Origin of the sequence: Agrobacterium sp. (assembly GCF_032092815.1) — a bacterium.
GTDB lineage: Bacteria > Pseudomonadota > Alphaproteobacteria > Rhizobiales > Rhizobiaceae > Agrobacterium.
Window position 1 is genome coordinate 64,695 of the sequence record NZ_DAMDBP010000001.1, and the last position, 96,909, is coordinate 161,603.

At 55.4% G+C, this 96,909-nt stretch carries 88 protein-coding genes and 2 pseudogenes; 25 read left to right on the forward strand and 65 right to left on the reverse strand.

Annotated elements, in window-relative coordinates:
* From RT613_RS00275 to RT613_RS00285, 3 genes and pseudogenes are all read right to left on the reverse strand, one after another.
* Nucleotides 1–2,239, reverse strand: a pseudogene (locus RT613_RS00275) (FAD-dependent oxidoreductase); the annotation flags it as partial.
* Nucleotides 2,236–2,556 (reverse strand): sarcosine oxidase subunit delta, encoded by a 321-nt coding sequence (locus RT613_RS00280; protein ID WP_313612042.1) that lies wholly within the window; start codon nucleotides 2,554–2,556, stop codon nucleotides 2,236–2,238. The gene RT613_RS00280 and the pseudogene RT613_RS00275, both read right to left, overlap by 4 nt.
* A 17-nt stretch (nucleotides 2,557–2,573) precedes the next feature.
* Nucleotides 2,574–3,827: a sarcosine oxidase subunit beta family protein gene (locus RT613_RS00285; RefSeq protein ID WP_313612043.1), complete on the reverse strand. Its 1,254-nt coding sequence runs from the start codon at nucleotides 3,825–3,827 to the stop codon at nucleotides 2,574–2,576.
* Nucleotides 3,828–4,174: 347 nt separating this feature from the next.
* Between RT613_RS00285 and rpsU the strand changes: the two genes are divergently transcribed.
* Nucleotides 4,175–4,402, forward strand: a complete 228-nt coding sequence (gene rpsU / locus RT613_RS00290) for a 30S ribosomal protein S21 (protein ID WP_313612045.1) — start codon at nucleotides 4,175–4,177, stop codon at nucleotides 4,400–4,402.
* A 133-nt stretch (nucleotides 4,403–4,535) separates the two neighbouring features.
* Nucleotides 4,536–5,414 (forward strand): tetratricopeptide repeat protein, encoded by an 879-nt coding sequence (locus RT613_RS00295; RefSeq protein ID WP_313612247.1) that lies wholly within the window; start codon nucleotides 4,536–4,538, stop codon nucleotides 5,412–5,414.
* A gap of 153 nt (nucleotides 5,415–5,567) precedes the next feature.
* Here the strand turns inward: RT613_RS00295 and RT613_RS00300 are convergent, their stop codons facing one another.
* From RT613_RS00300 to RT613_RS00315, 4 genes are all read right to left on the reverse strand, one after another.
* The gene (locus RT613_RS00300) at nucleotides 5,568–6,968 is read right to left on the reverse strand and encodes an NAD(P)(+) transhydrogenase (Re/Si-specific) subunit beta (protein ID WP_313612046.1); all 1,401 of its coding nucleotides are present in this window, start codon (nucleotides 6,966–6,968) and stop codon (nucleotides 5,568–5,570) included.
* Between the two features lie 11 nt (nucleotides 6,969–6,979).
* Nucleotides 6,980–7,399 carry a proton-translocating transhydrogenase family protein gene (locus RT613_RS00305; RefSeq protein ID WP_313612047.1) on the reverse strand — a complete coding sequence of 140 codons (420 nt, stop codon included), beginning with the start codon at nucleotides 7,397–7,399 and terminating at the stop codon, nucleotides 6,980–6,982.
* Nucleotides 7,399–8,550: a Re/Si-specific NAD(P)(+) transhydrogenase subunit alpha gene (locus RT613_RS00310; RefSeq protein ID WP_313612049.1), complete on the reverse strand. Its 1,152-nt coding sequence runs from the start codon at nucleotides 8,548–8,550 to the stop codon at nucleotides 7,399–7,401. The genes RT613_RS00305 and RT613_RS00310 overlap by 1 nt, the downstream gene beginning before the upstream one ends.
* 140 nt (nucleotides 8,551–8,690) lie before the next feature.
* Complete coding sequence (locus RT613_RS00315) at nucleotides 8,691–8,915, reverse strand: aa3-type cytochrome c oxidase subunit IV (RefSeq protein WP_313612051.1); 225 nt, start codon at nucleotides 8,913–8,915, stop codon at nucleotides 8,691–8,693.
* 429 nt (nucleotides 8,916–9,344) lie between these two features.
* On the opposite strand from RT613_RS00315, the gene RT613_RS00320 reads away from it, so the two are divergent.
* Both RT613_RS00320 and RT613_RS00325 read left to right on the forward strand, forming a co-directional pair.
* The gene (locus tag RT613_RS00320; protein ID WP_409558729.1) at nucleotides 9,345–10,034 is read left to right on the forward strand and encodes a TRAP transporter small permease subunit; all 690 of its coding nucleotides are present in this window, start codon (nucleotides 9,345–9,347) and stop codon (nucleotides 10,032–10,034) included.
* Nucleotide 10,035: 1 nt separating this feature from the next.
* Nucleotides 10,036–11,907 carry a TRAP transporter large permease subunit gene (locus RT613_RS00325; RefSeq protein WP_313612053.1) on the forward strand — a complete coding sequence of 624 codons (1,872 nt, stop codon included), beginning with the start codon at nucleotides 10,036–10,038 and terminating at the stop codon, nucleotides 11,905–11,907.
* Between the two features lie 67 nt (nucleotides 11,908–11,974).
* Here the strand turns inward: RT613_RS00325 and RT613_RS00330 are convergent, their stop codons facing one another.
* Nucleotides 11,975–13,078 (reverse strand): TRAP transporter substrate-binding protein, encoded by a 1,104-nt coding sequence (locus RT613_RS00330; RefSeq protein WP_313612054.1) that lies wholly within the window; start codon nucleotides 13,076–13,078, stop codon nucleotides 11,975–11,977.
* Between the two features lie 278 nt (nucleotides 13,079–13,356).
* On the opposite strand from RT613_RS00330, the gene RT613_RS00335 reads away from it, so the two are divergent.
* A complete protein-coding gene (locus tag RT613_RS00335) occupies nucleotides 13,357–14,112 on the forward strand; it encodes a gamma-glutamyl-gamma-aminobutyrate hydrolase family protein (protein WP_313612056.1) in 756 nt (251 codons plus the stop codon).
* 70 nt (nucleotides 14,113–14,182) lie between these two features.
* Here RT613_RS00335 and RT613_RS00340 read toward each other — a convergent pair whose 3' ends face one another.
* The 3 genes from RT613_RS00340 to RT613_RS00350 all read right to left on the reverse strand — a co-directional run bounded on the left by RT613_RS00340 (nucleotide 14,183) and on the right by RT613_RS00350 (nucleotide 17,083).
* Nucleotides 14,183–15,145, reverse strand: a complete 963-nt coding sequence (locus tag RT613_RS00340; RefSeq protein WP_313612057.1) for a 2-hydroxyacid dehydrogenase — start codon at nucleotides 15,143–15,145, stop codon at nucleotides 14,183–14,185.
* A gap of 276 nt (nucleotides 15,146–15,421) precedes the next feature.
* Nucleotides 15,422–16,444, reverse strand: coding sequence for a LacI family DNA-binding transcriptional regulator (locus RT613_RS00345; protein WP_313612059.1), 1,023 nt, complete (start codon nucleotides 16,442–16,444; stop codon nucleotides 15,422–15,424).
* A 144-nt stretch (nucleotides 16,445–16,588) separates the two neighbouring features.
* The gene (locus tag RT613_RS00350; RefSeq protein ID WP_313612061.1) at nucleotides 16,589–17,083 is read right to left on the reverse strand and encodes a MarR family transcriptional regulator; all 495 of its coding nucleotides are present in this window, start codon (nucleotides 17,081–17,083) and stop codon (nucleotides 16,589–16,591) included.
* 81 nt (nucleotides 17,084–17,164) lie between these two features.
* On the opposite strand from RT613_RS00350, the gene RT613_RS00355 reads away from it, so the two are divergent.
* From RT613_RS00355 to RT613_RS00365, 3 genes are all read left to right on the forward strand, one after another.
* Nucleotides 17,165–17,959, forward strand: coding sequence for a creatininase family protein (locus tag RT613_RS00355; RefSeq protein ID WP_313612063.1), 795 nt, complete (start codon nucleotides 17,165–17,167; stop codon nucleotides 17,957–17,959).
* A gap of 109 nt (nucleotides 17,960–18,068) precedes the next feature.
* Nucleotides 18,069–19,190: a GTP-binding protein gene (locus RT613_RS00360; RefSeq protein ID WP_313612065.1), complete on the forward strand. Its 1,122-nt coding sequence runs from the start codon at nucleotides 18,069–18,071 to the stop codon at nucleotides 19,188–19,190.
* Between the two features lie 156 nt (nucleotides 19,191–19,346).
* A complete protein-coding gene (locus tag RT613_RS00365) occupies nucleotides 19,347–20,339 on the forward strand; it encodes a WD40 repeat domain-containing protein (RefSeq protein WP_313612067.1) in 993 nt (330 codons plus the stop codon).
* Between the two features lie 251 nt (nucleotides 20,340–20,590).
* On the opposite strand, the gene RT613_RS00370 is transcribed toward RT613_RS00365, so the two are convergent.
* Complete coding sequence (locus RT613_RS00370) at nucleotides 20,591–20,878, reverse strand: hypothetical protein (protein ID WP_313612069.1); 288 nt, start codon at nucleotides 20,876–20,878, stop codon at nucleotides 20,591–20,593.
* 272 nt (nucleotides 20,879–21,150) lie between these two features.
* Here RT613_RS00370 and RT613_RS00375 point away from each other — a divergent pair, with 272 nt between their 5' ends.
* Complete coding sequence (locus RT613_RS00375) at nucleotides 21,151–22,317, forward strand: hypothetical protein (RefSeq protein WP_313612071.1); 1,167 nt, start codon at nucleotides 21,151–21,153, stop codon at nucleotides 22,315–22,317.
* A 62-nt stretch (nucleotides 22,318–22,379) separates the two neighbouring features.
* Here the strand turns inward: RT613_RS00375 and RT613_RS00380 are convergent, their stop codons facing one another.
* The 5 genes from RT613_RS00380 to odc2 all read right to left on the reverse strand — a co-directional run bounded on the left by RT613_RS00380 (nucleotide 22,380) and on the right by odc2 (nucleotide 26,912).
* Nucleotides 22,380–23,027 (reverse strand): porin family protein, encoded by a 648-nt coding sequence (locus RT613_RS00380; protein WP_313612072.1) that lies wholly within the window; start codon nucleotides 23,025–23,027, stop codon nucleotides 22,380–22,382.
* A 332-nt stretch (nucleotides 23,028–23,359) separates the two neighbouring features.
* Nucleotides 23,360–23,824 (reverse strand): glyoxalase superfamily protein, encoded by a 465-nt coding sequence (locus RT613_RS00385; RefSeq protein WP_313612074.1) that lies wholly within the window; start codon nucleotides 23,822–23,824, stop codon nucleotides 23,360–23,362.
* 201 nt (nucleotides 23,825–24,025) lie between these two features.
* A complete protein-coding gene (locus RT613_RS00390; RefSeq protein WP_313612076.1) occupies nucleotides 24,026–24,712 on the reverse strand; it encodes an OmpW family protein in 687 nt (228 codons plus the stop codon).
* Between the two features lie 303 nt (nucleotides 24,713–25,015).
* The gene (locus RT613_RS00395; RefSeq protein WP_313612078.1) at nucleotides 25,016–25,585 is read right to left on the reverse strand and encodes an N-acetyltransferase; all 570 of its coding nucleotides are present in this window, start codon (nucleotides 25,583–25,585) and stop codon (nucleotides 25,016–25,018) included.
* 193 nt (nucleotides 25,586–25,778) lie between these two features.
* Nucleotides 25,779–26,912, reverse strand: coding sequence for an ornithine/lysine decarboxylase (gene odc2, locus RT613_RS00400; RefSeq protein ID WP_313612080.1), 1,134 nt, complete (start codon nucleotides 26,910–26,912; stop codon nucleotides 25,779–25,781).
* 448 nt (nucleotides 26,913–27,360) lie between these two features.
* Between odc2 and RT613_RS00405 the strand changes: the two genes are divergently transcribed.
* From RT613_RS00405 to RT613_RS00415, 3 genes are all read left to right on the forward strand, one after another.
* Nucleotides 27,361–28,254, forward strand: a complete 894-nt coding sequence (locus RT613_RS00405) for a LysR family transcriptional regulator (protein ID WP_313612082.1) — start codon at nucleotides 27,361–27,363, stop codon at nucleotides 28,252–28,254.
* Nucleotides 28,255–28,370: 116 nt separating this feature from the next.
* Nucleotides 28,371–29,015, forward strand: a complete 645-nt coding sequence (locus RT613_RS00410; RefSeq protein WP_313612084.1) for a DUF1007 family protein — start codon at nucleotides 28,371–28,373, stop codon at nucleotides 29,013–29,015.
* Complete coding sequence (locus tag RT613_RS00415) at nucleotides 29,012–30,064, forward strand: nickel/cobalt transporter (protein ID WP_313612086.1); 1,053 nt, start codon at nucleotides 29,012–29,014, stop codon at nucleotides 30,062–30,064. The genes RT613_RS00410 and RT613_RS00415 overlap by 4 nt, the downstream gene beginning before the upstream one ends.
* A gap of 12 nt (nucleotides 30,065–30,076) precedes the next feature.
* Here the strand turns inward: RT613_RS00415 and RT613_RS00420 are convergent, their stop codons facing one another.
* The 4 genes from RT613_RS00420 to RT613_RS00435 form a co-directional block, all read right to left on the reverse strand.
* Nucleotides 30,077–30,301: a hypothetical protein gene (locus RT613_RS00420; protein ID WP_313612087.1), complete on the reverse strand. Its 225-nt coding sequence runs from the start codon at nucleotides 30,299–30,301 to the stop codon at nucleotides 30,077–30,079.
* Nucleotides 30,298–30,981 carry a GNAT family protein gene (locus RT613_RS00425; protein ID WP_313612088.1) on the reverse strand — a complete coding sequence of 228 codons (684 nt, stop codon included), beginning with the start codon at nucleotides 30,979–30,981 and terminating at the stop codon, nucleotides 30,298–30,300. Before RT613_RS00425 ends, RT613_RS00420 begins: the two co-directional genes overlap by 4 nt.
* 142 nt (nucleotides 30,982–31,123) lie before the next feature.
* Nucleotides 31,124–31,825 carry a tellurite resistance TerB family protein gene (locus RT613_RS00430; RefSeq protein ID WP_313612089.1) on the reverse strand — a complete coding sequence of 234 codons (702 nt, stop codon included), beginning with the start codon at nucleotides 31,823–31,825 and terminating at the stop codon, nucleotides 31,124–31,126.
* A gap of 126 nt (nucleotides 31,826–31,951) precedes the next feature.
* Nucleotides 31,952–32,590, reverse strand: coding sequence for a 2-dehydro-3-deoxy-phosphogluconate aldolase (locus RT613_RS00435; protein WP_313612091.1), 639 nt, complete (start codon nucleotides 32,588–32,590; stop codon nucleotides 31,952–31,954).
* Nucleotides 32,591–32,745: 155 nt separating this feature from the next.
* Between RT613_RS00435 and RT613_RS00440 the strand changes: the two genes are divergently transcribed.
* The 3 genes from RT613_RS00440 (at nucleotide 32,746) to RT613_RS00450 (ending at nucleotide 35,181) form a co-directional block, all read left to right on the forward strand.
* Entirely contained in the window at nucleotides 32,746–33,234 is a 489-nt protein-coding gene (locus tag RT613_RS00440; protein WP_313612092.1) for a CYTH domain-containing protein, read from the forward strand.
* A complete protein-coding gene (locus RT613_RS00445) occupies nucleotides 33,218–34,129 on the forward strand; it encodes a CHAD domain-containing protein (RefSeq protein ID WP_313612093.1) in 912 nt (303 codons plus the stop codon). The genes RT613_RS00440 and RT613_RS00445 overlap by 17 nt, the downstream gene beginning before the upstream one ends.
* A 107-nt stretch (nucleotides 34,130–34,236) precedes the next feature.
* Nucleotides 34,237–35,181 carry a rhodanese-related sulfurtransferase gene (locus tag RT613_RS00450; RefSeq protein WP_313612095.1) on the forward strand — a complete coding sequence of 315 codons (945 nt, stop codon included), beginning with the start codon at nucleotides 34,237–34,239 and terminating at the stop codon, nucleotides 35,179–35,181.
* Between the two features lie 110 nt (nucleotides 35,182–35,291).
* Here RT613_RS00450 and RT613_RS00455 read toward each other — a convergent pair whose 3' ends face one another.
* From RT613_RS00455 to RT613_RS00505, 11 genes are all read right to left on the reverse strand, one after another.
* The gene (locus RT613_RS00455) at nucleotides 35,292–37,502 is read right to left on the reverse strand and encodes a bifunctional diguanylate cyclase/phosphodiesterase (protein WP_313612097.1); all 2,211 of its coding nucleotides are present in this window, start codon (nucleotides 37,500–37,502) and stop codon (nucleotides 35,292–35,294) included.
* A 193-nt stretch (nucleotides 37,503–37,695) separates the two neighbouring features.
* Complete coding sequence (locus RT613_RS00460) at nucleotides 37,696–38,475, reverse strand: MetQ/NlpA family ABC transporter substrate-binding protein (RefSeq protein WP_313612099.1); 780 nt, start codon at nucleotides 38,473–38,475, stop codon at nucleotides 37,696–37,698.
* A gap of 34 nt (nucleotides 38,476–38,509) precedes the next feature.
* Nucleotides 38,510–39,178, reverse strand: a complete 669-nt coding sequence (locus RT613_RS00465) for a methionine ABC transporter permease (RefSeq protein WP_313612101.1) — start codon at nucleotides 39,176–39,178, stop codon at nucleotides 38,510–38,512.
* Nucleotides 39,168–40,268 (reverse strand): methionine ABC transporter ATP-binding protein, encoded by a 1,101-nt coding sequence (locus tag RT613_RS00470; RefSeq protein WP_409558730.1) that lies wholly within the window; start codon nucleotides 40,266–40,268, stop codon nucleotides 39,168–39,170. Before RT613_RS00470 ends, RT613_RS00465 begins: the two co-directional genes overlap by 11 nt.
* 343 nt (nucleotides 40,269–40,611) lie before the next feature.
* Nucleotides 40,612–41,244 carry an NAD(P)H-dependent oxidoreductase gene (locus tag RT613_RS00475; protein WP_313612103.1) on the reverse strand — a complete coding sequence of 211 codons (633 nt, stop codon included), beginning with the start codon at nucleotides 41,242–41,244 and terminating at the stop codon, nucleotides 40,612–40,614.
* Between the two features lie 125 nt (nucleotides 41,245–41,369).
* Nucleotides 41,370–42,749 (reverse strand): GH1 family beta-glucosidase, encoded by a 1,380-nt coding sequence (locus RT613_RS00480; protein ID WP_313612105.1) that lies wholly within the window; start codon nucleotides 42,747–42,749, stop codon nucleotides 41,370–41,372.
* Nucleotides 42,750–42,986: 237 nt separating this feature from the next.
* The gene (gene xylA, locus RT613_RS00485) at nucleotides 42,987–44,297 is read right to left on the reverse strand and encodes a xylose isomerase (protein WP_313612106.1); all 1,311 of its coding nucleotides are present in this window, start codon (nucleotides 44,295–44,297) and stop codon (nucleotides 42,987–42,989) included.
* A 69-nt stretch (nucleotides 44,298–44,366) separates the two neighbouring features.
* The gene (gene xylB, locus RT613_RS00490; protein ID WP_313612107.1) at nucleotides 44,367–45,818 is read right to left on the reverse strand and encodes a xylulokinase; all 1,452 of its coding nucleotides are present in this window, start codon (nucleotides 45,816–45,818) and stop codon (nucleotides 44,367–44,369) included.
* Nucleotides 45,819–45,857: 39 nt separating this feature from the next.
* The gene (locus tag RT613_RS00495; RefSeq protein ID WP_313612109.1) at nucleotides 45,858–46,886 is read right to left on the reverse strand and encodes a LacI family DNA-binding transcriptional regulator; all 1,029 of its coding nucleotides are present in this window, start codon (nucleotides 46,884–46,886) and stop codon (nucleotides 45,858–45,860) included.
* 141 nt (nucleotides 46,887–47,027) lie between these two features.
* A complete protein-coding gene (locus tag RT613_RS00500) occupies nucleotides 47,028–48,611 on the reverse strand; it encodes a DHA2 family efflux MFS transporter permease subunit (RefSeq protein ID WP_313612110.1) in 1,584 nt (527 codons plus the stop codon).
* An 18-nt stretch (nucleotides 48,612–48,629) separates the two neighbouring features.
* Nucleotides 48,630–49,811 carry an HlyD family secretion protein gene (locus tag RT613_RS00505; protein ID WP_313612112.1) on the reverse strand — a complete coding sequence of 394 codons (1,182 nt, stop codon included), beginning with the start codon at nucleotides 49,809–49,811 and terminating at the stop codon, nucleotides 48,630–48,632.
* Between the two features lie 164 nt (nucleotides 49,812–49,975).
* On the opposite strand from RT613_RS00505, the gene RT613_RS00510 reads away from it, so the two are divergent.
* The 5 genes from RT613_RS00510 to lysS all read left to right on the forward strand — a co-directional run bounded on the left by RT613_RS00510 (nucleotide 49,976) and on the right by lysS (nucleotide 56,808).
* Nucleotides 49,976–50,629 carry a TetR/AcrR family transcriptional regulator gene (locus tag RT613_RS00510; RefSeq protein ID WP_313612253.1) on the forward strand — a complete coding sequence of 218 codons (654 nt, stop codon included), beginning with the start codon at nucleotides 49,976–49,978 and terminating at the stop codon, nucleotides 50,627–50,629.
* Nucleotides 50,630–50,796: 167 nt separating this feature from the next.
* Nucleotides 50,797–51,549: a TerC family protein gene (locus RT613_RS00515; RefSeq protein ID WP_313612113.1), complete on the forward strand. Its 753-nt coding sequence runs from the start codon at nucleotides 50,797–50,799 to the stop codon at nucleotides 51,547–51,549.
* Between the two features lie 146 nt (nucleotides 51,550–51,695).
* On the forward strand, nucleotides 51,696–53,468 hold the full coding sequence (locus RT613_RS00520; protein WP_313612115.1) for an SLC13 family permease: 1,773 nt from the start codon (nucleotides 51,696–51,698) through the stop codon (nucleotides 53,466–53,468).
* A gap of 178 nt (nucleotides 53,469–53,646) precedes the next feature.
* The gene (gltX, locus tag RT613_RS00525; protein ID WP_313612116.1) at nucleotides 53,647–55,104 is read left to right on the forward strand and encodes a glutamate--tRNA ligase; all 1,458 of its coding nucleotides are present in this window, start codon (nucleotides 53,647–53,649) and stop codon (nucleotides 55,102–55,104) included.
* A 207-nt stretch (nucleotides 55,105–55,311) separates the two neighbouring features.
* A complete protein-coding gene (lysS, locus tag RT613_RS00530) occupies nucleotides 55,312–56,808 on the forward strand; it encodes a lysine--tRNA ligase (protein WP_313612119.1) in 1,497 nt (498 codons plus the stop codon).
* Between the two features lie 120 nt (nucleotides 56,809–56,928).
* On the opposite strand, the gene RT613_RS00535 is transcribed toward lysS, so the two are convergent.
* Nucleotides 56,929–57,813: a hypothetical protein gene (locus tag RT613_RS00535; RefSeq protein ID WP_313612254.1), complete on the reverse strand. Its 885-nt coding sequence runs from the start codon at nucleotides 57,811–57,813 to the stop codon at nucleotides 56,929–56,931.
* Between the two features lie 357 nt (nucleotides 57,814–58,170).
* A complete protein-coding gene (locus tag RT613_RS00540) occupies nucleotides 58,171–58,902 on the reverse strand; it encodes an SDR family oxidoreductase (RefSeq protein ID WP_313612121.1) in 732 nt (243 codons plus the stop codon).
* 179 nt (nucleotides 58,903–59,081) lie between these two features.
* On the opposite strand from RT613_RS00540, the gene RT613_RS00545 reads away from it, so the two are divergent.
* Nucleotides 59,082–59,861 (forward strand): IclR family transcriptional regulator, encoded by a 780-nt coding sequence (locus RT613_RS00545; protein WP_313612122.1) that lies wholly within the window; start codon nucleotides 59,082–59,084, stop codon nucleotides 59,859–59,861.
* A 118-nt stretch (nucleotides 59,862–59,979) separates the two neighbouring features.
* On the opposite strand, the gene tal is transcribed toward RT613_RS00545, so the two are convergent.
* Nucleotides 59,980–60,936, reverse strand: coding sequence for a transaldolase (gene tal, locus RT613_RS00550; protein WP_313612124.1), 957 nt, complete (start codon nucleotides 60,934–60,936; stop codon nucleotides 59,980–59,982).
* 208 nt (nucleotides 60,937–61,144) lie between these two features.
* On the opposite strand from tal, the gene RT613_RS00555 reads away from it, so the two are divergent.
* A complete protein-coding gene (locus RT613_RS00555; RefSeq protein WP_313612125.1) occupies nucleotides 61,145–62,137 on the forward strand; it encodes a sugar-binding transcriptional regulator in 993 nt (330 codons plus the stop codon).
* 4 nt (nucleotides 62,138–62,141) lie between these two features.
* Here the strand turns inward: RT613_RS00555 and RT613_RS00560 are convergent, their stop codons facing one another.
* On the reverse strand, nucleotides 62,142–63,014 hold the full coding sequence (locus RT613_RS00560) for a bifunctional helix-turn-helix domain-containing protein/methylated-DNA--[protein]-cysteine S-methyltransferase (protein WP_313612127.1): 873 nt from the start codon (nucleotides 63,012–63,014) through the stop codon (nucleotides 62,142–62,144).
* Nucleotides 63,015–63,092: 78 nt separating this feature from the next.
* On the reverse strand, nucleotides 63,093–63,590 hold the full coding sequence (locus RT613_RS00565) for a DUF2244 domain-containing protein (RefSeq protein ID WP_313612128.1): 498 nt from the start codon (nucleotides 63,588–63,590) through the stop codon (nucleotides 63,093–63,095).
* A 184-nt stretch (nucleotides 63,591–63,774) separates the two neighbouring features.
* Here RT613_RS00565 and nth point away from each other — a divergent pair, with 184 nt between their 5' ends.
* Entirely contained in the window at nucleotides 63,775–64,545 is a 771-nt protein-coding gene (gene nth, locus RT613_RS00570; protein ID WP_313612255.1) for an endonuclease III, read from the forward strand.
* On the opposite strand, the gene RT613_RS00575 is transcribed toward nth, so the two are convergent.
* Nucleotides 64,519–65,247, reverse strand: a complete 729-nt coding sequence (locus tag RT613_RS00575) for a sulfate transporter family protein (protein WP_313612130.1) — start codon at nucleotides 65,245–65,247, stop codon at nucleotides 64,519–64,521. The two genes, nth and RT613_RS00575, sit on opposite strands and share 27 nt — an antisense overlap.
* A gap of 228 nt (nucleotides 65,248–65,475) precedes the next feature.
* On the opposite strand from RT613_RS00575, the gene RT613_RS00580 reads away from it, so the two are divergent.
* Nucleotides 65,476–66,312 carry a MurR/RpiR family transcriptional regulator gene (locus RT613_RS00580; RefSeq protein ID WP_313612131.1) on the forward strand — a complete coding sequence of 279 codons (837 nt, stop codon included), beginning with the start codon at nucleotides 65,476–65,478 and terminating at the stop codon, nucleotides 66,310–66,312.
* On the opposite strand, the gene RT613_RS00585 is transcribed toward RT613_RS00580, so the two are convergent.
* The 19 genes from RT613_RS00585 to RT613_RS00675 all read right to left on the reverse strand — a co-directional run bounded on the left by RT613_RS00585 (nucleotide 66,309) and on the right by RT613_RS00675 (nucleotide 87,558).
* Nucleotides 66,309–67,880 carry an FGGY-family carbohydrate kinase gene (locus RT613_RS00585; protein WP_313612133.1) on the reverse strand — a complete coding sequence of 524 codons (1,572 nt, stop codon included), beginning with the start codon at nucleotides 67,878–67,880 and terminating at the stop codon, nucleotides 66,309–66,311. The two genes, RT613_RS00580 and RT613_RS00585, sit on opposite strands and share 4 nt — an antisense overlap.
* A gap of 54 nt (nucleotides 67,881–67,934) precedes the next feature.
* Nucleotides 67,935–68,648 (reverse strand): HAD family hydrolase, encoded by a 714-nt coding sequence (locus tag RT613_RS00590; RefSeq protein ID WP_313612134.1) that lies wholly within the window; start codon nucleotides 68,646–68,648, stop codon nucleotides 67,935–67,937.
* 15 nt (nucleotides 68,649–68,663) lie between these two features.
* Nucleotides 68,664–70,145, reverse strand: a complete 1,482-nt coding sequence (locus RT613_RS00595; RefSeq protein WP_313612135.1) for a mannitol dehydrogenase family protein — start codon at nucleotides 70,143–70,145, stop codon at nucleotides 68,664–68,666.
* A 65-nt stretch (nucleotides 70,146–70,210) separates the two neighbouring features.
* Nucleotides 70,211–71,212, reverse strand: a complete 1,002-nt coding sequence (locus RT613_RS00600; RefSeq protein WP_313612136.1) for an ABC transporter ATP-binding protein — start codon at nucleotides 71,210–71,212, stop codon at nucleotides 70,211–70,213.
* Between the two features lie 11 nt (nucleotides 71,213–71,223).
* Nucleotides 71,224–72,048 (reverse strand): carbohydrate ABC transporter permease, encoded by an 825-nt coding sequence (locus RT613_RS00605; protein WP_313612137.1) that lies wholly within the window; start codon nucleotides 72,046–72,048, stop codon nucleotides 71,224–71,226.
* An 11-nt stretch (nucleotides 72,049–72,059) separates the two neighbouring features.
* On the reverse strand, nucleotides 72,060–72,932 hold the full coding sequence (locus RT613_RS00610; protein ID WP_313612138.1) for a sugar ABC transporter permease: 873 nt from the start codon (nucleotides 72,930–72,932) through the stop codon (nucleotides 72,060–72,062).
* A gap of 164 nt (nucleotides 72,933–73,096) precedes the next feature.
* Nucleotides 73,097–74,410 carry a sugar ABC transporter substrate-binding protein gene (locus RT613_RS00615; protein WP_313612140.1) on the reverse strand — a complete coding sequence of 438 codons (1,314 nt, stop codon included), beginning with the start codon at nucleotides 74,408–74,410 and terminating at the stop codon, nucleotides 73,097–73,099.
* Between the two features lie 140 nt (nucleotides 74,411–74,550).
* Nucleotides 74,551–75,504: a sugar-binding transcriptional regulator gene (locus tag RT613_RS00620; RefSeq protein WP_313612141.1), complete on the reverse strand. Its 954-nt coding sequence runs from the start codon at nucleotides 75,502–75,504 to the stop codon at nucleotides 74,551–74,553.
* A 235-nt stretch (nucleotides 75,505–75,739) separates the two neighbouring features.
* Entirely contained in the window at nucleotides 75,740–76,558 is an 819-nt protein-coding gene (locus tag RT613_RS00625; RefSeq protein ID WP_313612142.1) for an ABC transporter permease, read from the reverse strand.
* Nucleotides 76,555–77,505, reverse strand: coding sequence for an ABC transporter permease (locus RT613_RS00630; RefSeq protein ID WP_313612144.1), 951 nt, complete (start codon nucleotides 77,503–77,505; stop codon nucleotides 76,555–76,557). The genes RT613_RS00625 and RT613_RS00630 overlap by 4 nt, the downstream gene beginning before the upstream one ends.
* Before the next feature lie 58 nt (nucleotides 77,506–77,563).
* Nucleotides 77,564–79,099, reverse strand: coding sequence for an ABC transporter substrate-binding protein (locus RT613_RS00635; protein WP_313612146.1), 1,536 nt, complete (start codon nucleotides 79,097–79,099; stop codon nucleotides 77,564–77,566).
* A 124-nt stretch (nucleotides 79,100–79,223) separates the two neighbouring features.
* Nucleotides 79,224–80,126, reverse strand: coding sequence for a LysR family transcriptional regulator (locus tag RT613_RS00640; protein ID WP_313612148.1), 903 nt, complete (start codon nucleotides 80,124–80,126; stop codon nucleotides 79,224–79,226).
* A 219-nt stretch (nucleotides 80,127–80,345) separates the two neighbouring features.
* Nucleotides 80,346–81,095 (reverse strand): ABC transporter ATP-binding protein, encoded by a 750-nt coding sequence (locus RT613_RS00645; RefSeq protein ID WP_313612149.1) that lies wholly within the window; start codon nucleotides 81,093–81,095, stop codon nucleotides 80,346–80,348.
* The gene (locus tag RT613_RS00650) at nucleotides 81,092–81,925 is read right to left on the reverse strand and encodes an ABC transporter ATP-binding protein (protein WP_313612151.1); all 834 of its coding nucleotides are present in this window, start codon (nucleotides 81,923–81,925) and stop codon (nucleotides 81,092–81,094) included. The genes RT613_RS00645 and RT613_RS00650 overlap by 4 nt, the downstream gene beginning before the upstream one ends.
* A complete protein-coding gene (locus tag RT613_RS00655; protein WP_313612152.1) occupies nucleotides 81,922–82,854 on the reverse strand; it encodes an ABC transporter permease in 933 nt (310 codons plus the stop codon). Before RT613_RS00655 ends, RT613_RS00650 begins: the two co-directional genes overlap by 4 nt.
* Nucleotides 82,851–83,918, reverse strand: a complete 1,068-nt coding sequence (locus RT613_RS00660; RefSeq protein WP_313612153.1) for an ABC transporter permease — start codon at nucleotides 83,916–83,918, stop codon at nucleotides 82,851–82,853. Before RT613_RS00660 ends, RT613_RS00655 begins: the two co-directional genes overlap by 4 nt.
* Before the next feature lie 19 nt (nucleotides 83,919–83,937).
* Nucleotides 83,938–85,578: an ABC transporter substrate-binding protein gene (locus RT613_RS00665; RefSeq protein WP_313612154.1), complete on the reverse strand. Its 1,641-nt coding sequence runs from the start codon at nucleotides 85,576–85,578 to the stop codon at nucleotides 83,938–83,940.
* Nucleotides 85,579–85,610: 32 nt separating this feature from the next.
* Nucleotides 85,611–86,672: a dipeptidase gene (locus RT613_RS00670; protein ID WP_313612155.1), complete on the reverse strand. Its 1,062-nt coding sequence runs from the start codon at nucleotides 86,670–86,672 to the stop codon at nucleotides 85,611–85,613.
* 211 nt (nucleotides 86,673–86,883) lie between these two features.
* Nucleotides 86,884–87,558 (reverse strand): phosphoribosyltransferase, encoded by a 675-nt coding sequence (locus tag RT613_RS00675; RefSeq protein ID WP_313612156.1) that lies wholly within the window; start codon nucleotides 87,556–87,558, stop codon nucleotides 86,884–86,886.
* 241 nt (nucleotides 87,559–87,799) lie between these two features.
* On the opposite strand from RT613_RS00675, the gene RT613_RS00680 reads away from it, so the two are divergent.
* On the forward strand, nucleotides 87,800–88,972 hold the full coding sequence (locus RT613_RS00680) for a M20 aminoacylase family protein (RefSeq protein ID WP_313612157.1): 1,173 nt from the start codon (nucleotides 87,800–87,802) through the stop codon (nucleotides 88,970–88,972).
* Between the two features lie 62 nt (nucleotides 88,973–89,034).
* Here RT613_RS00680 and RT613_RS00685 read toward each other — a convergent pair whose 3' ends face one another.
* From RT613_RS00685 to RT613_RS00720, 8 genes and pseudogenes are all read right to left on the reverse strand, one after another.
* The gene (locus RT613_RS00685) at nucleotides 89,035–90,825 is read right to left on the reverse strand and encodes an adenine deaminase (protein WP_313612256.1); all 1,791 of its coding nucleotides are present in this window, start codon (nucleotides 90,823–90,825) and stop codon (nucleotides 89,035–89,037) included.
* Nucleotides 90,825–91,754, reverse strand: a complete 930-nt coding sequence (locus RT613_RS00690) for a nucleoside hydrolase (RefSeq protein WP_313612159.1) — start codon at nucleotides 91,752–91,754, stop codon at nucleotides 90,825–90,827. The genes RT613_RS00685 and RT613_RS00690 overlap by 1 nt, the downstream gene beginning before the upstream one ends.
* Before the next feature lies 1 nt (nucleotide 91,755).
* Entirely contained in the window at nucleotides 91,756–92,778 is a 1,023-nt protein-coding gene (locus tag RT613_RS00695; protein WP_313612160.1) for an ABC transporter ATP-binding protein, read from the reverse strand.
* Nucleotides 92,771–93,550 (reverse strand): ABC transporter permease, encoded by a 780-nt coding sequence (locus RT613_RS00700; RefSeq protein WP_313612162.1) that lies wholly within the window; start codon nucleotides 93,548–93,550, stop codon nucleotides 92,771–92,773. Before RT613_RS00700 ends, RT613_RS00695 begins: the two co-directional genes overlap by 8 nt.
* Nucleotides 93,547–94,374 carry an ABC transporter permease gene (locus RT613_RS00705; RefSeq protein ID WP_313612163.1) on the reverse strand — a complete coding sequence of 276 codons (828 nt, stop codon included), beginning with the start codon at nucleotides 94,372–94,374 and terminating at the stop codon, nucleotides 93,547–93,549. Before RT613_RS00705 ends, RT613_RS00700 begins: the two co-directional genes overlap by 4 nt.
* A gap of 119 nt (nucleotides 94,375–94,493) precedes the next feature.
* The gene (locus RT613_RS00710; RefSeq protein ID WP_313612164.1) at nucleotides 94,494–95,516 is read right to left on the reverse strand and encodes an ABC transporter substrate-binding protein; all 1,023 of its coding nucleotides are present in this window, start codon (nucleotides 95,514–95,516) and stop codon (nucleotides 94,494–94,496) included.
* Complete coding sequence (locus tag RT613_RS00715; protein WP_313612165.1) at nucleotides 95,513–96,580, reverse strand: LacI family DNA-binding transcriptional regulator; 1,068 nt, start codon at nucleotides 96,578–96,580, stop codon at nucleotides 95,513–95,515. Before RT613_RS00715 ends, RT613_RS00710 begins: the two co-directional genes overlap by 4 nt.
* A 119-nt stretch (nucleotides 96,581–96,699) precedes the next feature.
* Nucleotides 96,700–96,909: pseudogene (locus tag RT613_RS00720) on the reverse strand (hypothetical protein); the annotation flags it as partial.

A 96,909-nucleotide genomic window follows, 5' to 3' on the forward strand; every position in this document is an offset into this window, starting at 1 on the left:
GGAATTCGGTCTGCAGGTAATCTTCCATGTGGTGCAACACGCGTGGTGCCCCACCTGTTGTCGTCGTCACGTGGAAACGGTCTTCGGCAATACGCCCGACAACACCATCATCATACACGAAGCCGTCTTCGCGGGTCATGATGCCGTAACGGCATTTGCCCGGCTTGAGCGTATCCCAGGCATTGGTGTACATCAGGTTGAGGAACTTGGCCGCATCCGGACCAACCACCTCGATCTTGCCTAGTGTCGATGCATCAAACACGCCAACCGTATCCCGTGTCGTCTTGCATTCACGGTTTACCGCCTCATGCATGTTTTCCCCGGCGCGCGGGAAAAACCAGGCACGTTTCCAGTTACCAACATCCTCAAACACCGCACCGGCGGCCTCTTCCAGCGCATGCATCGGCGTCTTGCGCGTCGGATCGAACAGATGGCCACGTGAGTGATTGACCAGTGTCCCGAAGGTCACCGGCGTATAAGGCGCACGGAAGGTGGTCAGGCCCACTTTCGGCAGCTCGCGACCCAGCGCTTCCGCAGCAATGGCGAGACCATGCATGTTGGAAAGTTTGCCCTGATCCGACGCCATGCCATTGGTGGTAAAGCGTTTGATATGCTCGATCGAATGCATGCCTTCACGCACCGCAAGGCGAATATCCTTGGCGCAGACATCATGCTGAAAATCGATAAAGGCTTTGACGCCGCTATCTTCTCCAGCACCCTCGGCAGCACCGATCATACCGCCGGTCCAGTCCCGCGAATTGCTGCCGGTGAAATAGACATCCGCCTCTTCGGTGGCGCCCGCCGCTTTGGCAGCATTTTCACCGGCTGTTAGCGCCTCGGCAATCAGTGCCGCCAGATCATCCGTGCCGTTGCAGGCACCGACGGAAACGCAATCCTGCACATGAATGTCAGGCAGGAAGCGATCATTCTCCGCATCGAAGCGTAGCTTGCCCCGTGACTGCGAGAACAGATGCACCGAAGGCGTCCAGCCCGCCGAAACCAGCAGAGCATCAATAGAAATCTTGCGCTTGGAGGCTCCGCCATTACGGCCAACCGTCATGGAAGACACGCGCAGACGGCCGGATGTGTTGAACACGCTGTGGCCGGTCAAAACGGTAATACCAAGCGAACGGGCCTCTGCCAGCAGCGCTTCGGCCGGATTGTCACGGCAGTCAACGATGGCAGCAACCTCAACGCCTGCTTTTTTGAGATCAAAGGCCGTTTCATAGGCGGAATCATGGGCGGTGTAGACGCCGACCTTGTGACCGACCGCCACGCCATAGTGGTTGAGATAGGTGCGTCCGGCGGATGCCAGCATGATGCCGGGACGGTCATTATTGGCAAACACCATGTGACGTTCGATGGAGCCGGTTGCAAGCACCACCTGCTTGGCACGCACCTGCCACAGACGTTCACGCGGCTGCGCCTTTTCCGGCAACACCAGATGATCGCTGAGACGTTCTGCAAGGCCAAGGAAATTGTGGTTGTAATAACCGAACACCGTGGTGCGCGGCAAAAACCGCACATTGGGCATGGCCTTCAGCTTGGCAATTGTTGCCTGCGCCCAGTCATATCCTTCCATGCCATCGATAATCGCACCCTTGTCGAAATGCAGGGCGCCACCAGCCTCAGGTTGTTCATCGGCCAGAATGACGCTTGCACCAGTACGGGCAGCGGCAAATGCAGCAGCCAGACCTGCGGCACCACCACCGGCCACCAGCACATCACAATGCGCATAACGGGTGGCGTAATGGTCGGAATCGGCCTCATCAGGCACCACGCCAAGTCCTGCAGCACGGCGGATGACCGGCTCATAAATCTTGTGCCAGAAGCTCTTCGGCCACATGAAGGTCTTGTAGTAAAAACCGGCCGCAAAAAACGGCGAAAACAGATCGTTGATTGCCCCAACATCGAAGGACAACGACGGGAAACGGTTTTGCGACTGGATGATGGCCCCGTCGAACACTTCCTGGACGGTGGCGCGCACATTGGGCTGGCGACGGCCGGCGTCACGCGACACGTCGATCAGTGCATTCGGTTCTTCCGGACCAGCCGAAAGAAACCCGCGCGGGCGGTGATATTTGAAGGAGCGGCCAATCAGGTGAACCCCGTTGGCCAGCAGGGCGGCCGCGACCGTGTCGCCCTCAAGCGCCGTATAGATTTTTCCATCAAAGGTAAAACGGGCGGTACGGGCAGGCGTCAGGCGCCCGACCCCGGCAATACGATAGGCGCCGCTCATTTCGACGCTCCTTTATCACTGGCAGTTTCAAGGATGACATCGGCATCAGGTTTCGGCTCCCCCGCCTTGTAGGTGAGATAAATCCGATCACTCACGGTGTGACGGGCAGCATTGAAAAACCGTCCGCAGCCATGAATGTGCCGCCAACGCTCAAAAATGAGCCCCTTGGTATTGTCACGCATGAAAAAGAATTCCGAAAAGGCTTCGTCAGAAATATCGGCAATGTTTTCAGGGCGCGCAATATGCGCCTCCCCCGCCCAGCGAAACTCCAGTTCGGAACGATCATCTTCGCAATAAGGGCAACGAATAAGCAGCATGGTGTAATCCTCAAGCCTTAATGCGCAACAGCCGCAGCAGCGGCTTCATCGATGAGACGGCCGGAACGGAAACGGTCCAGCGTCAGTCCGGCGGCAAGCTGATGCGGCTCACCCCGTGCAATCAGATGCGCAAACAGATGGGCTGAACCTGGTGTGGCCTTGAAACCACCCGTTCCCCAGCCGCAATTGACGAAGAGGTTTGGCACCGGCGTCACACTCTGGATCGCAGAACGATCCGGCGTGTTGTCGGTAATGCCGCCCCACTGGCGCATCATCTTGACGCGACGCAGGACCGGGAAAAGCTCGCAAATCGCATCCAGCGTATGGGTGATGATCTGCAGGCCACCCGTCTGGGAATAGGAGGTGTACTGGTCCGTTCCTGCGCCAATCACCAGCTCGCCCTTGTCAGATTGGGAGATATAGGCATGCACCGTGTTCGACATGATCACGCAAGGAATGATCGGTTTGAGCGGCTCCGACACCAGTGCCTGCAATGGCTGGCTTTCCAGCGGCACACGCACATCAGCCATAGACATCACGACGGAAGAGTGGCCAGCCGCCGAAACACCGATCTTTTTGGCGCCGATGAAACCGCGATTGGTTTCTACACCCGTGACGGCACCATCAGGACCACGGCGGATGGCAGTGACTTCACAATTCTGGATGATGTGCACACCACGGTCGGAGGCTGCACGGGCATAGCCCCAGTTCACCGCATCATGGCGGGCCGTACCGCCACGGCGCTGCAAGGCGGCACCATTGATGGCATAACGGGCTGTGCCAGATATATCGAGCGGTGGGCAGTAGGCCTTGGCCTGTTCCGGCGTCAGCCACTCATTGTCGATGCCATACAGGCGGTTGGCATTGATATGGCGTTTGAATGACTGCATGTCGTGAATATTGTGCGACAACATCATAACTCCGCGCGGCGAATACATGACGTTGTAATTCAGCTCCTGGCTCAAGCCTTCCCATAATTTGAGGGAATGCTCGAAAATATCCATGCTCTCTTCATAGAGATAGTTGGAACGGATGATGGTGGTGTTGCGGCCGCTATTGCCGCCGCCCAGCCAGCCCTTTTCCAGAACGGCCACATTGGTAATACCGTGTTCCTTGGCCAGATAATATGCCGCTCCAAGGCCGTGCCCACCGCCACCGATGATGATGACATCGTATTCACTGCGAGGTTCAGGCGAAACCCACTGGGCATCCCATCCCTTGTGACCGCGCAGTGCCTCGCGGGCAACGGCAAAAACCGAATATTTCCGCATCTAACTTCAGACTCCTTTGGAAGGACAGGTAGAGTATCTCGGCATGACCACACCAACATACACATGGCAAATCGTGACATGTCGTATCGTCCATTTTGCGACGCATGACACACGATGTTTTGACATGACGCAACATATTCCTTGACCCAGACTGCGGCGATGATTTGCTCGCACCCTGTATATCAGGGTTTTTTGATATATCGGCCTGACTGACGGCTGGACTTTCCGCACATGATCTGGTAAGGAGCTCACCAATCGCGTGGCCCTCTGGCCAGACGAGCGATATTTTGTTTGCCTGAGGATGTACGCATCATCGGCCCCAAATCAAACAAAGGAACGTGATCCACTTGCAAGTACTTGTACGCGAAAATAACGTTGATCAGGCGCTCCGCGTCCTGAAGAAAAAACTGCAGCGCGAAGGCGTCTTCCGTGAAATGAAGATGCGCGACCATTTCGAGAAGCCCTCCGAGAAGCGCGTCCGCGAAAAGGCCGAAGCTGTTCGTCGTGTTCGCAAGCTGGCGCGCAAGCGTGCACAGCGCGAAGGCTTGGTTGCTGGCGCTCGTGCGGCTCGCTAAGCAGTCGTTTTTTCGACGTTTTTGAATGCTTGTTGGGCGGGGGCGAATTTTCGTCGCCGCTTTTTCAGTTTACGGCCTCAAGCATGGATTGAGCGCCAGGCCTTAAGGGAAAAGACACCAGATGATCGCCGACATGAATTGTGCAGCCGCTCGTTCCAACTCCCTGCGGCGGGACGTCGTTGATAAGCACAAGACTTCGGCACTTCTTCCGCTGATGGCCTGCCTGCTTGTTGCTGGCCTGTCCGGTTGCGCTACCACCACCCAGCCATCGGATGCCATCCGCCTCGATCGCGCCCAGGGCTCCAGCGAAAACATCGCGTCCCTGTCGTCGGTGATCAGCGCCAACCCGCAGGATCCGGAAGGCTACAACGTACGTGGCTCCGCTTACGGCCGCGCCGGTGATTTCCGCCGCGCCCTTGCCGATTTCGACAAGGCCATCCAGCTGAACCCGCGCTTCTATCAGGCCTATGCCAACCGTGCGCTGGTTCACCGCAACATGGGTCAGCAGGCGCAGGCTCTTGCTGATTACAACGCCGCACTGCAGATCAATGCATCCTATGACGTGGCCTATATTGGCAGAGGCAACCTCTATCGTCAGACAGGCCGTACCAACGAGGCCTTCAACGATTTCAGCCGTGCCATCCAGCTTGAAACCACCGATGGCCGTGCATGGCACAATCGTGGCCTGATCTATCAGCTGCGTAACCAGCATGCGCAGGCGATCGAAGACTTCTCCAAAGCCATCTCGCTATCGCCAAGCTCGCCTGAGCCATACAACGGCCGCGGCATTTCCTATATCGCGCTCAACGATGATGAAAACGCATTTGCCGATTTCAACACCGCCATTGCGCTGGACGGCAAGATCGCTGAATCCTGGGCGAACCAGGCGTTGGTCTATGAACGTCGCAACGAGACGGCAAAGGCCGCGAAATCCTATTCGCATGCCGCACGTCTCGACCCAAAGTACAAGCCAGCACTTGATGGTGTGGCCCGTACACGCGGCGGCGCATAAGGCTAACTGCCACTCGTAATTATGAGCGAAAGCCGGAAGGGAAACCTTCCGGCTTTTTGCATGTCAAGCCGCCCTGTCCTTTGCCCGACACAGCAAAAACAAAGGGCGCATGCATTGCTGCACGCGCCCTTCAAATCACTCTAAAGCTGATGATTAGTGGTTCATCGCCTTGACGATTTCTTCCGTCACCTTCTTGGCATCGCCAAGCAGCATCATCGTGCCATCCTTGTAGAACAGCGTATTGTCGATGCCAGCATAACCGGAACCAAGCGAACGCTTGACGAACAGGCAGGTCTTGGCCTTGTCGACGTCGAGGATCGGCATACCATAGATCGGCGATGTCTTGTCGTCACGTGCGGCAGGATTGGTCACATCATTCGCGCCGATCACATAGGCCACATCAGCCTGTGCAAATTCGGAGTTGATGTCTTCCAGCTCGAACACTTCATCATAAGGCACGTTGGCTTCCGCCAGCAGCACGTTCATGTGGCCAGGCATACGACCGGCAACCGGGTGGATCGCGTATTTTACTTCCACACCGTTCTTCTTCAGCGTGTCAGCCATTTCACGCAGCGCATGCTGAGCCTGAGCAACCGCCATGCCGTAACCTGGCACGATGATAACCTTGGAAGCATTTGCCATCAGGTAAGCCGCATCATCGGCAGAGCCCTGCTTCACCGTGCGCTGAACGCCGTCATCGGCAGCGGCAGACGCAGCCTCGCCACCAAAGCCACCCAGAATGACCGAGATGAACGAGCGGTTCATGCCCTTGCACATGATGTAGGACAGGATCGCACCGGACGAACCGACAAGCGCACCGGTGATGATCAGCGCCAGATTGCCAAGTGTGAAACCGATACCAGCCGCAGCCCAACCGGAGTAGGAGTTCAGCATCGATACGACAACCGGCATATCAGCACCACCGATCGGGATGATCAGCAGAACACCGAAGACCAGCGACAGCGCAACGATCAGCCAGAATACGAAATGGCTTTCGGTCGCAACCAGAACGCCAATCAGCACGACAATCGCCGCAAAGATCGATGCGTTGATGACATGACGCATCGGCAGCATGATCGGCTTGCCGGACATGCGACCGTCGAGCTTCAAAAACGCAATGATCGAACCGGTAAAGGTGATCGCACCGATAGCCACACCAAGCGACATTTCAATCAGCGCCTGTGCATGGATTGAACCAAGCTCGCCAATGCCGAACGACGACGGTGTGTAGATGGCAGCAGCAGCCACCAGCACGGCAGCCAGACCAACCAGCGAGTGGAAACCCGCAACGAGCTGCGGCATTGAAGTCATCGGGATTGTGCGGGCAATGTAAGCACCGACACCACCACCAATGGCAATGCCGCGTACGATCAGCACCAGACCGCCGAAGGACGGCGTTGCCAGAAGCAGCGTCGTACCAATGGCAATGCCCATACCGACCATGCCGTACAGGTTACCCTTGCGGCTGGTGGCTGGATGCGAAAGGCCACGCAGCGCCATGATGAACAGCACGCCGGAGACGAGATAAAGGAAGGCAGCAAAATTCTCGGACATTCAGGCGGCCCTCACTTATCTTTTTTCTTGTACATGGCAAGCATGCGGCTGGTGACGAGGAAGCCACCAAAGATGTTTACCGAAACCAGGACCAGCGCCACAAAACCGAAACCAGTGGCAAGACCGGACATGGAAATGCCAACAGCGAGCAAGGCACCCACCACGATCACCGAGGAAATCGCGTTGGTAACAGCCATCAGCGGCGTGTGCAGTGCAGGCGTTACGGACCAGACCACGTAATAACCAACGAAGATCGACAGCACGAAAATGGCCAGACGAAACACGAAAGGATCGATCGCGCCACCGGAAACGCCATGGGCCGCAGCACCAACGGCATCAACAACCTCAGGCGTCTGCGCCGCAGCAGCTTTAACCGCCTCGACAGCCTGATCAAGCCCGTCCAGAGCCTTGTTCAAAACTTCATTCGCCATCATGCGGCTCCTTCATTCTTGACGCCACCGAAATTCGGGTGAACGACAGCGCCGCCATGCGTCAGCATGGTCGCCTTGACCAGTTCATCTTCCGTATTCAGGGCAAGTTGCTTGGTTTCCTTGGAGATCATCGTCTCAAGGAAAGTCAGCAGGTTCTTTGCGTAAAGCAGTGACGCCGAAGCAGCCACACGGCCCGGCACGTTGCTGTAACCGATGACTTTGACGCCCTCGACATAAGCAACCTTACCGGCCTCAACTCCTTCGACATTGCCGCCGCGCTCGACGGCAAGGTCAACCGCAATCGAACCGGAACGCATCGACGCCAGCATGGCGCGCGATACGAGCTTCGGTGCCGGGCGACCGGGAATAAGTGCAGTGGTGATAACGATATCCTGCTTTGCAATATGCTCAGCCACCAGAGCCGCCTGCTTGGCCTGATACTCGTCCGACATCTGCTTGGCGTAACCGCCAGCGGTTTCCGCCGCCTTGAATTCGTCGTCCTCGACAGCAATGAACTTGGCACCAAGCGAGGCAACTTGCTCCTTGGCAGCTGGGCGAACGTCGGTTGCCGATACGACAGCACCCAGACGGCGCGCCGTTGCAATGGCCTGCAGACCGGCAACACCGGCACCCATCACAAAAACCTTGGCCGCTGGCACGGTACCGGCAGCGGTCATCATCATCGGCATGGCGCGATCATATTCGGCAGCCGCATCGATAACCGCCTGGTAACCAGCAAGGTTGGCCTGCGACGACAGAACGTCCATCGACTGCGCGCGGGTAATACGCGGCATCAGTTCCATGGCAAATGTCGTGGCACCGGCTTTGGCAAGTGCTGCGAGTGCTTCTTCGTTGCCGTAGGGGTCCATGATGGCAATGACGATGGCGCCCTGCTTGATGGACTTGATTTCCTTGTCCACCGGGCGGCGAACCTTCAAAATGACGTCTGCGGTTTTGGCATCGGTTGCCTTGCCGATTTTTGCGCCGGCTTTTTCGTAATCCGCGTCCGGAATACGCGACAGCAAACCAGCGCCTGCCTCGACTACAACCTCAAGACCGAGGCCGATCATCTTTTTCACGGTTTCCGCCGAAGCGGCAACTCGCGGTTCGTCCGGCGAGGTTTCCTTCGCCACAAATACCACACTGCTCAACGCAGACTCTCCTTAGATCACTGGAACCGCCGGAGATGCGCCCGGCATATTCCATCCATTAAATTTCACAGCAAGACACCCCGTTGGAGACGTTCGATCTCCAGCAGGATGGTTTCGACCAATCAGATCGGTGATAAAAATCAGCGCAGGATGATTGTGCCCGCAACGACCAGAAAAACGAACAAAATCAGTCCGCCAAAAAAGCCGGCAGCGGTAAAGAACCCTGCAGCCATGGCGATCATCAATGCGCACAGCGCAATGGTACCGAATTTGGTCGCGCTCAAAAACATGTTGTAGGTTTTTTCGTGCTCTGCATAATTCATCGGCGCACCGATTTCGACAGGTCCGGTATGATGTTCGCTCATGGTAATTTCCCTTCCAAAAATCCGTAAAAGAACAGACGCTCTTCAAAGCGCGATACGCAATAAAACGCCGGAATACGTGACCTTTACGGCTCTCTCTCCACGCCGAGACCTACCACAAAGCAACTAAACTGCGCAATGGACGTGATGCCGCATCAAATCGTTTGAAACTCAATCGAAGTGAGTTGTTGAAACACTTTTATGCGCCGTTCAATAAATATGCGCATTCAGGGCACCATCAAAACGAAACAGCACCCGAGATTCGCCGACGCGAGGTCGACACAATGTTTGCCTTCACCGCGTCTACGCCTTTAGCAGCATATGGGCTGTATATTTGCAGGTTTTGTCTGGTTCACCGTTGCGAATTTCACCAAAACCCGCAGAAATAGAGGCAAAAAAACACAATCGGACCGTCAACACGGTTGCATTCACGTGGCAGTAAAAATAACGCTGCACCGCAATGGCAGCCAACATCCTGCATTCATTGGATGCACTACAGTTCTGTGCATGTACCGGGCAAGTGTCTTGCCAAGAACCCGGAACATGATTGAGGAGGGGAAAATGAGCTTTCTTTTATTAGTAAGCCGCATCATCGATAAAATTACGGAAACCATCGGCAAGTCCGTGTCCTGGCTTTTGCTTGCCGCAGTTGTTATCAGCGCAATCAACGCCGTGACGAGAAAAATGTTCGATGTATCATCGAACGCCTGGCTTGAAGTACAATGGTATCTCTATGGCACGGTGTTCATGATGGCTGCGGCTTACGCCCTGCTCAAAAACGAGCATGTCCGTATCGACATTGTTTCATCATCATGGTCGCACCGTACGCGCAACATCGTGGACCTGGTGCTGCACGTCATCTTCCTGGTGCCCTTTGCCGCGTTGATGACCTACCTGTCATACCCCTGGTTCATGACCTCTTTCATGTCAGGCGAAGTGTCTTCAAATGCCGGCGGCCTGATTATCTGGCCTGCGAAGCTGGTCGTACTGCTTGGTTTTACTTTGCTGCTTCTGCAAGCGTTTTCCGAAATCATCAAAAAATTCGCTATCGCAATCGGCGTGATGGCTGACCCGAACCTGCCTGCCGAAAATCAGACAGAAACTGGCGAGGTGAAAAACTGACATGATCGATTTCATCGCGCACAATTTGCCACTTGTCATGTTCAGCAGCGTCATGTTGATGCTGCTGCTTGGTTACCCCGTCGCCTTCACGCTCGCCGCAGGTGGCCTCATCTTTTTTGTCATCGGCGTTGAACTGTCATGGATTTCTCCGGAAATCCGGCTCTTCTGGCCGCTCTTGCAATCACATCCCGAACGTATCTACGGGATCATGTATAACGACACATTGCTGTCGATCCCGTTCTTTACCTTCATGGGCATTATTCTTGAACGCTCACGGATGGCAGAAGATCTGCTCGACACGATTGGGCAGCTCTTTGGTCCGATCCGCGGTGGCCTGGCCTACGCCGTTATTCTGGTTGGCGCGTTGCTTGGCGCAACAACCGGCGTTGTTGCCGCATCTGTCATGGCCATGGGTCTGATCTCTTTGCCGATCATGATGCGTTATGGTTACAACAAGCCATTGGTGGCAGGCACCATTGCCGCATCAGGCACATTGGCGCAGATCGTTCCACCGTCACTGGTTCTCATCGTGATGGCAGACCAGCTCGGCCGTTCGGTTGGCGACATGTATATTGGCGCGCTCTATCCGGCATTGATCATCGTGTCTGTCTACTGCGCCTATATTTTTGTCGTTTCGCTGGTACGCCCGCAATATGTCCCGGCCCTTCCTGCAGAAGCACGGACATTGGGCAACGGGGTCAAGTCACTTCTGGTGATGATTGCCATCTCGATTGCCCTCTACTACATCGGCATGCATCTGTTGTTCGTGGACATTTCCAGCCCTGAATGGCAGCTCGTTGCAGCTCTGGCCTTCTCCGTTCTTGTGGTTTACGCCGTGGCCATTGCCAACAGCCGTATGCAGGTCAAGATCATTTCGAGGCTGGCTGAACAGGTCATTATCGTTCTCATTCCACCGCTTGCCCTGATCTTCCTGGTCTTGGGCACGATCTTCCTTGGCATAGCAACGCCAACAGAAGGTGGTGCGATGGGCGCCACAGGCGCTTTGATCCTTGCTCTTGCCAAAGGTCGTTTGAACGTCGGCACGCTCAAAAATGCTCTGGATGCAACAACAAAGCTCTCTGCCTTTGTTATGATGATCCTCATCGGCGCCCGGGTATTCGGTCTGACCTTCTACGGCATAAATGGCAATGTCTGGATTGAGGAACTGCTGCTGGCGTTGCCTGGCGGTGAATATGGCTTCCTGATCGTTGTTACAATCATCATCTTCATCCTTGGCTGCTTCCTCGACTTTTTCGAGATTGCCTTCATCATGGTCCCACTGCTGGCACCTGTCGCCGACAAGTTGGGCATTGACCTTGTTTGGTTCGGCGTCATTCTGGGCATCAACCTGCAGACGTCGTTCCTCACACCGCCCTTCGGCTTTTCGCTGTTCTTCCTGCGCTCAATCGCTCCAAATGCACCCTGGGTGGACAAGGTGACAGGCAGACACATGCCTGCCGTCAAGACGCTGGAGATATATAAAGGCGTCTTGCCATTCATCATCATGCAATTCTGCATGATCATCGTGGTCATCGCGTTTCCGGGCCTTGTCATGCATTACAAGTCCTCACACCCGACGGTCGATCCAAACACGATCAAGATCGAAATACCGGGTGGCCCTGGCAGCGGAGCACCCGGAGATCTGTCTCTTCCGCCGCTTGGGGTTGGCCAATCTGGCACACAGGCACCGTCAATGGGCCTACCACCTCTCAATCTTGGAGGCCCGGCCCCGGCAGATGCTCCGGCGACACCTGCTGCACCGCAACTGGGTCTGCCTCCTCTTAACCTGGGCGGACCAACTGAGCAGCCTGCGCAACAGCCACCGCCCTCACCGGCCACGGATCTCAGCCAACCGCCGAAGATCACACCATGACAAAAAGCCCACCAGACAATCTGGTGGGCTTTTTCATGCGGAGCGAACTTGGTTTAGTCTGAACCTATCACAGCTTTCCGTTACGCTGCTGGATCATCATGAAGGTGTCAAAAGTGTATTCGGAAAGCTGCATCCACAAATAACCTTCTCTCTTGAAGGCTACCTGATCTTCATAGATCTTTTTGAAATCCGCATTGGTCGCGGAAATTTCGGCATACACTTCAAGTGCGGCCTTGTAGCAAGCCTCGAGCACTTCCTGACTGAATGGCCGCAATACCGCACCTTCCCCAACAAGCTGTTTCACGGCCGCCGGATTTTTCATGTCGTATTTTGCCATCATATTGGTGTTGGCAAAGGCGCACGCGTCTCGCAACACAGCCTGATATTGTTTTGGCAGGCTGTTCCACTTGTCGAGATTGACGAAGGCATGGATGGCAAGACCACCTTCCCAGAAGGCTGGATAATAATAATATTTTGCCACCTTCTGGAAACCAAGCTTGTGGTCGTCATAAGGACCAATCCACTCGGCAGCATCGATGGTGCCTTTTTCCAGCGCCGGATAGATATCACCGCCAGCCACCTGCTGCGGCACGACACCAAGCTTTTCAACCACCTTGCCGGCCAGACCGGCAATACGCATCTTAACGCCTTTGAGGTCATCAATCGTATTGATTTCCTTACGGAACCAACCACCCATCTGCGCACCGGTGTTACCAGCAATCAGACCGTAAATCTTATGCTTGGCGTAAAACTCATTCATCAAGTCATTGCCATTGCCCTCATAAAACCAGGCATTGGTCAGGCGCGCATTTAGACCAAATGGAATGGCAGAACCGATCGCAAAGGTCGGGTCCTTGCCGACATAATAATAAGAGCACGTATGCGCCATCTCGACGGTCCCGGCACTGACCGCATCAGCGGCCTGCAAACCGGGAACGATTTCACCAGCGGCAAATGTCTGGATGGTAAAATTGCCGTCCGTCGCCTCGGCAACATGTTTGGCCACGTCCTCCGCACCACCGTAAATCGTATCGAGGGACTTTGGGAAGGACGACGTCAGACGCCAGGTAATTTTTGTGGCCTCCTGCGCAATGGCAGGCGCCGCCAAAGTAACGGCTGTTGCACCGGCACCGGTTGCGGCAGTCTTCTTCAGAAATGAGCGGCGATCCATATATCCTCCCAGATAATCGCTGCGGGGGTAAAACTGTCTCCCCACGGTTTCACACCCACGGAGGTAACCATGCCACTCCAGTGGTTGCAAGCATCGCGTACAATTTTCGGCTGCAAAAAGACTTAGACCTTAGACGAAAGACTTAGAAAATTGGGCCGTTTTGCAACGGATTGCAACATATCTGCCATGCCATGGGCGGAAGCCAAGACAACTTGACTTCCATCACGAACAGGCATTCTTACGAGGTTTGAAAACATCCCATGCCAGCCGGAGTCATCATGCCAAGACCAGTCATTGCAATCCCAGCCGATATCAGGGAATTCGACGGCACAACCTGGCATGCGGCGCAGACACAATATGTCAACGCTGCCCTCAAAGCTGCCAATTTGATGTCCTTTATCGTGCCTGCCCTTGAGGACGGCAATGATATCAATGAAATTCTCGACCGGGTCGATGGCCTGCTGGTGTCCGGCTCGGCCACCAATGTGCATCCCTCGCTTTACGGCATCGAAGCCAAGGAGAGCGACGGACCTTTCGATCCGGCACGCGATGCCACCACTCTTCCGCTGATCCGCCGTGCGCTGGAGCGTGGTATTCCAATGTTTGCCATCTGCCGTGGTATCCAGGAACTGAATGTTGCGCTTGGCGGCACGTTAGCCAGCGAAATTCAGGACCAACCGGGTGTATGGGACCATCGCAAGCCCACCGACGTCGACCGCCACACCGCCTATGCCATTCGCCAGCCGGTCCTCATTCGCGAAGGTTCTTGTATTGCCCAGCACCTGGGTCTGGCAGGCGAAATCCAGATCAACTCGCTGCATCGTCAGGCGATTGCTGAAACCGCCCCCCGTTTGCAGGTAGAGGCAACGGCAGAGGATGGTACGATCGAAGCCGTGTCGGTTATCGATGCAAAAGGTTTTGCCGTCGGTGTGCAGTGGCACCCGGAATATTGGGCCGAGACGGACGCGCCGTCCCGAGCCCTTTTTGAAGCCTTTGGCAAAGCTGTTCGGGAATATCAGGGCGGCAAGGCCTGATTGAACAGTCGCCGAGGCTGCAGCGTTTACCTCTACGGTGAAAGCTCAACCGAGAGGTAACGCCAGAACGTCAGCCCTTCACAGGGGTTTCCGGTACTGGTGTCAGGACCTTCTTGTCCTTGAACCATCCAAGAATATTGTCCACGACCAGATCGGCCATGGCATTGCGGGTCGGAATCGATGCTGACGCGACATGCGGCAACAGCGACACGTTGTCGAGGCTCAGGAAAGCATCCGGCACCTGCGGCTCATTGTAGAAAACATCAAGTCCGGCAGCACCGATCGTCCGGTCCTGCAGTGCCTTGATCAACGCATCTTCATCCACGCTGGACCCACGTCCGACATTGATGAACACACCCTGCGGTCCCAATGCCTTGAAAATATCGGCATTCAGAATCTTGTGGGTCGCCGCCGTGCCAGGCACGATGCTGATCAAGGTGTCGACCTTTTCAGCCATTTCTGTCAGCGAGCTATAATATGTATAGGCCACATCTTCGCGCTTTGTGCGGGTGTGGTAGCCAAGATTGACCTTGAAGGGCTCAAGGCGCTTGGCAATCTCGAGACCGATACGGCCGAGGCCCAGGATACCGACTGTGCGGCCTTTGAGTGAAAATGGCGAAAGGGCAAACGCTCCTTCCTTTGACCACTTGCCATCACGCAGATAATTTTCCGCCTGTGGCAGACGACGCAGCGTATTGATCAGCAGCGCAATCGTCGTATCGGCCACTTCATCATTCAGCACGTCAGGTGTGTTGGTTACAACAACATTGCGGGTTGCCGCATGTTTGGCATCCACGCCATCATAACCGACGCCGAAATTGGCGATGATTTCGAGGTTTGGCAGGGCATTCATCCAGTCTGCGGAAACAACGCCGGAAACAGCAATGGCGCGAATGCGCTCAGCCGCACCCTCAGGCAAAACCAGCTCGCCGCCCGCCGGAACGGTAATGATTTCAACATTGCCCTGCAAACGTTCTGTAACGCGCGGATTGATCTTGCCGGGAATGAGAACGGTCGCTTTGGTATCAGACATGCACTTCCTCCATAGGGTCAGGCCCCACTAAATTCATCCATCCTGCGGGAGTGAGTTTGGTGCCGAGAACCAGACGAGTAATCGGCACGACATGCCCTTGCTCACCTGACGCAATCACACACAACCACCCCGACGTGAAGGGTTTGAACCCCTTGGTCATTTTCTCAAGCAAGTGCGCAGGGAAATGACACCCCGTTTGCCCTTGCCTGCTGTCATACAATTCAAGACCTTAAAACAGAATAGTATGACTTTGAAAGGTCACGATGGCGATATCCGTTACTGTCTTGGGCGGACAGGGCCGGTTGATTGGCGAATGCGCATTTCCGGCTTGATCAGATGGATACCATCCGGTTCATGGCTGCCTTCAAGGCGATCCAGCAGCGCACGCGCTGCCAGACGACCCACTTCGGCCTGCCCGTTGGACACCGTTGTCAGCGACGGTGTGGCAATTGCCGCCTCTTCAAGGTCGTCATATCCAGTGACCGAGATATCGACCCCAGGAACAAAACCGGCGCGTGAAATACCGTTCATCAGACCGATTGCCACCAGATCGTTCCAGCATACCGCCGCTGTCGGCTTTTGCGGCAGGGACAGGAAATGGACCGCCGCCTCAAAACCACCCTGCTTGGAGCGGGGCCCTGGAATACGAAGATTGGGATCAACCTCGATACCGGCCTTGCGCAGCGCATTGACATAGCCCTGATAACGGTCGCGGCCAGTCGATGTCTGGTCCGTCCCCCCCACCATGGCAATGGTACGGTGGCCAAGGCTGATCAGATGATTGGTGGCCAGCGAAATGCCGTAGCTGTCGTCACCGCGATAGGTCGGCATATCAACGCCATCCATCGAGCGGGCAACCAGAATGGCCGGCATGCCGTTTTCTTCCGCCAGCCTCAGATCTTCAGTCGGCGTGCCAATGGCAGGCGACATGATGATACCGTCACTGCCCAACTGCAGCAGCGTTTCAATGAAATTGCGTTGCTTTTCAACGGAATCATAGTGGTTGGAAAGAATGAATGTCTGGCGACTGCGGTCCAGTTCGCTTTCGATCGCTTTCAGAATTTCACCGTAAAACGGGTTCATCACATCGTGGAACACAACGCCGACGATGCCAGACCGCGATGTTCTGAGGCTCGCTGCACGGCGGTTATAGATATAACCCAGCGTGCGTGCCTGTTCCTTGATTTTCTCGCGTGTATCGGCTGCCACCAGCGGACTGTCGCGCAACGCAAGAGAGATGGTTGCCGTTGATAATCCGAGACTTTCCGCAATCGTCGAAAGCTTGATTTTTTGAGCCAAAGGCTCTCCCTCCGCATCAGGCCAGACTGGCCTATTTGTCCCCTTTTTAAATCATCTAAAGAATTTAAATGAATTTCGCAATCTGTTTAATCACGAAATACTGATGAATGGGGAAATCGTGGGGGCGAGATATGCGGAGAAAAATTACTCTGCGCCACCGTTGGTTTGCAGGTTGGCATCGATGACCCGCAGCAGCTTCACCACCGTTTTGACTTCCTTGTTGGAAAGCCCGTCTATGGCGCGTGCCGCGCACACCGAAAGCGAAGCATTGATATGTTCGACACTACGCAGACCGGCTTCGGTCAGCTTTACCCGCGTCATTCGACCATCGCCATCATCTTCACTGCGCTCCACAAAACCTTGCGCTTCCATGCGCCCAATGGTGCGGGTCATGGTTGGTGCTTTCACGCCAAGCTTCTGAGCGATCTGACCAGGTGTCATGCTGCCCTCATTGGCCAGCGCCAGCACTACACCATCCTGGCCAGCGTAAAGGCCACTGGTAGCCAGGCTATGGCTAAGTGCCGTGCGCATGGACCGTGCGGCCTGGGCAATGGACTGCGCAAGAACTTCCGGGTTCAGCACCGCGTCCTTTTTCTTGCCGTCCTTGGCCTTCTTTTCGCTTTTGTCTTTTTTGCCCATCGCCTTTGTACCTTTTACCGGATAGCGGATCGGATATAAGCTGCACGATATCCAATACAGAAAGCCGGATCGCACTGCCAGATGCCGAACACATACACGCATTTTTACGAAGATTATGTAACAGCGTCAGGGGATAATGTGGCAGACCGAATTGTTGTGCTGCCTTTGGGCGCCCATGAACAACATGGTCCTCACCTGCCGTTTGAAACCGACACGCTGATTGCAGCCGGTGTCGTGGAGCGTCTGCGCAAATCGGCCCCGCCTTCCCTGCCCCTCATCATCCTGCCGGTCGACCCCGTGGGTTACTCCATCGAGCACATGGACGTGCCCGGCACCAAAACCTTGCGGTATGATGAGGCGGTGGAGCGCTGGCTCGGCATGGCGGAAGAAGCTGCCGCACACGGCATCCGCAAATTTGTCATGCTCAACGCCCATGGCGGCAATTCGCCTTTGATGACGATTGTTGCCACAGAAGCCCGTGTACGGTTCGGCATGTTGGCGGTTGCCACAAGCTGGACGCGCTTCGGCGTGCCAACCGGTCTGATTACCCCGGAAGAAAAGGCGCTCGACATCCACGGTGGCGACATCGAAACATCTGTCATGCTGGCGCTTTATCCCGACCTTGTAGACATGGGTAAGGCAGCACATTTTTCATCCAGACAGGCCGATTACGCAAAGTCCTACAAGCATTTGCGCGCCTATGGCCCCCACGCCTTCGGCTGGAAAATGCGTGACCTCAATCCCATCGGTGTTGCCGGCAATGCCAGCATTGCAACGGCTGAAAAGGGAGAAGCGCTGCTTGACCATGCCGTGACCGGGCTGATTGAACTGCTGGAAGACATCAATTCTTTCGATATGGCGCAGTTCAACCCATAGATCAAAAAAACTGAAGGCAGATTCTCTTTGAACTGCCCGACCACGCGGCCTATATGAACAGCAGATTTTATTCGGCGTCTTTGCGCCCCTTTGTCATTTGAGGTTTCCCATGACCGAAACAGCCACAACAAAACCCATTCCAGTCACCGTTCTGACCGGCTATCTCGGCGCAGGCAAAACGACACTGCTCAACCGTATTCTCTCCGAAAACCACGGCAAGAAATACGCTGTCATCGTCAACGAGTTCGGTGAAATCGGTATCGATAACGATCTGATCGTCGAGTCCGATGAAGAAATCTACGAAATGAACAATGGCTGCGTGTGCTGCACGGTGCGCGGCGACCTGATCCGCGTTGTTGAAGGCCTGATGCGCCGCCCTGGTCGTTTTGATGGCATCATCGTCGAAACCACAGGTCTCGCAGACCCTGTTCCGGTTGCCCAGACCTTCTTCATGGATGACGATGTTCGCGCCAAGACCGAACTCGATGCCGTTGTTGCGCTGGTTGATGCCAAGCACCTGCCCCTGCGCCTGAAAGACAGCCGCGAAGCTGAAGATCAGATCGCTTTTGCCGACGTTGTCGTCATCAACAAGACCGATCTCGTCAGCCCGGAAGAGCTGGCTCGCATCGAAGATGTCGTGCATGCCATCAACCCGTCCGCACGCGTTTACAAGACCACCCGCTCCGGCGTTGATCTTGCCCGCGTTCTTGATCAGGGTGCATTCAACCTTGAGCGTGCTTTGGAAAACGATCCGCATTTCCTCGAGCACGGCCATGAAGATCATGTCTGCGGCCCGGATTGCGACCATGACCACCATGATCATGGGCACCACCATCATCACGACCATGATGGACACGATCATGACCACCACGATCACGGTCATGACCACCATCACCACCATGGCGATGTCTCGGCCATCCACGACGTCACGGTAAAGTCTGTCTCGCTGCGCGGTGGTGAAATGAACCCAGACCGTTTCTTCCCGTGGATCCAGAAGATTACCCAGACGGACGGCCCGAACATTTTGCGCCTCAAGGGCATCATTGCCTTCAAGGGCGACGCCGAGCGTTACGTCGTACAGGGCGTTCACATGATCATCGAAGGTGATCACCAGCGTCCATGGAAAGATGGCGAAAAGCGCGAAAGCCGCCTCGTCTTCATCGGCCGCGATCTTGACCGTGAAAAGCTTGAAAAGAGTTTCCACGCTTGCGAAGCAACGGCGACGGCCTGATCGGCAGTTCTGCGGCATCCCGGGCTTGACCTGGGAACGCAACCATCCCATCAACTACAGATGTTGGCAGATGGCCGGGTCATGCCCGGCCATTATGACAGAGAGGGGTACCTCTCTATCGCCCTTGTAGAGACAACATAGAGAGACACGTATTCAATGCCCACAGTTGCTCCATTCGATCTGGAAGGTCACGTCGTTTCCACGCACTTCCTTGGCGATGTCCCGTTTTTTGCGACTGCGGCTGGCACCATTCACCGCCTCGATGGCGGCGAAAAGGTAACAGAAGCCCATCAGGGCTTGCTGACCTGTGTACGTGATCCCTACAGCGCCACCCTGTTGACTGGCGGTGAAGACGGCCGTGTGCTGCGCATCATGCATGACGGCACAGTCAACGAACTTGCCAATGTGCCACGCAAGTGGATTTCGGTTGTTGCAGGTGGCCCACAAAACAGCGTCGCTTACGCAGTTGGAAAATCCACTTTCGTGCGCCTGGGTGATGGCAGCGTGAAGGAATTTACAGAAACCCGCACCGTCGAAGGCGTGACCTTCGCGCCCAAAGGCCTGCGCATTGCCGTTGCCCGTTACAATGGTGTGTCACTGCATTGGGTCGGCATGGCAGGTGAGCCGGTCGATCTGGAATGGAAAGGTGCCCATACCGGCGTCACCTTCTCGCAGGACGGCAAGTTCCTCGTCACCACCATGCAGGAAAATGCCCTTCACGGCTGGAAAATGGAAGCAACAAAGGGCGGCATGGAAGCCCGCCACATGCGCATGACCGGCTATCCGGCCAAGGTCAAATCACTGTCCTGGTCTTCCAAGGGCAAATGGCTTGCCTCATCAGGCGCCCCTGCGGCCATTGTCTGGCCATTTGCCGGCAAGGATGGCCCGATGGGCAAGGCGCCGCAGGAATTGGGCACACGCGCCAATATTCTGGCAACCTGCGTCAGCTTCCACCCGGCCGAAGAGGTGCTTGCAATCGGCTTTATCGATGGCATGGTGCTGGGCGTCAGACTTGCCGACGGCAAGGAAGCGCTGCTGCGTCGTCCAGGACAGGGCGCCATCACCTCAATGTCTTGGAGCACCACCGGCAAGCTTCTCGCCTTTGCCTCGGAGGCTGGTGACTGCGGCGTTATTGACATTTCCGGTTAACGACACAGCGCGCCCGCGTTCCCCGGCACAAAAGAAGGGAGCCTCGCGGCTCCCTTTGAATTTTCAATGCATTTTGTTGCTCTTGTCAGCCGTGTAGCGTTTAAAGCGCGAGGTTTTTTTGAACTTGTTGTACCGTGCGCTTTAAGCGTTAGCCCTGTTTTTACGGGTATCACCGCGAGCGTCCAATCCGGATATTCGCATCGATACCATGGGCCACTATTGCGCCGTCGCCACACTATTGCGGATTGGCATTAGTGGCCACGCTTCTTCTTGCTGCTGGACTTGTTGTTGTTGAGAACATCAACGTCCGTGTTGTTGCCATTCAGGATACCGCTGAGAATACCGGTCTTGTTGCCGTTCAGGATACCGTTGTTGGACAGGATGCCGCTGACACCGAGATCGACATTTGGTGCAACGACAACGAGCGCACCATTATTGGTGTTCTTGCCGGACAGGATACCCAACAGGCCGCCGGCATGAGCCGGAGCAACAGTGGCAACGGAAAGAACAGCAGCAACACAAGCAAACTTGGCAATCATTTCACTCTCCCTTTGGTTGAAAGCATCACCGTTGATGCAGTTCTGATGGTAGCCGTGAATGACCTTTATGCAAGAACATGCTAATGTTATAATAAACCATTAACATTAACGTCTAAAATTTTAACGGATACTTAAATGCGTGCGTTCGGCACGGGCACTCACTACTTTCGGTGCCGAACCAATACAGCCTATCGTCGTACAATAAGTGCATAGAAAGCTGTTATTAACCATACAAATGTAAGTTATTACTACATTAGAGTATGGAGATAATAATGCGTCGGGGGGGATATGCATCGCTTGTTCTGGGGTTCGTATGCTGTCACACCGCCCAAGCCAATGAAATTGACGTGACCTATGGTGCCGGCCATTCCTTTGACGACAATTATTTCTTCGACACCAATAATATGGCTGCTCAAAGCTATAATGCGAACCTTGGCTTGCGTGGTTCTCTGGATATCGATGGCGGCAAAATTGGCTATGCTGTCAGCCATGAAGAAGTCCGTGTACCCAAATATCGCTTTGCTGAAGAACACAATACCCAAGCAGAAATCAGCCTGACCAAAGCAATCGGTGAAAAACTTGAATTTGCCGCCAAGGTCAGTGGCATTCGCAGTGATGCAGGAGATATCTTTCTCAAACTTCCCGAAGAGGTGCTGGGCTATCGCCGACTCGACCACAAGATAGATGCCACAACAGGCCTTACATTGACTGCGCTTGGCGGTAAAAACACCGTGACTTTCAACTACTCCAATCTACTGAAGGGCAAGGCCTATTTCAGACCAGCCTATATTCTGCCCGCAAGGTTGGAAGCAAATGAAGCAGCCTTTGGCATCAAGGCAGATCACATCCGTCCGTTTGCAAGCGGCGAACTTGGTTTTGCGCTCACTTATAATGAAAGCGTTATCCGTGACAGTCAGCAACAGAAATTTGAGCGTTTTCCAGCCCGAACTCTGCGAGGGTCAGTCGCCTTTGGCCGCAAGATTTCAGAAAACTTCGCCTTTTTGACGGAGGCAGGCCTAACCACCATTTCGAGCGCCCATATCAGCGACACTGTGCAGCACACCCGCCCTTATGTCCGGGCGGAGGTGGAATGGAAAGCCAATGATATCTTTGCCTTTGGCGGAGCCTTTTCGCAGGACTACGCCCTGGTCGACATGGATGACCCGATTGCCGAGTTCGAGCGGCGTTGGAAAGTGGTGATGAAGACCACTATCACCGACAATATCAGCGTCGATCTCGGCTTTGAACGAACCTATAGTGAGTGGCTCTACTACGACTATGGAACAGGCGAAAAAAACCTGTTCGCAACCTTGTCATTTGAAACCGGCAACAACCGCAAGCTGGAGTTTGAGTTCAGTCGCCTGCTGCATGACGAAAAAGATGCCGATTTCAATTATAGCGGCAATACCATTGCGTCGCGCTTCAGCGGTACATTTTGACAAAAAATGCCCGACCTCAACGAAGAGACCGGGCATCTTCAAAACGAGAACTCTAAAGTTCTTTAGAACTTATAGCCAACGCCAACATTGACCTGGTGCTCTCTAACCTTGAGGCTGTAGCTGTCAGCGCCGTCGGTGTAGGTGTTCTTGCCAAAATCGTTGTAACGATATTCAGCGCGAGCAAAGATGTTGTCAGTGATGGCATAGTCAACACCGACGCCAACTGTCCAGCCATGGAACGTGTCGCTATCGCTGTAGCCAGGGACAGAAAGCTTGCCCTTGGTCACTGCATAACCACCGGCAGCATAGACCAGTGCCTTGTCGAAGGCATAACCAACACGTGCACGCGCAGACCCGTTCACACCAGCTTCGATCTTAGCGTCGTCAACTGTCTTGTCGCCCCAGTTGTAAGCGAGTTCGCCTTCAGCACCGAGAATGATGGAAGGTGCGATTTCAGCGTTGTAACCAGCAAAACCACCGAAACGTGCGCCATTGAAGGTTGTCGAACCGGAATCGGTACCATCGTCCAGCTTCACCTTGTCCCAAGCATAACCGCCGGTCACACCGCCGTAGAAACCACCCCACGAAAATGCAGGTGCAGCGTAATCGGCAACAGGTGCAGCAGGCACCTCGTTCACAGCGTCAGCAGCCTGGGCAACGCCCGAGAATGCGGATACAGCGACTGCGGCGAGGATAAGATTTTTCAACATTAGTACATTCCTTGATATGATTGGCTCTCGCTACAGCCTCTCCCTATAGTTGTCTATGACAATTCTACCACAGTGGGAAATCCTCAGATAACTTTCCCGTTTAGGTTTATGAATGGTTACAAACAGTGTTAGTTGGTAATCATTCCTATAGTGATTTTTGCATCGCCATTGCGGGCTTGCCGACACAAGTGGTGTCGAATGCCGTACGGCATGGGACAATATCATCTTCAAAACCCACGCATGCGAATCATCTGATAAAACAAGGCATTAGGGCAAGCGACCATAAGTGAATAAAACCTACCTGCCCCAAACTGTTCGGTCTTGCGATATTGCTACCAAATCAACTCGACCTGAGGACGACCGTTCGATGTCTTTTCCGTCGTTCGACCAGTGCCATCGACGTTACAATGCACGCGCTGCCTGAAGGCAGAGAAGCTCTCAAACGTCACCACATCGACAGGTTGGTCTAAATGCAACGTTAACCTGTACCGCTCAGGACTGCCGCCCAGTGACTGGACACCCAGAACCTCAGCTTCAAAAGCCTGTCCGAGATAATAACCCCGCACCCTTGATCCCAGCAGATAGGGATTGAACGGCGGACGATTGCCGACCCGCGCATGCAGTGTGTTCCAGTCCCGAAAGCCCATCTGTGCAGCAATCAGTTCCAGTGATTTGGAATGGGAAATCGTTTGCCCGTCAACCTGAAGCCGGGTTCGCAGGCGTTTCGCCTGATCTTTCAATGTCTCGAGCGACGGAAGTGTCGCAGACGCGTTTGATTGTGAAGCCGTATGTGCCACGACAGTTCTCCAAAAAAGGCATGCTTTTCAGAAGGGGTCCGCGTTGCCATCGGGTCGCACGCAAATGCCGGAAAACCGTGGTTCAATCGAGAGAGGCTTCACCATGGCAAATGCCTGCGGACGGCCGGGGCTCTCACCCGTGACCGCCCTTATAAGACATGAGGCCCGTCTTCGTCAAACGGGCCTCACAGAAAGCACAGATCAGAAGCGGTAGGTGATACCGGCACCTATCAGCCAAGGATCGATCTTGGCCTTGCCGCTGACCGGGCCAAGCACATCATGTGTGGCTGTCCACTTCGTATCGAGGAAGATTTTCTTCACGTCGAAGTTCACACCCCAGTTCTTGTTGATCATGTAGTCGGCACCGATCTGAAGCGCGTAACCAAAATCGTTTTTAACATCGAGGTTGGAGAAGCCGGGCTTTTCAGACTGGTTATAGAACAGCGAGTAGTTCACACCGGCACCGACATAAGGCTTGAAGTTGCCGAAATTGGTGAAGTGGTACTGCAGCGTCAGCGTCGGAGGCAGCAGCCAGGATTTGCCAACCGCAACGCCATCAAGACCACCGGTGCCATCGATCTTGGCGTAGGTGGTACCGAGGATCAGTTCTGCAGCAATATTGTCGGTGAAGAAGTAGCTGATATCGAGTTCAGGGATCACGGTATCGGAATAGGAGAGACCAGCGCCGGGCAACTGGTCAACGGAACCGCTGTCATGGGTGATAACGCCAACGCCGCGAACACGGATCATCCAAGGGCTTGCCGCCTCAATGGCTTCTTCAACGGTTGGCGCAGGCGCTGGAGGCGCAAGATCTGCAGCCATGGCGTTAGCACCCGTCAATGCTACCCCAGCCATCAACATGGCCCGCATTGCGTTCTTCGTGTTCATTTCATCTCTCCTTGTACCAATTGAGCACCGAAACCTGCTTTGCTCCATCAGTGGCAGGCTTGGCACGGCAACATCGCCTGCACATCTGGGATCGGTTTTTCCCGGTCAGCAGGGTTGTTGGAGGGACTATGAAACCTCAAACAGGCAGGGTGAGTTGAGCCAGATCAAACGTCTGAATTTAACACCGGGTTTTCGAACAGGGAAAATCAGGTCGCGGCAAAAATGTCACAGTCACAGTGGTTGCCCAAAACAATAATGGCCCCAGACGGGGCCACTGTTTGAATATAAATTCGGAAACATCCATCAGTAGGAAAGCTTGCGACCGCTGGCCACCAGCATGCCCGCTGCACCATCCAGCCAGCCATCTTTCAGTTCCAGTGCCAGAAACCGATGGCGCTCAAATGGACCTGGCATGACAAGATGCTGCGTCTTTGCGGCAAAAAAACCGAAACGTTCGTAATAAGGCGCATCGCCGACCAGCAGAATGGCGCCGTGGCCACGGCTGGATGCTTCTGCAATGGCCGCGCGCATCAGGGCAGCACCAATGCCTTTGCCTTCATGCATGGAATCAACCGCCAACGGTCCAAGCAGGAGAGCGGGCAATGCCCGTCCTTCCGGTGTGACACCAGCTTCAACGTTCCAGAGCCGCACGGTGCCGATGACGTGACCGTCATTGTCACGCGCAACCAGCGCCAGCCCATCGGCCGGAATCCGCCCCTTGCGCAGCTTTTCGGAAGACTTGCGGCGACGACCGGGGCCCATGGCGCGGTCGAGCAGGTTTTCGCGCGCAACAACATCACCAGGGTTTTCAGCTTCGATGTGAAAGGTCTGCGGCGAAAAAAACGCCCGGACTGAATTGAGAACAGCGGCCATCACGGCCTCCCGTTACATAACCGCGCACAAGCGGCCCCAAAACAACAGATGAAATTAGCCGTCCCGGCCCCTCGTCCGCTCGTCCTCACGGGAGGAGGTGCAGCAAGCAGGGGTCGCGCAAAGCGTGGCGCGAGGCCGGAACGGAAAGATCCGGGTTAAGTGGCCGGGGCACTGATTCCCGACCAAAGAACACTCAGATCACATAGGATTTGAGAGGTTCGAAACCGTTGAACGCCACCGCCGAATAGGTGGTGGTGTACGCGCCAGTGCCTTCGATCAGAACTTCATCGCCAATCGTCAGGGAGACGGGCAGCGGATACATGTTCTTTTCGTACAGCACGTCGGCGCTGTCGCAGGTCGGACCGGCCAAAACGCAAGGCTGCATTTCGTCCTGATCGCGCTCCGTGCGGATCGGGTAACGAATGGCTTCGTCCATGGTTTCAGCAAGACCACCGAACTTGCCAATATCGAGGTAGACCCAACGATGATTGTCGTTGTCGGACTTGCGCGATACCAGAACGACTTCCGCCTTGATCACACCGGCATTTCCAACCATGCCACGGCCTGGCTCGATGATCGTCTGTGGGATCTGGTTACCGAAGTGCGTGCGAAGCGCTGAATCGATTGCCTGACCGTAAGCTTCTGCAGACGGAATGTCGCGCAGATACTTGGTTGGGAAACCACCACCCATGTTGACCATCTTCAGGTGGATGCCCTGCTTGGCAAGAGAGGCAAAAACCCGCTTTGCATCGCCAAGAGCAGCGTCCCATGCGTCGAGGTTCAGCATCTGCGAACCGACGTGGAAGGACACACCGTAGGATTCAAGGCCGAGCTGGTGTGCGTAAACCAGTACATCAACAGCCATCTGCGGCACGCAGCCGAACTTGCGGGAAAGCGGCCATTCGGCACCTTCACCATCAGTCAGGACGCGGCAGAACACGCGGGCGCCAGGCGCTGCGCGGGAAACCTTTTCAACTTCCTCATGGCTGTCCACCGCAAACAGGCCAACGCCCAGTTCGAAAGCGCGAGAGATGTCCCGCTCCTTCTTGATGGTGTTGCCGTAGGAAATACGGTCAGCAGATGCACCGGCGTCAAGCGCCATCTGGATTTCAGCAACCGAAGCGCAGTCGAAGTTCGAGCCGAGAGAGGCGAGCAGCGACAGGATTTCAGGGGCCGGATTTGCCTTAACGGCGTAATAGATCGCGCTGTTCGGCAGAGCATGCTCGAAAGCGTGATAATTGTCGCGCACAACGTCGAGATCGACCACGAGGCATGGGCCTTCTGGGCGGCGGGTCTTGATGAAGTCAATGATGCGTGCAGTCGTCATCGTTGTAATCCCTGTAGAATCCGGCTCCGGAAAAACCGGAGGACAAAGAACGCTCGAGATATGCTTACCGATCAGCCGGTGGAGGCGCAGATCAGTTGCATACGCTCAAGGCGCAAATATGGACAAGACCCTGCCAAGGGCATTATCCGGCTTTGTCTGCCATAGATTGGAGGGATTGGACCCAACCGCACTTCCGGCAATGATGGTGTGCCTCTTTAGTACCCCGGCTGATGGAAAGCCAGGTACCTTACCGAACTCCTCACCACATCGAGGGACGGCGGACACCCATGGGCACGTGCGACTTTGGGCAAGACGGGAAATAAGAATATTCGCCGTCATAATCAAGAGGATTTTTTCATCACGTTGAGGTTTTTTTCACCAAGCATTTTTCCATTGAACGCCAGAGCTCGAACGTTCAATTATATGGAACAAACAGGAGAAAATGCTGATGGACACCCTCACCCGCATTCGCGCTTTTATTGACGTCGTCGAAGCGGAAGGTTTCTCGGCCGCAGCCCGCAAAACCGGGCGCTCAAAAGCACTGCTGTCCAAATATGTGCGCGAGCTGGAAGACGACCTTGGCGCATTGCTGCTCAACCGCACAACACGCCAGTTCTCGCTGACAGAAGCTGGCCACACCTACTATCGCACGGCCTCCGACATTCTGAAGGAAATCGACAACCTTGCCGATCTCGTTCGCGAGAACAATGCTGATCTCAAGGGAAAGCTGCGCATCTCCGTTCCGCGCACATTCATCGACGCCGATATTGGCCAGAGCCTGATCGATTTCGCCAAGGAAAATCCCGAGTTGCAGCTTGAGATTCTTGCCGAAGACCGTTTTGTCGACCTGATCGAGGAAGGGTTCGATCTCGCCGTGCGCATTACCAAGCTGGAGGATTCCGGCCTCATTGCTCGCAAGTTGTCGGATTTCAGGGTCTATGCCGTTGCCACAGCAGATTTCGTTGCCAAATACGGCCCGCTGAATGAGCCACAGGACATGTCCCGCGTGCCGTTCATTGTCGATACCAATTCACGCTTCCACAACAACATCAGGTATTTCGAACCCAATGGCGCCAATGCCTCGGTTGCCGTCAGCGGTCCGATCGAAGTTAACAGTCCGCAAGCCACCCTGCGTGCAGCCCGCACAGGGCTGGGTGTTGCCATGGTGCCTGACTTCATTGCAAAGCCCTATATCCAGTCTGGAGAACTGGTCACACTGTTCGATGACTACATTGCCAGGGACAGAGGCATCTATGCGGTTTACCCGCATCGTCGTTATCTGCCAGCCAAGGTGCGCAGCTTCGTGGACTTCCTGTCAAACTGGTTCCGCAAGCAGGGATAAGCGGACAGATCAGCCGCAGATAAATTCTGCTGATAAATTGATTGTGAGCTGAGTCGAAATTCGGTCCCAATTTCCGCTAAAACTGGCTGACAGATTCGCAAGGGGTATATGGGCCGATGAAAAAGACGAAAACCGCACTCGTGGCCTGCCTCATGCTGGCCCCTGCTCCGGCCTTCGCCCATCCGCATATTTTCACAGAAGCTCGCCTCGAAGTCATTGGCGGCCCGGATGGCAATATCAGCGAGCTGCGCAACATCTGGCGCTTCGATGAAATGTTCTCCTCCAGCGTGATGCTGGATTTCGACAAGAACAGCGACCTGAAGCTCGACAAGGACGAATTGGCCGAGGTGGGCAAGGTGGTGCATGAATCGCTTGCCGACTTCGATTATTACACCTTCGTCACCGAAGATGGCAAAAAGACTGACCTCGCAAAACCGGACGCCATTCATGTCGATTACGACAATGGCCAGATCCTGATGTTCTTTTCCATCAAGCCCGCCAAACCCATGCCGATGAAGGGCAAGATGAGTTTTGGTGTCTGGGATCCGACCATGTACACCGCGATCGATTTTGCAAATGATACGGATCTCGCCACCAAGGGCGATGGTTTTGCCAAGTGTCAACGCGCCGTCATCCGGCCCGACGCCGATGAGGTGCTGGCACAAAACCAGTCCACTCTGACTGACGCGTTTTTTAATGACCCGACCGGAACAGACATGTCGAAACTGTTTTCGACAAGGCTTGAGGTAACCTGCCCATGAACAACAGACTGAACCGCGTGGTGCCGCTTCTTCTCGTCAGCGGCCTGTTTCTGGCAACCGCTGCCCATGCGCAGTCGCCACTTGGTATCGGTTCTGCTGAACCTTCTTTTTCAGTGTCGGGCCCATTCGGTTCATTTTTTGCCTGGATCAACATGCACCAGCAAAGCTTTTATCGAGCGCTGACTGGCGCATTGAAGGCGATGCGCGAAGATACCTGGGCGCTAACATCCCTGATCGGGCTTTCCTTCGCCTATGGTGTGTTTCACGCTGCCGGCCCCGGTCACGGCAAGGCAGTCATCTCCTCCTACATGATCGCCAATGAGACGGAACTGCGCCGCGGTGTGCTCATCTCGCTCATTTCAGCCCTGATGCAAGGCATCGTCGCCATTCTGCTGGTTGGCGCCGCATATCTGGTGTTGCGCGGCACATCCATCACCATGACCAAGGCAACGCAGACCATGGAGATCGCCAGCTTTGCCATGATCGCCCTGTTCGGCGCATGGCTGCTGGTGCGCAAACTGCGCAGTATCCTGGTGCGTGAGCCTGTAGCTCCGGTGGTTGCCGAAACTGTGGCCAGCAGCACGCTAAGTACCAAGGGCATGGGCACGGGTCTCAAATTCAAGGGACAACAGGTCTTCCCGGATCATCAGCACAGTGGCGCTGGCAACGTCTGCTCGACATGTGGCCATGCGCATGCGCCAGACCCGTCCATGCTAAGCTCAAAAGATTTCAGCCTGCATGAAGCCTGGTCTGCCATCATTGCCGTTGGCTTACGTCCCTGCTCGGGCGCCATTATCGTGATGAGCTTTTCGCTGCTCAACGGACTCTATCTTGGCGGCGTTCTGTCGGTGCTGGCCATGTCTATCGGCACAGCCATCACTGTAACCATCCTTGCCACACTCGCTGTCATGGCCAAGGACGTAGCCATCCGTTATGCCGGTTCCGGCACAACAAGAGCCATGCGCGTCGCAACCGTCATCGAGATCGCTGGCGCGTTGTTTGTATTGCTGATGGGCCTTGCGCTGCTGGGTGCATCTCTGCAGGCCTGACACGGCAGGCTGTTAGCTGTCAGACTTGTTCTTTTGTTGCTGGTAGCGTGCCCGCAGCCAGAACAGGAAGAAAAACGACAGCACGGCAAGCGCACCAAAGCCGGCCGCCAGCCAAGGCGAATAATCAGCCAGCCACAGCATGATGTTTGGCATCACAAAAAACAGCAGGGCAACGCCAACGAAGATAACGGCGGCGGCAAAAACCGGCGAGCTTCCCTTCGGACCAGTATCCGTCATGCTGAAAGCTCCGCACGAATATCTTCCAGCTTGCGTTTCTGCGAACCATCCGCGTTGAAATTGCCGGGTTCAAGCCAGGCCTCGAAAGCTTCACGTATAACCGGCCACTCACCATCGATCATCGAAAACCATGCGGTATCGCGGTTGGCACCTTTCGAGATCATGTGCTGGCGGAAAATACCTTCAAAGGTAAAACCATAACGTTTTGCAGTGATCTTGCTCGGTTCGTTTTCGTTGTGGCATTTCCACTCATAGCGGCGATACCCAAGGTCATCGAACACGTGTTTCGCCATCAGGTAATGCACTTCAGTTGAAAGCGGCGATCGTTTCATGGCCGCGCCATGCGCCACCGAGCCGACCTCAACGACGCCATTGGCCGGGTCCGGCCGCATGTAGCTGGCCATGCCAACGACCTGATCGCTCGTATTTTCAGTAAAGACGAGTGTCACCCAGCCCAGCTTCTGCTGCGCGCCCTCAATCCAGTCACCAAACGCATCCGCGTCCGGGAAGGCTTGTTGCGGGAAGTATTTCAAAAGCGCGTTGGTGTCAGTCCCGCCAAGGGCATCCCAGAGCTTTTGCAGATGCGCGGCGCGATCGAATGGCAGAGCCGTCACATAACGACCGTGCAGCGTTACCGGTTTCGGAGCCGGACATCCCTTGAAGTTGGTCAGATCGCGCATTCTTTTCCTCATCATTTTGTTGGGAAAAGATTTAGGCCAGTCATTTTGCAAAAACAACAGTCTATCGGCGTGTGCCTTCCCTCTGTCGATCAAGACGGAGGGAAGAATTCAAAGGTTCAACCGAACGGCTTAACCCGTGCCATCAGACCTTGGCAGCGGAAACCGTTGCTTCAATGTGATCAACCAGCGCATCCGGCAGACCAAGGCGACCGGCCAGGAGGTCGAGATAACCACGTTCTGCGCGCGTATCAGGATCAATCGTCAGACGGGACGCCGTATAAAGCTCCACCTTCTGCTCTTCGGTTTTGGCGGCGGCCACCAGTGCGTCCACATCAAGCGGATCAGCCAGTTCCTTTTCAATGAAACGTTCAGCTTCCGTATCGAGACCGGAAATCTGTACCTTTTCCATGATGCGGGCCCGTTCACCAGCGTCGATGTGACCATCGGCCTTGGCCGCAGCAATCATCGCCTGAACAAGCGTCAAAGCAAAATCATTGGAAAGCGTGGCAGACTGCGGATGAAAGGGAGAATCCGCCGGGGGCGGCAAAAGCTCCGTTGTCGGCTCAGGCTGTGGGGCGTTTTGTGGCGCCTGCCCGGATTTGTAGTTTTGATATGCGAGATAACCAAGGCCAGCGATGGCGGCGATGCCACCAACCGTTGCCACATTACCGGCCAGCTTGCGGCCAGTCTTTGTGCCGAGAATGGCCGCAGCGAGCGCGCCGGTTTTCAGCGGATTGTTCTTGGCGATATCGGCAGCCTGGCCCGCTCTGTCACGAACGCTCCCTGAAAGCCCCGGCACCTGAGAACCAAGGAATTGTTCAAGAAGCTTCTTGGCGTCGAACATCAAAATCTCCTGTTTCGATCAAACTCGAAACTGGAGATAGGGACGGCAATTGCCAAATACAAATTATAAAAGCCAGCGTGACGGTGATCACGCTGGCTTTCAAATATTTGAAGTATTGCGGTGGCCTTAAGCCGAAAGCGCTGCCGCTTCGGCTGCGAGCTTGGTAATGCCGGCCCAATCGCCCGTTGCCACCAGTTCACGCGGTGCAACCCACGAGCCACCAACGCATACAACGTTTGGTAGGGATAGGTAGTCATTGGCGTTCTTGAGCGAGATACTGCCGGTTGGGCAGAACACCGTGCCTGCGAGCGGTGAAGACAGCGCCTTGAGGTAAGGCGCACCACCAGCCTGCTCGGCCGGGAAGAATTTCAGAACCTTGTAGCCTTCGTCGCGCAGCGCCATGACTTCGCTTGCCGTTGCAGCACCTGGCAGAAGCGGAACCTTGGAGTTTTTGGCGGCGTCAAGAACGCTTTTGTTCACGCCGGGGCTAACGATGAAGGTTGAGCCAGCTTCAACGGCCGCGTCAAAATCCTTGGCGTTGAGAATGGTGCCAGCGCCGACATGGGCGCCTTCAACTTCTGCAGCAACCGCACGCACCGCATCAAGGGCAGCAGGTGTCCGCATGGTGATCTCGATAGCCTTCAGACCACCGGCAACCAGCGCACGGGCCAGCGGCACCGCAGACGCAACACTGTCAACAATCAGGACAGGCACAACCGGCTGAAGTTTCAGGATGGAAAGAAGTTTTTCAGAGTCCTGCGCCATGATGGTGCCTCCCGGATATGAAACGATTGAAATACTGGGTGATGGATTATCGCGTCGTGATTGTCCTGTCGAGACTAAAGCAAATAATTCAGGCAAATTGCTTTTTCATGACGGTGCCTTGCGATAGGGTGCCACGAAACCGGACATGGACATGCATGGCAAAAGAAATAGAACGCAAATTTCTCGTTTCAGGCGATGGATGGAAAACCAAAGTCTCGTCCAGCATGACTTTCCGCCAAGGATATGTCGTTTCAACAGAAAACCGCTCCGTGCGCATCCGCATCGTCAATGATGAAGACGCGACACTGACAATCAAGATCGGCGCCAGCAGCCTCGTCCGCGATGAATATGAATATTCAGTTCCAATTGCCGATGCAGAGGAATTGATCGGCACCGCAATCGGCAATGTCATTCAGAAGACCCGCCATCTCGTCGAACACAAGGCGTTCACCTGGGAGGTTGATGTGTTTGAAGGCGTTTATGGTGGCCTGGTTGTCGCCGAGGTGGAACTGAACTCTGTCGATGACAACCCTGAAATGCCGGAATGGCTGGGACAGGAAGTCACCGGCGACAAACGTTATTCAAATCAGTTTCTGGCCACGGAAAACCTGCTTGGAGAACTGCCGGATGCCGTATCGTCTTGATCCCGCAAAACCCTTTGCACCAGAGGTCAGGGCACTAGCAACAGCGCTCCTCGACGAGGCGATTGTCATCCTGTCCAATCAGGGCGGTGACCGCCATGAGGCCATTCATGAGGCGCGCAAAAGGTTCAAGCGGCTGCGCGGCCTCTACCGGCTGATCGCCCCGCTTGCACCCGCCTTTTACAAGGCTGAAAACAATCGCCTGCGCGATGTTGCCCGTTCGCTTTCCGGAGCTCGTGATGCTGCGGCACTGGTCGAGAACATCCATTATCTCCACCAGCATGCCCGCTCGGAGGCCGAAGCCAATGCTTTGGACACCGCACGCCAAGCCCTGATGGCACGGCGCGACCGCCTCTACAGCGAAGAAAGCGATCTGCAGGGCACCATCAATGCTGCGATTGGCGAATGCGAAAACGCTCTTGTCGCCATTCAGCATCTGTCGTTACCCGATGGCAGACGCCGCATTGCAAAAGGCATTGCCAAAGCCTGGGTCAAAAACGGCAAACAGGCAGCCCTGGCGCTGCAAGAATGCCGCCGGGGTGAAAAGGCGGAAGCCTTTCACGATCTGCGCAAATGCAGCCAGACCTATCGCATGTATCTTGCCCTGCTGCGCAAGATCTGGCCCTCTGCAATGCTGGCCAAGGAGAACCATGCCACCGCCCTGACTGAGTGTCTGGGGCACCAGAACGACCTGTCGGTTCTCGGTGCCTGTGCCGATCGCGAGCCGGATATTTTTGGCAATGGTGACACGCTCGCGCGCTTGCTGGATGCCATCATCAACCAGCAACAGGCGCTGGAGCACAGCGCACTTGATCTGTCCGACCTCGTTTTTCGTGACGATCCAAAGGCGGAAAGCAAGCTGATCAAATCGCTGTGGAAGCGGGCCGCCGCCGCGTGAAAATGCCTGCACCACAAGGGATTTGACAATATTCAAATTCACCTGAACAGCATAAAAACAGCAGAATCCACATTGCACAGCGTGCCGTCTGGCTGTATTTCAGCGCCATGACCGACACAACGATCCTTCCTCGCCCGGAAGCCACTGGCGATTTTCTCGTGGCTGCCCTCTATCATTTTGCAAGCTTTCCGCGTTTTGAAAGCTTCCGCGAAACGCTGTTCCGCGCCTGTCAGGAACACGGCATCAAGGGCACCTTGCTCCTGGCCCATGAAGGCATCAACGGCACGATTGCCGGAACCGACGAAGGCATTGGCAAAATCCTGGCATTCATCCGCGCGCAACCGGAATTCGCCGCGATGGAGCACAAGGAAAGCCGCGCCTCCAAGATGCCTTTCGTGCGTATGAAGGTGAAGCTAAAAAAAGAAATCGTCACCATGGGCGTGCCGGATATCGATCCGAACAAGATCGTTGGCACCTATGTCGATCCAAAGGATTGGAACGAGTTGATTTCCGACCCTGATACGATCCTGATCGATACGCGCAACGATTATGAAACGGCGATCGGCATTTTCAAGAATGCCGTTGATCCCAATACCAAGACGTTCCGCGAATTTCCGGATTGGGTGAAGAACAATCCCGGCCTGCACAACAAACCGAAAATCGCCATGTATTGCACGGGCGGTATTCGCTGCGAAAAGGCCACAGCCTTTATGAAAGAGCAGGGTTTTGACGAGGTCTACCACCTCAAGGGCGGCATTCTGAAATATCTTGAGGAAGTACCGGAAGAACAAAGCCTGTGGGAAGGCGCCTGCTTCGTGTTCGATGAACGCGTATCGGTGACCCATGGACTTGCGGAAGGCAATCATCAGCTTTGCCACGCCTGCCGCAACCCGATTACCGAAGAAGTTCGTCTGTCTCCAATGTTCGAGGAAGGCGTATCTTGCCCGGGATGTTACGAAGATCGCACGGAAGAAGATCGTGAACGCTTCCGCGAACGCCAGCAGCAAATCATGTTGGCCAAGAAGCGCGGACAGAAGCACATCGGCACTTAAAGCAGCAACACGACACGCAACACCAAGGCACACCGTTTTTGACACGGGTGTGCCTTTTCTTTGTCATTCAGCTTGACAGTGAATGTCGAAGTTGAACGCATCAGATGCGATCAGCCGGCTGCCCGGCTCTGCTCCATAGGCAAGGTTACCTTTTGACGTTCAAGTAAAAGGGTGATCTCTTCAGCCAATACCGGCTTGGAGAAGAGGTACCCCTGCAGCTCATCGCAACCGCACAATTGCAAGATGGATGCCTGCTCAACACTTTCCACGCCTTCGGCCGTTACAGGAATATCCAGCGAACGCGCCAAGGCAACCGTTGCTTCCAGCATATCGAGCGAACGACCACCAGTATCGAGTGCCGCGACCAGCGACCGGTCGATCTTCATTCTGTTGAAACCGAAACGGCGCAGATAACCGACACTGGCAAAACCGGCACCAAAGTCATCAAGGGCGATCTGCACACCCAGTGCTTTCAGTTTTTCGATGACAAAGCTGGCGCGTTCAGGATGCTGGATAAAATAACCCTCGGTCATCTCCAGCCTCAGGCACTGCGGCTCCATCTTCGTCTGGCGCAGCACATCATGCACGAAAGACGAAAATGATGGATTTCTGAACTGCACCGGAGAGATATTGACCGATAGCTTGATTTCCGGCCAGCGACGGGCCGTCATGCACGCCTTGCGCAACACCACCAACCCCAACTGATCGATCAGTCCGCTGGTCTCGGCAACGGGAATGAACACTTCGGGCGACACAGGCCCATGCCCTGCCCTGTTCCAACGTACAAGTGCCTCGACGCCCGTAATTAGGCGGCTTTTGGCATTGACCACCGGCTGGAATACCACGGTCAGCTCATCGTTTTCGATGGCAAGGCGCAGATCCGCCTCGAGCAGGTTACGGTCTTCGCGTTCTGCATCCAGCTGGGCATGATAGGTCACCCAACGTCCGCGACCATTGTCCTTTGCCTCGTACATCGCCATATCGGCGCGTCGCAGCAGCTCTTCTCCATCGACCTCACCGCCCTCGGATGTCGCAACACCAATGCTGCATCCGATTGTTGCCACACGCTCACCAATCACGAAAGGTTCTGCAAACAGAAGCAGACAGGCCTCACACAGTTCAAGGCACTGTTCGCGCGATTGGGGACCACTGATTGCCACGGCAAACTCGTCGCCACCCAGCCGCGCCAGTACGGCCCCTTCAGGCACCAGCATTTTCAAGCCGGCCGAAACGCCCTTGATCAGACGATCGCCGGTTCCATGACCGTAGGAATCATTGACCTCCTTGAACCCATCCAGATCAAGGTAGAGCAGATTGACATCGCCACCTTGCGAACGCGCCTTGGCAACCATCTGTTCGAGGCGCTGGAAAATACCGGCACGATTGTAGAGGCCACTGAGGCGGTCTCTCAATGCTTCTTCCTTTGCCTGCGCTTCATCGCTTTTGATCCGACCGATAATTTTCGAACCGACAAAAAACAGCGTCAGGAAAAACAGACCGGCGATAAACACCGCCAGCAAAACGGTTGGGCGCACTTCCCGGAAACTCACATCGCCCGGCGCACGCGAACGCCATGTCAATTTGCCGAGCAGTTCGCCCTGAGGGCTGAAGATATTGACGAAATAGCGGGCATCGAAATTGGCTTTCCGCAATTGCAGACCATCGACAACATAGGTCTTCGCCAAACGCTTGATCTTGGCAGTGTCCAGATGGCGGGCAAACACCAGATAACGACGCATTTCCCCGGCAGGCACGTCAAGCGCCATCTTGGGGCGGATGAGTGCCACACCGATAACGGTAATGCCTCTGTCAGATTGTATGAATCCTGTCGCCTCCGGGTTCTGCCCCACAGATGTTTGTCGAACCGTGTTAAGCAGTTCTGTCAAACCGCTCGGAAAAAGTTCCTGCGGGGTGCGCAGAACTGGCTGGCCAAACTGATAGAACATCTGCACGCGATCATTGTCGTCAATCACGATGGCCGTATCAAACAGCTCACTGTTGACGGTCATGTCGCCGTAATTGCTGATCACCCAGTCTTGTCGATCGGGCGCATAAACGAACTGGGCCGCATCATCCCAGGCGGCGTAGTCATTGAGCGTGGCGCCCAACTGCGCCTGAAATGTCTCCAGGGCACCGGTAATGGTTTCGCGCGAACGTTCCTCATCCAACTTGTTGGTGTTCTGAGCAACGTCGTTCAGAGCGGACAAAACGAGCATCGTGACGACTGTTACAATAACGGCCAAAGCAGCAAGGAGAGCAGTGACGATGCGACGCCACTCTCTTTGCGATGTATTCACGACGTTTCGCGGTTTACTCCGCATGCAATTCCCTTCAAGAAAACAACACTTTCCGGGGAAATTGTTCAAAAGATATTAAATCTGCGATCGACCACCCCCCTTAAAAAGCACAGGTATGAAACTATAGTCGGCCAATGGGAATTTTCCGAACAACAAAAAGCCTCCCTCACTTTCGCGAGGAAGGCCCAAAAACCTGAGGTATTTTGCGGTAAAAAGCTTACCAGGACGGAATGACCGTGCCCTTGAATTCTTCGTTGATGTAAGCCTTCACTTCCGGGCTCTGATAAGATTCAACCAGAGTTTTTACCCATGGTTGGTCCTTGTCGGCAGTGCGCACAACGATGATGTTCGCATAAGGGGATTTTTCGCTTTCAATCGCGATGGAATCCGTCTTCGGGTTAAGGCCGCCCTGCGAAGCATAGTTGGTGTTGATGACCGAAGCATCGGTATCATCAAGCGCGCGTGGAAGCTGGGCAGCATCCAGTTCTGCAAACTGCAGGTTCTTCGGATTTTCGATAACGTCAGCTGGCGTTACCTTTAGACCAGCTTCTTCCTTGACCTTGATCAGGCCCTTGGAGGCCAGAACCAGCAGAGCGCGCCCGCCATTGGTCGGGTCATTCGGAATGCCGATTGTCGCGCCGTCCTTCAGTTCGTCCAGGCTCTTTACCTTCTTGGAGTAAACGCCCATCGGAGTGGTGATGGTTGTGCCAACGCTGACAAGGTCGAACTTGCGGTCAGCGACCTGGTTGTCGAGGTATGGCTGGTGCTGGAAAGAGTTTGCGTTCAGCTCGCCATCATTGAGCGCCTGGTTCGGAACGACGTAATCAGAGAACTCAAGAATTTCGAGATCGAGATCCTTCTTGGCAGCCACTTCCTTGACCACTTCCATGATCTTGGCATGTTCGCCCGGCGTTACACCAATCTTGATGGTTTCGGCCAGCGCGCTGCCGGTGGAAAACAGAGCAGCAAGCGAAGCTGCGATAATCAGTTTTTTCATGTCAGTCTCCTTGGGATAGATTGTTGTTTTCTTTTTAATTTTTACGGGTTCTTTTGTCGAAGTGACGCGCAAGCCTGTCACCGGCACTTTGAACGAGCTGCACCAGAACGATCAGCACAAGCACAACAGCAAGCATGACTTCCGGCATGAAGCGCTGGTATCCATAACGAATGCCAAGGTCGCCTAGACCACCACCGCCAACCGCACCAACCATCGCCGAATAGCCTATCAGGCTGACCAACGTCAGGGTAATGGCAAGCGTAATGCCGGGTTTTGCTTCAGCCAGAAGCACCTTGGTGACGATCTGCACTGGCGTCGCACCCATGGCGCGCGCAGCCTCAACCAGACCCTTGTCGACTTCGCGGATCGCGGCTTCCACCAGACGCGCCACGAACGGAACGGTTGCAAGCGTCAGCGGAACAATTGCAGCCGAAGTACCAATCGAGGTGCCGGCAATAAGACGGGTGAAAGGAATAATCGCCACCACCAGAATGATGAACGGTGTCGAGCGGGCTGCGTTGACAATGAGGCCGACAATCCGGTTGGTCATCGGCGCTTCAAACAATTCGCCCTTGCCACTTGTGGCAAGGAAAATACCAATCGGCAGGCCGAGAAGCGAACCGACGAGGCCGGAAATCGCCACCATGTGCAGCGTCTGTAACAGGCCCTTCCACAGAAGGTTAAAAAGCATATCAGGCGACATAGCCGAGCACCTCCGTGGCAAGACCGGTTTCCGCGTAGAAACGGTTGGCGCGGGCCGTTGTTTCAGGATTTGCAGGATAGGAAACCACCAGCGAACCAAAGGGCTCGCCCGCAATCTCCTCAATGGTGCCTGCCAGAATGTTGACGTCAGGGCCAATTTCATTGACCAGACGCGCCGTCAGCGGCTGGAAGGCCGTGGCACCAAAAAAGATCAACCGCACCAGCACACGGTCTTCATTGCCGCCCGGCAGCTTCAAGGCACCGCTGATCCATTCGGGAAGTTTTGCACCAATCGAGGACGACAGCAGGCTGCGCGTCGTCTCGTGCTTGGCAGCCGTGAAGACATCAAAGGTACGACCACTCTCGACAATCAGTCCCTTGTCGATCACAGCCACTTGCGAGGCGATGGTTTTGACCACCTCCATCTCATGGGTGATCAGCAGCACCGTCAGGTTCAGTTCCGCATTGATCTTGCGCAGAAGTTCCAGAATGGATTGGGTGGTTTCCGGGTCGAGTGCCGAGGTCGCCTCATCCGAAAGCAGCAGTTTTGGTTCAGTGGCCAGAGCGCGGGCGATGCCCACACGCTGTTTCTGACCACCGGACAATTCTGCAGGGTAACGATTGGCCTTGTCACCAAGTCCAACGAGATCGAGCAGAGGCTGAACCTTCTTTTTGATCTCCTGGCTGCTGACACCGGAAATTTCCAGCGGCAGCGCGACATTTTCGTAAGCCGTGCGCGAAGCCAGCAGGTTGAAGTGCTGGAAAATCATGCCGATCGAGCGGCGCAACTGCCGCAGGCCGTTTTCATCAAGTCCGCCAACATCAACGCCGTCGACCAGAACCCTGCCTGATGTCAGCGTTTCAAGACCATTGACCAGACGGATAAGGGTCGACTTGCCTGCCCCGGAACGGCCGATAATACCGGTGATCGAACCACGCGGCACGGAAAGATCGACGCCGCCAAGCGCCGTGAACGCGGCCTGACCATTCTGGCCGCCAAAAAGTTTGGTGACATTTTCAAACACAACCATGGCATCAGCATTCGCTGGTGGTTGCTGAGCGGTGTCAGCCGCTGTGGATTGGATACTCATGGATAACTCTACGGATCGTGTCTGTTGTGCGTATCTCTTTAAATCAATTCCGGCTGAAATAAAGGATTCTGCTTATTTTGGTGTCTATCCTGCCTCATTCAGGGCATCAATGATGCCGACAAGATAAGCACGCGTGCATTCACTGCGTCTTGTTACGCAGCCTCGCAGCACATTCGGTTACAGCACATATTCCGTGTCATTCTATTCTGCTTTCACGCCGAAGTCTCTGTCGGCTTTCTCAAGTGTCGCAAACATGCCCGTATGCGACACCTTTTGACAGGGAAAATTTTTCAATTAACGCACGATTTCAGAAAAATCTTCCGCAGGATTGATCAAACCTTGATCACTTGACGGAAGAGATCAGTTGATCGCTCGGGCGACGCACCTTTTTCAGGTTAACCAGCCAATCGCCATCTTCCTTGCGGTAACCAAGCGGCAGGATGGTCACGGAACGCAAGCCCTTGGCGCGCAGACCGAGAATTTCGTCCAGCTTGTCCGGGTCAAAACCTTCCATCGGCGTGGAATCTACGCCTTCGAATGCCGCCTGTGCCACTGCCATGCCAAAGGCAATATAGGCCTGGCGTGCAGCATGCTCGAAATTGACCTGCGGATCACGGGGCGGGTAGGTGTTCAGGAGCATCTGGCGATAATTTTCCCAGCCTTCATTCCTGATACCGCGCTCTTCGTTGACGAGGTCAAACATGTCGTTGATGCGCTCAGCGGTGTAATTATCCCACGCCGCAAAAACCAGGAGATGCGATCCATCGGTGATCTGCGCCTGGTTCCAGGCAATTTCCTGGATCTTCGCGCGAACGTCCGGATTGGTCACAACGATGATTTCAAAGGGTTGCAGGCCACTGGATGTGGGCGCAAGGCGTGCTGCCTCAAGAATGCGCTCGACCTTGTCTTCGGCGACAGGTTTCGACGGGTCCATTTTTTTCGTGGCATAACGCCAGTTCAATTTTTCAATAAGCAAAGCAGTCTCCTTGGGAGGATCACTGACGCTGCCAATATGCAGACGTGCAGGTTTCAAGCTGAAACCCGCTACACATAGGATGCCTGCCCGCATCTGCAAGCAGGCACCTTGAGGTAACCAGGGAACTAGATGTCAGCCGGTTTGTGGTTTCCCTTTGGAAACTCGGCCGCCAGCGTTGAATACCACTTGCCGCTTTTTTTGATGGTGCGCACTTGCGTATCATAATCGACATGCACAAGACCAAAGCGCATGCGATAACCTTCAGCCCATTCGAAATTATCCATCAGGCTCCAGGCAAAATAACCGCGCATCGGGTAACCGTCCTTGATCAGATCGGCAACCACCGACAGGTGATCAGCATAATAATCAAGACGTGGCTGGTCATCGACCTCACCATTTTCGACGCCCATATTATAGCAGGCGCCGTTCTCGGTGATGTAGCAATCCGGCAATTCGCAACGCATGTACAATTCTTCGATCAGCGAATGCAGGGCCGGAGAATGCACCTCCCAGCCAATGTCTGTTTTGACATCACTGACAAATGGCGCATTCACGGTGGCCGGAAACTCGGCATTCGGATCAGCATCGGCAGCAACGCGCATCGGCGTGTAATAATTCAGGCCCCACCAGTCGAGTTTCTGGTTGATCAGTGCAAGATCACCCTCCTCGACCACCGGCATGCGATCACCGAGTGCTGCCAGGAAATCAGCGGGATATTCACCCTTGAACACAGGGCCGAAAAACGCACCATTGTGAAACTGGAAAGCCCGCTCGGCGGCGGCCTTGTCCTCAGCGCTCTCGGAGCCAGCGATGACCGAATGCGCATTCAGCACCAGACCAACCGGCACGTGAGGTGCAACCTCGCGGCACACCTCAACACCCAGACCATGAGCAAGGTTGGTGTAATGCATCGCAGCAAGTGCCGCTTCCATGTTGCGCTCACCCGGCGCATGAACGCCGTAAAGGTGGCTCAGCCACACCGAGCACCACGGCTCGTTAAAGGTCGCAACAGCGTCCAGCCGGTCCCCCAGCCGCTCCATCAAAATGCGGCTGTAACGTTGGAAAGCATAGGCCGTTGAGCGTGCTGTCCAGCCACCATCCCCCATCAGGGCCAGCGGCAAATCCCAGTGGTAGAGCGTCGCATAGGTCTTGATGCCACGCGCCTTGCAGCCATCAACAAGACGATCATAAAAATCCAGCCCCTTTTCATTGATCGGGCCAGTCCCCTCCGGCACGATACGTGGCCAGGCAATGGAAAAACGGTAGGCCTCGACGCCCATATCCTTGATCAGGTCGAGGTCATCATCGAGACGGTTGTAATGATCGCACGCAACATCGCCATTGTGGCGACCGTAGACGTGGCCCGGCATGTTGCAAAAGGCATCCCATATGGATGGTTTACGGCCATCAGCCTTTGCAGCCCCTTCAATCTGGAAGGATGCAGTGGCGACACCAAACAGAAAATCACCGGGAAAGCGTGTTGCAAGCACTTTGGGATCGATCATTCCGTCTCCTCCTGAAATCATTTGTCCGTTGAGACCGGGGATTTAACCCTGCCTCCGGCAGTTGCTGCCAAGGTATAGAGGCAAATCATCGTTTACTGCAACGTTTCAGTTGCATGATACAAAACTTTTACAACGGCATGATTTGGCACCGGGACATCAAAGCAGGCAGCCATGAAAAAGGCGGGGGTTGATCCCCGCCGTTCTTCAGCTTTTTGTAATGAGACTTTTCGATCGTTTTTAAACGTAGCGGTTCACGACGTTCTCAAGATATTCCTGACGGCCAGATTTCGGCTCAGGATTGATGTTTTCACGCTCAACCAGAGCAGCGATCTCATCCAGCTTCAACTCGCCGCGCAGCAGCTTTTGGGCGGAAGGAGAATCCCACTTGGCATAACGGTCCGAAAGCGGCTTCGACAGCGCACCGTCTTCGATCATCTTGGCCGCAGCCTTCAGGCCACGGGCGCAGCAATCAATGCCGCCGATATGACCGATCAGCAGATCAGCCGGATCAAGCGACTGGCGACGTAGCTTGGAATCGAAGTTGGTACCACCATTCTTGAAGCCACCACCGGCCAGAACATGGTAATAGGCCAGCGCCATCTCAGGCACATTGTTCGGGAACTGGTCGGTATCCCAGCCGGACTGGTAATCATTGCGGTTCATGTCGATCGAACCGAAAATGCCAAAGGCATTTGCCATGGCCAGCTCGTGTTCGAAGGAATGGCCTGCGAGGATCGCGTGGCCCTGCTCGATGTTGACCTTGACTTCCTTTTCCAGGCCGTGACGCTGCAGGAAGGCGTAAACCGTTGCCACATCGTAATCATACTGATGTTTGGTCGGTTCCTGCGGCTTCGGCTCGATCAGGATCGTGCCTTCAAAACCGATCTTGTATTTGTATTCGACAACCAGGTTCAGGAAACGGCCCATCTGGTCGAGTTCGCGCGACAGGTCGGTATTCAGCAGGGTTTCATAACCTTCACGGCCGCCCCACAGAACGTAGTTCGCACCGCCCAGTCGTTTGGTGGCATCAAGGCAGGTTTTGACCGTCGCTGCCGAGAATGCAAAAACATCCGGATCCGGATTGGTCGAAGCACCCGACATGTAACGGCGGTGCGAGAACAGGTTGGCAGTGCCCCACAAAAGCTTGACGCCGGTTTCTGCCTGCTTCTTTTCGAAGTGATCAACGATCTCGTTGAGGTTCCGGGTGTTCTCGGCAAAGCTGTTGCCTTCCGGGCGAACGTCCGCATCGTGGAAACAATAGAACGGCGTGCCAAGCAGCGAGAAAAACTCGAATGCAACGTCCGCCTTCAGCTTGGCCGCATCCATCGTATCGGAAAACCACGGACGCTCGAATGTCTGACCGCCGAACGGGTCACCGCCCGGCCATGTGAATGTGTGCCAATAGGCCACCGCAAAACGCAGGTGGTCTTCCATGCGTTTGCCAGCCACGATCTCGTCCGCATTGTAGTGACGAAACGCCAGCGGGTTGGTGCTGTCCGGTCCTTCATATTTGATTTTGGTGATATCACCGAAAAAGCCTGTCGACATGGGTACTCCTCCTGAAATCTAACCTTGTCTTGGAAAAAGGGCCTCCGGCTGGCGCCGGAGGAAGCCGGTTTAATGCGCCAACTGGCGGATGGCCGGATAAAGCTCGCGGTAACGCTGGTAGGCCGCGTCATAGGCGCCACTCAGGGCCGAAACCGGCTCAATGGTTCTGGCTGTCTGCGGTGCCGTGCAAACGGCAACCGGATCGGCACCGGTGGCAGCAATCAGACCAAGACGGGCGGCACCAAAGGCAGCACCGAAGTCACCGTCGGCTGGAATATCAACCGGCACGTTGAGAGCGGTGGCAATCGAAGCCAGCCAGTATTCCGAACGTGAACCACCGCCAATGGCCGTAACGCGCGAGATGCTTGTACCTGCAGACTTCAACGCTTCGAGATTGTCACGGATTGCAAAGCTCACACCTTCAAGAACGGCCTGCGTCAACACCGAACGGTCGCTTTCATGACCAAGCCCGATAAAGGCACCACGAATGACAGCATCATTGTGGGGTGTACGTTCACCCGAAAGATAAGGTGCGAAGGTTACACCGCTTGGCGCCTTCAACGTGTTGCCCAACTCCGTGGTCAGCTCGGCTGCAGATTTACCTGCAATGCCGGAATACCAGTTGAGGGCGTCGGTTGCCGAGAGGATCACGCCCATCTGGTGCCATGTGTTTGGCAAGGCATGGCAGAATGCGTGGACAGCACTTTCCGGTTTTGGCAGATAGCTGCCATTGGCCGCAAACAACACGCCCGAAGTGCCAAGCGACACGAATGCGGCGCCTTCCGACACCGTGCCCATGCCACAGGCAGAGGCCGCATTGTCACCGGCACCACCGGCAACCACGACATCACTCATGCCCCAAGCGGATGCCAGTTCGCCACGCAGCTTTCCAGCCTGCTCGGTACCTTCGACCAGCGACGGCATATGGCTTTCATCAAGACCGGTTGCAGCAAGCAGCTCTGCCGACCACTTGCGGGCACCGGTATCAAGCCAGGAGGTTCCGGCAGAATCCGACATTTCAGAGATATATTCGCCGGTCAGCCACAGGCGCAGATAATCCTTCGGCAGCAGAACCTTGGCAACCTTGGCAAAAATTTCCGGTTCGTTTTTGGCAACCCAGGCCAGTTTCGGCGCGGTGAAGCCCGGAAAAACGATATTGCCGGTCAGCTTGCGGAAGCGCGCATCGGCATCCAGCTTGGCCGCCTCTGCATAAGATCGCGTATCATTCCACAAAATGCAGGGCCGCAGCACGGCACCAGACGCATCAACAAGGGTTGCACCGTGCATTTGACCAGAAAGGCCAATACCCTTAACGGCCGCAAGTTCCTTAGCATGGGCTGCCTTCAAACCTGATATGGCGGTTTCCGATGCCTTGATCCAGTCTGCAGGGTCTTGTTCCGACCAGCCGGGATGTGGCCGGGACACCTCAAGCGCACCATTTGCGGAACCAATAATCCGCTGGTCGCCATCAATCAGCAGCGCCTTGACGCCGGATGTCCCCAAATCGAGACCAAGATACATGTTATACCTCCAAAAAAATATGGTGAGACAGCTTTGCAATCACGGCAAATTATCTCGCATGAATATGTCGAGGCGAATGCGTTCTTGTGCCGCAATCACCCCTACCTTGTCAGCCCTGGCTTTCAGGACACGGATGCTGCTGCGCACCTCATGCCCGGCATCCTGATTAAGAACGGCATCGATGAGACCCGCCTTCAACGCCGTTGTGGTATGGGCGCTGAGCTCATGGGCGATAACAGATGGTCTGCCGCCCGATTGGGAAATGCTTTCCAGCGCCCGGATAAGGCCACGATTTCCCGCACCAAGACTGTAAATCCCGCCAATGTCGGGATGTCGCGCAAAGGTGTCGCGCACCAGTTCTTCAACCGTCGCTGCATCATCACGCCCTTCGAGTACCGGTAAAATTTCCAACTGCGGAAACTCGGACGCCATCACAGACCGAAAACCATCCACGCGTTCGTGATGGTCCCGCACCATCAGCGATCCGGCAAGAACAGCAACCTTGCTGGCAGAGTTTTTAACAAAACGGCCAAGCAGGCTGGCCGCTGTCTTGCCAGCTGCAATATTGTCAACGCCGGCATAATGATCACGCCTCGATCCCGACAGATCAGACACCAGAGTGACGGTTGCAATCCCCCCACCCGCCAGCGCGCCCACCGCTTGGCGCACGGCATCACCTTCGACCGCAACAAACGCCACGCCGGCCGGCTTTTCCTTCTTCGCCTTTTCAAGAGCAGCAACAAGTGCGCCTGCATCAAAGGGCGGAATTTCAATCAGTGTAATATCAACCCGCTCCGATGGACCGCGCGCGATCGCAGCCCGCACCTCGTCCCGCAAAGCCTGCATGAAAGAGTTGTCATTGTTCGGCAGAATGAAAATCAAGGGGTAAACACGGCTTCTTGCCAGGTTCGCAGCGGCCACATCACGCACGTAACCCAGTTCGGCGATGGCAGCTTCGACCCGCGCCTTTGTGACCTCGCGCACACCCGAGCGCAGATTGACCACACGGTCAACCGTGGCAAGGCTGACACCGGCCTTCGCAGCAATGTCGTGAACTGTTGGCTTCATTCCGTCCTCCGATAGCCCTTCTATTCTCAATTTTGAGGTACGTAAATCAAAAAAATCACAGACACAGGAAATCATCTTCGAACGTGAAATGAAAAAGGCCGCCATTTCTGGCGGCCTCGGCGGTGGATAGGGAAAAGAATGTTAGTGTCCACTACCAGGCGGTGGAGCGGCAGATGGCTTGCGGATCAACAGTGTCAGCGTCACCAGGAAGCAGAACAACACGGTCAGAGCCATGAATACATCGGCAAAGGACAACAGCCAGGCTTGCTGGGTCACCATGCCAGCCAGTTTCTTGAAGGCAACCGAAGCGCCATCCAGACCATAGCTGTCATAATTCGCACCAACGCTGCTCAACCAATCCAGAGCTTCCGGATTGTTGAAGTTCACATGCTCCGACAGACGGGCATAATGTTCATCGGTGCGCTGCGTCAGCATGGTATTGATAATGGCAAGTCCAACCGCACCACCAAGGTTACGGGTCAGGTTGAACAGACCCGAGGCGTTCTTGATGCGCTGCGGTGGCAAGGTACCCAGAGCAATATTGTTGATCGGCACCATGCACATCATCAACGAGCAGCCGCGCAGGATCTGCGGGATCAGCAACTCATAGAAATCCCAGTCTGAGGTGATGCCGGTCATCAGATAGGTACCGGTAGCAAAACCGAGAAAACCGATGCCCATCATCACACGCGGATCAAGCTTGTTGGACAACATGCCGGCAACAGGCGCTGTGAAGAACATCGCAAGGCCGGACACAAACATCGTCTCACCGATCATCAGCGAATCGTAACCGCGGATGCGTCCGAGATAGAGCGGGTAGAGGTAGGTCAGACCATAAAGACCAACCCCCATCACGAAGGAGAACAGCGAACCAATCGAGAAGTTTCGGTCGGTGAAGGCTCGCAAATCCACGATCGGGAATTCGACCTTGAATGCGCGCCAGAAAAACACCACCGCACCAATGGTCATGGCAATAGAACCGACAATAATGTGCTCATCATTGAACCAGTCCTTGTTGTTGCCCTCCTCCAGCACATATTCCAGCGATCCGAGGAACACACCCATGGCCAGCAGACCCCACCAGTCAAACTTCTTCCACAGCGATTTTTCAGGCTTGTCGAAATCGATGAGGCTCCAGGTCAGCAGCGTCACGATGATGCCGGGTACGACGTTGACCAGAAACAGCCAGTGCCAGGACATGGCGTGACTGAGATAACCACCCACGGTCGGGCCAATGGTCGGGGCAAGAGTTGCCACCAGGCCAATGATCGGAGAGACCACGCTGCGCTTTGATGGCGGGAAGATCGTGAATGCCGCAGCAAATACTGACGGGATCATGCCACCGCCGATAAAGCCCTGAATGGCGCGGTAGACGATCATCTGGTCGATGTTGGTGGCCGTGGCGCACAATGCGCTCGACAGGGTGAACCCGGCCGCACACATGCTGAACAACACCCGCGTTGAAAGGATACGCGCCAGCGTGCCCGACAACGGGATCATGATAACTTCGGCGATCAGGTAGGATGTCTGCACCCAGGCGATTTCATCCGAGCCAGCACCAAGGCCAGCCTGGATTTCCGCAAGCGAGGCAGACACAATCTGGATATCCAGAATGGACATGAACATGCCCACAACCATGGCAAAAAAGGCAATAAGCCGCTTTTTATCCATGGGGGGATCGAACGCGGCAACTGCGTTGCCGCCTCGAATGACCGCTTCCGTCATGATGCGAGCCTTTCGCGCTTACTTCTGCGCTACCGCATTGTGTTCAGGTGCCGTGCGGGTATCCACATCAACGACCACGCTCAAGCCGGCACGAAGATTGTGCTTGGCAAGATCTTCAGCCGAGAAAGCGATACGGACAGGCACACGCTGGATAACCTTGGTGAAGTTACCGGTGGCATTTTCGGGTGGCAGCATGGAGAACACCGAGCCGGAGGCCGGCGAGATCGACTGCACCGTGCCGACAATGTCCTGCTTGCCCAGGGCATCTACGTGAATGCGAACCTTGGAACCCGGCTCGACCTTGGCGATCTGCGTTTCCTTGAAGTTTGCATCGATGTAGAGGTCGTTCATGGGGACAAGCGCTGCAAGGCGCTTGCCACTGGACACCAGATCGCCCACCTGGACGGCCACGTTGCCGATAACGCCGTCATAAGGTGCCTTCAGAACCGTAAAGCCAAGGTCGCGTTCAGCCTTGTCCTTGGCCAGCGTCAGAGAACGAATTGTGCTTTCAGCTTCGCTTCTCTGGGCTTCCAGAAGCGAGATATTGGCCTTGGCAGATTCGATGCTGGCGCCACCGGCAACGGCATTGGCCGCAGCCTGATCAAGAGCAACCTGTGCATTATCCGCAGAGGCAACCGTACCGACATCCTTGGCCTGCAATTCGCTGGCACGTTTCTGGTTGATTTCAGCGCCCCGTAGGGCTGCATCCAGCGCACCCTTCTGCGCTTCCGCCTGCTGCAAGGCAGCCTTGGCACCGGCCAGTTGCGCATCGATACGCGACAGGGACAGTTCCTGGGTGCGAACCTGTGCCTCGGCCTGTTCAAGAGCAATACGATAGTCACCATCATCAAGCGTCACCAGCGGATCGCCAGCCTTGACTTCCTGGTTGTCGACCACGTGAACCTTGTTCACATAACCGGACACCTTCGGCGAGATGATCGCGATATCGCCTTCGATATAGGCGTCGTCAGTCGACACGAGGAAGCGGCCATCGGTCCACCACTCATAGCCATACCAGCCGGCACCGGCCAAGAGGGCGATTGCCAGAACTGGCAGCAACGGCGAACGACGCTTTGGCTTTTTCTGCTGTGGAGCGGATGTTTGCGCTACGGTTTCGACCACATCCTCTTTACGCGCCGTTTCCTCTGCGCCCTCATTTGTATTGACCGCGCGTACCGCGCCTGTGTTCTGGGCAGACATGTGCTCACCACCATGTATGATATAATTTTATTGAACTGAACCGTTCGGTTCGATTGACATAAAGCTTTTCATGACACATATCAAGAGGGCATCGAACCAATCAGTTCGATTTGACGAGAATCAAAATTTCAAACAGGAATGAAAGCGTGAGCACGCAAGAAGACATGGAGACATCTGGCACCCCGGTCACCACCGGGCGTTTCGCGGCAGGAGAAGATCCTGCAAAGCGCGAACAGATACTCGATGGCGCCTGGAATGTTTTTCGCAAACTTGGCTTTGATGCTGCCAGCATGAACGATATTACCCGCGAAGCAGGTGTTTCCAAGGGTACGATCTATGTTTACTTCGCAAACAAGGAAGATCTTTTTGCGGCCCTGATAGACAGACACCGCACTCGTTTCGCTGAAGCCATGCGTGATGTGCTGGCTGGCGAGCAGGAAGTTGAAGAAGGTCTCAAGAAATTTGGATTTACATTTTCCCGACAGATGACCTGCTCTGAGGTCATACCAGCTATGCGTTCCGTAATCGGCGTTATTGACCGTATGCCGAGCCTCGCAAAGCGCTTTTTCGCCAGTTCACCCGTCAATATCAAAAGCGTGCTGCAGGATTTCATTGAGCATCACGTGAAGCTTGGCAACCTGCAGGTCGATGATGTCGAGCTTGCCGCCCGGCAATATATCGAACTGTCCTCGGGGCCGTTTTTCAAGCTGCGTCTTTTCGGGGAGATCAACGGCGACGTTCCCCAGCAGGAACTGGACCGTGTGGTCAACAGCGCCGTGCACGTGTTCATGTCCGCCTACGGAACCAAAATCAGTTGAGCGCATTAGGCAGAATCGGCGCAGGCGTAATTGCGCGTTAAACGCGAAAATTGCGCATAATCAGGCATATCACTAAGATAAATACGCTTGTTTCTCGCGTTTTATAACGTACATGATTACGTCGTATACCTGCCAATGCTGCACAACTGAAAGGACGAAACCCCACGATGGAGACCATTCTCCCTCTCTTGAGCGACCCCACTGCCTGGGTGGCATTGATTACCCTGATCGTCATGGAGGTCGTGCTTGGCATTGACAACCTGATATTCATTTCGATCCTGACCAACAAGCTGCCACCGGAACAGCGTGAGAAGGCTCGCAAGATCGGCATTGGCCTTGCGCTCGTCATGCGCCTCGGACTGCTTGGCACCGTGGCCTGGATCGTACAACTGACCAACCCGATTTTCGAAATTTTCGGCCACGCTTTCTCCTGGAAAGACATCATTCTGATCGTCGGTGGTCTGTTCCTGCTTTGGAAGGCAACCAAGGAAATTCACCACAATGTTGACCCGGTCGACCACAAGGAAGACATGGTTGGCGGCACAGCAACCAACACTTTCTCTTCGGCGATCGTCCAGATCCTGCTGCTCGACCTGGTGTTCTCGGTAGACAGCATCATCACCGCAGTTGGCATGACCCCTCACCTGCCGATCATGATCGTCGCTGTCGTTGTTGCCGTTACGGTGATGCTGTTGGCTGCAACACCTCTCGCCAATTTCATTGAACGCAACCCGACCATCGTCATGTTGGCTTTGGCGTTCCTGTTGATGATCGGCACCACGCTGATTGCCGAAGGTATGGGCCTGCATGTTCCAAAGGGCTATGTGTACGCGGCCATGGCTTTCTCGGCCCTTGTCGAGCTCCTCAACATGCTGGCGCGCAATGCGCGAACCCGCAAACGACAAGCGGCCAAACATTAAGTTCTGAATTGAATGTTGAAAGACCCGCCTTTTTTCAGGCGGGTCTTTTGCATTTTGACAACGGAACGCGCTATGGTTTCACACGTTTAAGACTGCATCGCATTGGCTGCTCTCGCCAATCACTCTCTGCCGAAAGTAAAGCTTACATGAGCACAGACCAGATCCTAGCCTTCGCCGTTATTGCAGCAATGATGGCAGCTTTTATCTGGGACAAGTTGCGATATGACGTGGTGGCCTGCTCGGCTCTTCTATGCGCCGTTGCCGTTGGCATTGTGCCCTTCGACAAAGCCTTTTCCGGTTTCAGCGACGACATCGTCATCATCGTCGCCAGCGCTCTTATTGTCAGCAGCGCCGTGGCACGGTCAGGCATTGTCGACACGCTCATCAAGAAGTACTTTCCCGAAATGCGCTCGAAAGGGCTGCAGCTTGCCTTTCTGATGATTGTCGTTGCCGTCATGTCTGCCTTCATCAAGAATATTGGTGCACTGGCCATCATGATGCCAGTTGCCTTTCAGTTCGCCCGCAAATCCGGCACTCCGGTATCCTTCTATCTGATGCCAATGGCTTTTGCCGCCCTGCTCGGCGGCCTGATGACACAGCTCGGCACATCGCACAACATCGTTGTATCGCGATTGCGCGAGGAAATGACCGGGCAGAGTTTCTCGATGTTCGATTTCACACCGGTTGGCCTCGTCCTGACCGTGATTGGCATCACGTTTCTGACTTTTGGATATCGGTTATTGCCTGTTCGCAACCAACGCGACACATCGGTCGAGGAAATATTGGAGAAATCCGCCTATACGGCCGAAGCATCCATCCCCGCAGATTCCCCGATTAAAGATAAAAGCCTAAACGACCTTCTTAAACAGGGAGATGGTGCCGTCATTGCCACCACCATCCTGCGCGGTCATCGCCGCATCTCTCCCTTTCCCGATGTCGTGCTCAAGGCAGGTGACACATTGCTGCTTGAAGGCAATGCCAATGATCTGGACCGGGTCGTTACCAGCGCAAAACTGAAACTGTCCGGCAAACCGCTGACCGGCAATGGCCAGAAGCAAAGTGATGTTATTGCCGTTGAGGCGGTGATTGACAACGTATCCATTCTTCATGGTCTTACGGCCAAAGAGCTTGCGCTATCCTACACGCGCGGCGTCAACCTCATTGCAGTGAACCGTCGCGGTCAACGGCTGAACCAACGCTTGAGTGACCTGCCGCTGATGACCGGCGATGTGATTGTTCTGCAAGGCAGCAGCAAGAATATTGGCCACGCCCTGAAAGAATTTGACCTGCTGCCGCTTGCCCAGCGGGAAATCCTTCTTGGCACCCGTCGGCGCGCCATTCTGCCACTTCTGGTGCTGGCCGCTGCCATGGCGGCCGCTGCGACCGGATTTGCTCCGGTTTCAGTTTCATTTTTTGCTGCAGCTTTCGCGATGATTGCCATCGGCGCCATTCCTCTGACCGATATCTACAAATCGGTCGATGGGCCCATTCTGGTGATGTTGGCAGCACTGATCCCGGTCAGTGATACCTTGCGCACAACCGGCGCCAGTGATCTTATTGCTACATGGCTTGGCGAAACCGCCAAAGGCATGCCGCCATTCATGGCGCTGGGCCTGATCCTGCTGGCAGCAATGGCAGTGACACCCTTTCTCAACAATGCCGCAACTGTGCTGGTCATGGGACCGATTGCCGCCGGCTTTGCCACAACGCTTGGTTTCAAGCCGGAAGCCTTTTTAATGGCTGTTGCCATCGGGGCCGGCTGCGACTTCCTCACGCCCATCGGCCACCAGTGCAACACGCTGGTCATGGGACCCGGTGGTTACCGGTTCAGCGACTATCCAAGGCTTGGTCTCCCGCTGTCTCTGCTCATCGTCATTACCAGCATTCCAATGCTGCTTTACGTATGGCCGGCGTCCTGATTCAACCTAATTTCCTTGACGCATGGGGCTGAATGTGGCCTAAGGCCATTCCAATGGAAAATTGCGGAATTGTGCCTATCCCAGATAGCCAGGTCCCATTTCCCCAAAGCATGCAAAACCAGTCGTCGCATGCGGGAACTTCCCGTAACCCTTGCACGTCAATACGAGCGATCATCCAATGAGCACTTCCAACGTTCGCGTCCGTATAGCGCCCTCTCCTACCGGTGAGCCGCATGTCGGAACCGTCTATATCGCACTTTTCAACTACCTGTTCGCCAAGAAAACTGGCGGCGAGTTCATCCTGCGTATCGAAGATACCGATGCAACTCGCTCGACCCGCGAATATGAAGAGAAAGTGCTGGAAGCACTGAAATGGACCGGACTGAAATGGAGCGAGGGCCCTGACGTTGGTGGACCTTACGGCCCATATCGCCAGTCAGAGCGCAAGGATCTCTATCAGCCCTACGCAGAAGAACTGTTGGGCAAGGGTCATGCCTTCCGCTGTTTCTGCACGCCTGAGCGTCTGGAACAGATGCGTGAAGCACAGCGCGCTGCCGGCAAGCCACCAAAATATGACGGCCTTTGCCTGCACTTGAAGGCTGAAGAAGTCACCGCGAAGCTGGAAGCCGGTGAGGCATCCGTCGTCCGCATGAAGATCCCGACTGAAGGTTCGTGCGACTTCACCGATGGGGTTTACGGCGATGTCTCGATCCCGTGGGATTCCGTCGACATGCAGGTGCTGATGAAGGCCGACGGCATGCCCACCTACCATATGGCAAACGTCATCGACGACCATCTGATGAAGATCACCCACGTGGCCCGTGGTGAAGAATGGCTGGCCTCCGTGCCAAAGCACATTCTGCTTTATCATTATTTCGGATGGGACCAGCCGGTATTCATGCATCTGTCACTGATGCGCAATGCCGACAAGTCCAAGCTGTCCAAGCGCAAGAACCCGACGTCGATCTCCTATTACTCGGCGCTTGGTTACCTGCCGGAAGCCCTGATGAACTTCCTCGGTCTGTTCTTCATCCAGATCGCTGAAGGCGAAGAGCTGTTGAACATGGACGAGCTGGCTGAAAAGTTCGATCCGGACGCACTCTCCAAGGCTGGCGCGATCTTCGACGTACAGAAGCTGGACTGGCTGAACGGCCGCTGGCTGCGTGAAAAGCTGAGCCAGGAAGAATTCCTTGCTCGCATTTTCGAATGGGCGTCGGAAAACAACCGCCTGACCGAAGGCCTGAAGCTCGCTCAGAGCCGCATTTCGCGCCTGGGTGAACTGCCGCAGCTTGCTGGCTTCCTGCTGGCTGGCGATGTGAACCTGACGCCAGCCTCCTTCGCGGGCCTCAAGAGCAAGCCGGAAGAGATCCACGAAATATTGACCACGGTTGCTGCCGATCTGGAAAAGATGCCAGACTGGAACATCGAAAGCATCGAGGCCGAGTTGCGTGACGTTGCCGAACGCACCGGCAAGAAGCTGCGCGTCGTGACACCACCGCTGTTTGTTGCCATGTCTGGCACATCGCGTTCGCTGCCGCTGTTTGACAGCATGGCACTGCTTGGCCGCTCCGTCGTGCGCCAGCGCCTGAAATTGGCAATTGCTGTTGTCGCCACCATGGTTGGCAGCGGAAGCTAAGGATTGCCGGGGCGGATCAACATTCGCCCCTCATTCCTGTGCTTGTCACAGGAATCCAGCAACGGCGCATTTGCGCCGTGAATGAATGCAAGACAATCTCCCGCGCTCAACCACTTGGGCGTACTGGTATCCTGTCAACGAGCACAGGCATGAGGGAGAACCGGAAACTAATTGCCGCCGCGGTACCGCCGCAACAGGAATTGAACAATGAACGACAAGACGACCGAAACCGCTCTCTCCTCCGACGTCACAGAAGTGCGCCGCCAGAAACTGGCGATGCTGCGCGAAAAGGTTGGTGACGTTTACCCGGCGCATTTCCACCGCACGATGACGAATGCCGAACTGGCAGAAAAATACGCTGACATCGAAGCGGGCGTTGAAACCGGTGATACGGTAACGGTTGCCGGTCGCGTTTATTCGAACCGCAACTCCGGCATGTTCATGGATATCCATGACGCATCCGGCAAGGTGCAGATTTTCAGCCACAAGGACACCACACCAGAAGCTGCTCGCGAGTTGCTGCCGATGATCGATATGGGCGACATCATTGGTGTGACCGGCAAGGTCCGCCGCACCAAGCGCGGCGAGCTGACCATCAACGCCGAAGAAATCACCATGCTGACGAAGGCGCTGCTGCCGATGCCGGAAAAGTGGCATGGCGTGTCCGACGTCGAAGTGCGTTACCGCAAGCGCCATCTCGATATCCTCTCCAACGAGGAATCCAAGCTGCGTTTCCAACAGCGCTCCAAGATCATCTCGGGCATTCGCCGTTTCATGGAAGGCGAAGGTTTTCTTGAAGTCGAAACCCCGATGCTGCAGACCGTTTATGGCGGCGCAACGGCTGACCCGTTCAAGACCTTCCACAATACGCTGAAGCAGGACATGTACCTGCGCATCGCGCCGGAACTGTTCCTCAAGCGCACGCTGGTATCCGGCCTCTCCGACAAGGTGTTCGAGATCAACCGCAACTTCCGCAACGAAGGCGTCTCGACCCGTCACAATCCAGAATTCACCATGATGGAGTGCTACTGGGCCTACTCCGACTACGAAGACATCATGGGTCTCGTCGAGCGCATGTTTGAAACGCTGGCGATTGCCATCCACGGCACGACCGAACTGGACTTCCAGGGCCAGACAATCTCCTTCAAGGGTCCGTTCAAGCGCGTACCAATGCCGGACGCCGTCAAGGAAGCAACCGGCATCGACTTCCTGAACATCAAGACCGACGAAGAAGCCCGCGCTGCTGCCAAGGCTGCCGGCTTCGAGGTCGAGAAGGATTGGACATGGGGCGAATGCCTTGCCTTCATCTTCGAAGAAAAGGTTGAAGGCACGCTGATCCAGCCAAGCCACGTCACGCATTTCCCGAAGGACATTTCGCCCTTCGCCAAGGAAGTGCCGGGCGAGCCGCGCCTCGTCGAGCGTTTCGAAAGCTATTGCAACGCCTGGGAAGTTGGCAACGCCTTCTCCGAGCTCAACGACCCTGAAGAACAGCGCCGCCGCATGGTCGAGCAGCTTGAACAGGCCCACGCCCGTGGTGAAAAGGACAAGCAGCTTGACGACGAGTTCCTGGACGCGATCGACCAGGGCATGCCACCAGCTGGCGGTCTCGGCATCGGCGTCGACCGTCTGATCATGTTGCTGACAAACGCACCGTCGATCCGTGACGTCATTCTCTTCCCGGCCCGTCGCCAGAAGGCCGATTGAGGTTAAAACACCACAAGAAACAAAGCCGGAGTGCAGCAATGCCTCCGGCTTTTTTATTGCCGTAATTCCGGTAAAAATCTTGGCGTCAGCCGGAGTAAACCGCAGCCGGCTAAAGAAGCATCAGTGAGACGGTTCTGCTTGTGCGTGCGGCTTTTCAGCCTCGCTAGCGTGCGCCGCAGGCGCATCGGCGGCAGGCTCATGGCCTTGCTCGGCGGCTTCGGCAGTGACCGTGCCCTTGCCGAAAATCAGCGATTTCAGATAGGCCAGGCTGAAAATGCTAACGCTATCATGCTCAGGTGTCGAGGTCAGCAATTGCTCATCGGCGGGGGGAGGCGCCTCGGCAGACGGCTCTCCGTGACCACCTTCACTTTGACCGCCATGGCTTGGTTCAGCAGCTTTTTCCGCCGGTGCGCCATGACCGTCTGTCTTGCCATGAGCACCTTCCGTGCTTTCGGCAACGCCACCTTCACAGCCAGATGTATCGGACAGGGAATGCACGATGCCTTCCATGTCCTCAAGCGGAAGGTCGATCCTCAGACCGTAGAAATAACCTTGCGCGTTTGGCACGCCATCATAATAAAAACCGGAATATTGTTTGCCGTCCGTCCCTTCAGGGATCTTGGCCATGTCAGGGATATAGACCGCCTGCGCAGCAATCGCACGGCCGCGCATTTCTGAACGCAGCTGTGGGCCGTTGGTATCCAGAACAGAAACCTGTACGAGATCAGGATGTTGTTTGCCATAAATGGCCTTTGCGACACGCAGCGCTGTTTTCAGCCTGTCGGTGCCATCGCCACCATTGGTACGAATGAATTGGCGGATCCAGAACGTGCCGTTTTTCTTGATGGTCACGGTCTGAACGGCCTGACATTCCAGGCCGTTCACGGAGCGATAGGACGGTCCGAGCAGTTTTTCAGTACCGATGTAAACAGCAGCAAGACCAGCCGCTCCGCTAAGAAGCAGAACGCCACAACTGATCACCACTGTTTTCCGGGAAAGCCGTATTCGGCTGAATACTGCCTTCACACCAGGCGCCCTGACATACTTACCCCGTCACAAACCCTAAGCCCCAACCCTGAATGGGCCAACAAAACACCATCGGCCGCAGAGAAAAATCCACGCCCAGACAAGTTTTGATCCTGACGGTTTCTCCTTGACGAAGCTTTAACCGGAAGAGTTATTCAGGGTTTTTAGTGAACCATTTTTGGACTCTGCCAAAAAATATTGCCACGCTTAATGTATAAAGGGTTGACGGTCCCGGCGTGACAATCATCAGGAATACGCATGCGACGGACACGGCGCCCACCACTATTCCCGAAACGGAACAAAAAAGACCCGCCGAAGCGGGTCCTTGATCAAGGATCAGGCAGTCCAGCCGCCGTCAATGACGTGAATCTGCCCTGTTGTGAACCCAGCTTCTTCAGAGGCCAGATAAGTTACCAGTGCAGCAATTTCTTCCGGCTTCGCAATACGACCCATTGGCTGACGCGCAATGAAGTCGCTGAGCGCCTGCTCGTAATTGCCGGTCTGCTTGAGGCGATCATGCAGCGATGGGCTGTCCACCGTGCCTGGGCAAATGGCGTTGCAACGAATGCCCTTGGTGACGAAATCGGCAGCAATTGCCTTGGTGAGACCAACGACAGCCGCCTTCGATGCCGTGTAGGCAAAACGGTTCGGAACGCCCTTCACGCTTGATGCGACCGAGGACATGTTGACGATGGCGCCCTTGCCCTTTTCCAGCATTCCAGGAAGGAATGCGCGGCATGTGCGGTACATGGCCTTGGCATTGAGATCGAAGGAGAAGTCCCAGTCCTTTTCTTCGCACTCGAGGATGGTGCCAGCATGCACATAACCTGCGCAGTTAAACAGCACGTCAACCGTGCCAACCTCGGCGGCAAATGCCTTGACCGCATCGCCGTCAAGAACGTTCAGAACGCGCGTTTCGACGCCTTGCAGTGTCGCAAGTGCCTGCTCGTTGATATCGGTTGCGATGACGCGTGCGCCGAGGCTCGCAAAACGTTCAGCGGCTGCGCGACCAATACCCTGAGCGGCTGCCGTTACGACGACGGTCTGCCCTGCGAAATTCTGGGACATGTGATAATCCTCCCTGCCAATCCAGTTAACCGCTCCAATGGCTGGCCTTCACGAAGCAAGGACATTCAGATGCGGATTGATAATTCATATGTAAACAGTGTATTTATAAGCCGTCAAGCGCAACAGACAGACAACACGCTGTTTGGACACCAACAAAATGGGACAAGTGGAGGGGTACCATGACGACCGAAGACAATAGTGACCGTTATCGTGCACCCGCCCTCGACAAGGGCCTGGATATCCTCGAATTGCTTGCCCATACCGATGGCGGATTGACCCAGGCCGAAATCGCCAAGGCGCTTGGCAAAAGCCCCAGTGAATTTTACCGCATGCTCGACCGGCTGGTGCGACGCGGTTACGTCTATCGTCAGGATGGAGACCGGTTTTTTCTCAGTCTGAAAATGTTCGGCCTTGCCCATTTTCATGCACCAGTACGCAGGCTGGTATCCTTTGCCACGCCAATCATGCGTGACTTTTCCAACAAGGCGCAACAGGCCTGTCATCTCACCGTACATGACAGGGGTGTTGTGACCGTTATCGCTCAGCAGGATTCATCCACCTATTGGGCGCTGTCCGTGCGGGTTGGCGCACATATGAGCCTGTTCAACACCGGATCCGGCCACATTCTGCTTGCCTTCCAAACGGAGACGCAGCGCGACATGATGATTGCCGAACAGTTGCGCTTCAATGAAGGCATGGGCATTCCCGACAATCTGGGTGATACGTTGAGCCGCATTCGTCATGACGGATACGACATCATGAAGAGCATGCAGACGGCAGTGGTGACGACTTTATCCGCTCCGGTGCTAACGCTGGACGGCACTGCCATTGCAGCATTGACCTGCCCGTTCATAGAACCGCTCAGCGCCAATGCGCCGACACAGAAAGTATGCCTCAACTATATCGTCGAAGCAGCAGCCCGTATTTCCGAGATTGTTGCTGGCAGCCGCACGCCCTGACCGGGTAAAACTGCGGCCTGCCAAATAAAAAACGCGACCGGCAGGGAGACGGTCGCGTTTGGCACTGGAGTATTATTGGATATTAAACCGATAAACGTTTCAAAAGTTCCAACAAACCTCAGGCCGCTAGTTCTTTTTTGACCATCGAGCGCAGAGCAACGAGGTCCTTGGCGAACAGACGAATGCCTTCCGACAGCTTTTCGGTTGCCATGGCGTCTTCGTTCAGCATCCAGCGGAATGCCTTTTCATCCAGCGACTGCAGTGGTTCTGCCGTGATGTTATCCGGAGACAGCTTGCGCTCAAGCGTGCCCTGGTCCTTGTCGAGTTCTTCCAAGAGCGCAGGGCTGATGGTCAGACGATCGCAACCGGCAAGCGCTTCGATTTCGCCAGCGTTACGGAACGATGCGCCCATAACGATGGTGGAGATGCCATTTGCCTTGTAATAATTGTAGATGCCACGCACCGAGAGAACGCCCGGATCGGTTTCAGCCGTGTAGTCCTGGCCGGTGGCCTTCTTGTGCCAATCCAGAATACGACCAACGAACGGCGAAATCAGGAATGCCTTGGCTTCCGCGCAGGCAATGGCCTGGGCTTTCGAGAACAACAGGGTCAGGTTGCAATCAATGCCTTCCGACTGCAGAACCTGTGCAGCGCGGATACCTTCCCATGTGGAAGCCAGCTTGATGAGAATGCGGTCACGCTCGATACCGCGCTCCTTGTAGGCAGCAATGATGCCATGCGCCTTGGCAATGGAGGCTTCCGTATCGAAGGACAGGTCGGCATCCACCTCGGTGGAAACGCGGCCCGGAACGAGTTTGGCAAGGGCTGCACCAACCGAAATGGCGAGACGGTCTGCAACAGCAGCCACAACGGCATCCTGATCGCCACCCTGCTTTTTACCCCAACTGACAGCTTCCTTGATCGCATCTGCGAAAGCAGGTGTGCCAAGTGCCTTCAAAACGATGGTCGGGTTCGTTGTGCAATCGACGGGCTTGAGACGTGCAACCGCATCAATGTCACCGGTATCGGCAACAACGGTTGTAATGGAACGAAGTTGATCGAGCTTGGACGTCATCCGGGTGATCCTTATGGATAGACTTTAAAACTACTTCAGCCGGAGTTTCGTTCCCGTATGAACCATACGGGTACAGCCGAAATTACGGTCCTGACCTGAGCAAAAGTATCGCTTGGCAGATCGACAAAAGTCAAGACATTTGCGCAACGCAATTGACATAAGTTTCACGAAAGTCATACTCGTTGCACAAACAACATCGGTGAAAAGCGTGGCGAAACTCAGACGCGAAACCCACACATCCATTTCTGAAGCATCATCCCTGCGATTAAGGGCGGCCTGGCTCTATTATAATCAGGGCATGACACAGAAGGATGTCGCTGAAAAATTGGGGATCAGTCGCTCTACCGTCATTCGCCTGCTCGATGAAGCCATGAAACGGTCTGAAGTGCAGATCTGGATCAATGAGGGCATTGAAGACTTCATTGAGTTGGCGGGACAATTGGAAAAAGCTTACGGGCTTGATGAAGCAATCATCGTTCCCTCACCGGCCAATACCTCGGCACCGACCATAGCGAAGGCAGTTGGCCTGGCACTTGGCCAGTTTCTGTCGGAAGCCATCCCTGAAAACGCCACCATCGGTGTCGGCTGGGGCCGCACCATGACTGCCTCGCTTGCCAGCTTCCGTCCGCCCCGCCGTGATAACTGTAAGGTGGTGTCCCTGCTGGGCGGTATTGTTGCCGTGCACCAGACCAATCCTCTGGACTACACATGGCGTCTGGCAAGCCAGCTTGGCGCGGAATGTTATATGTTCCTTGCACCGCTGTTGGTCGATTCCGTCGAAACGCGCAAAGCGCTTATCGAAAAATGTGGCCTCAACACGCTTTATGATCTGGCAGAAAGACTGGACATCGCCATCGTCAGTTGTGGCGATATTGGTCCGCAGTCCACATCACTGTCCGAAGGTTTCATCAGCCGCCAGACGCTGGAAGAACTGATCGATGCCGGCTGCGTCTGCGACACCATGTTCAACTTCCTTGACAAGGACGGCAATTCCGTTGAACACCCCATCAATCAGCGGGTGATGTCGATCGACCTCGATACGTTGAAAAAGGCAAACCACATTGTCCTGGCCTCCGGTGGCGCCCAGCGTGCTGTCGCCATTCAGGCCACCATACGGCGCATTGGCTGCAACACGCTGATCACGGATGAAACTGCAGCTCGTGCCCTGCTTGCTTTGTCTACGGACTGTTCCGCCACCTGATTTTTCAGGCGTGCGCCGCTTCCCAACCGAGCATTGCGCGCTTGCGCGTCAGACCCCAGTGGTAACCGGTCAGAGCACCGCTTTTGCCCAAAGCCCGATGGCACGGCACCACAAATGAAATCGGGTTGGCGCCAACTGCCGCCCCAACCGCGCGTGATGCCGTCGGCTGGCCGATATCCTGGGCAATGTCGGAATAGGTAACCGCCCTGCCAAACGGGATTTTCAACAGGCTTTTCCAAACCCGCACCTGAAAATCCGTGCCCAGCAACACCACACGAAGCGGCTGGTCACACCGCCATGCCTGCGGTTCAAAAATGCGCGCCGCATAGGGCATGGTCGCCGCAACGTCTTCAACGTAATTTGCCTTGGGCCAACGCTGCGCCATGTCTTCAAAACAAGGCGCCTCTTCACCGGCATCGGCAAAGGCCACGCCAGCCAGACCACGATCCGTGACCATGACCAGCGCCAGACCAAATGGCGAAACATGGTAACCCCAGCGGATGGTCAGCCCCTCACCTTTTGCTTTCCACTCACCCGGCGACATCGCCTCATGGGTAACGAACAGATCATGCAACCTGCCCGGACCGGACATGCCAACCTCGATCGAGGTCTCCAGCAATGGCAACTGCTCCTGCCGCAACAGACGTTTGGCGTGGTCAAGCGTCACGGCCTGCAGGAAAGCCTTTGGCGACAGGCCCGCCCAGCGCGTGAATGTTTTTTGAAGCTGCGTTGGCGATCTGCCCATACGGGCCGCAATCATCTCCAGCGAGGGTTGGTCACGGTAATCCATGGTCATGATTTCAATGACCTGGCGGACGGTCTCGTAATCGGAACCCTCCGGCGTAATGTCTTCCTGCAAGATAAGATCGGCTTTCATGGCATGTCTCCTTAAACCACAGAAGACCACGAACCAATCGGCGTCGCCACCCGTTTCTTGCCTTCATCGGGCACAGCATCAAATTCTGCGTCGGACGGTTGCCAAAGCACCCTTGAATGCCTTGGCAAAACTTTCCCTGTCATCCGGATTGAGAAAGGAGCCGACATCCGTCACTTGCCCCTGCCCTGATACATGCATGGAAAGAATGCCGAATTCGTCATGGCGGCGCACCCGAAACCGGGCCCAGAATGGGTTGAACACATGTTCCACCATTGCCCCTGACGGCGCATATTTGCGCACCGAAAGGCGCGTGCGCCATACCGTCACTTCCTCGCGCTTGCGGGCTGCCCGGTAGTTCAGCTTGAAGGCGATATAAAGCAGCAAAAAGTCCAGCCCGAAAAACAGGCCAACCAGCCAGGCACCGGTGATGATGAAAAATACCCCGTACAGCAAACAGGCCATTCCGGTCAGCAGCAACAGAACCCGGAAACCCTTTCGCCCAAGTGAGCGATGCGGCACCAGTTGCGCAGCAAAAACCGGTTCATCGTTTATCGTATCCACGTTGCGTTCCCGCATTCCGGCTAGTCACCTGCATCTGAAGTTCGTCACACTGTTTGGCACGCGCAGAATGAACTTCAGATTCAAAAGGGTGACTAGAACTTGTTTGATTCTCGTGTGGTTTATGGATTTTAAATACGCTCCCCACCTAGCCTCGAATGAGGCGTATTTAAAATCCACCACACGAGCTATAGATGAAGGCATGACAATACCGAAGAAACGATCCAGCACCCAAACATTGCAAAAGTCAAATCAGACATCTGCGCGCAAAGGACGCACGCCCCGCTCGCTCTACTCAAAGGCGGAGCTGGAGGAGATGTTCAGACGTTTTTCCGTGCAGCGACCTGAGCCGAAGGGCGAACTGGAACACACCAATCCTTTCACGCTGCTTGTCGCAGTGGCACTGTCCGCGCAGGCCACCGATATTGGTGTGAACCGCGCCACCCGCGCTTTGTTCAAGATTGCCGATACGCCTCAGAAAATGCTTGAGCTGGGCGAAGAAGACCTGATCGGCCACATCAAGACGATCGGCCTTTATCGTAACAAGGCCAAAAACGTCATTGCTCTGTCACGCATGCTGATCGACAACTTTGGTGGCGAGGTACCAAAGACCCGCGAAGAATTGATCACGCTTCCTGGCGTGGGACGCAAGACCGCCAATGTGGTGATGTCGATGGCGTTTGGCGTACCAACAATGGCGGTTGATACACATGTCTTTCGTATTGCCAACCGGCTCTGTCTGGCACCGGGCAAGACCCCGGATGACGTTGAAGACAAGTTGATGAAAATCATCCCGGAACAATATCTATTCCACGCCCACCACTGGCTGATCCTGCATGGGCGTTACTGTTGCAAGGCTCGCAAGCCGGAATGCGAGCGATGCGTGATTGCAGATATCTGCAAGTCGCCGGAAAAATCCTGGGATATTCCGGCGCCGCTTGTCGAATTACCGGCCCAGCTTTTCCGCGAGTAATGGCGGTTCACGGCGGCTGATGGATTTGTGCAAATGCACCATCAGCGAGGCGGCAAACAACGGTGTCAGCAGATTGACAAATGGGATCGCCAGAAACAGCGCGATCACGAGACCGGCGGTAAACACGGTCGCGGCATGTTTTGCCCGAAGCTCGCGCGCCTCTTGCGGCGTGCGAAAGCGCATGGCGGCGAATTCAAAAAACTCCCGCCCGAGCAGGTAGCCATTGACGAGAAAGAAGGCGACCAGATTGACGCCGGGAACCAGAAGCAACAGCAAGGCAATGACGTTGCCGACGATGATCACACCGAAGAATTTGATAGACGCCAAAATGGCAGCCCCCATCGGCATGGCGCGACCGGGCGGATCCTGCGGATAATCGCGTTTCTCAAGTACCTCGGCGACATCATCGAGAAACAGACCGGCAATGATCGCCGTAACCGGTGCAATCAGCAAAGCCAATGCCAACGCAAGTCCGATGCCTGCCAGAATGGCAAACACAAAACCGAGCCACCCCGCCCAATCCGGAACACCCGGCAAAAGCGTGTCGATCCACGGCAACGCGAGGTAAATGAACAACTGCCGTACGGCGACCCAAAGGCCTGCCAGAACAAGCAATGTCAGGCCCAAAACCTTCCAGAAAACCGACCGGGATTCAGGTGAAAGAATATTGGCCAAAGCCAATCGCGCCGCATCAAAAATCATTCAGTCCCTCGCAAAACCGCTAGTACCTTCCCACATAGGGAACGTGGCAACTGACCGCAATGGACAGGCCCATCAGCATTAATAATTTGTAAATGCAACACCCAAGATTTGGCTTGAAAAAAAGCATCTTCTAATTTAATGTTTATTCCATGACAGCTTATGGGGGAAATAGTTTGCCAACTTATGCGGCACGCTCCCAAAAGTGTCGCGATCGACAGGCAAACGGCGTTGGAAAACCTCCTCTTAAAACTGACCCGGCTTTTGAAATTCGGAACGCCTTCCGAGCGTAGAATCGCAAAATATCTTCTCGAACATCTTGCAGAATTGCCATTCGAAACAGCCGCAACGCTCGCACAACGCCTCAATCTCAGCCCGATGACTGTAGGTCGTTTTATCCGCTCACTCGGGTACCAGCAGTTCAGTGACATTCGCCAGCATCTGCGCGATCCAGCGTCGCTGAAATTGACCGAAACCGATATCGTGGCACCCAAGCAGCCCGACACGCCGGAAAACGCCCTCTCCGCCCTGCTGCTACAGCAGGTGCAATCCATTCAGAATGTCTACGATCTCTGTCGTCAGCCAGTCTGGCAACAGGCACTGGACGCCATTGCCGCAAGCGACGACGTATTTATTGCCTCGTGCTGCGACAGCTTCTGCATAGCCGATTACCTGCATTCGAAGTTGCTGGAACAGCGTTGCAACGTGCAACGCCTGAAAGAAAAGGGTGCCGGATACGTCGCACTTTTTGATGGCAAACCGGACACCACAACGCTGATCCTTCTGGATTGTGGCGGCAATCCCGGCCATTTGCAGCGCCTCGGACAGGAAGCGGTCAAAACAGGTTACACCGTGGTGCTCATCACTGGCCGCTATTACGAATGGGGTCCGGGAAGCGCTAGCATCTGCCTGATGATACCACTTGTACCAATGGCAGATCATGGCAGTGCCATTCAGCTTCTGTCGATGATTGATTTTCTGGTCTGCGCGCTGACCAAACAACTGCAAATCGGCAATGATGACCGCAGCCAGCGCATGCTTGAATTAAGCCGCACGCTGTCGTTCTAAAGCGCGTCCAGTTCTTCACGGTGTCGCTGCATGACCATGAAGCGACGGTAATCCCTGTCGTAATTGCCTGCCAGCTGCGTGTTTGGCATGCACACACTACCAGCCGAATGCATGGCCTTGCCAGCCTGGAAAAGATCGGCATGTACACCGCCAGCAGACGCCGCCGTCATCGCCGTACCCAACAGCACCGCATCCACCGTTTTCGACAGCACAATGTTGCGGCCCGTGACATCGGCATAAAGCTGCATCAACAGCGAACTGTGCACATGGCCTCCGGTCACATGCAGCGTGTCGATATGATAACCCGCATCTTCCATGGCTTCGAGAATATGGCGCGTGCCGAGGGCAATCGACACGGCGGTGCGCCAATAAAGCCGGCACAATCCATCAAACGACATATCAAGCGTCAGGCCACTGATCACACCCAGCGCGTGTGGATCGGCCAGAGGCGACCGGTTGCCATGGAAATCGGGAAGCACGTGCAATCGGCTGGCAAAATCGGCACCCTCCAAAGCACGAAGCTGCGCAACCCGTTCCTCGATGCGCTGATGAAGGGAGGTTTCCGGCTTGCCACCGGCCGCGTGCATTTGCACGATGAAATCAAGCAGACCGCCGCTGACTGACTGCCCACCTTCCACCAGCCAATGACCGGGCAACACACAATCCCAATATGGCCCCCACAGGCTGCGCCCCGGTTTTGGTTTTTCCGAGAACGCAACAAGGCAACTCGAGGTGCCGGCAATCAACGCTGCATGTTTTTCAACATCATCCGACAGGCAACCACCCAAGGCACCAAGTGCTCCGGCATAGGCATCGATCATTCCGGCCGCCACCTTGCAGCCCGTATCCAGCCCTAACTGCTCGGCCGCTTCGGCAGAGACAAACCCGACACTTTCCCCAGGTCCTATTGCCGAGGATGGCAGACTGCCACGGGGCAACAGGTCTTCAAGACCGGCCATCGCAAGATAATCGTTGGACCAACCACCATCATGCGCCAGAAAGTTCCACTTTGCCGTCAACGTGCAAAGGGAACGGTTGGCAGAACCGGATGCTTTCCAGGTCAAAAAGTCAGCAAGATCAAAAAAGTAACCGGATCGCGCCCAGGTTTCCGGTAATTGCTTTTTCAGCCACATCAGCTTGGGGATTTGCATCTCAGGCGAGATGGATTGCCCGGAAAATGCCAGCACCGGATGGTCGGACGCGGAGAGATAGTCGCTTTGCGCAAGCGCGCGGTGATCAAGCCAGACAATGGTGTCGAAGCGGTCTTCGCCAGTGACCGATACGGAAACCGGCTCGCCCTTCGGTCCCCGCACAACAAGCGAACAGGTTGCATCAAAGCCGATGGCCGTGACCTGCTCAGCCCTCACTTTGGCAGAATTAAGCGCTTCTCGCACACACCGGCATACCACTTGCCAAATTTCGTCCGATTGATGTTCGGCATGGTTTTCCTGCGGCCGGTTCATCGAAATGGGATGGGCAATACGCGACAGCAAAATACCATCCGCCGTAAATACGCCCACGCGCGCGCTGCCGGTGCCAACATCGACCGCAACGAGAAATTCACGCATATGGATAATTCCCACCCCTTGGCACCATTCGAAAACCGGACCCTGAATCAGGCTTCAAGAACGCATCGGTCTTTCACTGGTTGCATGACCGCTTTTTGTAAATTGATCGACAAGGTGAACCAAATCATCCATGTCGTCAAACACCGCGTGCGGTTGCAGGAGTTCAATTTTTTGGCGAAATGCCGGAAAGCGGGCATGACTTGCGCCGGTAAAGGCAAGAACTGTCATGCCTGCGGACTTGGCGGCGATGATGCCGGCGGGGCTGTCTTCCACCACGATACAATCTGCCGGGTTGGCTTGCATGGTGTCTGCCGCATACAGGAAAAGGTCAGGGGCAGGTTTGCCATTCTTGACCATGGTCGCACTGAATATATGCGGCTCGAGTTTGTCCAAAAGCCCGGTCAGCCCAAGGGAAAAACGAATGCGCTCGGGCTGGCTTGATGAGGCAACACAGCGACGGCATTGCAAGCTGTCTATCGCCTGCCCCACTCCGGTCACGGGCTTTAGGTCAGTGCGAAAACGCTCATAAAGGAGGCTTCGCATATGATCGAGAAAATCAATATCGGTTTCGACGCCATAGTCGTTCCACAACGTGGAAATCATGCTGGTGACGCTGCGTCCGAGGAAGCGATCATATGCGTCTTCTTCTGAAATGTTGACGCCAAGATGCGTCAACATTTCGATCAGCACAGCAATTGACAGCGGCTCGCTGTCAACGAGGACGCCATCGCAGTCGAAAATCAGCAAAGGAATGTTTTCGATTTGCATGGCACATCTCTTTCGTCAGCTGACGAGCTTGTTTTGCATATAAAGTTCCAGTGTCTTTGCCGTACCTTGGCTCCACAACGTCTGCAAGGCATGGCTGAAGCGTTTTTGGAAAAGTTCCGATTTGGCAACCTCACCGAAAATGTCATCGAACACGAGGAACGCGGCTGGATCATCCTTGGCCTTGACGGCGGCTGCCTGCAGACGCTCAGCGCTGGCATCGTTAAAGACGATCTTCTGGCCGCTATCCGACGTGCCATAGAAGTAACGGCACCAGAGGGCGGAAACCAGCGACAGGCCGACAATATCCTCTCCGCGGGACAGGCGATCTGCCGTGGATGGCAGGATAAACTTCGGCTGTCGGTTGGAGCCATCCTGCGCCAGACGCGGAATGGTGTCGCCAATCTTCGGATTGGAGAAACGACGCTCGATCAGATCAAAATAGGAATTGAGATCGGTATTCGGCACCGGGGGGATAACCGGGATGATTTCGTCTTTTTCCAGCTTGGCAAGGAAAGCACGGATCAACGGGTTTTCCATTGCCTCATGCACGAAGTGAATGTCCAGCAGCGCAGCCGGATAGGCAATGGCCGCGTGACCGCCATTGAGAATACGGATTTTCATATGCTCGTAGGGGGCAACCTCCGGCACGAACTGCACGCCGACCTTTTCGAGCTTCGGGCGACCAGCCGGGAAATTGTCTTCCATCACCCACTGCTTGAACTCTTCGCAGAAGACCGGCCAATTGTCTTCAATGCCGAAATCGTTGCGAGCAATGTTGATCTCTCGCTCACCCGTTGCAGGGGTAATGCGGTCGACCATTGAATTGGGGAAGGCAACATTGGCTTCGATCCATGTTGCGAAAGCTGGATCGGACAGTTTTGCGAGGCCAACCACCGCGTTTTGTGTCACCTTGCCATTGTGCGGAATGTTATCGCAGGACATTACGGTGAAGGGATGGATGCCGCGCTCCTGGCGGACCTTCAAACCGGCCACGATAAAACCGAACACCGTTTTTGGTGTTGCCGGATTGCGGCCGTCCTCGGCGATTGCCGGATGCGCCGGGTTAAATGAGCCGGACGCATCGATAAAGTAACCACCTTCGGTGATCGTCATTGAGACGATACGGATCTTGGGATCGGCCAATGTCTCAACGATGGTGTTGATATCACCAACTTTCAGAATATCGATCATCGGGCCAGTGACGCGGGCGGCGGTGCGATTGTTGTCCTGCTCGACCACCGTTGTGAGGAAATCCTGCGCAGCCAGCTTTTCCCGCATGGCCGTATCGGACGGCAAAACACCGGCACCAACAAGTGCCCAGTCATGGTCCTGACCTTCATTGAACAGGTCATCCAGATAAACGGCCTGATGGGCGCGGTGAAAATTGCCGACACCGAAATGGACGATGCCAGCGGAAAGCTGCGCACGGGAATAGGCAGGAACAGAGGCGGTGGCTTTTACCTGATCGAGTGTTGCCAGAGAGAGTTTATGGGTCATGGGACTATCCTCGATAGGAAAGGTTATTCTTGATGCCGGCCGCCCAAAGGCGGCCAGGGCTTTCATCAAACGATAGCAACACCACGCTCGTCGAAACGATGCAGCTTGCTCTCATCCGGGCTTAAGAAAACGGTGTCGCCATGCTTGCACTGGAATTCACCACCGGCACGCGCCGTGAGATTGCCAATGCCCTCGACATCCAGATGCAGGAACGTGTCCGATCCCAGATGTTCAGCGACCATGACCTTGCCCTTCCACAGGCCATTGTCATGCGACAGCGAGATATGTTCGGGCCTTACGCCAACCGTCACAGCATTCTTGGATTGGGCATAAGCACCCTTGAAGAGGTTCATGCGTGGCGAACCGATAAAGCCGGCCACAAACAGGTTGGCAGGCGTCCGGTAAAGTTCCATCGGCGAGCCGACCTGCTCGATGTTACCGCGATTGAGCACTACGATCTTGTCGGCCATGGTCATGGCTTCCACCTGATCATGGGTGACGTAAATCATCGTTGTTTTCAGCGTGTTATGCAGCTGTGAGATTTCCAGACGCATGGTGCCACGTAGTGCCGCATCCAGGTTGGACAGCGGTTCGTCAAACAGAAAGGCGGAGGGTTCACGCACAATGGCACGGCCAATGGCAACACGCTGGCGTTGACCACCGGAAAGCTGCGACGGGCGGCGTTCCAGATAATCGGTCAGGTTCAGAATATTGGCCGCATCCGTGACCTTCTTGTCGATGGCATCCTTGTCCATCTTGGCCATTTTCAGCGGAAAACCGATATTGTTGCGCACGCTCATATGCGGGTAAAGCGCATAGGACTGAAACACCATGGCGAGACCACGTTCTGCTGGTGCCCGTTCTGTTACGTCCTTGCCATCAATGATGACCTGGCCACCGGACACATCTTCAAGCCCGGCAATCAGACGCAACAGTGTGGACTTGCCACAGCCGGAAGGACCAACGAAAACCACAAACTCACCATCGTTGATATCAAGGTCGATGGATGGAATGACCTTGGCCTCACCAAAGGCTTTCGAGACTTTTCTAAGAGAAATGCTGCCCATTGTTTTTATCCTTATTTGACCGCGCCGAAGGTGAGGCCGCGAACGAGTTGCTTCTGCGAAAACCAGCCAAGGACGAGGATGGGAGCGATCGCCATCATCGATGCGGCCGAAAGCTTGGCCCAGAACAAACCTTGGGGACTGGAGAAGGAAGCAATAAATGCGGTTAATGGAGCTGCATTCGTGGTCGTCAGACGAATTGTCCAGAATGACTCGTTCCATGCGAGAATGATATTCAACAGCAGTGTTGACGCGATGCCTGGCACGGCCATTGGTGTCAGCACATGCACGATTTCATTCCAGAGCGAAGCGCCATCCATTCTGGCAGCTTCGAGAATTTCACCCGGAATTTCGCGGAAGTATGTGTAAAGCATCCACACCACGATCGGCAGATTGATCAGCATCAGCATGATGGTGAGGCCAATGCGTGAATCGAGCAGGCCGGCATCGCGGAACATCAGGTAAATCGGCACCAGCACCGCAACCGCCGGCATCATCTTGGTGGACAGCATCCACATCAGAATATCCTTGGTGCGTTTGGTCGGCGAAAACGCCATCGCCCATGCTGCCGGAATGGCAACGATCAGCGCCAGAACGGTCGAGCCAACCGAAATGATGACCGAGTTCATGAATGGCTTGAAGTAGTCACGCTGCGTGTTCACGGTCACGTAGTTTTCAAACGTGCCCGACGGCCACAGGCTAAAGCCGGCAATTGCCTCGGGTTCAGTTTTTATGCTGGTGATGAACGCGTAGAGAATGGGGAAAAAGATGATCAACGCAACCGCCCAGGCGGCAACTGTCAGACCGATTTTTCGTCCGGTGGTAATCTGGCGTGCCATGACAAAGCCTCCTATCGGTCCAGGTTTTTGCCAACGGCGCGCATCAGGAAGATGGCGACGATATTGGCCAGAACAACGGCGATGATACCGCCAGCGGAAGCCCCACCCACATCATATCCCAGCAGGGCCGTGCGGTAGATGAGGAAGGCAAGATTGGTCGATGCGTAGCCGGGGCCACCATTGGTCGTGACAAGAATTTCCGCATAGACGCCCAGCAGGAAGATCGTCTGGATCAGAATGACAACTGTGATCGCACGCGCCAGATGCGGCAGCACAAGATAGATAAACCGGTTGATGAAGTTGGCGCCGTCCATTTCGGCGGCTTCCTTCTGCTCACCGTCAAGCGACTGCAGAGCCGTCAGCAGAATCAGCGTCGCAAAGGGCAACCATTGCCACGCAACGATGATGACGATGGACAACAGGGGAAATTGTGCAAACCAGTCGACCGGCTGAAACCCGAACAGCCTGTTCAGGTCCGCCAGCACCCCGTAGCCGGGATGCATGATCATGTTTTTCCAGATCAGCGCGGCAACCGGCGGCATGACGAAAAACGGGGAGATAATCATGATGCGCACGATGCCCTGCCCGAAAATGGGCTGGTCAAGCAACAGCGCAATCGCAATGCCACCGACAACGGTAATCAGCAGCACGCCACCAACGATCACCAGCGTGTTCCAAATCGACTGGAAGAAGGCGGGATCGGTGTAGAAGAACTTGTAATTGAAAAGACCCGCGAAGCTGACATTGGCCGGGTTCAGCAGGTTATAATTCTGGAATGAGAACCAGAGCGTCATTGCCAGCGGCACGATCATCCAGATCAGCAGCAGCAAAACGGAGGGCGCCATCATCACACGCGCCAGGTTTTTTGTATTTTGCGTAGCCATCGATGCGGCTCCCTCCCAATGACGTTACGTGTTCAACGAGCAAACAACGTCTGGCGTTTTCTTGTTTTGAACGGGTGTCAACGCAGGCCCTGCCGAACCGCTTCCAGCGGCCGGAGCATGCCCGCTGCCCGGCAACATGTGCCGGACAGCGGTCTTCAGGAGGATTACTTGATGTAACCAGCGCGGGTCATTTCGCGCGTTGCGGTGGACTGTGCACCGGCAAGGGCGTCATCGACGCTGGACTGGCCTGCAACGACAGCCGAGAAAAGCTGGCCAACCGTTGTACCGAGCGCCTGGAACTCAGGGATCGCCACGAACTGGCCACCTGTGTACAGCACCGGCTTCACCGTTGGTTTGGTGATGTCAGCCGCATCCATCGCTGCAAGTGTTGGCTCAGCAAAAGGAGCCGCCTTCTTGTATTCTTCGTTCTTATAGAGCGAGGTGCGCGTGCCCGGAGGAACGTTTGACCAGCCTTCCTTGGAAGCGACAAGCGCGGTGTAATCCTTGCTTGTTGCCCACGAAATGAACTTCTCAGCCGCTTCGGATTTCTGCGAGCTGGCAGGAATTGCCAGGTTCCAGGACCACAACCAGTTGCCGTGGTTCTTCAGCTCACCCTGCGTTGGGAAGATGGCATAACCAACCTTGTCAGCAACGGTTGAATCCTTCGGGTTAGACACGAAGGATGCAGCAACCGTGGCATCAATCCACATGCCGCACTTGCCCTGCTGGAACAAGGTCAGGTTTTCGTTGAAACCGTTGGAAGATGCGCCGGCCGGGCCAGCATCCTTCATCAGGTCAACATAGAACTGAAGAGCGTTTTTCCATTCCGGCTGATCGAACTGCGGCTTCCAGTTTTCATCAAACCAGCGGCCACCAAAGGAGTTGGTCAGAGCGGTGATGAACGCCATGTTCTCACCCCAACCAGCCTTGCCGCGAAGGCACATGCCGTTGATATCGGCAGAACGGTCGGTGATCTTGCGTGCCGCATCGCCAATGAATTCCCAGGTCGGGTTGTCCGGCATTTCCAGACCAGCTTTTTCAAACAGGTCCTTGCGATACATGATCATGGCGGATTCGCCGTAGAACGGAGCCGCATAAAGTTTGCCTTCAACCGAAAGGCCGCCACGGATAGCAGGCAGAAGATCGTCAACGTCGTAGTTGTCACCAAGCTTTTCGAGAGGCAGTAGCCAGCCCTGCTTGGCCCAGATTGGAACTTCGTAGTTACCGATCGTCAGCACGTCATACTGGCCACCCTTGGTAGCAATATCGGTGGTGACGCGTTCACGCAGAACGTTTTCTTCAAGCGTGACCCATTCAAGCTGGATATCCGGATTCTTCTCGGTGAAGTCCGCCGTCAGACCCTGCATACGGATCATGTCGCCATTGTTGACGGTTGCGATGGTGAGGGTTTCGGCCGAAGCCATGCCCGCAAAGGCGAGCGCCGAGCATGCGCCCAGCAAAATTGTTTTCAATGTCATATCTTCCTCCCAGAAGAAAACTGAGCATTCGCTTTGCTCCAGGGCAATTACTCACTTACTGCAACATAAAGTCAACCCCCGTCCTGTCACAATGATGCGACCGGCAATTAACAACATGAAAAGGAAAGATAATTTTTTGCTCAGCGCGCGAGCAAATATTCAGCAGCGCGTTCGTCGGTAATCAGACCGTTGAGCAAACGCCCTCGCAAAGCAGCCAGCATCGGCAGTTGTTTGCGTGTCCCTTGAGCAATACCGATCACCACTGACGTGTCTCTCGAGGGCAGCGGCACACTGGCAACCCGCTGGTTGACAACGTTGTCGAGAATGTGTCCCTTCTCGTCATACATCCAGCCACAGATTTCACCGGCTGCCCCTTGCGCAACCAGCGCCTTCATCTCATCTACTCCGAGGAACCCGTCTAGACAAAGGGGCGCGTTCTCGCCCATTTCACCCACACCGACAAAGGTTACGTCAGCGGCGGTGCCAAGTGCTAGCGTCGATCGAACAAGTGGTTGATCATGCAACAGTTCTCGCTCTTCCGCAGATGAACACAACACAGGCAAAGGCATTGGAAAATGCCGCGCCTTGATGGCATCAGCCATGCTGAAGATGACGTTGTAATAGGCGGCTGAACCATCCGGCCCAATATTGCCCGTCAAGGACACGATGCGATGTTGCGGGCACTCCATGGGCGGCAATTGGTCCACTGCCGCCTTCAGGGTTCGCCCGGTTCCAACGGCCAGAACAATCGGATCAGGACGTTTCAGCCAGCGCTCGATTTCTGCGGCAGCTGCCTCCCCGATACCAACCGTGGTGGATATTCCCTCTGGGTCACTTGGAACCACCTCGATATATCTGAGATCGAATTTCTTGCGCAGGGCTTCTGCCTTTTCAAGGCAGGCGGCGATAGGATGATCAAGCCGTACCTTGATCAGACGTTCGGCAACAGCCAACGATACTAGGCGCTGCGCAGTCTGACGCGAAATGCTCATGGCAGCAGCAATTTCATCCTGCGTCCGACCGGCGACATAATAGAGCCACCCGGCCCGTGCCGCATCATCCAGACGACTGCCAGTCTCGGATCGCTTTGCCATTCACAAGCGCCTTTCTCAAGAATCCTGCCCCGTTTGCTGCCATTTTTTGCAGCCTGCTGTCAAACAGAGCCTTCAAGGATACGCCTGAAAAACAGGTACCGCCATGGCCTTGTCAGCAAAGAGGTGTCAGGAAATATGAACAGAAAAATCCCGTCTGCAGACTTCAGAACGAGAAAGGAAAACAAAGACATAGCGCGTCAAATGATTGTAAGAAAGTTCACTACGCAGGTTGAGATTAACGTGCGCGCGGATCCAGCAGATCACGAAGTCCATCTCCCAACATGTTGAAACCAAGAACGGCCAGTGCGATGGCAATGCCGGGCATGATCGCAAGCCATGGTGCGACACCGAGATAGGTTTGCGCTTCCGATAACATCCGCCCCCAGGTTGGAGTTGGTGGTGGCATGCCAAGCCCCAGGAAACTCAAGCCGGTTTCAGTCAGTATGGCAAGACCAAGCTGGATGGTCACCTGCACGGTGATGATATGGGCAATATTGGGCAGGATATGGGTCCACGTGATCTGCATGCGGTTGCGCCCCATGGCAACAGCTGCGGTCACATAATCGCGGGTCCAGATCTGCAAGGCAGACCCAAGCGTCAACCGCGCGAAAACCGGCACCATGAACACGGCAATGGCGATGATGGCCGTAAACCGCCCTGCTCCGATAAACGCCCCCAGCATCATCGCCGAAAGAATGGGTGGCAACGCAAAGATGATGTCGCACAACCTCATCACCAATGTTTCCGTTATGCCGCGTTTGGCCGCAACCACGACGCCGATAAGCGTGCCGACACTGGCGCCCAGCGCAACGGCAATCAAAGATATGGAGAGTGAATTCCAGGCACCCACCATCAGCATGGACAGAATATCCCGGCCGAAATGATCCGTGCCGAGCAGCCCTTCGACAAGCGGTGGTTTCAGCTTGTTGGCGATCTGCATTTTTGTTGGCGAATGCGGTGTCCAGAACAGTGAGAGCACCGCAATGCCAAGCAAAAGCGCGGTGATCACGAAACCGATCAGGAAAATCGGACGACGGGCAGCAGATGGGTTCATGCGGTTTGCGCCCTCAAACGAGGGTCAATCACCAGATAGATCAGATCCACCAGGAAATTCATGATGATGACCAGCGCGCAGAACAACATCACCACGCTTTGCATGACGATGATATCGCGCTGCGTCAGCGCCTGATAGGCAAGCCGCCCAAGCCCCGGCAGGTTGAACACGTTTTCGACCAGCACAGTACCGGCGATCAGAAAGGTGAATTGCAGACCAATCATCGTCACCACGGGCACCAGTGCGTTGGGCAAGGCATGTCGCCAGATCGTCGCTGCTTCGCTCAACCCCTTGGCGCGGGCGGTACGGACATAATCCTCGTTTAACACCTCCAGGACTGCCGAGCGGCTGACCCGCGTCAAAACACCGGCCTGCGACAGCGCCAGTGCCACGGCTGGCATGGCAAGCGCTTGGAGGCTGGCAAACACACCAGCCTGCCATCCGGGAAAACCGCCGGCGGGCATCCAGCCAAGCAGGGTCGAAAACAGGATGATCAACAATAATCCGACCCAGAAGCCTGGCACCGCGATGCTGATATAGGAGAACAGACCAACCATGACATCAAATGCCCGGCTGCGGTTTCGCGCGGCATGAACACCAAGCGGCAGGGCAATAAGAATGGACAGGACGATCGCCATCAGCGCCAGCGGTACGGTGACTTTCAGCCTTTCAAAAATCAGACCTGTCACCGGCACGCCATAGGTCATGGATTGCCCAAGGTCACCCTGCAAAACGCCAGCCAGCCAGTGCAGGTAACGAATGGGCAGCGGCTGATCCAATCCCATTTGCTGCTGCAAGGCTGCGAGCGTTTCGGGGCTTGCAGATGTGCCGAGCATGATCGCCGCCGGATCACCCGGCAAAAGCCCCATGACAAAAAAGATCAGCACGGAGACCACGACGATCGTCAGGAGCAAGTTGAGAAGCCGGCGACCGACGAGTTTCAGCATATCAAACTGTTCCACACCCTATCGGTCAAACCGCGGCCCTCAGCCTGCATGCCCAATTTTACTCTTCCCAATATACGTCGCTGAGCACGTTGGATGGAATAGGCTCATTTTCCCAAAGCCCTTTCAGCTTGCCATCCCATACACCAAGCTTCGGCATGACGAACAGGAAAAGCGCTGGCACGTCTTGTGCCAAAATTTCTTGGGCATCTTCATACAGAGCGTCCTGCTGGGCAATGTCAGCTGTCAGCTCAACGTTGCGAATGATCTCGTTGAAGGCCGGGTTACGATAGTTGAAGTAATAGGGATCACGCGAATAGATATCGATATCCATCGGTTCGGCATGCGCGACAATGGTCATGTCATAGTCGGCAGCCTTTAACACATCAGAGACCCACTTTGCCGGAAATTCGGTCGTCTCGATGTTCATCGTCACACCGATCTCGGCAAACATCGCCTGCAAAATCTGCGAGGTACGCTGGGCATAGGCCATTTGCGGCGCCTTGATGGTGAAGGTCAGACCATTGGCATATCCCGCCTCGGCAAGCAGTGCCTTGGCCTTTTCGGGATCGTAGGGGTACACACCTGTCTTATCGACAAACGCACGATCATTGGGCGTGTAATGGCTACCAATTGCGGTACCAAAACCCGACCACGCCCCTTCGATGACGGTTGCCCGCTCCACCGCCATCATCAAGGCCTGCCGCACACGCTTGTCGTCGAACGGTTTGCGGGTGTTGTTCATTCCGGCGACAACCTTCAATTCGGTATTGCCAATAACGGTCACCAGCCTTTTGTCGCCCTCAAATGAATTCATCAGTTCAGGCGCACCAAATTCCGGAAAGGCGTCGACATCGCCAGCCTTCAAGGCTGCGGTCTGCGCTTGCGGATCGGTGATGAAACGGAAAGTCGCCGTTTCAAGCCGGACCGAGGCGGAACGGTTCCAATAGGCTTCGTTGCGCACCAGATCCACCTTGTCGCCCTTGGCCCAGTTTACGAACTTGAACGGGCCAGTCCCAATTGGCGTGGTCTTGTTGTTTTCGGCAGATTTCGGTGCAACCATCACCGATGCTGGCCACCCCAGCCAATAAAGCAGACTGCCCGCCGGTTGCTTGAGTTTGATAACCAGTGTGGTCGCGTCAGGCGCCTCAATCTTGTCGATCGATGTGAAGAAACGTTTTTGTGGATTGACCGATGCCTCTCCGCGCGCGCGGTCAAGCGAGAACATGGCAACGGTGGAATCAAAGACCTCACCATCGTGAAACGTCACGCCACTGCGCAGCTTGAAGGTGTAGGTCCTGCCATCATCAGACACCACCCAGCTTTCGGCAAGCTGCGGCTGGATCTTGCCGTCGCGGTCAATTCGGACCAGACCTTCAAAAATATTCTGCCAGGTCACCTGCCCGATGGCAACAGGTGCGGCGATGGTCGGATCAAGGCCTGCCGGCTCAATGCCCATCCCCAGAACGAGTGAGGTTTTGGATGCTGCAAAGAGCGGCATCGGCGCGAAAGAAAGTGCCAGAGCACCACCAAGCGCAAGACCAAGCGCCAAATGCCGGGCCAGCCGCGCTGGCTGCGAAAAATAACTGCGCATCATCATCCCCCGTTGGACAACAGCCGGCCTCTTTAACCCCGGCTGCGATTTTCAAATATGCGATTACATTTTGTGTTCATCGCGTTGCCGAAATCGCTACACGAAGTCAGGGGTAAAAATCAACTGCTCATTCTGACCCGGATGGGTCCATGAAACGTTCGATGAAGTCAGCAAGCGCAGAAGCGGCGAAGGACAGCTCGCGGTCCGGCGCCACACAAAGCTCCATATTGGTGCGCACACCCTTGCAATCGGTCAGGGGCAAAGCAACCATCTTCCCGGCCTTGATTTCCCGTTTCACGGCCATGGCAGGCAGAACGGTGACGGCGGTTTCATCCAGCACCAGCTCTTTCAACAACTCCAGCGAGCTTGCGGTAAACATAGGCTCACATGAAATTCCGGCTTCGGCAAACAACGCATCAAAGGCCTGTCGCGCTGCGAAGGTTTTTTCCGGAAGTGCCAAAGGCAGACTTACCAGTTCAGCCAGCGACACGCCGGTTTTTGCCGCAAAGGCATGGCTGGCGGGCAAGATGACATCGTAACCGATCTCACTACGCGCCCTGATCTTCACCTCCGACGTCTTTGGCGCAAACAGCGTAATGGCAATATCGGCCTGCGCCGAGACAAGTGCGTCGATGGCCTGGCGCGCACTGGTAATATGCACTTCGAAGCGTAATTTGGGGTAGGTTTTGCTGAACTGCGACAACACTGGCGCAAGCAGGCTTGCAACAACGGCGCCATTGGCAAAAACCGTGACCTGACCGCGCTCCAACCCTTTCAAGTCATCAATGAGCTGATGGACATGGCCCAGTTCGCGCAGGGTCTTGCCGGCCCGCGCCGCGAGAAATTCACCGGCGGCCGTCAGGGTCACACCCCGGCTGGATCGCTCGACCAGCTGCGTGCCGAAATACTCCTCAAGATTTTCAATCTGGCGGCTGATGGCGGTTGGCGCAACATTGAGATTCTCCGCTGCCGCACGCATCGAGTTGGTGCGCACCAGTTCGTCAAAATACAACAATGCACGCAGGTTCATCCGGCAGACATCCTTTTAAGAGCAATTCCAGCAAAAGTGGAAACCGGTTTTACGTCCGGAATTGCGTAAAAACATAGAGATAGAGCGTTTCAAATAGCTCAGCCTTCGTCGGAAACGCTCTAGGACTTTGGAAGCATATTGGAGATAGCAGCCACCGGAAATACCTCATTGCTGCACTGTGCACAGCAATGAGGTGTGTGTGGCAACGTCGCCGCGAAGTTAATCGCGACGAAAACCTTCACTGGCCACAAGCAGCTTGTGGGTATAATCCGCAGAAAATTCACGGGTTTCCAGGGCCTTGGCCGCCAGCATCTCCACCACCTGACCGCTTTTCATCACGGCCAATCGCTCGCACATGTGGCTGATGACACCGAGATCGTGGCTAACCATGACAAAGGTCAGATTGCGTTTCTTGCGTGCCATTTCCAACAGGTTGAGAATTTCCGCCTGAATGGAAGCATCGAGCGCCGATGTCGGCTCATCGAGCAGCAGGATTTTAGGCTCGACGATCAGCGCACGGGCAATGGCAATACGTTGACGCTGGCCACCTGAAAGCTGATGCGAATAACGGAAGCGGAAACCGGCCCCGAGACCAACCTCATCCAGCGCACGCGAAATACGCTGTTCACGATTATCCATGCCGTGAATGACAAGCGGCTCTAACAGCAAGGCATCCACCGTCTGACGTGGGTGCAAGGAACCATAGGGGTCCTGAAACACCATCTGCACCTCGCGGTAAAAGCTCTTGTCGCGCTTCTTGCCTTTATAGGAGCGACCGGCAACCGAAAGGCTGCCTTCTTCAAACGAGGCAAGACCGGCAATGGCGCGCAACAGGGTGGATTTACCAGACCCGGATTCACCCACAATACCGAAGGATTCGCCCTTGGCGACATCAACACTTACATGGTCAAGCGCTACGAAATCATCATAGGCAACGACCATGTCTCGAACAGAAAGGACAGGTGTCATAGCGCCCACTCCGGTTTGCGTTCCAGAACTGGCAGCGGATGACGATCGTCACCGATCTGCGGAAGGCATTTCAAAAGGCCTTGCGTATAGGGATGTTTTGCCGAGGCGAGATCTGCGGACGGCAATTCTTCCACCACCCGTCCGGCATACATCACGATGACCCTGTCACAGAAAGACGACACCAGCCGCAAGTCATGCGAGACAAAAATCAACCCCATGCCGCGTTCCTTGACGAGCTTGTCGAGAATGCCAAGCACCTCCAGCTGCACCGTCACATCAAGAGCGGAGGTCGGCTCGTCCGCAATCAGCAGTTCCGGCCCGCAAACCAGCATCATGGCGATCATGACGCGCTGGCCCATGCCACCGGACACTTCATGCGGATAGAGATTGAACACACGCTCCGGATCACGGATCTGGACCGCGTCCAGCATGTCGAGCGCCCGTTTGCGTGCTTCGGCAGAACCGATCCGCTCATGAGTTTTCAACGTCTCGACAACCTGGCGACCAATCGTCATCACCGGATTGAGCGAATATTTCGGGTCCTGCAGGATCATCGCAACACGTTTGCCCCGCAGCGCCCGCCGCCTCCCGGCAGACATGTGAAGCAAATCCTCGCCCGCAAATTCGAGACGGTCCGCCTCAATTTTCGCGTGTCCCGGTGTCAGGCCCATGATGGCCCTGCCCGTCTGCGATTTGCCGGAACCGGATTCACCCACGATGCCCAGACGTTCCTTGCCGAGTGTAAACGACACGCCGCGCACGGCCTGCACTTCACCCGTTCGGGTCGGAAAGGTCACGCGCAGGTTTTCAACCGTCAGAAGCGGCGTCATTGTCCAGCCTCCTTCGGGTCGAGCGCATCACGCAAACCATCACCCAGCAGATTGAAACCTAGGCTGACGACAAGAATGGCGATGCCCGGCATGGCGGCCACCCACCACTGGTCAAGAATGAAACGACGCCCGGACGCAATCATCGCACCCCATTCCGGCAGCGGCGGCTGTGCGCCGAGGCCCAGGAAGCCAAGGCCTGCAGCGGTCAGGATGATGCCGGCCATATCAAGCGTCACACGCACAATTAACGACGACATGCAAAGCGGCATGACGTGTTTCAACACGATGCGCAGCGGTGAAGCCCCCATCAACTGCACGGCGGCAATGAAGTCCGAATTTCGGAAGGTCATGGTCTCTGCACGGGCGATACGCGCGTAAGGAGGCCATGAGGTCAGCGCAATCGCTAGAACCGCATTTTCAATTCCCGGTCCGAGAGCCGCAACCAGCGCAAGCGCCAGAACCAGCTTTGGAAATGCCAGAAAGATATCGGTAATGCGCATCAGGACTGCATCGACCCAGCCACCGGCATAACCGGAAACCGTCCCGATGATCAGGCCGACGGGCGCTGCAATGATTGCCACAAGACCGACAACGAACAGTGTCAATCGCGAACCGTGGATAAGACGCGAAAGAATGTCTCGTCCCTGGTCGTCGGTTCCCAGCCAGTATCCGGCAGTACCGGGCGGCAACAGGCGCGCATTGCGCAAGTCGCCTTGAACCGGCGAATGCGGTGCCAGCACATCGGCGAAGATTGCGACCAGGACAAGGGCCAGAATAATGCCGAGACCGGCAAGCGCCAGCCGGTTCTCAGAAAACCGACGCCAAATGATGTAGGCACGACCAAGCCTTGCCTGCTTGCGCGAGGTTGGACGGTCCGACAGCAGCCATTCACGGCTATAGGGTTTAAGTGATGTAGTCAGTGTGTTCATCGGCTGCGCGTCCTCGGATCGAGTGTGCGGTACAGCAGGTCGGACAACAGGTTGATGCCGACAAAGACGGCACCCACAACGATGGTGCCACCCAGCACGGCATTCATGTCCGCATTCTGAAGCGAATTGGTAATATACAGCCCAAGGCCGGGCCATGCGAAGATCGTTTCCGTCAGAACCGAGCCTTCCAGCAACCCGGCATAGGAGAGTGCAATCACCGTCATCAGCGGCACGGCGGCGTTGCGCAGTGCATGGAACCAGATGATGCGGGCCTCGGAAAGCCCCTTGGCGCGGGCTGCCACGACATATTCCTGTGCCAGTTCATTCAGCATGAAGCTGCGCGTCATGCGGCTGATATAGGCCAGCGAGAAATAGCCAAGCAGACCGGACGGCAGAATGATGTGGCGGAACAGGTCCCACAACACATCCCATTGCCCCTGCCATGCGGCATCGAACAAATAGAAACCGGTAATGGGCGTAAACGTAAATTCGTAAACGATATCAATACGTCCGGGATAAGCCACCCAGTTCAGCTGCGCATAGAACACCAGAAGCGCCAAAAGCCCGAGCCAGAAGATCGGCACCGAATAACCGACAAGTCCGATGATGCGAACGATCTGGTCGATAAAGCTACCACGTTTGACAGCCGCCAATACACCAAGCGGAATACCAAACACCGCACCGATCAGCGTGCCAATCGTGGCAAGCTCCATGGTGGCGGGGAAAACGCGCTTGATGTCCTGCATGACAGGGTTGGTCGTCAGAACGGAAATGCCGAAATCACCCGACAGTGCCTGCCTGATGTAGATGAAAAACTGTTGCCACAAAGGCAGGTTGAGACCGAGTTGCTCACGCACCCGTTCCACAACATGCGCTGGCGCGCGGTCCCCCACGATGGCCAGAGCCGGATCGATAGGCACAACACGACCGATAAAAAAGGTTACGGCCAACAGACCCAAGAAGGTCGTGATGACGGTAACGGCGAAGCCGAGAACGGCCTTAAGGCGTGCGTTGGCGCGGCTTTTGCCGCGCCTCGCCTTTGGTTTTGTATCCACGATGCTCAAGAGCGTGATCCCTTACGGATCAATCCTTGGAGATCGGGAAGACGAAGTTGGTGTCGAAGCTTGGACCAAGCTTGAAACCCTTCAGTTTTGCGGAGTAACCGGCAACTTCCGTCTGCTGGAAGATCACGACAAACGGGCCGGTCTCGAGAACCTTCTTCTGAAGGTCTTCGTAAATGGCAGCACGCTTGGCATTGTCGGTTTCCAGAAGCGCAGACTGTGTTTCCTTCGTCAGTTCAGGCACATCCCAGGCATTACGCCAGGCAAGCGTCTTGTTCTTGCCTTCGTCGGAGTTGTCATAGTTGATGGTGAAGGTTTCAGCATTGGAATTCGGGTCGAAATAGTCAGAGCCCCACTGGCCGATATAGATGTCGTGCGTGCGGGCGCGGTACTTGGTCAGGGTCTGCTTGCCGTCACCTGGAATGATTTCCAGCTTGATGCCAGCCTGCGCCAATGTCTGCTGTACGCTTTCGGCAATGCCGGTTACCGGCTGCGTGTTGCGAACATCCATGGTCACAGTGAAGCCATCAGCAAGACCGGCCTTTGCCAGCAGTTCCTTGGCCTTGGCAACGTCCAGCTTGTATGGGTTATCGTCAAGCGCACCCAACTGGCCCTTAGGCAGGAATGTCTGGTGGATTTCGCCGATGCCCTTGATCAGGGTTTCGCCAATCGCATCATAGTCAACGAGGTATTTGAAGGCCTCGACAACTTCAGGCTTCTTCAGGTTCTCGTTTTTCTGGTTGAGGCTGAAGTAGTAGACCGTGCCCTTCGGTGCAGACGTGACGGCGAGGCCTTCCTTCTTGGAAACGGCTTCCATGTCGCCTGGCTCAAGGTTACGGGCAACATCAATGTCACCATTTTCCAGCGCGAGACGCTGACCCGAGCTTTCCTTCATGTGGCGGTACACGACACGCTTCAGCTTGGGTGCCTCACCATAATAATTCGGGTTGGCTTCAAGGATAACCGCTTCATTGGCCTTCCAGCCGAGGATCTTGTACGGGCCAGAGCCGGCATAACCGGTCTTCAGGAACTCGTTGCCGAAATCGGTTTCATATTTGTAATCGTCGGTCGGGGTAACGGCCTTTGCCTTTTCCTCGATCAGCTTCTTGTCGACGACTGACGCAACCGTTGATGTCAGCACGTTGAGAACGAAGCTCGGCGCGTAGGCCTTGTCGACGGTCAGCACAAAAGTTGCGTCGTCAGCAGCCTTTGCCTTTTCAGTGACGTTGTCGCCCGTCAGGCCGAACTGCGTTAGCAGGAACGCCGGGGACTTGTCGAGCTTGACTGCGCGCTCAAAGGAGAAAGCTACGTCAGCAGCGGTGATCGGGTTGCCGGAAGCAAACTTCAGGCCGCTCTTCAGCTTGAACGTGTAGGTCAGGCCATCATCCGAGGTCGTCCAGCTTTCCGCGAGATCGCCAATCACCTTGGAAGTGTCATCAATATTGATCGTCACCAGCTTGCTGTAGGTGTTACCGGTTACTTCAGCAGCCGACAGTTCGAACGCCTCACCCGGATCGAGCGTGATGATGTCGTCGATTGCGAAACCTTCCACCAGCGTGTCTGCCGGTGTTGCAGCAAACGCCTGCGGTGCAAACGCAACCGACAGGGCGAGCACAGCACTGGTGCTGAGGATACGCATGTTTTTATTGAACGACTTAATCATAGTTTTCCCCTATTCTGTGAGTGCGACTGCACTCAACCTTTCACTGGCTCATGCCACGCCTGAGCCAGAACCCTCAGCCAGTTTTCCCGGCATATTTTAGCTATATCTTCTTCACCGTATCCCGCGTTTTGAAGCGCGGCAACCAGAATATGATTGCCACTCGCATCGGAAATTTCTGCCGGAATAGTTGCACCGTCGAAATCCGAACCAAGCGCCACACAATCAATTCCCATGCGCTCCACCATGTAGTCGATATGGCGGATCATGTCGGAAATCGGTGTGTTTCCATCGTTGCGACCGTCGGCTCGCAGCATCGTTACAGCATAGTTCAAACCAGCCAGACCCTTGCTTTCCTTGATTGCATCCATCTGCTTGTCGGTAAGGTTGCGGGCCACCGGCGTCAACGCATGCGCGTTCGAGTGACTGGCAATCAAAGGCTGGTCACTGGTCTTTGCCACATCCCAGAAGCCCTTTTCGGTGATGTGCGAAAGATCGATCAGAAGCCCCAAGCGGTTGCAGGCGCGAACCAGTTCAAAACCGGCATCGGTCAGACCCGGCCCTGTATCCGGCGACATGGGATAAGCAAAAGGCACACCGTGGCCAAAAATGTTGTGGCGGCTCCAAACCGGGCCGAGAGAGCGCAGGCCTGCGGCATAAAACACATCAAGCGCGTCGAGATCCGCCCCGATCGCCTCGCAGCCTTCCATGTGCATGACGGCGGCAAAGACGCCATCTGCCATCGCGTTGCGGATGTCAGCGGTAGACCGGCAGAGCCTCCAGGCACCTGCCCGGTCAAGTTTCAGGGCAATCGCTGCTTTTTCAAGCGCAATATCGAGAGATGGCGAACGTTCCAGCGGCGCAGCCAAAGGCGTCTCGTAATGGCCGTTTTCGTCAGGCTCTTTCAGAACCAGATCACCGGACGGAATATAGATGGCGCAAAGTCCGCCAACCACACCGCCGGCCTTGCAACGAGGCGCATCCATATGCCCCTCTTTGGTGCCTTTCATGAACTCTGCGACGGGATCAGCGCCGTTTTTGCTGTTGTGCCACAAGCGAAGCAAAACATCATTGTGACCATCAAAAATCGATTGCATTCAGGATTGTCCGATACGGTTTGGGCGGGCAGCCATTACAGCCGTTGGTTTGGCAGATGCCGGAATGTCACCGCGCGCACAGCCTTTAGCGGAAACAATCTCCCAAGGCTCGAATATCTGTCGTTGCCAAAACTAAGAACATATCCTCAAAGAGTGCAAGCCAGATTTTTCATCACGGCGTTTTTTTCACCACTTCCTCAGATGGGTACAGTTAAGCCACCCAGCCATCTTGCGTTTTGCCAAGAACAGGGGTCTGGAAAACACCGCAGACCTTGTCCTGCCAGGCTGCACCAGAGGTCAGTTTTTTCTCTTTCCAGCGCTCAGATTGCAGCATTGCTGCACCGATCACCACAGGCTCCAGCCCACGTGCCGCCAGCAACGACAATCCGGCGATGATCGATGTACCGCTGGAGATCACATCATCGATAAGCGCTATTCTTTTCCCCTCCATCAAGGGCAGCATACGCGGGTCGATATAGAGGCGTTTTTGCTGATCCGGTGTGGTGATGGAGGAAAGCGGCACCGACAATTCATCGAGGTACCAGAACTTGCGCGATGTGCCGAGCGGCACGTAGCGGCTATGTCCCAGTTTTCGGGCGACTTCGGCCGCCAGTGTCAAACCCAACGTCGGCAAGCCAACGATCACATCTGGGTCGTAAGCTCTGAGTTTCGCGGCAAGGTTTTCCGCGAGCGCATCCAGCACCGAAAAACTGGCCTGATTGACGATGAGCGAGGCAAGCGCATGCTGGCCATCGGCAAGCGGGCGAATAGGCAGGCGTATCTGGCGGCCATCCTCCAGGCTTGCAGGATAAAACCCGTTATGGGGACCGGAAACATCGAAGCTGCCGGGTGCGTGGATTTCCTGCCAGAACTCATATGGAAGCATATCATGTACCTTGCTCTGAGTGCTGGAAAAGGTCAGTCAATTCAGAGGTTGCTGTTCATTTCACTGATCTTCGCGCTTATAAAGCATCAGATCAAAAAGTGTACGCGGTTTTCAGATAATTCGCGCCGCAGAACCAATTCTGATTTGTTTCCAGCCGCCGCGGACTATAAGCTTGGCGGACATCTCTAAAGACAGGAACCGCCACCCGTTTCCGGTTCCATTGACCAGCAGGAATACCGCAATGCCCATGCAGGACAGAATATCAAAAGACGTGCCGTTTTTGACTGCACTGCGCAGGGATTTGCATGCCCATCCCGAGCTTGGTTTTGAAGAAGAACGCACCAGCGATATCGTTGCAAAACTGCTGGAAGAATCTGGCATTAAAATCCATCGCGGTCTGGGCAAAACAGGCGTCGTCGGCACGCTGCAGATTGGCAACGGCACCAGAACAATTGGCCTGCGTGCCGATATGGACGCGCTCGCCATGCCCGAGGTGGCAGAGCGGCCGTACAAGTCGACCGTGCCAGGAAAAATGCACGCCTGCGGCCATGACGGACACACCACCATGCTGCTCGGTGCTGCACGTTATCTCGCCGAAACCCGCAATTTTTCCGGCACGGTGCATTTCATTTTCCAGCCGGCCGAAGAAGGTCGTGGCGGTGCACGCAAAATGCTGGAAGACGGCTTCTTCGATCTGTTCCCATGCGATGCTGTCTACGGCCTGCACAACATGCCGGGTCTTGCAACCGATGAGATGGCTGTGGTCGAAGGCCCGCAACTCGCCTCGTCCGACAGTTGGCGCATCACCTTCAAAGGCGTTGGCACCCATGGCGCGAAACCGCATCTGGGCCGCGATCCGGTCACGGCAGCCGGGACCTTTTTGGCATCGCTGCAAAGCATTGTCGGCCGGGTGGTTGATCCGTTGCAGCCGGCTGTGGTCAGCGCCTGTTCCGTGCAGGCCGGCAATCCCAAAGCCCTGAATGTCATTCCCGATATCGTTGAGATCGGCGGCACGGCCCGCGCTTACACACCACGGGTCCGCGACCAGCTGGAAGAAGAAATCGGCCGCCTCGCCCATGGCACGGCCGCCATGTTCGGCATTGAAGCCTCCTATGAGTTCGAACGCCGCATTCCCCCTGTCGTGAATGATGCGGACGCAACCAAGCGGGCCCTGAAAGCCGCACAAACCGTGTTTGGATCAAAAACACAAACCAGCTTCCCGCCGTCAACAGCTGGCGATGATTTCTCGTTCTTCTCAGGCAAGGTGCCGGGCTGTTATGTCTGGCTGGGCAATGGTCCCGCCGTGGATGGCGCCCTACACCACAACACATCCTATGATTTCAGCGATGAAGCCATCGCCTCAGGCGTTGCCTTCTGGTCGACGCTGGTCGAGCAGGAATTGCTGGCCGAGTGAAAATCTGACGGCCAACGAACATCACCCCCGCCTTGAGCGTCGGGGGTGACAGGTCTGATAGGTCAGCCGAGAACGGCGAGAATTGGACTTGTCATGACCTTGCCGGTCACCACATCGGCGATGCCCATATCCGTCTGGTGCGGACCGACATTGCAAGCGAGCGTTGCGCCAAAACAGGCCTTGAACACCAGATAGGGCGGCTGCCATTCAACAACAGAACCAACCGCTTCACGCACCTGTTCAAAACCGGCCGCAACATCGGCCAATGGCGCGTCGGAGACGAGACCCGAAAGCGGCAATGGCAGAAGTGCCGTTACCTCGCCCTTCGACACGACAGCCATGCCGCCGCCCGCCTTGATGACCGCATTGGCGGCCAGCGCCATGTCGTCAACATTGCCGCCAAACACCGTTAGATTATGGCTGTCATGAGCAACGGTGGTGGCAAATGCGCCGTCCCATTCACCCCAGCTTGTCAGAAAGCCGGTGCGTGGTTTGGCGGTGGCCCTGCCGTGGCGATGAACGACGGAAATCATCGTTGTTCCCTTTGGCGGAATGACAAAACCATCCACAACCTCGGCTTCCGCCTCTCCCCACTGGGTAAAGCGCGGCCGGTCAATCGTTGCAAGGCGCACTTTGCTGCCCTCGGATTTCACCCGGAAATCATCGGCCGACAGCGGCTCGACATGAACGGAACCGAGTAACGGCTTTGTATCTGCTGCCGGCACCACAACCGACATCGCCCCATGCGCGGCAACAGGCGCACCGCTTGCGATCACATGACGCGCCTTGAAGCTTTCCAGGTTGTCGAAAACAACCAGATCAGCGCGTCGTCCGGCAGCAACGAGACCGAGATCAGAGCGGCCAAGCCGCATGGCGGCGTTCAAGGTCGCAGCCTTCAGCGCCCAGACGGCAGGCAGGCCATAACGGACCAGTCGACGAACGACATCATCCAGACCGCCACCGTTCAAAAGGTCATCGGGAAATACGTCGTCGGTGCACAGCGTTAGCGTTTGCGGCAAATGACCAAGCGTGTTCAACGCTTCGACAAATTCCGGCAGGAGGTGATCATGCGAACCGCGAAGCTCAATCGTCAAACCGGCACGCAGTTTCGACATCAGGTCATCAGCCGATGTCAGCTCATGATCGGAGGAAACGCCGGCGGTCATGAAAGCATTGAGGTCGGCACCGGCAAGACCGCGTGCATGACCGCAAATCAGTTTTTCGCTGGCAAGGCCTTCCTGCATGATGGCGCTCATGCGTGGATCACCATCGATCACACCGCGCATGTTCATCATTTCCGCAACGCCGCCGATTTCCGGCCAGAACAACAGTTCCGACAGAACACTGGCATCAAAGTCCGCACCGGCCTGTTCCAGTCCGGGGGCCGATGGCACGCAGGATGGTGCAAGTACGATGGTTCTGAGACCCAGGCCCTTTACCGCCTCGACGGCCCAACGGACACCGTCCACACCATGCACGTTTCCAAACTCATGCGGATCCCAGACAATGCTGGTCACACCACGGCTGAGAACCGCTTCAGCATAGACTGAAGGCGTCACCATCGAGCTTTCAATATGCATGTGGGTGTCGATCAGACCGGGCGCGATGAACGCACCTTTGGCATCGATGATCTTGCCCGCATCCGAGCGGCTGCCTGCTTCGTGTACGCTGGCAATCAGCGAACCGACGATACCGATATCGGCCGGGCGCAGTTCTTCCGTCACCATATCAACCAGTGTGCCACCGGTGATGAGAATATCAAACGGCTGGTCGCCACGAGCGGCCGCAACCGCACGGCTTCGCAGAGCCTCGACGTTCAAATCGTCAGGCTCGTGCTGCGGATAATCGGACATCATCGCGCGCCCTCCACCACGAGGGTTTTCAGGATGATGTCACGGGCCTCCGTCGCCTTGACGGCCGCGCCAAAGTACGCGTTAAAAACACCCCGTCCCGGGCGGGTTTCAAGCACGGTGCGGCCGCGAGTGACAGTGCCCTGCAGCTCGATATCCAGCCGAGCCTTTTGCCATGTGACAAGGTCGGGATAACAAAATGCCACCGCTGCGACCGGGTCATAAAGCGCCATGGAAGAGCGACCGCGGCTGGTTGCGATACGAATGAACCCGCCGAGGAAATCGGCAATCATCTCGGCGTTGCGACCACCGGCGTTGCGCACCGGATCGACATCCTCAGGGCTTGCCGTCACCTGACGGCAAAGGTCAAGATCCACCATATGCAATGGCAATCGGCTGGAAATGACAATCGACAGGGCTTCGGGGTCGGCGAAGGCATTGAACTCGGCAGAAGCCGTGTGATTGCCAGCGGTAGCGCCGCCACCCATCCAGGTCAGGTCGGTAATTCGCTCGGCCAGATCTGGTCGTGCCAGACAGAGAGCGGCAATGTTGGTGAGCGGACCGAGCGCAAGAATGCGCTTTTCGCCTTCACCATTTTCCAGCCAGTCGCACAATGCCGTAAAGGCCATGCCGCGTGGAATGGTCAGCGGAGCAACATCCGGCAGGGTCCGGCCAAGGGTTGGAATGCCCGTTTCACCGAGAATGCGCTCTGCAGTTTCCAACTGGCCAAGCACTGGCAGTTCACGGCCACTATGGATCGGAAAATCCCACCCAAACGCCGCAACTGCACCGGCCGCATTCTGGCAGGCCTGCTTCAGCGGCGCATTGCCGAACACCAGCGACACACCGTCGATTTCAAGACCTGACTGCATCACCACCAGAATGGCGGCAATGTCGTCAAAACCCATATCGGTATCAATCCAGACGCCCATATCAGACCTCTTTCAGGAGGGCCGCTTTTTCAATCGGCAGATCGAAATCAAGTTCATCGCCAATCGCATGGGTTGGCAATGCCGCATCCGTCTCAGCCTTGATTGGACCAAGCGGCGTGTCGAGAAGATATTCCCGTGTGTTGCCGGCAAAGGACGTGCCGCGCACAGTACCCCGGAAAGGACCGGAACCGAGGTTTACCATGCGCGGCCTCCAGGCCAGACCCGCAGCAGCGGGCACCGGGCCAGAAAGAGCCATTGGGCCATTGGGTGTCTTCAATTTTTCGCCGTCCAGCGAGAAGACATTTTCGAAACCGACGAAGTCCGCAACGAAAGACGAAACAGGAGCGTTATAAATCTCCTCCGGCGTGCCGATCTGCTCGATCGCACCGCCCTTCATCACGACGATGCGGTCTGCAAGCGCCAGCGCTTCGATCTGGTCGTGGGTCACGAAGATCATCGTTACGCCGGTTTCTTTCTGAACACGCTGAAGTTCGGTGCGCATTTCAAGACGCAGACGTGCATCGAGGTTCGACAGCGGCTCGTCCAGCAGAAGCACTTTCGGCTCCATCACCATGGAGCGGGCCAGCGCCACACGCTGCTGCTGACCACCGGACAATTCTGCCGGCTTGCGCGATGCAAAGTTGGAAAGGCCAACCGACTTCAGACCGGAATTGACCTTGTCGTCCAACGCCTTGCCACTCATGCCCTTGAGCTTGAGGCCGAAGGCAACATTCTCATACACTGTCAGGTGCGGGAAAAGCGCATAGGACTGGAACACCAGACCGACTGCACGCTTGTTGGCAGATACGCGGGTAATGTCGACGCCATCCAGATCAATCTGTCCACCGGCAATCGGCATGAGGCCGGCAACAGCGCGCATGGTCGTGGTCTTGCCGCAGCCAGACGGGCCAAGCAGCGCCAGCAATTCACCCTTGCGGATATCCAGGTTGAGATCCTTGACGGCAATCGAATTGCCGTAGGCCAGCGAGAGGTTCTGAAGGGAGAGATATTTTGCGTCAGACATAACGGGAGAACCCCAGGAAACGTTCGGCAAGGAAAACAATGCCGATGGAAAGGAAAGCCAAGAGCGAAGAAAGCGCGGCAACGGATGGGTCGAAAACGATTTCCATGTAGCCCAGCATATCAATGGGCAGGGTGCGAACGCCTGGACCGGACAGGAACAACGATACGGGCACCTGATTGAAGCTCGTTACGAAACCAAGAATGAAGGCAGACAGGATGCCACCACGGATGTTGGGCAGCACCACGCGGAAGAAAGCACCAAGCCGCGAGGAACCAAGCAGCACAGCTGCTTCTTCAATATCCGAACGCAGGTTGTTGAGGCTGGCAGACACCACCCGCACCGCATAGGGCAGAATGAGCGCCGTATGCGCAAGAAACAGTGCCAGCGTAATGCCAACGCCAAACGGCACGACAAAATAACGCAGCAAGGCAAGACCAACGATGATGCCCGGCACGATGATCGGCGCGGACACGATGGTTCTGACGGTCTCCGCAAAGGGCAGCTTGTAGCGCGACATGGCGTAAGCCGCCGGAATACCAAGCAGCAGCGCTGCAAATGTACCGCCTATCGCCAGAAACATCGACATGGCAAAACTGGCACGGAAACTTTCAACCGTGAAAACCTTGGCAATCCACTTCAGCGAAAAGCCCTGCGGCGGGAATGCCAGCGTATCGCCAGCGGAGAAGGATGCCGCGACAATGATCAGGAACGGTCCGATAAGGAAACCGAGCACCAAAAGCAGCGTGATGGGAATGAAAAGGCGTTGGGTCATTTCTTGTTCCTCGCCGTCGCAAGTCGCTTGAGCAGGATATTGGCAGCAAAGCTCATGATGATGAGAATGAAGGCGATGACGCTGGCAGAGACAAAATTGTTCGAAACCGTAACCTGCTGGTAGAGCAGCGTCTCAAGCATCAACACCTTGGAACCGCCAAGAATGGCGGGTGTGATATAGGCCGTCAACGAACCGGTGAAGACCAATGTTCCGCCAACCACCAGACCTTCCTTGGTCAATGGCAGAATGACTTTCCAGAACACCTGGAACCAGTTGGCACCCAGCACGCGGGCCGCAGCAATCGTATCCTTCGGCATGTTTTCAAGCGCACTGATCAGCGAAATGATCATCAACGGCAGGAAAAGCTGCAACAGGCCGATGAAAACAGCTGTTTCACTGAACAGGATACGGATTGGAGCATCGCTCAAACCCACGGACATCAGCGCCTGATTGACGATGCCGGTACGACCAAGAATGACGATCCACGCATAGGTACGTGCAACCGGCGAAATCATCAGCGGCAGGACAACCAGATTAATCGCATGCCCCTTGGAGCCCGGCGGCAGGCTGACAATAGCGAAGGCAGCCACGTAACCGATAACCGCAGACACCAGCGTCACGATAGCGCCCAGCTTCAGCGTGCGCAGAAACACAGTCTGGTTCAGCGGTTCGGAGAAAAAGTCGACATAGGCGCTCAGTGTCCACCCTTCCGAAGAGCGAAATCCCTCCGAGAGCAGCATGAACACGGGCACAAGAAAAACCGCTGCTGCAAAAATCGCTGCCGGCAGAGCAAGCGCCAGAGCTTCAGTCCGGTTCTGAAACATTCACATCATCCTTCAAACGGTGCATCACGCACCGCAAAGCGCAATGGAGCCCCGCAAGAGCGGAGTGCGGTCGGGTCACCCCGAGCCGCACTCCTACAGCCTTGGGAGGCTATTCTTACTTACTGGCCAACCTTGGCATTCCATTCGGAAAGCCATGCATCGCGGTTATCCAGAGCAACGTCGGACGGAATGAGCTGCAGGCTCTTTGCCGTTTCTTCGCCGTAGGTGATGTTGCTGGCAACATCGTCGGAAACCTTGACTTCCTTGTTGGTCGGGCTGTCGACCAGCTTTTCCGCCAAAGCCTTCTGCACGTCTGTAGACAGCCAGAAGTCCATGAACTGCAGCGCCAGGTCTTCGTTCTTGCCATCCTTTGGCAGGATGAGAACGTTCATGCCGCCCGTCTGGCCTTCCTTTGGCGTTGCCCATGCCAGCGGCAGGTCAAGCTTGGTGAACGGTGCCCAGGAGAAACGGCCGATCGGAGCGGCCCAGATTTCTTCCTGCTGCATCAGCTGCACGAGCTGCGAGGACTTCACGTAGAAGGTAACGATCTCGTCCTTCTTTTCGCCGAGCGCTTCGATTGCACCCTTCAGATCAGCGGTATCCTTGCCGATGGCCTTGCCCAGCATGTAGAGCGCTGGCGGACCCTGGTTGGTGGTGACGTTCGGGAATGCAACGTGGTCAACAACGTCATCCTTCAGGAGGTCAGCCCAGGAGTCGATCTTCATCTTGTCGGTGCGGTAAACGATCGAGGTGGCGTAGAAGTTGACGCCAACGCTCATGCCATCGCCGTTTGGATCCTTGGCAATGTCGTAGAGCTTCTCGATGTTTGGAACCTTGGCAGAATCGATTTTCTGGGTCAGGTCCTTGCGGGTGGCAGACAGCGCATCCGCCATCGAAACGATTGCCAGGTCAACGACAGGGTTGGCCTTGTTGGCTTCCATCTTGGCCAGACGCTCAACGCTGTTGCCGGTTTCAACGACCAGCTTGCAGCCACACTTTTCTTCAAAAGGCGTGTAGACCAGTTCCTTGAACTCGTCCTGCGCAAATGCGTAGACGGAGATCGTCAGCGTCTTGTCCTGCGCCTGTGCGGCACCCATGGTCAGCATCAGGGCGGTGCCTGACGCGAAAAGAATCTTTTTCATGATATGTGTTCTCCAGCTCTAGAGTTTTTGACGTTCATAAGATCATTGGTCACCGGGCCTGCCGAACCACGGATGACAAGTTCCATTGGCACCTTGGAAACATCTGAGGTCACATTTCCTGCCAGGAATTTTCCAACCACATCCTCGTTTTCGATGACGTTGACGAGTGCGGCCACGGCAATCTCTGCAATACGGTCCATGTCCATGCGCATGGTGGTCAAAGGCGGCGTAACAACCGGTGCCCAGATGAGGTCATCAAAACCGGCAACACTGACCTGCTCGGGTACATTGATGCCTTCGCGCTGCAATTCGGTCAGAACGCGCAGGGCGTGAAGATCGGACACTGCGGCAAAGGCCGTAAAACCATCCTCGACCTTTTTGGCGAGACCCAATCCGCAATCACCACCTGACGTCTGTTCCAGACGTTCGATCCATAGTGTTTCCGTAACACAGCCATTTGGCAAGGCAGAACGAAGGCCACCCAGTCGGTCATTCTGCACATTGGAGTCAGGGTTTTTGCCAACCAGCAATATCTTGCGGTGGCCAAGATTTGCCAGATATTGGCCAAGCATCGCCCCACCTGCCCAATGGTCGGCAGACACCGTATTGCCCGGCGTCGAAGGGCTGTCGATCACCGCCACTGGAAAATCGACATCAGCAATGCGAGTACCGCGCCGTGGAACAATCACCATGCCATCGACACCACGCTCGATAAGCCGGTTGATCGCTTCTGTCTGCTTGGAAATCTCGCCGCGGGAGTCGGCAATCAGCACGCCATAACCGGCATTGCCGGCAGCCTGCTCAATCGCCTGCGCAATCTGCGGGAAAAGAGGGTTGGCAATGTCGGGAAGAACAAGACCGAGAACACCGCTGCGACCGGTGCGAAGCGCCCGACCGGCAGAGCTTGGCACATAACCAAGCTCATCGGCCGTCCTGCGGATTTTCTCACTCAACTCGGCAGACACGCGCCCCTTGCCTGAAAGCGCGTTGGAAACCGTCGCAACCGACACACCCAATGCCGTTGCGATCGCGCTCAGATTCGTTCCGGGCCGCACAGTTGCCATACCAATCAATCGTAATGATTAAACGTTTAATCAGCATAAGCGAGATGTGTTTGCGAGTCGAGTCCCGCCGCCTCAAAAACAAGGGATAACGTGATAAAGCCCTCAAACGATGATCAAATTTATAAATTGACTTCTTGGCGGTAAACCTCGACCTGCCGCAGCAGCCATTCTCGAAACAGCTTTACCGGTCCGTGATTGGCCCGTGAAAGCGGCGCGACCGCATAATAGGAACTTGGGCTTCTGACCTGATGCGGGAAGGCCTGCACGATCTGCCCGCTCTTCCGGGGGGGGGGGGGGGGGGGGGGGGGGGGGGGGGGGGGGGGGGGGGG

Excerpts from the sequence above, each read along its gene's own strand:
- RT613_RS00280 (WP_313612042.1), bottom strand. The coding sequence starts at position 2,556 with ATGCTGCTTATTCGTTGCCCTTATTGCGAAGATGATCGTTCCGAACTG.
- RT613_RS00285 (WP_313612043.1), bottom strand. The coding sequence starts at position 3,827 with ATGCGGAAATATTCGGTTTTTGCCGTTGCCCGCGAGGCACTGCGCGGT.
- RT613_RS00295 (WP_313612247.1), top strand. The coding sequence starts at position 4,536 with ATGAATTGTGCAGCCGCTCGTTCCAACTCCCTGCGGCGGGACGTCGTT.
- RT613_RS00300 (WP_313612046.1), bottom strand. The coding sequence starts at position 6,968 with ATGTCCGAGAATTTTGCTGCCTTCCTTTATCTCGTCTCCGGCGTGCTG.
- RT613_RS00305 (WP_313612047.1), bottom strand. The coding sequence starts at position 7,399 with ATGGCGAATGAAGTTTTGAACAAGGCTCTGGACGGGCTTGATCAGGCT.
- RT613_RS00315 (WP_313612051.1), bottom strand. The coding sequence starts at position 8,915 with ATGAGCGAACATCATACCGGACCTGTCGAAATCGGTGCGCCGATGAAT.
- RT613_RS00325 (WP_313612053.1), top strand. The coding sequence starts at position 10,036 with ATGATCGATTTCATCGCGCACAATTTGCCACTTGTCATGTTCAGCAGC.
- RT613_RS00330 (WP_313612054.1), bottom strand. The coding sequence starts at position 13,078 with ATGGATCGCCGCTCATTTCTGAAGAAGACTGCCGCAACCGGTGCCGGT.
- RT613_RS00335 (WP_313612056.1), top strand. The coding sequence starts at position 13,357 with ATGCCAAGACCAGTCATTGCAATCCCAGCCGATATCAGGGAATTCGAC.
- RT613_RS00340 (WP_313612057.1), bottom strand. The coding sequence starts at position 15,145 with ATGTCTGATACCAAAGCGACCGTTCTCATTCCCGGCAAGATCAATCCG.
- RT613_RS00350 (WP_313612061.1), bottom strand. The coding sequence starts at position 17,083 with ATGGGCAAAAAAGACAAAAGCGAAAAGAAGGCCAAGGACGGCAAGAAA.
- RT613_RS00355 (WP_313612063.1), top strand. The coding sequence starts at position 17,165 with ATGCCGAACACATACACGCATTTTTACGAAGATTATGTAACAGCGTCA.
- RT613_RS00360 (WP_313612065.1), top strand. The coding sequence starts at position 18,069 with ATGACCGAAACAGCCACAACAAAACCCATTCCAGTCACCGTTCTGACC.
- RT613_RS00365 (WP_313612067.1), top strand. The coding sequence starts at position 19,347 with ATGCCCACAGTTGCTCCATTCGATCTGGAAGGTCACGTCGTTTCCACG.
- RT613_RS00370 (WP_313612069.1), bottom strand. The coding sequence starts at position 20,878 with ATGATTGCCAAGTTTGCTTGTGTTGCTGCTGTTCTTTCCGTTGCCACT.
- RT613_RS00375 (WP_313612071.1), top strand. The coding sequence starts at position 21,151 with ATGCGTCGGGGGGGATATGCATCGCTTGTTCTGGGGTTCGTATGCTGT.
- RT613_RS00380 (WP_313612072.1), bottom strand. The coding sequence starts at position 23,027 with ATGTTGAAAAATCTTATCCTCGCCGCAGTCGCTGTATCCGCATTCTCG.
- RT613_RS00390 (WP_313612076.1), bottom strand. The coding sequence starts at position 24,712 with ATGAACACGAAGAACGCAATGCGGGCCATGTTGATGGCTGGGGTAGCA.
- RT613_RS00395 (WP_313612078.1), bottom strand. The coding sequence starts at position 25,585 with ATGGCCGCTGTTCTCAATTCAGTCCGGGCGTTTTTTTCGCCGCAGACC.
- odc2 (WP_313612080.1), bottom strand. The coding sequence starts at position 26,912 with ATGACGACTGCACGCATCATTGACTTCATCAAGACCCGCCGCCCAGAA.
- RT613_RS00405 (WP_313612082.1), top strand. The coding sequence starts at position 27,361 with ATGGACACCCTCACCCGCATTCGCGCTTTTATTGACGTCGTCGAAGCG.
- RT613_RS00410 (WP_313612084.1), top strand. The coding sequence starts at position 28,371 with ATGAAAAAGACGAAAACCGCACTCGTGGCCTGCCTCATGCTGGCCCCT.
- RT613_RS00415 (WP_313612086.1), top strand. The coding sequence starts at position 29,012 with ATGAACAACAGACTGAACCGCGTGGTGCCGCTTCTTCTCGTCAGCGGC.
- RT613_RS00420 (WP_313612087.1), bottom strand. The coding sequence starts at position 30,301 with ATGACGGATACTGGTCCGAAGGGAAGCTCGCCGGTTTTTGCCGCCGCC.
- RT613_RS00425 (WP_313612088.1), bottom strand. The coding sequence starts at position 30,981 with ATGCGCGATCTGACCAACTTCAAGGGATGTCCGGCTCCGAAACCGGTA.
- RT613_RS00430 (WP_313612089.1), bottom strand. The coding sequence starts at position 31,825 with ATGTTCGACGCCAAGAAGCTTCTTGAACAATTCCTTGGTTCTCAGGTG.
- RT613_RS00435 (WP_313612091.1), bottom strand. The coding sequence starts at position 32,590 with ATGGCGCAGGACTCTGAAAAACTTCTTTCCATCCTGAAACTTCAGCCG.
- RT613_RS00440 (WP_313612092.1), top strand. The coding sequence starts at position 32,746 with ATGGCAAAAGAAATAGAACGCAAATTTCTCGTTTCAGGCGATGGATGG.
- RT613_RS00445 (WP_313612093.1), top strand. The coding sequence starts at position 33,218 with ATGCCGTATCGTCTTGATCCCGCAAAACCCTTTGCACCAGAGGTCAGG.
- RT613_RS00450 (WP_313612095.1), top strand. The coding sequence starts at position 34,237 with ATGACCGACACAACGATCCTTCCTCGCCCGGAAGCCACTGGCGATTTT.
- RT613_RS00455 (WP_313612097.1), bottom strand. The coding sequence starts at position 37,502 with ATGCGGAGTAAACCGCGAAACGTCGTGAATACATCGCAAAGAGAGTGG.
- RT613_RS00460 (WP_313612099.1), bottom strand. The coding sequence starts at position 38,475 with ATGAAAAAACTGATTATCGCAGCTTCGCTTGCTGCTCTGTTTTCCACC.
- RT613_RS00465 (WP_313612101.1), bottom strand. The coding sequence starts at position 39,178 with ATGTCGCCTGATATGCTTTTTAACCTTCTGTGGAAGGGCCTGTTACAG.
- RT613_RS00470 (WP_409558730.1), bottom strand. The coding sequence starts at position 40,268 with ATGAGTATCCAATCCACAGCGGCTGACACCGCTCAGCAACCACCAGCG.
- RT613_RS00480 (WP_313612105.1), bottom strand. The coding sequence starts at position 42,749 with ATGATCGATCCCAAAGTGCTTGCAACACGCTTTCCCGGTGATTTTCTG.
- xylA (WP_313612106.1), bottom strand. The coding sequence starts at position 44,297 with ATGTCGACAGGCTTTTTCGGTGATATCACCAAAATCAAATATGAAGGA.
- xylB (WP_313612107.1), bottom strand. The coding sequence starts at position 45,818 with ATGTATCTTGGTCTCGATTTGGGGACATCCGGCGTCAAGGCGCTGCTG.
- RT613_RS00495 (WP_313612109.1), bottom strand. The coding sequence starts at position 46,886 with ATGAAGCCAACAGTTCACGACATTGCTGCGAAGGCCGGTGTCAGCCTT.
- RT613_RS00500 (WP_313612110.1), bottom strand. The coding sequence starts at position 48,611 with ATGACGGAAGCGGTCATTCGAGGCGGCAACGCAGTTGCCGCGTTCGAT.
- RT613_RS00505 (WP_313612112.1), bottom strand. The coding sequence starts at position 49,811 with ATGTCTGCCCAGAACACAGGCGCGGTACGCGCGGTCAATACAAATGAG.
- RT613_RS00510 (WP_313612253.1), top strand. The coding sequence starts at position 49,976 with ATGGAGACATCTGGCACCCCGGTCACCACCGGGCGTTTCGCGGCAGGA.
- RT613_RS00515 (WP_313612113.1), top strand. The coding sequence starts at position 50,797 with ATGGAGACCATTCTCCCTCTCTTGAGCGACCCCACTGCCTGGGTGGCA.
- RT613_RS00520 (WP_313612115.1), top strand. The coding sequence starts at position 51,696 with ATGAGCACAGACCAGATCCTAGCCTTCGCCGTTATTGCAGCAATGATG.
- gltX (WP_313612116.1), top strand. The coding sequence starts at position 53,647 with ATGAGCACTTCCAACGTTCGCGTCCGTATAGCGCCCTCTCCTACCGGT.
- lysS (WP_313612119.1), top strand. The coding sequence starts at position 55,312 with ATGAACGACAAGACGACCGAAACCGCTCTCTCCTCCGACGTCACAGAA.
- RT613_RS00540 (WP_313612121.1), bottom strand. The coding sequence starts at position 58,902 with ATGTCCCAGAATTTCGCAGGGCAGACCGTCGTCGTAACGGCAGCCGCT.
- RT613_RS00545 (WP_313612122.1), top strand. The coding sequence starts at position 59,082 with ATGACGACCGAAGACAATAGTGACCGTTATCGTGCACCCGCCCTCGAC.
- tal (WP_313612124.1), bottom strand. The coding sequence starts at position 60,936 with ATGACGTCCAAGCTCGATCAACTTCGTTCCATTACAACCGTTGTTGCC.
- RT613_RS00560 (WP_313612127.1), bottom strand. The coding sequence starts at position 63,014 with ATGAAAGCCGATCTTATCTTGCAGGAAGACATTACGCCGGAGGGTTCC.
- RT613_RS00565 (WP_313612128.1), bottom strand. The coding sequence starts at position 63,590 with ATGCGGGAACGCAACGTGGATACGATAAACGATGAACCGGTTTTTGCT.
- nth (WP_313612255.1), top strand. The coding sequence starts at position 63,775 with ATGACAATACCGAAGAAACGATCCAGCACCCAAACATTGCAAAAGTCA.
- RT613_RS00575 (WP_313612130.1), bottom strand. The coding sequence starts at position 65,247 with ATGATTTTTGATGCGGCGCGATTGGCTTTGGCCAATATTCTTTCACCT.
- RT613_RS00585 (WP_313612133.1), bottom strand. The coding sequence starts at position 67,880 with ATGCGTGAATTTCTCGTTGCGGTCGATGTTGGCACCGGCAGCGCGCGC.
- RT613_RS00590 (WP_313612134.1), bottom strand. The coding sequence starts at position 68,648 with ATGCAAATCGAAAACATTCCTTTGCTGATTTTCGACTGCGATGGCGTC.
- RT613_RS00595 (WP_313612135.1), bottom strand. The coding sequence starts at position 70,145 with ATGACCCATAAACTCTCTCTGGCAACACTCGATCAGGTAAAAGCCACC.
- RT613_RS00600 (WP_313612136.1), bottom strand. The coding sequence starts at position 71,212 with ATGGGCAGCATTTCTCTTAGAAAAGTCTCGAAAGCCTTTGGTGAGGCC.
- RT613_RS00605 (WP_313612137.1), bottom strand. The coding sequence starts at position 72,048 with ATGGCACGCCAGATTACCACCGGACGAAAAATCGGTCTGACAGTTGCC.
- RT613_RS00610 (WP_313612138.1), bottom strand. The coding sequence starts at position 72,932 with ATGGCTACGCAAAATACAAAAAACCTGGCGCGTGTGATGATGGCGCCC.
- RT613_RS00615 (WP_313612140.1), bottom strand. The coding sequence starts at position 74,410 with ATGACATTGAAAACAATTTTGCTGGGCGCATGCTCGGCGCTCGCCTTT.
- RT613_RS00620 (WP_313612141.1), bottom strand. The coding sequence starts at position 75,504 with ATGGCAAAGCGATCCGAGACTGGCAGTCGTCTGGATGATGCGGCACGG.
- RT613_RS00625 (WP_313612142.1), bottom strand. The coding sequence starts at position 76,558 with ATGAACCCATCTGCTGCCCGTCGTCCGATTTTCCTGATCGGTTTCGTG.
- RT613_RS00630 (WP_313612144.1), bottom strand. The coding sequence starts at position 77,505 with ATGCTGAAACTCGTCGGTCGCCGGCTTCTCAACTTGCTCCTGACGATC.
- RT613_RS00635 (WP_313612146.1), bottom strand. The coding sequence starts at position 79,099 with ATGATGCGCAGTTATTTTTCGCAGCCAGCGCGGCTGGCCCGGCATTTG.
- RT613_RS00640 (WP_313612148.1), bottom strand. The coding sequence starts at position 80,126 with ATGAACCTGCGTGCATTGTTGTATTTTGACGAACTGGTGCGCACCAAC.
- RT613_RS00645 (WP_313612149.1), bottom strand. The coding sequence starts at position 81,095 with ATGACACCTGTCCTTTCTGTTCGAGACATGGTCGTTGCCTATGATGAT.
- RT613_RS00650 (WP_313612151.1), bottom strand. The coding sequence starts at position 81,925 with ATGACGCCGCTTCTGACGGTTGAAAACCTGCGCGTGACCTTTCCGACC.
- RT613_RS00655 (WP_313612152.1), bottom strand. The coding sequence starts at position 82,854 with ATGAACACACTGACTACATCACTTAAACCCTATAGCCGTGAATGGCTG.
- RT613_RS00665 (WP_313612154.1), bottom strand. The coding sequence starts at position 85,578 with ATGATTAAGTCGTTCAATAAAAACATGCGTATCCTCAGCACCAGTGCT.
- RT613_RS00670 (WP_313612155.1), bottom strand. The coding sequence starts at position 86,672 with ATGCAATCGATTTTTGATGGTCACAATGATGTTTTGCTTCGCTTGTGG.
- RT613_RS00675 (WP_313612156.1), bottom strand. The coding sequence starts at position 87,558 with ATGCTTCCATATGAGTTCTGGCAGGAAATCCACGCACCCGGCAGCTTC.
- RT613_RS00680 (WP_313612157.1), top strand. The coding sequence starts at position 87,800 with ATGCCCATGCAGGACAGAATATCAAAAGACGTGCCGTTTTTGACTGCA.
- RT613_RS00685 (WP_313612256.1), bottom strand. The coding sequence starts at position 90,825 with ATGTCCGATTATCCGCAGCACGAGCCTGACGATTTGAACGTCGAGGCT.
- RT613_RS00690 (WP_313612159.1), bottom strand. The coding sequence starts at position 91,754 with ATGGGCGTCTGGATTGATACCGATATGGGTTTTGACGACATTGCCGCC.
- RT613_RS00695 (WP_313612160.1), bottom strand. The coding sequence starts at position 92,778 with ATGTCTGACGCAAAATATCTCTCCCTTCAGAACCTCTCGCTGGCCTAC.
- RT613_RS00700 (WP_313612162.1), bottom strand. The coding sequence starts at position 93,550 with ATGACCCAACGCCTTTTCATTCCCATCACGCTGCTTTTGGTGCTCGGT.
- RT613_RS00705 (WP_313612163.1), bottom strand. The coding sequence starts at position 94,374 with ATGTTTCAGAACCGGACTGAAGCTCTGGCGCTTGCTCTGCCGGCAGCG.
- RT613_RS00710 (WP_313612164.1), bottom strand. The coding sequence starts at position 95,516 with ATGAAAAAGATTCTTTTCGCGTCAGGCACCGCCCTGATGCTGACCATG.
- RT613_RS00715 (WP_313612165.1), bottom strand. The coding sequence starts at position 96,580 with ATGGCAACTGTGCGGCCCGGAACGAATCTGAGCGCGATCGCAACGGCA.